Raw genomic sequence first — 115,343 nt, 5'->3', positions numbered from 1 at the left:
TTAAATTTTTTCACGAAGTTATTTTGTATTAAAATAAAAAATCATACTTATTAAAGTTCTAGTATTTAAATGTTTGCATTTTTTTATATAAACATAAATACCTTCAGAGTTTTTATAATACTTCTGAAGGTTTTTAAAATTATTAGAAACCAATTTCTTCAGTTATATATTCTCTTATACCTTCAAAATGATATTCCATATCATCAATTAAAAATGTGTAATTAAAACTATTGTCCAACATTTTAAAAAAGCCATAATGTATATCACTTTTAATATGCTCTAAATCTAAATGTTGTATCCATTACAAGTTGTTATTTTGCATATAGCCAATCATATTCTCCTGACTTAAACTAGGCCCATACATATTTTCTAATTCTTGACCAGACAAGCAAGTCATCATATAATAACCATTCTCATAAATATTTACTATAACTGTTATATTAAAATCATCATTATAACAATAAACTTCAATTTGTTCACTAACAGAAGGTTTATTAATTAGCTGATCTTAAAAAATCAAATATTTTTTTTGATTCATCAGCTGTTAAATTTGCTCTCACTCTCATATGCATTTCAATTGTTGACCAATCCGCATCATTAAAATCTGCTGGAGATGGTGTATTATGGCACCTCATACAAGTTTCACTCCATAATTGAACACCAGATTTACCTTGAACTATGGTAGCTCTTTCAGGCGAGCAAGAGATAGTTGCAAAACTAATAAATCCTATAATCGATACTATTTTAAATGTTTTCATAATTTTCAGTTTTATATTAATTAAATGCCAAATGCCCACTGTATTGTAAATATTTTGTTATCTATTCTTCCACCACCGTGACCACCTGTGCCATCTGTAATTTGATAATTTACTTTTATTGCTGATCTCCAACTCAGCCAATAATTTACACCAAATGCAGTTTGGTTTACATTAGATTCCCATTCTGCACCTTCAGGTGTATTTAATTCAGAATAACGCCCAACTAATTCAATATTTTTTAAGAAATTACTTGCCGACATTGTAGGCTTGAAACTTAATTGAGCATAAAAAGAATCGCTAGAATTTTCAAATGTATACTCTTCTTCATCTCCATCTTCGTGCACCTCAATATAATTAGCATCATCAGTAACAGATGTATTGTATTGTGCTTTAATATCTATAATTCCTCCAAGAGAATTTACTTTTTTTACAAATGAAAAATCATATGCAATTAAATTAGATGAAACATCTTTATAATTAGAGTCTTTATCTCCGACTTTTGCATTTAAAAATGAAAATCCAACTTCTGTTGAAGAGTCAGTGAAAGGTAAAAATCCAATTCTTCCACCGACTGATTTATTTTTATTATTATCTTCATAATTATCAAAATGTAAAATTCCTGCTTCTTCTGGCTCATCATTACCATCATTAAGAGTTGGACCATTGGTTGAATATAATGCATAATTAAATCTGGAACCATTTAATATAAATGCCCCTCTTAATTCCACACCTACTCCTGAAGAAGGCGTTATACCATCGTGACCAAAACCTAAAGGAACAGAAGACAGTTTATTAATCCAAGATGGATGAAGACGTTCCATAAATGTACCATATGGTAATAGAAACTTACCAGCTCTAATAGTTATATATTTATTTACAGTATACATTGCGTTTGCATATTCTAATGCTGTTTCAAGCTCCCCATTTTCATAGGCGAATTCCATTTCAGTTTCAAACATAAATTTGTCTGAAAACTTGAATAAGATAATTGGCGCAAAAGTACCATTGTTGAATGATGATTCTTTTTCTCCCTCATCATTAAGTGCTTGAAATCCAGCACTCCCATAACCTCTTATCATAAATTGAGTTTTACTAGGTTTTGAATCTTGTTGAGCAACTAAATTGCTTACAAAAAACATCGCTATTAATGGTAAAATAATTCTTTTCATATTTTTTATTTTTTAAGTGATTTTAAATAAATTACTAATTGCCAACGTTGAGTTTCCGTTAGGGATTCTTTGTAAGAAGCCATTGGAGGTTTACCTTCCGTAAGTTTCCAAAAAACAGCCCCATCAGTTTGTTTGTGAAATTTATCTATCATAAAATTTGCAGGTTTTGGATTTAAGGATGCACTTGCTACTCCATCTCCTTTACCTTTATCACCATGACATACAGCACACAATTGCATATAAAGTGTTTTTCCTTTTTTAATTGCTGTTTGATCGTTTTTTAAAGGATTTGAAATGTCATCAGCATTTTTTGGTGCTACCCAAGTAGATTGAGCTTTTGCGTTTATAAATCCAATAAACAGAAGCAATGCAACTAATATTTTGCTTTTTGTTTTCATATTTTGATATGGTTATTATTATTGTTAAAGTTATATTTTGCATAGACTAATATTATACCCATTTACCCCCATAAATTGATGTATATAAAAAATACCAAATAACCCCTACTTTTGAATTGACTTCAAAATGAAGTAATAAGTCAATTTTAGAAAGCGATAGAAGTTTGGGTGTAAAAAAGGAAAAGGAGGGTTATGTTAGATTGTTTTGAATCGCATAGTGAACTAAACCAATGGTGCTTTTTGCATGTAATTTTACCATAATGTTTTTTCTATGTGTTTCAACTGTTCTTATACTTATAAAAAGTTTATCTGCTATTTCTTGACTACTGTAATCTTTAACTATAAGCTTTATTATTTCTATCTCTCGATTGGTTAAAGGGGTTTTTTCATTAATTTTTATTTTACCGTAGCCGAATAAAGTTTCGTTTTTAATATCAGTCTTTTTATCAATTCTTTCTGATTGATTATAGGCTAAATATAGAATTCCTGTTTTCTGATTATTAGTATCTAAAATAAATGATTTAGAAAAGGCAACTGGAATGGCTTCATTTGATTTTGAAAAATATGTATTAAAAATATTTTGAACAGCTTCATTTTCTGTTGTTATAGGTTCAATTTTTTTTTCACCTAAAAGAACCTTATTAATTGATTTTCCAATAAGTTCGTTTTCAGCATATTTTAGCAGTTCTAATGTAGATTTATTGACAATGATAATTTTTCCCTCAAGATTAGTAATTATCAATGATTCTTTTATTTTATGAAGAACACTATTCATATAGTCTTTAGAAACTGTATTATCAGATAAAACACTAACCATATTATTAAATAAATTTGAAAAGTTTTCAATTTCATCATTTTTGGTAGGTATTTTTTTTAAATCTGATTTTGAATTTACTGAAGTAACTTTTTGAGCAATTGAAGTTAAATTTTTTATTGGCCTAATAATTTCTTTCACATAATAATAGCCCCCAACTAATAAAAAAATAATTATTATACATAATACACTAATAATTATTCTAGTTGCATTAGTATTTGTAATTTGGTTATTGGATGTGTATGAACTAACTAATGAAGATGATGAGGCTATTAAAACATCAATCTTTTTTTGCGCATCTAAAACAATTCTATCCATAACTTCCATCATAATAGCACCTTCATTGTTACCAATAGGCTCTTCCAATTCAAATATGGAATTACTTAACTTTTCAACCTCAAATAAAATGTCTTCAATTTCTTCTAAAAAATGTTCATTAAAATGATTGTCCTCAAAAGTTATTGATTTTTTAAGTTGAATTTTTACAATATCATCTAGCTTTTTGAAGTTTAAAATTTCAACTTTATTACCGTGAATAAGATAATCATTTGCCGGCATTAAGAGTTCATTAAAATTTAATTTTAAGTTTTGAAGATTGCTATTTTTATTAGATTCTTTTAATAAAATATTAGATGTTTCTTCAAGTTTATTTGCACTTATAATTCCAACATAAGCAACTATAATATTAAGAATAAGTAATGCTATTATTCCAATCAATAATTTTTGGAATATTGTTAAATTAATTTTTAAAGTTTTAAACAACTTTAGCATATTTTATATTTTATATGAATTACCTTTTGTAATTATTATAAGTTTAAATTATTTTTAATGATGATGACCTTGATGCACTATTTGATTTCCAAAAATGACTTTATATTTATTATTATTGTTTTTAAGTTTCAACACTGCTTGTTGAAAATTATTAAGGCTATTGACTCCTAATTTTACCCATAAAAAATCATCTTCAATGTTTAATTTACTAACCTTTTGTGTTCCGTCTTTAAAAATTACAATTATTCTACCCGTTAGCTGAGATAAGTCCAAGGTATTATCAATTAGATTGAATTTGATTTTTTTATTTCTAATTAATTCTTTACCACATACAATACAATTACCATTTTCATATGCTAATTTGTTGGGATGTATATCACAAGAATACGATTCCAGAACCATTGTTATTTTAAAGTCTTTTAAGTCAACAACATTGGTGTTAATTATATTTTGCCCACTACTTTTTATCACCGTAAAAAGTAACAGAAATAAGATTATATTTAATTTATTCATTTTTTGTTTTTTATTAATTTTCTAATAGTTTTAGAAGATGTAAACCATAAAACGAAACCACTTAAAACGGTTAAAAGTCCTAATAAAGAAAACACTCTTAAAACAATGGTATTAAAATTATCTCTTCCTTGATAATCCATAGTATGTGTCATCCACAAAAAATCAAACCATCTCCAATTTCTATGACGAACTGTTTGAAAACTTCCATCACTAATCGAAACATACGCTTTTATGTTTTCTTTGTGGTTGTATGAAATTACATAAGCAGGTAATAGTTTTTCTCTATATTCGTGGTGTTTATCAGTTTGTGTTATTAACTTTATATCTTTAACAATTAGCTTTTTTAACATATGCTTTTTTGCAATGGATAATGCCTCATTCTCAGTAATACCATTTTTAAGATGACCTGTTGTAGCATTATATAAACTATTTTTATTTATCCAATAAAACGGTTGGTTATCAATTTCTTTTAATTCAATTGAATTTACACCTGATACTATATTTAATTTTGAAGGGCTGATTAACTTGTTAAATGACTTTGGTTTGTAGTTAAGATTTCTAAAATTATCGCCGTGTATTTGGTCAATATCGGTCCAACTAAAATACAAACCACTTACTGTCCACATTATAAATTGTAACCCTATAAATATCCCTAAATATCTGTGAATTTTTCTAATCTTTTTTTTTTCATTTATACACTATCTTTTATTTTTGTGAACCATTCAATAACATCCTTTTTTTGTAACTCATTTAATTTAGTATTACGATGTATTAAGGTATAGGATTTTAAAGGCATTTTATCATCTCTAATTTGATTGATTATTGATTTTAATTTACTTTTTTGTTTACGTTTCGAATAGTCACCAAAAGTGCTAAAGTTGAGTTCTTTCTTACCTTCGTTTATGTGTTTTTCTAAAAACCAACTTGCTGGTTGAATTTTATTATACCAAGGATAATTGGTGTTATTGCTATGACAGTCGTAACATGAGTTTTTAAGAATATTTTGAATATTTTTAGGAACAACAATATAATTATTGAATTCTGTTTTTGAAATTACAGAACTTTGATTGTGATTTGTGGGTACCAATTGGATACCCACAAATACAATCAGGAAAAAAAACAACATTTTTTTAAGATGTTTCACTAATTTATTTTCTTTTGAATATTGCCACAAGTTGGCATATTACTACCTAAATATGGATTTTTGATTGTTTCGGTTTCACTTAACCACATTGCTCCTTTATTGTTATTGTACATAGGACAAAAATCTACATATAATGTTTTATCTGTGCCAATTAATTCTATTAGGTCGTTAACATCTTTACTTAATTCTTCAAAATGTTCCCGTTGGTGATCAATTGGACTTTTAATAATATGTTCCGCATGTTCTTTCGAGTTTTCCATAATTTCCATATAGGTCATGTGTTGTTCATCAGACAATTTGGTCATATCAAAATTTGAAAAAGCAGTAAGTATTTTATTTCCTGCTTCAGCAGCTTTGTCTTTGCTATCTTCGGTTAATGCATTTTTTAACTGTAAATACGCATCTATTATTTCAGAACTACTGCTATTTTTTTCGGTTGTACTTTTTAGATCTCCTTGCATTGACGAGTTATCCATTGAACTATGTTCGTCTTGCTGATGCATGTTAGTTTCTTCCATTGAGGCATCATGTGATTCGGTTTGTTTTTTGTCGTTTTTACAAGCACTTAAAAATAATATTGAAAATGCTATTACGTAGATTGTTTTTTTCATTTGTTTTGATTTTAAAATTAGTATTTAAATTATTTTTCTTTTAAATTTCTCTCTCCATATTTATAAAATGGATGGCTTCTTTTATACTAAGTGGTCTTGTTGAATTACCTGTTCTTAAATAAAAAGTAGTATTTGAACCTGTTATAACATAGGCAGGTTCTTTAGTTTTTTCGACATCGACAATACAAATAGAATTTTTTTCAATTTCCTGAAAAAACACAGTTATATAAGCACAGTATTCTTTCCCTATAAATTTTGAAATGATTTGATATATTTTTTGCTCAAAACCATCTATATTTTTTAATTTTAGTGTATTATAATCATTTTCTAAACCTAATACTTGACCTTTGTCATTAATACCAATAATTAATTTACCACCTTTTGCATTCATAAAACCAACAATGGTTTTTGCAATTACCGTTTCAAGATCAACATTCACTTTTTTTAGCTGATAATCAAAACGAATAGATGATTTAAACTCTAGAAATTGGTTTTCTCCTTGATTTATTAAATTAATTAAATCTTTTTTGAGTAGACTTAAATGTTTGTTTAGTTTTTTAGTTTTAATACGATACATTCCAAATACAGCTCCAATAGCACCTCCCATTATTATGAATGCCAGTGACATATTTAACATTTTATATGAAAAAGAGTGGAGTGTTCTATGACTTAAAACTTCAAAAAATGATTTTGTTGTAATAGGTTCCTTGTTAAATTCGTACCAATATAAAACCATAGTTATAGGGTGAAAAATGAAATAAAAAACAACTACACCTAAAATGATATGAATTAGGATGGTTTTGTTTTTAGCTACTTTATTTCTATTTGCACTAACTGCTATCATAACTTATTTCGGTAAACTTAAAATTGTTTAGAGTTTTGCGGTTCTTAACCTTAGTGAATTAACTATTACTGAAACAGAGCTAAAACTCATTGCCAATGCTGCAATAATTGGCGAAAGTAAAATACCAAATACTGGGAATAATAATCCAGCAGCTACAGGTACACCAAGCACATTGTACGCAAAAGAAAAGAACAAGTTTTGTTTAATGTTTTTCATTACTTCTTGACTCAAATTTTTAGCTTTCACAATTCCTTTTAAGTCGCCTTTGATTAAAGTAATTTCAGAACTTTCAATAGCAACATCGGTACCTGTTCCCATAGCAATACCAACATTGGCTTGAGCTAGCGCAGGAGCGTCGTTAATTCCGTCACCTGCCATTGCTACAATTTTTCCTTCTGCTTGTAATTTTTTAATAAACTCTAATTTATCTTCGGGTAAACAGCTTGCTTTGAAATTACTTAGGTGTAATTCATCTGCCACTGCTTTTGCTGTATTTGCATTATCCCCAGTTAGCATAATAACATCAACACCTTTCTTCATTAGTTCATTTACTGCTTCTTTGCTGGTTGTTTTTATAGCATCAGAAATACTTACATAACCCAATGCAATATTATTAACAGCAATGTATGAGACCGTTTTACCTAATTTTTGTTCAACTAATATTTCCTTTTTTAAAGTTGATGGTACTGTTGTATTTAGTTTTATCATTAACTTTTCATTACCTACAGCAACTTTAGCTTTGTTAACAGTACCTGTGATTCCCATCCCTGTTATTGCTTCAAAATTTGAAACTTTTGAAAATTTGAATTCGTTTTGTTTAGCATATTCAACTATAGCCTTTGCTAAAGGATGTTCGCTATATTGATTTAACGAGCCAATTTTACATACTAAATCAGTTGCTTCACCTTCAATAGCAAATACTTTTTCAACTGATGGTTTTCCTTCAGTTAAAGTTCCTGTTTTATCGGTAATTAATACATTTACTTTATTCATTAATTCTAAAGCTTCAGCATTTTTAATTAAAATACCATTTTGAGCACCTTTACCTACTCCGACCATAACAGACATTGGTGTTGCTAAACCCAAGGCACAAGGACACGCAATAATTAACACTGCTACTGCATTTACAAAAGCATAAACCAATGCTGGATCTGGTCCAAAATTAGCCCAAATAATAAAAGTAATTATTGATATAAGGACTACAATAGGTACAAAGTATTTTGAGATGGTGTCGGCTAATTTTTGAATTGGCGCTCTTGATCTACTTGCATCACTTACCATTTGTATTATTTGAGCTAAGAGCGTTTCAGAGCCAACTTTAACAGCTTTCATTACAAATGATTTAGTACCATTAATTGTTCCTGAACTTACGGTATCGCCTTCTTTTTTATCGACTGGGATAGGTTCACCAGTTATCATAGATTCATCTATACTACTATTCCCTTCTGAAATAACACCATCAACGGGTATTTTTTCCCCAGGTTTCACACGTAGTAGATCGTCTTTTTTAATTGCGTTAATCGCAACAACTTTATCTTCACCATCAACAACTAAAGTTGCTTCAGAAGGTGCTAGTTTCAGTAGTTCTTTAATGGCACCACTTGTTTGGCTATGCGCCTTTGCCTCCAACAATTGTCCAAGTAAAACTAAAGCAAGAATAACCGCTGTAGCTTCAAAATACATACTTACATCACCCGATGAGCCTTTAAATTCGTTTGGAAAAACCTCAGGAAATAATAAACCAACTATACTAAACAGAAATGCAGCACCCGTTCCAATACCAACTAAAGTAAACATATTTAAATTCCAAGTGATTATTGATTTCCAGCAACGCACAAAAAACATCCAACAGGTATAAAATACAATAGGGATTGTTAATATAAATTGAACCCAATCCCAGTTATATTGTGATGTAATTTGTAACAATGGATTTTCAGGTAAATGTGCTAACATTGAAATTAAAAGTACTGGAATTGCTAAAAAAGCTGAAATTTTCATCTTTTTAGCTAAGGATCTATACGTTTTTAATTCTTCACTTTCATCCGGTTCCATTGGAACTAAATCCATTCCGCATTTAGGGCAGGAACCTGGTGAATCTTGAATTACTTCAGGGTGCATTGGACAGGTATATTTAGTTGCTTGAATTAATTTAGGTTGCTCAACTAAGTCCATTCCACATTTAGGGCAGCTACCTTGTTTATCATACGTTTTGTTACCTTCACATTGCATTGGACAATAAAAAATTCCATTACCCTCTTTAGGTTGATTGAGATTATTGGGTTTCTGATTTTTCTGAGATGTATTGGTGTCTCCAATATTTGAAATTGTATAGTGTAAACCTGCTTTTAATAATGTTTCTTGTAATTTTTCCAATGAAATATGTGATGTCATTTCAATAGCAACTTCACCTTCTTTTAAATCAGCAGTTACTTTTGTTATTTCCTTTAAATTATTCAAAGCTGTTTCAACATTGATTTTGCAACCACTGCAAGTCATTCCGAAAATATGGTATGTGTGCTTCATTTTTATATAATTTTATAGTAGTAGTTAAAATGTCTTGAGATGAAGAGGTAAAGAATCTATAAAAATTTCTGAACAGAAAAAGGAATACCGCTATGAAACAAATTTTAAAAAGATAAAATAGTATTCCCCTTTCTTTTGTTCAGAACTAAAAAAAAACCAATGAGAGGGTTTAAGATTTTATAAAATCTTTATAGGTTTGTAGAGATTCAAAATAAAGAACGTCGTTATTTCCAGTAGGACTCAAAACAATAAAAGCCATTGCTTTATCAACTTCATTTCCTGTGAAAGGGTCTTTAGCGTAACGAGTTTCTCTCATTGTTTTTAATTTCACTACACATCCTTCGCAACATCCATAATAGGTCTTATTTTCAAATTCAACTGGTATTTGATCTATCCCCATATATTTGTTATTTACATAACATACTTTGTTCGACTCAATTTTAGCAACCTCTGCAGCATTTGAAAGTGTTTCTTCAGAAACCTCAATTTTATTTTCTCCTTTAGTTACTTCCTTTTGTTTTGTTTGATTATTGCAACTACTTACTATAAAACCAATAAGAAATAAACTTATAATTAATATTTTTGTTTTCATAATTTTATGAATTTAAATTGTGCCTGGGCAAGAAAAAGGAATTATATATTAAGAAAAATCAATCAAATAAATCAATATATTTTACACTCCTCTTTCTTAGCGTCAGGACTTTTACTAATGTTTGTGCTCTTTATGGTCTTTTTCTGTTTTCTTCATTTCTGTTTTTTTCTCAATAAGATCCATTTTACATTTAGGACATTTCCCTGGTTTTTCTGAATTTATTTCTGGATGCATCGAACATGTATAAGAAGTTTTCATTTTAGAATGATCCATTTTCATTTCCATTTTTTTAAGTTTCATTCCGCATTTAGGGCAATCACCCGGTTTTTCCATTTTAACATCTGCGTGCATTGGACAGGTATAAACATTTTTCACCATCATTTTAGAATGATCCATTTTAGAATGATCCATTTTAGAATGATCCATTTTAGAATGATCCATTTTAGAATGATCCATTTTAGAATGATCCATTTTCATTTTTGTTGAATCTTTTTTCATTTTAGAATGATCCTTTTGAGCATTCATTGTTGATACTCCAAACAATCCAATTACAAATACCATTATTAAAATTTTTGTTTTCATTATTTTTATTTTTAATTATTTGTTTATTTATATACTATAAAGGTCTATAGATTTCATAATTTAGTTGTGCATAATTATGTTTAAATTGTATCTAATTTCCCTCGAGATCCTATATTTTTATATTGTGTAGGCGTGATTCCTGTAATTTTTTTAAATTGACGAGATAGATGTTGAGGACTGCTATAATTTAATTCATATGAAATTTGACTTATCGTTAGCTCATTGTAAAAAATTAATTCTTTCACTCTTTCTATTTTCTGTTGAATAATGTAGTTTTCAATTGTTCGTTTTTCTAATTCAGAAAATATCCTACTTAACTGACCATATTCTATTTTTAAATTTGAAGATAGGAATGTTGAATAATTTTCATTGAACAATTTGTGCCTTTTGTGAAAGATATTCTCAATAATTAATGTTTTAATTTGATTTACTATTTTTAAATCTGATTCTTCAACTATTTCAAAACCCTCTTTCTCTAAAATTGTCTTAAGCGTTTTTAATTCATTTGTTGAAAGGTTAATTTCGAAATGAATTTTGCCTAATTCAATTAGTTCAAACATTATATTATTTTTAATCAACTCATCTTTAATCACTTTGATACAACGATCGCATACCATATTTTTTACGGTAACTATATTTTTTTGTTCCATTATCATGAGTTTTTTAATTAAACTATTTTAAAACTACCCATCAAATAATTGAAAGGTAGTTTAAAATTCTCGTTATTTGATTGTAGCTTCTGTACTACCACATTTAAGCATTGCTTGTCCAAAATAAGGGTTCTTAATTTCTTCATCCAAGCTTAACCAAAAAGCTCCTTTATCATTATTAGCCATTGGACAAAATTGTTTAAGCACTTTTCTATTTACTCCAAATGTTTCAATTGATTTAATTATATTATTAGATAACGACACAAAATACTCTCTTTGAATTTTAATTTCAGTTGTGTTTGAAATTTTGTTTGAAGAGGATTTAAGTACTTCTAGAATTGGCATCCATACATTATGAGATTTACTATCTTTTAAAAGCTTCATATCCATCTTTTCAAGATTATCAATAAAAGTTATTGCGGAGGTTTGTGTAAGTTTAGTATTATCATTAACCAAAGCATCTTTTATTGCTAAATAACTGGTAAATAAGTTGCTTAATTGATCTTGAAACTTGGAATCAACTTTAATTCGATTAACAACTTCTGTTTCTTCATTTTGGTCATTTCCAGTATCTTGCATTCCTATATGATTTTCGTGACCAGTAACTACTCTTCCTCCTTCTGGACTCATCATACTTTTTTTCCCTTGAAGTTGTGCAGCGGCATCTACAGTAAAAGTTCCGTTGGTAACAATTTCTTCATTTTCAGATAAACCATTTAAAATTTCATAATGTTCACCAATTTCGTTTCCTAAAGTAACTTCTCGTAACTCAAAAATTGGTTCATCACCTTGTTTTTTAACATAAACTACAGAGCGTTTTCCGGTCCATAAAACAGAAGATTTAGGCACAGATATTATAGTTTTTTTATTGCTTTTTACATTACTTGAAGCTAACACCCCTTTGACAAACATTCCAGGTTTTAATTCTCCATTTCGATTATTTAATTCTGCTCTAACCACAACTGTTCTAGTTGAAGTATTTAGAACTGGATCTATAAATGAAATTTTCGCTTTCAGCTCTTTGTTTGGGTTTGTGTTGGTTGTAATTGTAATGTCATCCCCTTTTTTTATGGTTGAAAGTTGCTTTTCATAAGCATCAAAATCTGCCCAAACTGTAGTTAAATTTGAAATCATAAGTAAGCTTTGACCTTCCTTAACATAATTACCTTCTTCAACCATTTTTTTAGTAACTATTCCACTAACATTTGCATACACTGGAAAGTTGGTAATAATTGCTTTAGATTCTTCAATTTTATTAATCTGACTTTCAGAAAGTTTCCATAATTTTAATTTATTTCTAACAGCTTTGTACAGTGTCAAATCCTTTGTTTTTGATTCTATGGCCGTTAGTAATTCTTTTTGTGCTGTAACCAATTCAGGGGAATAAATGAGTGCTAATTGTTGTCCTTGATTCACCTTTTCTCCTGTAGTATTAACAAATAGCTTTTCAATTCTACCACCAAAATGTGCAGTTTGTATAGCATTTGTTTTTTCATTTTCATTAATTTTTCCTGAAAGCGTTAAACTACCTGCTGAATTTGTGGTATTACTAATTATGGTAGTCTCAATATTTGCTAATGCTAATGCATTTTGTGACATTTTAAATTCGTTTGCTTCTAATCCATCAGCTGAAGTTTCAGCAGGAATTAAGTCCATCCCACAAATTGGGCAATCACCTGGTTCTGGCTGCATAATTTGTGGATGCATTGAACATGTCCACATTTGATTTTCAGTTTCTTCTGTTTCGTGATTGTGTGCATCATCTGTGGTTGAAGAACTTCCAAAAAGGAAACTTCCTAATAAGAGCCCAACTGCTAGTATTCCTATGTATATTATATATTTTTTCATTATGTCTTTTTTTAATTATTTGTAGTTAAAAATTCTAATGTTGATTTTTGAATTTCATACTCTTTTTCTGAAATCACTTTTTTTAATTGAAATTTTAATTGTAATTGCTGAATTTCAAGTAATTGTTCAAAATCAATTTTTGAAGTTTCATAAGCAGCTAACAACACTTTTTTTGCACTTTCTGCCTCATTAATATTTTTGATTTGTGTTGCAATTGAAACCTTTGAATTAGAAAGTTTGCTTTTTGCATTTTCAAAAACGGTTTGCAATTGATTGTATGTATTTACTTTAGTTGTTTCAATTGCTTTTTGCTCTAATTGTAATTGCTTTTGTTTAGAACTGTATTTTTTTGAAAACAATGGAAAAGAAACAGTTACCATTGGCATCACAATATCTTTTCCGTTATCAGCAAGGTTTTCAACAGCTCTATTTTCAATAAAACCATAGTCTAAACCAATACCAATGGTTGGTAAGCCTTCTTTTTTAGTTGCCAATTCCGATTTTTCTGAGGCATTTTTCAAATTTTCCAATTGTAACAATTTTGGATTATCTGAAATTTGTTCTTTTTTAAAATCTTCTGAATATATAATATTTACATTTTCAACAACTAAAACAGTACTTTTCTCATCCCTGTTGAGCAATAAATTAAATGCAATATTTTTAGCACTCAAATTTTCTTGAACTGTACTTAATTGATTTAAAAGCTCGTTTTTTTCCATTCTAATCTTAAGAACATCTACCATAGTTGAACGATTGTTTTCCAACTCATTCAATGCCAAACTTTCAAAAGTTTTTAAGATTTCGATATTTTCAACAAGCAATTGCTCTTTTTGGTTGAGTTCAAACAATTCAAAATAGGTAGTTTTCACATCTAAAAACAATTTCCTTTTTGCAAATTCATAATTGTTTAATTGTGCAGCAGCATTAAATTGTGCACTTTCCTGTTTTGCATTTAAAGTTCCAAACCAAGGTAACATTTGACTTGCCGAAATCTTTGCTTTTTGAGCCCCAACTCTTGTTTCTACCTCTTGCGCAAAATAGCCAACTGAAATGGTTGTATTTGGTAGGCTTCCTACTTCAACAACTTTTTCTAAAGCACTTTCGTATTTATACTGAATAGCTTTTAATTCAGGATTATTTTCTGAAGCTATTTGTAAGTAGTCGTTTAACGATTGAGCTTTTACCGTTAGGGTTAGTAGAAACGCAATCATAACTATTAAATTAATTTTCATTTGTTATTTTTTTTAATGAAATTTCTTTTTTAAAACTGAATAATACAGGCACTACAAACAAAGTAATAAGCGCAATTAACATTCCTCCAAAACTTGGAATTGCCATTGGAATCATAATATCTGATCCTCTTCCTGTAGATGTTAATACTGGTAACAATGCAAGCATTGTTGTTGCAGTTGTCATTAAACAAGGGCGAATTCTTTTTTCACCAGCTTCAATTATAGAAGCTCTTATTTCTTGTTTCGTAGTTGGTTCATTTTTTTCAAAAGTTTGAGTTAAATAGGTTGCCATCACCACTCCATCATCGGTTGCAATTCCGAACAAGGCAATAAAACCAACCCAAACAGCTACACTTAAATTAATTGGATGCATTTGAAAAAGTTGACGAAGGTTTACGCCAAAGACATCAAAGTTTAAAAACCAAGCTTCACCGTATAACCAAATCATCATAAAACCACCCGCAAAAGCAACGGCGATTCCTGTAAACACCATTAATGAAGTTGTTACAGAACGAAATTGGAAATACAAGATTAAAAAGATTATTGCCAAGGCTAAAGGAACAACAACCGATAAGGTTTTTTCTGCCCTTAACTGGTTTTCATAAGTTCCTGTAAACTGGTAATTAATCCCTTTTGGAATTACCAATTCTCCTCTGTCTATTTGCCCTTGAATGGCAGCTTGAGCTTTTTCTACTACGGTAACTTCAGCTTCACCATCCATCTTATCAAATAATACATAGCCCACTAAAAAAGTATCTTCACTTTTAATTACTTGTGGACCTTGCTCATATTTAATTGTGACTAATTCTGCTAATGGAATTGGATTTCCACCAGGTGTAGGTACATAAATTTTCTTTAAATCTTCAGGACTAGTACGTTTTTCTCTCGGATAACGCACTCTAACTCCATAACGTTCTCTTCCTTCTACTGTTTGAGTTAATAATTTACCACCAATTGCAACTTCCAAAATACTTTGTACTTTGTTAATAGACAAACCATAACGCGCTAATTTTTCTCGATCAATATCAAATAACAAATACGGTTTTCCTACGATTCTATCAGCAAAAACAGCTTCTTTTTTAACACCTGGAACTTGCTTTAAAACATTTTCCAACTCTAAACCAAAAGCTTCGATTTGTGCTAAATTTTGACCTTTTACTTTAATTCCCATAGGTGCCCGCATTCCAGTTTGAAGCATCACCAAACGAGTTTCTATTGGTTGTAATTTAGGAGCTGAAGTAACACCAGGTAATTTTGTAACCCGAACTATTTCATTCCAGATATCATCAGCAGATTTTATTTGTTTACGCCAGTTTCTATAATATTCACCATCTGAATCTTCAATTAAATTGGTGGTTTCAGTTTTGGTTCCAGAAGGAATGAAGTTTCCTGCTTTAGTTTCAAACAAATCATTTTCATTAACTTTAAACTTAATCCGTTTTCCATCTTCATCTAATTTATATTCTGGCTTATAAATTATTACATTCTCATACATAGATAATGGTGCTGGATCTAAGGCACTTTCTATTCTACCCGATTTACCAACCACTGTTTTAATTTCTGGAATGGTTGCCACAGCCATATCTAATTGTTGCAAAATACGTTTGTTTTCTGCAATTCCTGAATGCGGCATAGAAGTTGGCATTAATAAAAATGAACCTTCATTTAATGCCGGCATAAATTCTTTTCCTGTATTTTTCCATACACTTACACCAAATACAATAATGATGGTTGGAACGCTTAAAAACAAAATTTTGTTATTTAAAGCCCAGTTTAAAATTTTCACATAACTTCTTCTAAACAATGTAAAAACACCAAGCAATCCAAAACAAATTACGCCTACAAAAACTAGATTTGTGAATATAGAATTATCAACTCCTAAAGGTCTCCAATACACACTTAGTAATGCAATAATAGTTATGGCCGATATTGTAATATTTAAGTAGTTTGCTTTTTCTTCGGTAAGAATTTCTTTTATTTTTAAAATACTAGAAACGCCGAAAGCTATTAATAAGAATGCTACATAATAACCTCCAACAACACCAACAATACCGGCTATAATTAATCCGATACTACCAATATATTTTCCTTTTTTCAAAGATGGTTTCCATCCAAACAACCAAGCTGCAAAAGGTGGAATTAAAAATAAAGCTACAATTAAAGCTGAAGTTAACGCCATTGTTTTTGTAAAAGCCAATGGTCGAAATAGTTTACCTTCAGCACCTATCATAGTAAATACTGGAACAAAACTTATAATAGTGGTCATTACTGCAGTAATAATCGCACCTGATACTTCAGCAGTTGCATTATATACAACTTTATTTATAGGTAAATTGTCTTTATCCTCATCCATATGCCTTATAACATTTTCAGATAAGATGACCCCAACATCTACCATTGTCCCAATTGCAATCGCAATACCTGACAGCGCTACAATGTTAGCATCAACATTAAATAATTTCATTGAAATAAAAACCATTAAAACTGCAATGGGCAATAATCCAGAAATTAAAACGGAAGCCCTAAGGTTAAAAACCATTACAATAATTACCAAAATGGTAATTAAAATCTCTAAGGTTAATGCTTCATCTAAAGTGTTTAATGTTTCCTGAATTAGTTCGGTTCTATCGTAAAAAGGAACAATAGTAACTTGTGATGTACGACCATCTTTTAACACTTTTGAAGGTAAACCTGTGCTTATATCAGCTATTTGTTTTTTTACATTGGTAATAACTTCCATTGGATTTGCACCATAACGTGCTACCACAACACCTCCAACAACTTCGGCACCTTCTTTGTCTAAAATTCCTCGTCGTTCTGCTGGTCCCAACGTAACATTCGCTACATCTTTTATTAAAATGGAAGTAAAATCATTGGAGGTTACCACTGCGTTTTCTATATCTTCAACAGTTTTTATATAACCTAAACCACGCACTAAATATTCAGCTTGGTTAATTTCAATAGTTTTCGCTCCAATATCTTTATTAGAATTTCGAGCGGCATTTACCACTTGTTCTAATGAAATATTATATTCCTTTAAAATGTCTGGATCTACATCTATTTGATATTCTTGCACGTAACCACCAATAGAAGCAACTTCAGAAACTCCCGAAGCTGAAGAAAGCGCATATTTCACATAATAATCTTGTATGCTTCGTAATTCGTGTAAATCCCAGCCACCAGTTACATTTCCTTGTTCATCTCTTCCTTCTAAAGTGTACCAGTAAATTTGTCCCAAACCAGTTGCGTCTGGACCTAATGCTGGTTGAACATCATTAGGAAGTAATCCACTTGGAAGAGAGTTTAATTTTTCTAAAATTCGACTACGACTCCAGTAAAATTCTATATCTTCTTCAAAAATGATATATATACTGGAAAAACCAAACATAGAAGAACTTCTAATTGTTTTAACACCTGGAATTCCCAATAAGGAGGTTGTAAGTGGGTAGGTAATTTGATCTTCAATATCTTGTGGAGATCTTCCGCTCCATTTAGTAAAAACTATTTGTTGATTTTCTCCAATATCTGGAATGGCATCAACTGCCACTGGGTTTCTTGGAATACTTCCGGTATTCCAATCAAATGGAGCTGTTGAAACTCCCCATCCAATGAATAGCAACAATAATAATACTGCTACTAATTTATTTTCTATTAAAAATTTAATGCTTTTATTTAACATTTTTATATGTATTGATATGTTTTAAATAACATTTTAGATTTCGTTAAAAAACTAAAACATACGTTAACTTGGTTTAAATCATTTCTGATTTAAACACAACTATGCCTTAACAAATAAAAATTTGCTAAAACTCAATACTATATAATCAAATTAAAAATACTTGGTCAAGAACTTGGATGTCCGTGACAATAAGTGGAGGTGAATAATTTTTAAAAGGAACAACATTTTTGTCTAATCCTTCAAATAAGTTAATATAAGAATAAATAAAAGAAGCAATAAATAATTGTTGCTCAAAGTCTAAATTAACAACTTGAATATTCAACTCATTTTGACCTTCAACAATCTTATTTATATCTTTACAACAATCTTCTTTTTCGAAATTACAATCTTCTGTAGATGATGGCATGTCCATTTCCATATCCATTTCACAAGAATCAGCTTCAAAAAACATAGCTGTATTCACTAAGTCACCACCACAGTAGTGCTCACTTATAGTAAATGACATTGTGGAAAAAAGGACCACGAATGACATTAAAATTGCTAATATTTTGTTGAAAATCTGTTTCATTTCGAGGTACAAATATAGACAAATAATATTGTTTTTTATTAAAAAGTTGTTAAAGTTAGATTACAACCGCTTATTTAAAAAACATACACGTCAGATAATCAAGCGTTTGCGGTAATATTTTCAAGATGTAATTATTCCTCTTTTGAAATAGATTATTAATTTTTTACAAAAACTGCTAGATGATGAAACGGTCAAAACTCATTTGGTAATAATAAAAATGTAAGACCTCTTTACTTGCAAGATGTGTGAACTTTCAAAAGTTTGTGAAAGATAGGTTACAGCTATCATTATTATCCCTAATAACATGTAGAGAGACCCACTGTAAGCACCTTGTTTTATAAAGTAAAATTCAAGTTGCAAATACATTTTATGTTGTTTTAAAATGAGTATAGGAAAAGAGTCTGTCAAACATTCAAATATGAAAACGATTTGATATTCACCAAGGTTAGATGTGCTTAATACTTCATATAAAACTTAGAAAAGAAATGTAAGATATTCAAAAACACTCCTTATCAGATATAATACATGTTGACGAGTTCCCTTTAGGTGAAATTGAAGATGGTAAACAAGTTAGAAATTACGATTCTAAAAAGAAGAAGGCTGCTATCTCTGTAGATTTAAATAAGGAGTATGAAATAAAACGAGCACATGCAAAATCCATCGATGCTTATTAAGCCAAATCATTAACGACCAATACTTTTTTGCAACCACAGTTTCACTTACAAATAGTGTTCCTATTTAGTCTGTAAGCAAAATGCTTGGTCATATATCTTTACGAACTACACAACATTATGCCAAAATTTTAGATAGAAAGGTTAAAGACGATATGAAGGTTTTACGAGATAAACTTAACTTCAATAATAATTTAAATGAAGCTAATGAAATAGTCGGGAATTAATTTTTAGTTTCTAAAACCACACGTCTACTCCCCTTCAGTTCTTGTAATTCAATTTGTAATTTTTCATTATCTCCTAAAACAAATTTTGGTAGAACATAAACAAATTTACGACGCTGTCCTTTGTAAATAATACTTGGCATTTTATGTTTATATATTTCTTTTAGTCGTAAACTTTGATAGGATGCTTTTTTCTTTTTATTACCATTGGTTCTATAAACATTCAAATAGTCAATTTCAAAATCAATCTTAGAATTATTTCTTATTTCAATAACCAAGTAGACTTCAGAAGCGTTGTATGCTATTTTTTGTAACCGTACTTTTACTCCTTTTTTACACTTTGTAGCAATATTTTTTAATGTTGAACTTAATAGATATTCACTAAATTTTAGGTATTGAGATATTTTGACTCCTTGTTTATTAATTATCTGTTTTTGTTTTTTTACTGCTATTTTTATAGGTTTTTCATTACCTACACTTTCTTTTTCTGAAATAAAATAGTTTATTTTTTTTAATTGTTTTTTATATTTTAAAATATAACTATACACCTGTCCATTTTCTGTAATTGTAAGCAAATTACTTTCAGCTCCTGGTGTGGCTTGTAATAATCCAAAATATTGCAGCTTTTCACGATTGTAATTAAATACAAAATGTTCAGCCCCAGTGATTGCTTGTCGAATTGGATTTGGGAAAAACAACGCCACACTTTTCTCTTCATTTGCGAAAATGGTATCTAATTTATATGGTGACTGCTGTTTTAATTGTGCAACTGATGCTAGTGAAAATAACAATAGAAGTGTTGATAGATGTCTTTTCATAAGAATAGGTTTTAGTAAGTTTCTTTTAGTGGCTTTAAGATTAGTTTATAATTATCCGAAATAGTCACTTTTACATTTTTGTTAGTTCGTTGGAATATTTTTTTGACCCCACTTACTTGTGGTACTCCAGCAATATTAATATCATCTACAATATCTCCAACAACTTCCTGCCTCGCTTCAGCTTGAAAACTATTTTCGATATAGATTCCTTCATTTCCATCTTGCAGGTCAAAGGCTTTTAGAAGAATTGGACGGTGGTTAATATTAGTAATGGCTATTATCACTCGATTGGGTTTAAAACTCACAAAACCATAAATGTTTGTATTTTCTGGAATAATCCTACCTCCTATCAAAGCATCATTTAAAAGGCGCATTTTCAAACGGTAATTTTTCTTTACGGTTTGAGCGCCATCGACTGTTACATAAATATTGGAATCAGTTGGTGCAATCATGGGCACTTCTTCTTTTTTTGGAACTGAAGCAAAAAATAATTGATGCTCCAAAGCTAATTGTTTGATATGGATCGTTTTGTTTGTTTTTATAGTTTCAATCGTATCTATTTGAATCTCTTTTATTGGATTGCTGATTTCAGGTTTACGATAACTTCTATCTGAATAACTGATTCTACCCTGGTTGTAAATACTATCTACCAAACGCATCTTTTCTTTGGTTAATAAATCAGAATCAAAAACACCCATAGAATCCAAAAGTCGCTCATCATACATACTTGGTGCATTGATTTGCCTTGTTTCTTTTAAATCATTTAGCGCTTCTAATTTTGAATCATACTCCTTTTGCTCATCTTTTAATGTTGGTATTGGAATTTGATTGTTTTCAATAGTAGGCTCTTCATCTTCTGAAAATTTTATAACGGCATAAGAACCTATAAAAAGTACGACACATAAAATAATCGCTACAAACACAATTTTATTCTTTTCCACTTTCATAGTTTTCTATCTTTTTAAGTTTATTTTCGAAAAAATTGGTAATCAACAATCCGTGAGTGTTGTTTGGAAAATTCCGATCAACCTGAATGATGTTCCCTGTAGTTGTTAATTCATACATGTCAATTATTGATCCTCGATTAATTTCAAATACAGTAGTGGTTTCAAACTGATAGGGTTCTTTTTGTAAGTCAATTTTGGAAGTAATTTCTTTGACTTTCTGTACCAAAGAATATTGAATCAAACGATTGTAAACTCCCTCTGCCTTTTTTTGTTTGTACAAGTTATCGATTGAACTATTCCCAAGCCATAAGGCTTTCTCCAAATGCTTTTCATAATTACTGGCATCAATATGATAGAAATAACGATGAAAAAGTTCTAGATGTGACAAAACTTCAACTTCTAAATTTTCTTTTTGTGAAACCAATTTTATTGGAATTGCACTTCCATCTGTGCCTACTACAAAAGCATTATTAACCGTTTCTTTATACAATTTGATCACTGAGATTACCGATACCATACTTGTAGCGGTTGCTCCAATAATAACAGCCAGTACAATGAATCGATTTAACTTTAGCACTTGGTAGATATTTTTATAGGGTGTTTTCATAATTTCTTTTATTAAATCTGTCTTAAGCAGTAAAGAGTTTAAATGTAAATGTGGTAGCCTTTCGATACAATTTGAATTTCAATAGCACAATAAATCCAATAGAACCCAACTGTAACAAGGGTGCAAACAAATGACTGCCCCAATCTGTTCCAAATAAACTGCTCCAAAAATTGGTGTTGATTTCTGTATAAAGATTATTGACAAAAACATTTACCAGAAAAAATGCTGGTACTAACATATACACTCCTGCATAGAGTTTAAAAAAGTTATAGGCCAGGGTTCGAAACTTTTCAAAGACCGCTAAACTGATTACCAGTGGGAAAAAGGCTTGCATAATTCCTAATAAAAAGAAACGCTCTGCCAAGAATAGTGGATAAATAAACAAATCCAACAACCATAAAAACATAGCAATTATAAAAGATATTATTTTCAGTCCATACAAGGGTGTTACTAGTGCTTCATACAACATTGCCATTGCTTTTTTAGCTGCTTCCAATGCGCCTACCTCCTGCTCTAAATCGATGTCTTGTAATTGTAATGGAAGGAGTGCTGGAGCTGTATCTCTATATTGTGATTCTATAGCCACTAGTATGCTATCGAATACTCCCAATACTTGTGTAGAGAAAATGACCAATATGATCACTGCAAAATTCTTTGCCAGCTCAGAAGGTGTTAAACCCCACGTATAACCTTCATTACTTGCAACTCCTTCATTGTACTTTTTTAAAATATTTATCAGAAAAAATAATATCGCTAATGTTTTCATTCCAGTTATGGTGTACTGTGAGAAATCACTACTTTTAATGGTGGTAAAAATGGTGTCTATATATTCTAATCCTATGCTAAGTATCATTGTTTAATGTATTGTTTTTAATAGGAAGTTTCTCTTTCATTAATTTTGGCTTGTAGTTCTCTAAAAGCAATAATTTCTCGATAGCGTTTGGTTTTGGCCTCAATTTCCGCTACCATTTCTTTGGATTGTAATTCCTTTTCTTTAAGTACTTCAGCGCGCTCTGCATCCGTCATTTTAAGGTTATTACTGGATAATATCTGGTCGATATAATCCAAACCTTCCAAAGAATTTTCTATAATGGCATTAAAGGATTTTGATATGCGATTGACTTCATCTTGTTTTATATAGGGTGAATTTAAAATTTGCCTCAAATCACTTTGTACCACATCAAACAATCGTTGGTTGTTTTTTGCCATTTCTCGCACAGCTTTTAATTGCCGTATCACATTATTTACTTTTTCAATATTCTCTTTTTGCTGTTTTAAAAACTGAACTGTTTTTAATAATTGAGAAGTCTGCTTTGCCGATTCTATCAATGATTTTGCTAGACTGATAAAATTCGTATTATCATAAACAGGCATCCCCTGGCCGGTGCTGGTAGCACTCACAAATATGAGCAGTATTCCGGATAAAAATAGTTTTCTAATTGTGGTTTTCATATACTTAAGTTTTATTGGTTATTAATTTGATAGTTGTTGTTTGACAAATATGTCAAGAGCCTTTTCCATATTGTTTGTCTTTTTATAAATCGACATTATAGCGTCACTTTCTTTACCATCTGTCAGATAAGCTGCATAGACTTCCTTTGGAACTTCTAACCTAAAAATATTGCTTACTTTCCCTATTTTGATAAAGATTTCAGTGTACTTTCTTGCGCCTGTAAAATTATTGCGAATGGATTTTAATTGGTTTAAATCGTGGCTAGACAGGTTAAGCCTGTTTTTTAATTCCTCATAGCCTTTTTCATTTCTAAGACTATACACCACTTGTGTGTTTTCAAGAATACTTGCCGATGTAGCATTGACTGGCAGTTGATTTATTGATTGCAAGATAATTCCAATAGCTCCATTTTGTTTTCGAATGGCTTGGTAATAAAACTCAACACTTTCCAATACATTTTCGAATTTGAGTTGTTTGGCAAACTCATCAAACAGAATGATTCCTTTTTCTGAACGATTACGCCAAATAGTACGTTGAATGGCTGATTTAATCAGCTTCAACATCACCGATAAGATTTCCTTATTGTCTTTTACTTCATCGAGTTCAAATACAATCAATCGCTTATCTTCAATCTTATAGGTTTGATCTTCGCTTGTGTTGAATAAAAAGCTATACAAACCATCCCCAACATATTCTGAAAGAATGTGTAAGAAGTTATAGACACTAAAATAGTTTTCCTGAATATTAAGCTCTTGAATTAAGGTGTCTTTTCTGTCATCTATAAACTGGTACAAACTTGCCAGAGAATGATTATTTCGAATGTATTTATAATAATAAAGAAGTACTTTTTTGATGGCAACTTCTTCTGCTTTGGTTGCTTTTTTTCCAGATGCTAACAATTCCAATATAAAAATAGAAAGATCTTCTAAGCGTTCTGGTGTTAAATCACTTTCTTTAGAAATATAAAATGGATTGATTCCTAAGTTCTTTCCTTGCTCGTACCGGAGTATGATATGATCTTTTGGATAGAGCTTGGCGAACTTCGAATAAGAACCTCCTAAGTCAATAATAACCAGCCGGACGTTTTGTTCAAAATACTGTCTTAAAATATTATTGGCTAAAAATGATTTTCCTTCTCCCGTTGGCGCAAAAATGGCAAAGTTCCGTGCCTTGATTCTTTTCTTTTTTTCATCCCAAACATCCTTCAATACTGGTATGGTATGCTGACGATCATTAAAGATGATTCCCGTGTCATCTGACTGATAATTCGTATTGTTGATGTATAAACAAAGTGCTTGTTTTAAATCAGTTACATACAAATCTTCATTAGAAAAATTTGATGCAAAAGAGCAATAAGAGTTTAAAAAGAAGTTTTTTCGCTCTTCTCCTTTTGGATAATAAGGTACAATGTCTAATTCCTTGAACGCTGCTTTTATCTTAGAAGCAATAACACCTAGCTCTCGGGCTTCCCGAGTCCAGAAGATGATGTTTAGATGTCCTCGAATAATTCTGGAAGCATCGTCTTCATTGATTTTAGCTACAATAGCTTCAATCTTTTTTAATATAACTTTATTCTGAGTTCCAAAATTGGAGCTTTTATTCAAGGCTTCAATTTTCTTTTCCAGTAGCTTTCTCCATTTATGCTTGTCATCTAAATAAATGATTTGATTAACGATATGATTTTCATCTAAACTTAAACCCAAATCATCGATAAATCCTTGATGAAACACAAAATCATCGGAGGTAAATTTATCATTGATTTTGCTGCTTTGAACTACATCTCCAAAACAAAGTTCACTGTTCACTGCCAATACATCAAAATGATTTTCACCAATGGTTATTTCATTTTTATTTAACTCAATATCGGTATCAAAGCCTTCATTAAATCCATTGAAATAGCTTTCGGTTAATGCTAAAATTTCGCTTTCATTTAATGGTGTTAGAGACATCCTTCTAGAATTATTGATATAGGATACAGCATCGGTAATCGAAGTTATAAATTCTTTAATCGTATGATCTAATTGCTGATGAATTCCTTTTTCTACCTTTCTAAATGGATTGGTAAACTTAGACGCATTTAAAGCTTTGTTTTTCGGAAGGATGAAATATAAATAAGAGCAGTGTTTTATATAGTTTCTTCCTTTAAAATAATTGTATGTTGCTTTTTGCAGGAAAGTACTGTCAGGTAATTTATCTGCCTCATAGTGTCCTTTTTGATAAATGTCCTGTTTATGAATAACTGTAGCGGTTGGTAAGGATTTAAAAGCTTGAAACCAACAACCGTGAATATCATCAAAATCCTTTTCTGAAAGAGAATACACTTCAGGCAAAAGACTTTTATAGCATAGCACTACATTCCCATTACTAGCCATTAGCAGGTTTTGATCGACTGATAAAATTGGATGGTATGTAGAAAGATTAATTTTCTTCATAATGTAAGTGGCTTGATTTTTTATTAGTAATGGTCTGTGGAAATACTTTTTGAAAGTGAAGTAACTCTGGATGCTTCGTAATATGTGTTAAGGCAATATATAACCCTGCATTTATGACAAACACAGAAATAATCACTATAAAACTGAATGAAAAGATGATAATGAGCAATGAACAAATAACACAAATTATCATCAGGGCAAACAGCGCTATGGGCAAGCCCATAATCACAGCACTTTTTCTAATATTTTTATAGATTTCGAATTTCTTCATAATTATTAATGTTTAATTGCCTACTATCGCTTATTGACTAGACTACGATACCTATTAAATAAGTGAAGATGCCTACTACTGCTCCAGCAATAAGGACAAATACCAGTACTCTAGTAATCCCCTTTTTTAAATCTGCATTTTCACCAAAGAAATGTCCTGCATTAAACAAGAACCCTATTAAGAAAATGACTCCTAAAATGATGGGAAAAACAGCTCTGATAGTGTCGGAAACATCATTTACGGAATCTTCAATACCTCCAATTTGTGCAAAAAGTGACGTTGAGATAAGAATTAATAGACTGGTTAGATAATGTGATTTTTTCATAATTAAATAGCTTTAAAATTTGTTTGATTTTTATAATTGAAAAATAGTGTATATTGTAATTTAAAATGCTGATAATCAGTAATTTGTTAATAAAATAAATTTTAAATCAAATACTATTTCTTTGATGTGAATTGACATCAAATTGTATGAAAAATAGAAAGTACTATGTTGATAAGTCTAAAATTTTGGAAGTTGATGAAGCTCAAAAACGTCAGTTTTTGGATTTTGATGCTTAAAATGTGTCTCATTTTTGGTCAGAATCATGTAGCTAAAAAAGTTATTGTTATTGATCCTGGACATGGTGGAAAAGATTCAGGTGCAATTGGTATAAATGGAATCCAAGAAAAAGATGTAGTGTTGGATACTGCGTTGGAAATTCTAAGACTAAATAAAACTATTTTTAACAATCAATTGGATATCTATTTAACCAGATACAAAGACACGCTGATTTCACTTTCTGACAGAAGTAGATTAACTAAAGGTATAAAAGCTGATGTGTTTTTGTCCTTGCATTGTAATGCCTCTCGAAATACCTCAAAAGGAATTGAAGTCTATCTGCATAATTCAGACAATCTAAATACTAAACAGTCTATTTCATTTGGATTATCTGTACTAAATGAAAGCACTCGTAAATTAGGTTTTAAAAAACGAGGTGTGAAATTTGCTAATTTTAAAGTACTGCGGGAGGCTTCTGCTTTTTGTCATGCAATTCTTGTTGAAGTGGGGTTTGTTACGAATTCTGATGAAGCAGACTTCTTTTTGAAACCTGAAAATATAAGAGCGATGGCATTGGCTGTTTTAATGGGATTGTATAACTATTTAAATATATAATTATGAAAGATTTTTTTTTGAGATTGTAAAAATATTGAAACAGCTACTACTTCGACTACTGCTTGAATTTAAATCAATGATAAAATAAAAAGATTTAGAATAAAAGCACTATGCAACCGCAATACTGAAGGTCGCAATAAGCTTAAATTATTTTCGATGTCTTTTATTAACCAATTTCTTTCTAATCAATTCAATCCTATTTATTTCTTCAGAGCTAAGGTTTAATGAATTATTTAAAATTTGATGATTGTATTTTAATAAAATTTCTTCAATATCTTGTTTGCTCTTAAAGTCTATTTTATAAGCATTAAAGTTATTATGAGATGACATTGGCATGGGTAAAACTCTAAACTCATTAGGAGTTAATTCTAATACACCACCTCCATAATATCTACCCTCCAATTCTGCAAAAGTTAGCGTTAATGAATTGTAAAATGAGAAAATAAAATCATTTAAATTATAATTATCTTTTATCTCTATCTTATATGCACTATCTGTTACAAAAACATTAGCTTCATTTTTTAATAATTTAGGATATTCGTGAGCTCGTTTAAAGAAAAAAGCTTGAGATTGTTTAGAAATATTAGGAACTTGATACCAGTTATTACGCTGTTTACATTTAAACCTGTTTTGTAGCTTTTCTGCTTCCCCAAAAAGGATATATTCATTAACATTTGAAGGAATATTATCAATATCTAAAACATTAAAATCTAATAAGTAAGACGGTTTGTTATCCTTTATTAATTTTAAATAATCATACTTGCTAAAAGTAACAGAACCATTTACAAAAACACCTTTTTGAACAATTGGTTTTGCGTACTCTTTTAAGTCATATTTGTCTAAAGTTTCTTTATCAACAATAAAAAAATTATTTGCAGCCGTTACAATTCCTGCTTTATTATCCACATAATCAGAAACAAGTCTTAATTCTTTCTTTATATTTTCAAGAAATGAATGTTCTTCTGGGGTTATAAAATGATGTGTCCATTTCTTGTTTGATTCTGACACACTCTTATTACTATATAATCTGAATTTCCTTTTTTGAAGTTCCTCTATAGACTTTATAGTAGTATAAAATGTACCCGGTACTTCATGCTCTTTATATCCTATTAATAATACTGTATTTTGACCCTTACATTCTAAAAACTGAAGTTCATCAAACATAAAAATTTCAATGCGCTTAAAAGAATTTTTAAGTAAATCTCTAATCTCTTCTGTAAACTTTACTTGTAACAATTCTAATGGAAGAACAAAAGCTAAAAGACCATCTTTTTGTAATTTAGAAATACCACTTACTAAGAATGAAGTCCAAATATTATTTATTTTCCTATCTGCAAGGTTTTGCTCTAAATGAATTTCTTTAGCTATTTTTTTTTGCTCAGATGTAAGATAATTACTTTTTACATAAGGTGGATTACCAAGGATAGCCGAAAATTTCTTTTTGCTTAAAAAATGAAAATCAAGATAATCCTTGTTTAAAGCGGTTATTTTTATTGATTTATTATTGTTCTTTTTTACAGCTTTATTTAATTCTGCTTTTTCTCTTTCTACAATAGTCAAACTGATTTTATTAAAATTATCTAATCTTTCAATTTCGTTAATAGCTTGAACAAAATTACCATCACCAACACTCGGTTCAAGCACAGAAATATTAGGCTTATCTATTTGAGATAAACAGTATTCAGCAATAAATTTTGCTAAATTAAGAGGAGTGTAATATGATCCTATACTTTTCTTATTCATTTTCTGATTTCAGCCAATTTATATGGTCGTATTTTATTGCGTTTTTGAATTGTTTTATTTAATGCGATCAAACTTGCTAATGTTTCCTTTAAAATTTCGAAATCTTCTGGATTATTAATTTTTTCCTGAAGCAATTCAATAGATTTAGTTACTTCTTCCTCTCTTTTTTTTAGAAAAGATTCACGTCTTTCATATAATAATTGAGGTCTATTTAAATAGAGCCTTTCAGTCATATACCTAGTACTTGCATATTTCCCATAAACTTTATAATCATCTGATTTTATATCAAATAACTCTGAATAATCATATGTAGAAGGATCTGGATAACAAATAACTTCTAAATCATCTGCATTATTAGGCCAATCATTACTTTTGAATCGGTTACAGATAGGGCAACTATAGAATAAATTACGAATATCATTCTCCAAAGCTTTAAACCTCCTAATTGATTTAGGTTTATAATGCTCTATATGATAATGATCAATCCCTCCAAATTGAGCTTCATTAATAGAACAGTAAATACACTGATAATAACATTCTTCTGCTATTTGTTCTTTCCAATCTGGATATGTTCCTTTATCTGGTTGATTTACTATATCTTTTTTTATTAACTTCCAATTCACTATTCTTTAATTTTATTTTCAATTTTTTTTTGTAAATCTTCTAAAAATTGAATTTTATTTTCATATTCGTCTAGCCAATCTTTCCTTTCTCCTAAACCACTATCAAGTTGAACATTTAATTTAAGCTGTAATGCTTTTAAACGATTTAAGTCATTTTCATCATTTTTTCCTGATGCTACTATTTCTGAAAGTTGTTTTAATTCAGAAAGTTCTTCAATATTTTCATTTAAAAAACTTTGGCTTGCACGAATAAAACGTTTTACATACTTTTCTCCATCCACAATAAATTCTTCTCTCCCAATGATATCTTCAAATTCACTAAATTTCTTCTGTAAATCGTCATCGTTCTTATGTGAAGTAATTACATAGATTGGAATGTCCATAAAATATTTTCTTATTTCTAAAACTAGTTGATTCCCACGATAGCCAACAGGGCCTTTACCTTCTTCTGAGTCGTTATGCATTTGTTCATCAAAAATTAAACAAATTATTTCGTTTTGCTCTATCCACTCTTTATAGAGAGATATTGAATCATCTGCAAAAGGAAATACATCAACAACCTCAATACTTGACTCAAAGTTGTCTAGATGAGACTCTATTAAAGATTTTAATGTTTCTCTTTGAGCCTTGTTATCATCAATAATACCAATTTTACTCATAATTAATTTCTTTGTTTTCTTTCTTTAGGAATCCAAATTTTAAATCTAGCACCTTTTAAATCTGGGTCACGATCAAATGAAATTTTCCCATTAAGATCATTTACTATTGAATTAACTACTGTCAAGCCTAAACCAGTACCAATACTCTTACTACCTTGAGTTGGGTATACTTTTGTTGAAAAGAGTGGTTCAAATACTCGATGTTCGAATTCTTTTGAAATACCTGGGCCAGAATCAGAAACCACTAATGAAAATCCAATAACTGGGAGTTTTTTAGGTTCTATTAGGTCCTCTTCTATTAACCTGATAATTATTTTTCTTTTTCCCGATTTTAAAGTAGCTGCTGTATATGCATTTGTTAAAAGGTTGATTAAAACCGTTTCTACATCCATTTGAAATGTGTATGTATATATGTCGTTTAACTCACCATCATCAATATAAATTGAAGCTGCAATATATGCCGGTTTAAGTTCATTAATAACAGATTTTACAATTTTAGCAACATTTACATTTTTTTTACTTCGCTTTTCTCTTTGAACACGAGTTAGAGCATATGCTCCCCAAGCTGCAACTCTCTTTGAAGATTTTACAGCTTTCTCAATTTCTATCAAGGCGCCATTTATGCTTGGTTCTCTTCTCGATAAAGCAAGTTTTGCAGCCATAACAGAGCCTTTGAGTTGAGTAATTGAACCTTCTGTCTCGTGACCAAAAACTGCCGAAGAAATTCCAATTGTAGCTAAACCACTTAAAGTTCTATTCCAATTAAGAAGTTCAGTTATTGTTTTTTCAACTTTATTAGTTGTACCACTTAATTCATTTACATTTTTTTGGACTCTTTCTTTCAGATGATTCTCAATTTTTGAATTACTTTGAATTTCTAAGTTAATCGTATATAAATCCTTTTCAATACTATTTAAAGCTTTTATAATTCTTTGAGTTGTAGATTCTTTACTTCTAGTTTTTCTTTTTGCTTCATTTATTTTGGGAATTAATCTCGTTCTATATGACTCTAGCATATTTATAGTGCCCATCACCAAACTTTTCAAATCGTAAAAAGCTTCTGATTCTACGAGCCCCTCCCGTGCTGCGCTATCTGATAGTTCAATATTTGAATCTCTGGCAATAAAAACTGCTCCTACTAATTGATTTGGCGTTACACTATAATTAGCTGACCTACTAATACCCGCAGGGTCTTTTGCTTTTCTGTCTGCTAAACCTAACCAATCATAACCAAATTGAGAACTTGGAAAACCATAAGGTTTTACAACAATTCTGTCACGGTAAATTTTGATACCCGCATTATTGTCTAAAAACTCTCTTAACTTAGTTAAATTAAAATCAAAGTCTTTGACAGATGCACTTTCTCTTAAAAAGAAATAGAGCTTAATTGTCATTGAGCCTGACCTTATTTTGTTGTTATTTAATATTGATTTATTAATACCTGTTCTAGCTAATAAATTTGACCATTCTATTTTTTCAATAGTTTCTTTGCTATTGTATTTATCCCAATATGTGTAAATTAATTCTGTCCCTTCACCAGGATAATATGCTTCAATTTTAATTTCTGCGGCATCTAAATAATTGGAGTCTATTTCTTCTGATGGCAAAGGGTAAACATCATTTACTAATGATATTTTGAAATCTTCAACACCCTCATAAGGAGGCGTTAGTGCTGAAAGTTCTTGATGTAAATTCTCTATATTTATTTTTGACCAAGGTTGTCTTTGCCCTGTAATAATAATTTCAGTACCAACTGATGAAGGTTTACCATCCTTTATTGGAAGTTTTATTGATTCAGGTTCAAATATTTCAACACGAATATCAGATAAAGACTTTCCTTCAACATCAAAATCATCCCAATTTAATTTCAGCCCAATAAGCTTATCTTTTTTTGATTTAGTTCTAAGTTCTAGTGTTGAGCCTAATCTGTCTGTTGATATTCGACCAATGCCTTTTTCTCCAGTTTTTCTTCTTCCTAACTCACTTTTTGTTGAAACTCGTTTACCAGAATATCCTATTCTTAACCAGCTATTTTTCAACTCTTCTTCTGTCATACCGAAACCATTATCAGAAACCCTTATAAGATCCTTTGTTTCAGAAAAAATTTCGACATCAACTTTAGTAGCATCAGCATCATAACTATTTTTCACTAACTCTAATAATGCGGTAGAATGATCTTTTATACTATCTCTTCCAAGATGAATTAAAGTTTTAGCATCAATATAGAATCTCTGATTATTTGGGTCTTGTTTTGCCAGTTCCCTAGATAAAAATAAAACATCATCTAAATTAGGAGGGTTGCTTTGAATAGCTAAAAGCAGTTTTTCTTGTATTTCCTTAGTTTTACTCACTATGCGTTAATTAAATTTTTTGGATTTATATCTAAAATACTCGCAATTCTAAAGAGAGTGGGTAAGGATGGCTGCCGATGATTAGTACACCAATTAGAAACTGTAGTTTCACTCATACTCATTTTTTCAGCTAACCACTTATTCGATTTTTGATTTTCAACAAGGACAAGCTTTATACGATTAAATTTATTCAATTTGGACATAATATTCACCTAAAACACAAATATATTTAAGTTTTTGCATATTTTTTAAAAATATTTCAATTATCTGCGTTTATCCAAACATTTTTTATCAAACGCAATCAAATTAAACAACTGTCGCATTCTAGAACGCACTCGATTCCCATAATGCTCTTCTAATTCTTGCGCATTCAAGTTCGTGGTACAATGTGTTTTAAATCTATATTTTAAATACAAATCGTGACGAGAAAGTAACACCTCCCCCATTACATTACAATCTTTTCCAAAAAAACGTCCAATAGGTTCTATTCCTAAATCATCAAAACAGTAAAATCGATTGTCACCATATTGCTCAATTATTTTGTAGCCAATGTGATTAAAAGCAAAAGTAACATTGCGTGTTGGAATCAATTCAAATGATGGATACTGTGGTGTGATATGTCGAATGAGTTTCATTAAGCTTGTTTTTCCGCAACCTACTGGTCCAGATAGTAGAATTCCTTTATTGATATCAATATTTAGCTTCTTGCAATTCTGCCAATCTCGAATTTGATAATTGCAAAGCTTGTACAGGATTTCTCGATCCTCTTTGTGAATTTTAAACTTTTCTCCAAACAACAGCTTTCCTTTAACATCCAAGTAAATTAATATCTTTTCAAAATCGTAATGGATATGATTTCCTTTGAGTTCACCCAATTGATATTGCTCAATTCCTTCGTTGATAATATGTGGTGTTTTTAAATTCATAACGGTTCATTATAATTTTTATCGGTACTTGTCTTTAGGTTGTCCTGATATGGGACAGTTGATTTTTGTTTTTCAGTTGTTTTAGAATTTTTTGAATTTAAATTTTTAAAAAAATTGCGTTTGTTTATGTTTTTATTGTTTTCTATAGTTTGTAAATGTTTGTTTATAGATACCAATGCTTGTCCATTGCTTGTCTCATTTTGAACACAGCTTTGGGCCACTACTTGTCCAGTACTTGTCCCAAAATCGTACATCTTGATACTAGACCCTTTGAACGGATTGTGTGATGGTATGTACAAAATGTATTTCCAATAACTGAGTTCTTTGATACAGCGATGATAGGTAGATTTTGAGCCAATTTTGGAATAAGTCATCACTTCTTCACGATTGATATAAAACTCATCCTTAAAGAAATTTAGATTCCATAGTTGAAACAACGCCACATACAAACTGATATGTGTTGGATTCAATCTGCTATCTTTTGAAAATTGGACAAACACCGCATTGAGATGCTTTATATAATTTATGTGCTCCAAAATAGTTCTAAAATTTGTTATGAATTCTATTATTTTCTAACACTTTTAAAATTTCCTGATAATCGTAATACAACACTCCTCCAATTTTGGTGTAAGGCAATGTTCCATTAATTCTTAGGTTTTGTAAAGTCCCTGGTGAAATTCCAAGTAGTTCTCGTACCTCAGGTGATTTAAGCCATTTTTTTATGGATTGTCCGCTATTTGTTTGTAATAATTGTTTGATATCGTCGAGTAATTCCATTTTGAATTCTCGAAGATCTTCGGTTGTAATGATTGTTGCTGCCATTTGTAAAACATTTTTTAGAACAAAGCCGCCATAATATTATAACTTTTTTAAATAACGACTTTGTATTGATTTGACTTTCGTTCTACAAAGTTGAAGTGTTTTATTAGCATTTCATCAATAGGCACTCCCAAGGTGGGAACTTTTTTTAATTCATTATCAATACATTATTTTGGTTTAATTTATAGTTCTAATTCTGGTGTCAATCTATCAAATAGATATAAGATTTATGAAAGAAGTCTTCATTTTGAATTTCCCAAGTTGGGTTTAACTATGGATTATTATTCATCTAATTCTGCGATGCGTTTTAACAACGATTCTTTCATTTTATCTAAAAACTTTGTATTGTTACATTTACGGGATCGTATTTCAATAAAAGTATGATAATAATTACCTAATTCAATATTAAAAATTTGCTCACATACAGCTGCTAACTCTTTAATATCAGCAGTGCCACTATTAACAACTCCACTAGATTGAAGTGCATAGATAAGCTCTATTAGGTCTGTTTTACTCCCTGTCCAGAATAGTTTTGATTGTTTATACATTGATTTTGATATCACGGTTTCAGTATTATTTTCTAATTTTTCTATTTCCTGCTGAAGATATACAATAAGCATATCATAGGCCATTATAGTTGCAACTGTACTATCTTGACTCGTAGAAAACTGTTCATCTGTAAAAAAATGAAAAGAATCGGGGTGCAATCTTAAATCAGCTTTCCCTCTAACAAAATATTGTTCGTCTAAAAAGGTAGCTCCTCTGCGGTAATATTGGTAAAACTCCAAATTATCATTAAAATATATTTGTAATTTATCAATATGATTATTGAGATAGTTTATTTGAGATTTTGAACGACTTCGAGGTCTCTTACTCTCAATATGAATGAGTTTGACATAGTAAATTAACTTACTAAATACTAGGGGTTTTATGTGCTTGAAAAAATAAATTTCTGCTTGTAAGTTTTTAAACCCCTTATCAATGACCATTTTTTGCAATTTTTTAATGCTGATTTCAGTATAGGTTATTCCTACTTCAGATTTATAGAGGGAATCATTATTTTCCATCTCTAAAACTTCAAGTTTTTTGTCTAAATCGGATATAATACTATTATAAATCATCTAATTGTGCTTGCAAATTTGTTTAAAATTCAAGTTAAAATTGGGCACTAAAAATTATCTGGTAAAGTTAAAATTGGCTAAAAAAAGTCAGTTTAATACATTAATTTTCGTTATTAATGGCATCCATCATTTCCATTGAAAAATTATCTTTTGCTTGAATATAGGCTACTTTTGATTTAATTTTTGCTCCTAACTTCTTCTTTTCAAAGGCTGCTGTCATTCCAAAATTTATGCTTTTAAAATGAAGTTCTCCTGCTCTTTTAATAGTTTGAAATAACAGCTGACGATAAATTTGATACTTTCGTAAATACGTATAATTCATACCTACAAAAGCTGGAGTATATAAATTATTTCCATTTTTATAGCAAAACATAACGCCTACAGGAATACTGTTTTGTGGATTTAACTCCTTTTTAAGAGTTAGTATTATAAATTCCCAATTTGGATGATTTGACATAATTTCAAGCATTTTTTTTGGAAATGAAAACGTATTTAATCCTAGATTGTTCTTTCTTACATTTTCGTATAAATCATATAAATGTGATAGTTCTTGTGAATTCAATTCTGATTTAATTGTTATTTCGAAACAGGATTCAAAGGGTACTATATCTTTTCTAAAATGTCTTCGATTTCTTGAAGATAAAGAAGCTATATATACATCTGTATTATTCCAATTTAAATTTTCAATAGTACAAGATTCTGGCATATTTGCTTTTATAAAACCTTGTTGATGAAATTTTTGATTTAAGTTAGCATCCATTTCAAAATCCCGCAATACTAGCATTGATGGATTTAACTTTAAGTCCAAATCATCTAATTTTTGAAACATCATATTAAAAGCCATCTTAGAATCTGAATGATTCTTATCTAAATAATAATGCTGACCCTCACTAAAAAGAGACCCCATACTAAGAACATAAGATGTAAACAAGTATGGATTTTTTATTCGTTGCTGTTCTAATTTGATGGAAACTGTTTCAGAAGCAAGCATATCTTCTTTCCAGAGATTGAACGTAAAAAAAGTAGCAAGGATTGGCTTATTTTTGGTGTCCCTAATTATAAAATAGTAAAACTTCCAATTGTGTTCTTTCATTATATTATTATTAAAAACACTTTCTAAAAACAACAATCCTTCCCAATCAAATATCCCTTGCTTTCCAAGCATTTCATTCCACTCTACTTTAGCTATATTTTGGATGGTATCTTCCATTTGCAAAGTCAACTTATTTGAAGTTTCATCATCAGCTACCATTGGTGTTGGTATTTTAAATGCACTATACACCCTATGTTTAGTGGTATTGGTGCTATCTAAAGACTTAGGGAAATGATACGACATTGCTGCCACCAAACTTTTAATTTCTTCTTTCTGATTATGCCTTGAAATTGTGATTCGTACTCCGGTATTCTTCACAGGTACTGCTGGAAAAAGTCCTAGATTGACAAAATATCCTTCTTGCATCAACCTATTAACAAAATTATATCCTGTTTTTGGCATTCCTGTTCCAATGTAAAAAACTGGTGAATTGTTTTTATTAACTAGTGGTAAATCAGTTTGACTCAGTAAATGATTAAATAGATCAATACGTTCTTTTAATTCTGATTGGAGTGTATATATTTCAGGAGATAAGTGAATTTTAGCAGAAGCAATAGCTGCACCAACTGAGGCTGGCTCTAATTGTGCTGAGAAAGTTAGAGGTCCTCCAAAGGTTTTAATTTTTTGATACATTTTAGTGTCAGAGCACGCTAAAAAGGCGCCACTTGCACCAAAAGTTTTACTTAGAGTTCCAAAAATTAATATATTTTTTGGAAGTTCGGTTAGTTGACTAAGAACATAACCTGTCCCTTTTTTCCCAATCCAACTCATCCCATGTACATCATCACAATACAAAAATAATTGAGGATATTTATTGCATAATGCTACTAATTCTTTGATGGGTGCATAATCTCCATACATTGAATAAATACCATCACACATATACCATATTCTTTTATGTTTTGGAGACAATGCTTTAATTTTATCTTCCAACATTTGAAGATTATTATGGCGAATCATTTCTATGGGAACACTTCTTGACTTAAGTGTTTTTGCTGCGCTCTGTACACTCCAATGAACTTGATGATCTAAAATAATTGCATCTTGATCATCTACAGCGCTTGGAATAACTCCAAGATGTCCTAACGTACTATTCTTTGTTATAATGATATTATTCCCATACATTTCTTTAACATGTTCCTCTAATGTTTTATATAATGGATGAGAAATATAAGATTTGGACAGCGGAAATTGAGTTCCATATTTTGTAATGGCATTAATTGCAGCCTCTTTTAATCGAATATCTTGTTCTAACCCCAAATATCCTGTTGTTCCAAAATGAAAGAGTTTTTTGTTTTGTATTTGCAAAGTTCTTCCTGAAAATGATTCATCTTCTGCGTACAGGTGTAAAATCCCTGCTTCTTTTGCGTCTGTAAATACTTCGTTTACAGTATCTAAAAAATTATTTGATTTGATTTTTGCCATAGCTTACAATTATTTATTTATAGAATTTTAAATTAAAATCCTTGTTATTTCAGAATTATAGTCCTAAAATTCTATAAAAAAAACAATACGATTGTAACTTTTCCGATAAAAATACTTTTTAGACAACTTAAACTACTGATATGATAAAAAACAAGCTAATTCACTATAAATTATAGCCATAAGAATTAAATAATTTACTAAATAAATAAATTTTATGTTACTTTAGTAAAAAAAATATGAAATGGAACAAGAATTCTTTGAAAATAAATTTGCCAAATTTTGGATAAGTGACCAAATCCTTTTTTTTGAATATAAACAGGGTGTAGTCATTGATTTAGCTGCTGCTCAACGTATAGTTGCTGACCGAATACATTTTCAAAATGAAGTTTCTTACCCTATTTTTTGTGATGTTCGAGGCATTATTCAAATTGATAAAGCTGCTAGAGATTATTTAGCGCAATCTGGCTCCGTCTTAACAAAAGCAGTTAGCTTTCTTGTTCATCAAAAAGTATTAAAAGCAATTGCAACATTCTATGTTACTATTAATAAACCCGCTGTGCCGTCACAATTGTTTAATGACAAGACAGATGCATTAGAATTCCTTTCAAATTATATTTAGTTTTTTTGAATTAAAACATAATCTTCAGTTTAATGGATTCAGATTCAAATAACATTCGTTTTCAAAACATCTATCAAATGTTGATTCAGATGGGTAAAGGTAATTTTACACAACGAGTTGAACGATCAGGTGAAGATGATAATCTTGAAACTTTAATTGTTTTGGTAAACATGTTAGCCGAGGAATTGAATAGTTTAATTTCACATAAAGGATTTGTAAACCCACACCATTCTAGCAAATATCTTGTGCAAACTTCTTTTATTTTGGATTCAAATTTTATTATTAAAAGTTTCAATTCAGATGTATTCAATATTTTAGGATATTCACCAGAGGATTTAATCAATAAACAATTTTCAACAATCCTATCGAAAGAATCTGTTGTAGTATGGAATGGTATTAAAGAGGATTTACAAAAGGATTTGACACATAGATCTGCACAACAACTAACCTATATCACAAAAAATAACTTACAAAGACCTTCATTTTGCAATATCTCTAGGCTTTTTCATAATAATGATATTTTAGTTAGTTCCGTGTCTAATATTATTGAAGATACTGCCTTACCAACCAAATTAATTTCTTCTACCGAAACTATTAAACCCACAGGTCTGTATCGTTTATCGGATGTACAATTGATACAGAAAGTTTATGACTATATATTAAATAATTTGGATAAACCCCTTCCAACCATAAAAGAGCTTTCACGTATTTTTGGTACAAATGAATACAAGCTTAAATTTGGATTTAAGTATTTATTTAAAACGAGTATTTATCGATTTTATAATAACAAAAGACTACAAAGGGCTCATCTTTTAATTCAACAATCAACGATACCACTTAAAGAAATTGCTACTATGTGCGGCTTTTCAACATATCCAAATTTTTCAAAAGCCTTCAAAAAACTCTTTGGCTATTCTCCTAACAATGTTTCGAGAAAATATACTAGTTTGACAAAGTCATCATAAAGGCAATTAGCTTCAATTAAATAATCAATTTTTATAAACTTCTTAAACTAATCCTTTTTCAATAAGCCAACCTACTGATTAGATAATACTTATAAGTTTGTTTTGTTGGAATTTTGTATCAAATTAAAACTGTATAATTTTTTGATATGAAATTTAGCCTAAGAAAAAATATAATTAGTATCATTTGTTACTTGTATGTTTTTATGCTTGTATATGCTGCCACAAGTAAACTTTTAGATTTTGAAAACTTTAAAATTCAGTTAGGACAGTCACCTTTACTTAGTTCATTTGCAGATTGGATTACAATTCTAGTTCCTGTTACTGAATATATTATAGCTTCTTTATTGTTAATTCCAAAATTTCGATTTATTGGTTTGTTTACATCTTATTTATTAATGGTGCTGTTTACAGCTTATATCTATATTATATTAAACTACAGTGCTTTCGTTCCTTGCTCTTGTGGTGGGATACTGGAAAAAATGACTTGGAATCAGCATCTCGTTTTTAATATCATATTTATTTTTTTAGCTGCATTTGCCATCCTACTTACAACCGAACATCCCCTATTATTTAAACGCAAAACTGTCAAATTATGAGCTATAAAGTAAAACTTTTCTTGTTATTAACTTCTGCTTTAATTGGTGTTGGGATCGTCTTTTACCTATTTCACCTGTCCGAAGAAATTACCCATTATCAGAACAAATTTATTCGTAGGTACCCACAACATGTAGCTCAAGAAATTTATCAGGCTGACTTAGTTTATAATTCCTTCTATTTTGCAGGCGTAGCAAATGGAAAGATTTATTTAGGAAATTATACAGCTCCTTTACAAATTTTAGCATTAGATAGTACGCTACAAAAAAGAACTACCCATAAAATAACATTAACAGAAAAAGACCTTCCATTTGCTTCCCCTCAAATAAGAGTTCAAGGAAAACACTTTTTTGTTTTTGAAGGAATCGCTCCCTATGTTTTTAAAGGAAACATAAGGGACTGGAAGGCTTCGTTAAAAATTAATAGTGGCTATTATTTTTCTCAATTAAAACCTATGGATTCTGTTACTATGGCTGTTCGGTATTTAACACCTAAAAGTGGGGAAAGCCTGTTAGGTACGCTTAATCTTTCGGACATCTCAAAAGTAGCTTATGGTGATCATCTTTTACAAAAACAATTTGATGGCATCTTTGATACGGACGGAAGTCTTCATTTTAATAAGGAACTCAATCGCATTGTTTATGTGTACCGTTACCGGAATGAATATATTGTAAGTGATCCATTCCTTCAATTAGCATATAGAGGGAATACCATTGATACGGTAAGCACAGCACAGGTAAATTTGGTCCAAAAGAAAAATAGCACACTTAAAACGTTTGCTGAACCACCGTTGGTCGTGAATAAAACAAGTGCAACCGCTGGGAATTTACTATATATAAATTCTGCATTACCAGGCTTGTATGAAGACGAAAATATATGGAAAATTGCTAGTATTATTGATGTCTATGACCTTACCGATGCCTCCTACCGTTCAAGTTTTCCAGTTTATGATATCAACAATAAAAAAATGAAAAGTATGCTTGTATCAGGACATTTTTTATACGCCTTGATTGGAAATAACATAGTATGCTATGAACTTATAGAGCATTTAAGTCAAAATAAAGCAGCAAGTTCTTACACAAAAACTAATTGAATATATATCGGCCGATATCAGGGGTAAGACTGAAAACCTGTAAAAAAGAGTAAGTCATCATTTTAAATATTTAATATTATGAAAACACAAATTTTAAAAAGAATAATGATGCCATTAGCAGTCATTTTTTTAGGTATTGCAGGTGCTTTTGTTACTATGTCTATGGGTAGTACAGAATCGCTTTCAACAACACAAGGCTATCGATTTGTTTCACAAGCAGATCCTTGTCATGCGGAACAGATGTGTACTCCTGTTGCAACTCCAACTATCTGTACTTCCGGTAGTAGTAGATTGTGGGGGAAAATTAATCCAAGTATCAATGTATGTAATGTACCATTGTACAAAATATATAACTAAAATTGATTCAGGAATTATATTTAAAAACAATGCAGCTCTTCCACAAAAGAGCTGCATTGTTATTTTTTATTGGGGTTCAAACCAGTCTGGTCTTTTTTCCTCTTTTAAATAATATCCAAACCAATCTGAGAGTCGCCCTGTTAAATCAATTTGATTTTCGGGTATTTGAATAGCGTGATCATCTTTAGGATAAATTAACATAATATGTTCTTTTTTTAATCTTCGCAGTGCGATATAAAATTCCATTGATTGATATGGATCCACGGTTGGGTCTTCTTCACCCGTATACGATAACAACGGAGTGGTCACGTTTGAAACTGCGTTCAATGGAGAATTTCTTAGATACCCTTCTTTATTCTCGAACCAGGGTTTCCCCATACGAAACTGTTGATATTCAAATCGCCAAGCATTGGAATTTAATTCACCCTTATTAACCGAAAAATAACAGCTAGTTAAATCAGAAACACCAGCTCCTGCAACTGCAGCAGCAAACATATTGGTTTGTGTTATAATGAAATTTGTTTCATAACCTCCAAAAGAATGCCCTACAATCCCTAATTTATTTTTGTCTATTGGAGCCAACGAAAGGGCTGTTTTTGTTGCAGCTATTACACAATCAACAGCAGAAAAACCAGGATTACCTATTTCATAAACAATATCTGGTAACAATACAAAATAGCCTTGACTTGTAAAAAAAGTTATGTTAAATTCTGCCCCATTTAAAAGACTTGGATTGGTGTACTTATGTAATTTGTGGGTTTGTTTTTCATAAATATCTACAATCATGGGATATTGTTTTTTGGCGTTATAATTAAAAGGATAAAACAGGACCCCTTTTAATTCAGATTCCTTGGATTTTTTATACTTTATCAATCGTGAAAAGCCCCACTTATAATTAAAATGTTGCGGATTACTTTTAAAAACTGTTTTTTGCTGAGCATTTCCTGATTTTACAATTAATTCTGGAGGGTCATTAAAATCTTCTTTTACAAAAGTGAATACATTATTTTTTTTAGCTTTTTTAATTGAACTAAGCAATTTTGATTCAAATACAATTGGGGCTATTTTCCGGTTCTTATTCAACCTAACGTAACCAGATTTACTATTGTCAATCGCTTTAACTTTCAACGTGACACCATTTTCTAAATTGATTATTTGAGGTTTTGAATTTACACTACTTGGATCCCAATATTCTATATTTGCTAGTCTGAAAATTTGTTTACGTTCTCTACCCTGTGTTAATTTTTTACCGCCCCTATTTTTATCCATAGAAAACTCCCAAATATCAAACTGGTCATAGATTAACAAGGATGCATCGTTTTTAGTCCATCCCAAGAGACCATAAGGAGCTGGTTCTTCTGGCTGATCGCTTGAATCATTAAAAAATGAAATCTCTTTGTTTTTGGTTATATTGGTATGTTTTTGGTTGGCTATCGAGTATACCCACCAATTATGTGCTCTAAAATATACAATGTACTTTCCTTGGGGTGAAAAAAATAAATATCCAGAAGAACCATATTGTTTTTTCAAAAACAGGGTTTTCACATTTGTGGCTATGTCTACCAAATAATAATCTTGGTATGGCTCACGATTACTAGACGGTTTATAAACATCTGGGTTATAAACAAGTGCCCATTGCTGATTTCCATTTAATAAGACATTTGGGTGCTCGTTATCTCCAACAGCTCTCAATTTTCCTTTTTCTGGCCACCAAGCTCCAACACGTGGGGTGCGTAGTGTGGTCAAAGATTTGTCATAAATAGTCCTCAACGGATACAATTCTTTATCCTTGGTATTCCAAATCTGCACATTTAAGTTGTTTTTGTCGTTCTTGATTTTAATATCTTTTTTCATTTTAAAAAACACGCATTCTTCGTCATCTGAAATTCCAAGTGATGAAACATAATTAGCAACCAAAACCATTTCTTTAGGCCAAGACTTTCTAGTTTTCGTATTGTATTGAAACAATTGCTTGTTTTTAATCTTGTAGAACAAAATTGTATTTGCTGTAAATGCTTTAGCTGAAACTGAACGCGCTACAAAAACAATTGATGTCCCTTCTCTATGCCAAACTATATTTTCAAATGCATTGTCATTACTACTTGTAACCATGGATTTGATAATTTTTTTTCCAAATTGCAGCAAGCCAACCTTAGATTTATTCGAATTGGAAGTACAAAAAGCGAGTTTATCACTCTTGGGACTCAACGAAAATGAAGTCACATTTACAATAGTATCTAAAATAGCACCCTTCAAATTTTTTATGATAATCTTCGTTTTTTCATCTTGAGAATTACAAAAAAGAAGGATATATTGCCCTTCATTTACAAAAACAAATGATTGAACTTGGTCAACTACTTGTATTTTACCTGTTATTAAATTCTGCAAATGAAATCGATTCTCAGGTAGCAAACACCCAAACCAAGTTTCACCTAAGAACTTTCCTTTGAATCCTTTTGCGAATTCAAAAGTTTTATCGGTTACTGTGTTTTTTACAAAAAGTGTATCCATTATTGATTCATACGAGAGTGAATAACTCACCCATCTCCCCTGTTCAGAAATACTTTCAGTAGTTAAATTACTCCACAGTTTATAGTCGGAAGCTGTCAATTGTTTTGTTTTGTTGACCTGCCCTGATACCGGGCAGGCTAACAAAAACAACATACAATTAATCCAAATAATTTTACAGTTGTTTATTATGAAATTCATTAGTAACCTGGGTTTTGAGGAGTTAAATTTGTATTTAGATTGAGTTCTATTTCTGGTATAGGGAACAATATGTCATTCGTATCCCAACCTGGCTTTACTTCAGACAAAACAGATTGAATACTATCAAATCGCTTCAAGTCAAAAAATCGATGTCCAAACTCCGTAAACAATTCAAATCTTCGCTCCTGTAAAATAGCTGCTAAAAGTTCTGTTTGTGTTTGTGCAGTTGTATTATTTAAGCCTGCTCTATTTCTTATTTGATTTAGTGCTTCTTTAGCATTTGAAAGTTCTCCTAAATGTGCCAATGCTTCTGCCTTTATTAAATATAATTCTCCTAAACGGAATACAATAGAATTCTCAACAGAAGAACCTGTATTAGAATATTTATATTTATATGGATGCATCCAACTCGTTGTGCCATCACTCACTGTTTTTGTCCAATGGATTTTTCTTTGATCACCCGCATTAAATGCTTCTGCAAGATGAGTGCTTAATGCTGACAAAGGGGGTGGACCTACTGTGAAATTAAAAGTTTCACTTTCCAGTGTATTGCCACTGTCAAAAGCTGGACTCAATTGCCAAATTGTAGCTGTACTTTCTTTAAGAAAAACTTTGTCAAGGTCTTGTTCAAAAACGTACATACTTGTTTTATTCAGCACTGTTGTTGCCTCACTGACTGCTTCCTCCCAGTGTCCAGCATATAAATTCACCCTTGCAAGTAATGCATTACAAGCATATTTATTAGGACGCACTCGAATGTAAGAAATATCATTTTCTGGCAAAAGTAGTACAGCTTCCTCTAGTTCAGTTTTGATACTTCCATATATAATATTCAATGGTACTCTTTTGGCTTGTTGGTTTTCAACATAATCAGTAGTGGTGATGTATGGAATAGCTCCAAATATATTGGCTAGATAAAAATGAATTAATGCACGTACAAACAAAGCCTCCCCTTTTAATTGATTACGATCCTCTATTGGTAAATTAATCGAATTTTCCACTCCTTCCAAAACTGCATTGGCAGCATAAATTTGGTTATAACTGCTATTCCATAATTGTCTCACATTGGAGTTTGATGCAATAAGAGCATTGTTATAAAATGCGGTTGTTTCGTTTTGAGCATTTCCATAAAAGTCAAGTTCATCAGTATAATTCCCTAATAAATGTGACAGCCCAGTTGATCCTCCTGTGAGTAATCCTTCATCCCTAATTTTTGAATAAATAGCTGTCATTGCTGCATCAGCGGTTGTTTTTTCCTCAAAAACACCATTCGCTGTTAATTGTGAATTTGGAAGTTCTACTTCCACAAAATCATCACAACTATAGCTTGCTAATACAATAATTAAAAGGCAAATTACTGCAACTATTAACCTCCAACTAATATCTTTTTTACTCAACGTATCTATATTATTGTTATTAATTTTTTTCATTGTTTCTTCTTTTTAAATTAAAAACTAACTTTTACACCCGCTGAAAAAACTCGTAAGGGTGGTAAAAAACCTGCTGACTTAAATTCTGGATCTGCACCCTCATATTTTGTGAAGGTTAGTAGATTTTGGCCTTCTAAAAAAAGTTTACATTGATACTTTTTTAATGGTACATCATAGGTCAACGATATATTTTTTAAGCGTATATATGAAGCATCGCTAATTGCTCCGTCGCTTTCAAAATACTTATAATAAGCAGCTACTGCTTCACTGTTACTTCCATCTGTAAGGATTGGGTATGGAGCAATATCACCTGATTGCTGCCAATGATTTAACACATTGACTGGTTGGTTGGTTTGTGATCCTGGTAACCCAAAATAAGATGCAGCGTTATAATTTATTTGCTTGACAAACTGAAACAAAAAATCTAGTTGCCAGTCTTTGTATTTTAGTTGATTTTGCAACCCACCAAAATATTGAGGATTAAAATCTTTGATGGTTGTTTTATCTTCAATTCCAGTGAGCATTCCATCATCATTCACATCTTTAAAAGTATAGATTCCTGTTTGAGGATCAACACCTGTAAAATGATACACTTTTTGAATGTTCAAGGGCTGTCCAATTACATATTGGTTTGCATAGGTGGAACTTTCTAAGTCTGGATATTCTATCAGTTTATTTCGCGCCCAAGTGGAATTGAAATTACTAATCCAGCTAAATTCATCTTTTTGTATGTTTACTGTTCGAAGGGTAACTTCTATCCCGCTATTTTGAACGGTCGCATCCATATTGGATTGTAAGGAAGTAAATCCTGTAGTTCCTGGTAATGGCATTCCAGACAATTGATTTGAAGATCGATTGTTATACCAAGCTGTAGTTAAAAAAACACGCTCTTTTAAGAATCCTGCTTCCAAAGCAACCTCCATTTTTTTATTGGTCTCCCATCCAAATTCGGGATTGAATAAGCGTGCTGGCTGTAATCCAATAACTCCATTATAATTAATTCCAGTAGAAATATAGTTATCTAAATATTGGTAATCGCCAATTTGATCGCTTCCAGTGATCCCATAACTTGCCCTTAATTTTCCAAAACTTAGAATCTTACTATTTTCTAAAACCTTTTCTTTAGAAAATAACCAAGCCGCACCAACAGCCCAAAAATTAGCAAATTGTTTTCCTGGACCAAATCGACTTGAACCATCTCTTCTACCTGTAAGGTTCACAATATATTTTTCCTGCCAATTGTAATTTAATCGTGTAAAAAAGGCTTGGTATTTATATGCTGATTCCTCGCTTGTCAGTGTGTAAACATTGGAAGCAGATGCAAGATTATAAATTAAACTATTACTTGTAAATCCAAAAGCGTACTGCACCAGCTGATTTCCTTTTTGTGATTGGAACGTACTTCCTAGCAAAGCTGTTAATTTTCCTTTTCCTATTGTTTTATTCCAATTTAATTGAGGTTCTATAATCCATGATTCCCGGGTTGCTTGACTTGCAATAAGGCTTGAAAATTCGGCTCCTAAACCGTAAGCTGGATTGTATTCTGTTGATGGAATGGTCGTTGTTTCATTATTATTAAGCGTTGTATAGCCCGTATTTATTTTTAGCTGCAAATTATCTGTAAACTGATAAGAAAGCACCATATTAGCAATCATATCATTGAGTTTTACTTCATATAAACCTTCAAGATTTCTTAAGGGATTATTAAACGTATTGTTCTCCCAATTCAGCGAACCATCATCATTGTACAATGCAGGAGCGTTTGGCGGAATACTTACCGCTTCCCTCATAAGATCCATTCTTGGTTGGTTATTTTTTTGTGAAGTGTATCCAACTGATACTGTAGAAGTGAATTTTTTATTCTCAGTTGTATGACTTAAATTAAGCAAAACATTTCCTTTTTTATAACCAAAATCTCCCGGATAAACTGTGGTTTGTTTGTTGAAATTTCCACTTAATAAAAATTGTGTTTGAGCTGTTCCTCCAGAAATAGCTGATTGAATATCTGTAATCATAGCTGTACCACCTAGTAATTCCTTTTGCCAATCGGTATATCTCGTTTTATCCCAAGTTCCATTGATATCATAGGCATAATATGGGATATCTGTAATTCCGTCATTTGCATAGGCTTCTTCTCGCATTGCTATATACTCTGGTGTTTTTAATAAGTTCATAAATTGAGTTACTTTTCCAACCCCTTGAGATATACTTGAAGAAAATCGTATTTCACCTTCTTTTCCTTTTTTAGTAGTTATTAATACCACACCATTTGCTCCACGAGAACCGTAAATTGCAGTCGCATCAGCATCTTTCAATACTTCTATACTTTCTATTTGGCTTGGATTAATACTACTAAGTGGTGAAGGTTGTGTTGGCAATACGGGGGAATTAATTCCTGTTCCAATAGGGTCTGAAGCATAAGGAACTCCATCAATAATATACAAAGGTCTGTTTCCATCGAATCTTAAACTATTTTGACCTCGAATTTGAACTTCAAAACCTCCTCCAGGCGTTCCGGTGGTTTGCGTAATATTTACACCTGCCATACGTCCCTGCATCGTTGCTAACATATTGGTAACAGGTTGTTTTTCTATAGCTGTTGCTTTTATTTTCTCAATACTACCAGTACGTTCCTTATCCTTTACCTTATAATACCCAGCATTTAAAGTAACTTCTTCTAGTAAAGTAATAGCATCCATTAGTTGAATGTTAATGGTTAATTGGTTATCAACAAGAACAGTCTTTGATTTATATCCAAGTGCAGAAAACACCAAAATATCACCAGCTAAAGCTGCTATAGTATAGCTACCATCAACATCTGACACGCTCCCTTTATTGGTGTTTTTAATTTGTATGGTAGCACCCGCTACAGGAGTTCCTTTAATATCTGTTATAGTACCACTTATATTGATTTGTTGAATGCTTAGTAACTTAGAGGCATTGTATTCTATACTAAGATTGTTTGCCAATAAATGTGTAACATTAAAGAGAAGCATAAAGTAAAAAGCATAGCACAGAGCGCTCCTTCCTATATTAATAAGAATTTTTTTCATAATTTTGAATTAGGTTAAATAATTAATTGTTTAATCGTAATTAAGCCTCCTAGTGACCCTGCGAAAGTTATTTAGGAGGTGTTTTTTTATTTAATGTTTATTCATTGGCATGTTGGTTTTGTTAGTTTGGCTTTAAATACTGCTTTTAATGATCCTTTTAAACATCCATTTTTTACTAATAGTTTAGTTTTAACACTAACTATTGGACAAAAGGATACCTAAAAGCATCTAAACTTTAGGCTTTTAAAACGTAATTTGTTCGGATACAATTAAAATGAAGATTCGTGTGGTTATGGGATAAAAAATGATTGCGTAATCCGAAAATGTGTGTAACGTCAATCCCATAACAAAGTGCCTAAATTGGGTTCTTTGGTTTTTTTATAAATAGAATGTCAAACACAGAAACCGCTGGTATATGAATATACCTATAGTCTTTTAATTGATTTAATGTACATAGTGTTTGTTGCATGCTAATTAAATGTTAAACCCTGCAATTCAAAAAATAAAAACAATTAAAACGGTGCTAAGAATAAAAGCGGAGAATTTACCAATAATAAAAAATGGCGTAGAACTCAGCTTATTGTATCAGAGGTACTGGTATACCCGTACACGAATAAGTGAGCCCACGCCTAGGTCGTGAGCATCTAAACTTATCATCTCGTGTACTTAAAATTACCAGTTTTCTGATACGAGATTCAAAGCGAATGCTTCAAATATTTTCTATATGAAGAATCGCAAATTTATATAATTAAAACAAATATAATAAAAATATCTATCAAAACACATATATGTGTCCTTTTATTTTTATTTAGTATATCACCTTTATAAAATGGAAACAAAAACTGAAAAAATTCTATTAAGAAGAATAGGTAATAAGTTAAGAGCTCTAAGAAATGAAAATAACCTTTCTCAATTTGATCTTTCTATAGAAGCAGGTATTCCAAAAAATCAAGTTGGTAGAATTGAAAGGGCTGAAATAAATACTACGGTTATTACACTACACAAAATAGCAAAAGTTTTTAAGATAGATATAAAATATTTTTTTGATTAAAATTTAAACTTATCAAGATCAGTATTTTAAAGCTTTCAAAGTTTTAATTATAGACTTGTGAAACGATTTCCATTTTTGTGCGGTCGTGCTATTTTCTCATTTTCTTTTTTCTTTTAGCAATTTTAAGATTGGAGCATTATCTATATTAGATGGAATAATAGGTATGTCATCTGCTGTTATAACAACACTTTCCGGGTCGTGAAGTCCAATTTCCCAAGCATTAATAAATTTTAGTTTAGTTTTAAGTATTCCTAATTCAGGGAATGGTTTTACATTAAAATCTTTATCAACATGTGCAGGAATTAATAAGTATTTATTAAAATATTTATAACCATTACTAAGATTATCTAAATTGTTACTGTTAGTAGGCTCCATTCTATGAAATCGAGATGATAAAGAAACAAAACCTCCATCTTTGATTGGATTTTTTTTAATATTCTTACTTACTAAAACTTTATACCAATATGGTTTGTCTTTTCTAATGCCTTTAATTATTGATATCGATATTGTTTCCTCTTTATCAATTTTCCCGTATTCTTTTATCCAATTTTCAAATACTTTTTTTCCTGCCTCTTCATTTTCAAAAGTTAACATAATACCAAATGGGTTTGGTTGTGGCAATGCCACAAAACCAAAAGCTTTCCACTTAGCTTTGTCCCATAAATAAGTGTCAATTATTGTTTCTGCTCTCATGTTTTTATGAGTTGCAGAATTAAAATCTGGTTTTCCTTTATCTGCTACATCTTTTTCCAAATTAGATATAGATATTTCAATAGGGTTTGAGGTTCTTTTTAAAGGAAAGTTTTTATTATTTTCTTTTATCCAGTTTTTAAGAAAGAATTTTGGGTTTGAAGTTAAGGTATTTGTTAAGAAATTTTTATGTTCAACTATTAGAGTTAACCTTTCGTGAACTTCGTCATTTTTGTATAAATTCTCAAAAAACTCTTTATAATCTTTAAACATGTAATTGCTTCCTATAATTAAAGGTATTAGTTTGTCCATTAATTCAGGAATGTCTTTTGAAGTATACTCATAATTTTGATTAATGAATAAGTCAAATAAATTTTTATTCTCATGTTTTATTTCAAAGAATTCATCTAATTTCTCATATTTAATGTTTAAGGTGATTTTTTCTGATAATGGAAATACATCCTCAAAAGCAGTGGCTAAAAATGATTCCAAATAAGCAAAAATAGTTTCTCCTAAAATTAAAAGTTGTATATCATCTTTTGAATTAATGATAAATTTGATTCCTAGTATTCTAGTGTAGGATGTTATTTCATTTTTATTTAAAAAATTGGTCTCAAAAGCCATTTGTTCTACAGAAGGTTGGTTTGCTAATTTATTATAGAATTCTTTGAAATTTTCTTTTGTATATGAAGGGCTTCTAGACTCATTAATTTCTATTAAATCTTCATGTCCCAATAAATATAAAACTGAATCAGCACTTAGCCAAAGTTCATTTTTAGTTAATATATCTGATAAATCTACTAATTCTTTGAAATTTTTAAAGTCTGTATTTAATAACCTTGTAGAAAGACAACCATCTATAAGGTTTTCAATAGACATTTCTTCATTTTCCAAATTTTTTTCTGATTCGAAATAATATTTTATAACGTTAAATAATTCATACCAAGTTAGTAATATAGGAATACGACCAAGTATAACTTCATTTTTTAAAATTTGTTCAATACTGTTGTACAATCTTCGATTGATTGTACCTGTAGTAAAGAATTCGTTAATATAAAGGTTAATTGCAGAAATTACACAATTATTAGCAGCCCAATGTAAGCCTAAATTCGAATATGCTTCACTTAATAGCATTAAGCAAAAATAAAATTCGTCTTGTGTTTCTTCTTTAGCTAGCTTTCTTACGGCTTTTCCAAAAAAGACTAAACTTTCTTTATTTAAATCGTTCTTTAATTTTGTACTTCCTCTATTTAAATAAATTTTACCTGAAGATAATTCAGAGACTCTAGTTGATTCTAATTCCGCAATGACAAGAATCAAATCATCATAATCTTCATTGTCAGGAAGAATTTTATCATAAACATTAATAAACTCTTTTAATTGCTCAAATGGTATATCTAAATGTTTTTCGCTTAATTCAAAGTATTCTTTAAGTTTTATCAATTCATCGGAAACAGATACTTCATTTTCTATTTTCTGTCTCAATTGGAAGAATGATAAATAAAATTTAGCAAGTAGGGAAGTAGATGGTTTCTCTTTGTTTTTAGAACATTTAGTTATGAATGTTCTAAAATCTTGCTCTTCTTTTTTGATGTCAATTATAAGTACATGCTTTGAATCTTCAAGATGTGACACAGTCTTAAGAATATTTGAAAGATTCAAATAAAATTCTAGATTGTTTAAGTTTGGATGTTTTTGAACTAATTCTTTTACAATTAAGAACTCTTCATAAAAAGATTTATAATCGTCATACCAATTGATTAATGTCCAAGCAAGTTGATAATGTATTCTTATTTTTTGCTGTACACTATTTAGTTTATTGACAAACCTTTTTGCTCTTTCGAATTTTCCTATAACTTCTGTCTTTGGCAATTCTATCATTCTAGATAACATGGCACTTTCTAAACAATCCTCTACTAATTGAAAGTCAACTTCGAAAGTTCTATCTGAGCTATTTATTATTTCTTCAATTTCAGATAGTTTTTCAATTCTTTGCAAGTCATTTGCTCCTATTTTTTTTTCTTCTCGATGTAAAGGTGATAGGTTTAAACTGTCGATTACTTCATTTAAAAGGTGGTTACTATAAACCTTTTCAATTATCCATTCAGCATCAAGAATGATTAGTTCAATTCCGTATTTATCTTTAATCAAGTCTTGAGTTTCTTTTTTATCCTTGCTACGAATTTTTTGATTTGAAAAAAAATATGTTTTTGTGTAACCTCTATTTGTTTCAACAATTTTTTTTACATCAGATTTAACTTTTGGTTTCCAATCTTTTTTAGCACTTATAGCAAATGCCCAATTCTCATTTTCGTTCCACTTATTTTCACTGATAAACCATCTATCAGAAATATAGTTAGAGACTGGATATGTTTCTGAATCTGTTTTTCCATCTCCACCACCTGTTGGTCCAACTTGTGGTATTAAATTAGGTGTGATTAATTTTTCAGCTAATCTTCGACAAAGGTTTTCAAAACTATCATGTTTTTGGTTCGTAGAAATTTGACTTATTTCCAAAGCCAATTGTTCTTTAGTTAATAGAACTTTGGATTCTGTTTTAGAATCTGAAAAAAATTCAGGTCTTATATTTCTATAAAATTGCGAAGGAGTTGGAAATTTTTCTTTTTCGTTCATATTTTTACATGAGTGAGTTGCATGCCGCACAATGAGTTTTCATGAGATTTGTGTGACTAGAACATCGGAAATTTTTCGGTTGTAGCAAATTGTTAGTTGAATGTTTGTCGTTAATACTAGTTCAAATTTAAGCATAAATTTTAGGAGGTGTTAGCTGTAGTTTATACTTTTTTTAATTCCTCAATTGTTGATTCAATTATACTCGGGATTTTCTTATCAATAATTTCTTTGTATTTAACACCTTTTCCATCTGTAACATCTACAGCAACGCAGTTTTCAGGATTTACGAAATATTGACTCGAATAAACTTTTTCTAAATATCTAAAAATCATTTCTGAAAACATTCCTAGTTCGGTTTTTGAATAACCTTTCAATTTAGCTACAAACCAAATTCCACCGATTTCTTTGTCATTAGTTCCTGAATATGAAAATATGAAACGTGGTCTTGATTCAATTGGTAGTCCTTTAATATCAAATATCATATCAAATTTATGCTGTTTAATATAATTCAATTTTGAATTAGGCTTAATTTCCTTTAAATCAAATTCTTTGAAGTTTTCAAGAATATCGATATTGCGTTGAAATTGGTCTTTAACTCTTTTGTCTTTTGCAATGCTTATTTTTCCTTGTAATTTCTCAATTTTTTCATCTAATAATTCCAGATTTTCAGTTTTGAAAGTGTTACTTATAGCACTCAAGCTTGTTATCCAATAATCTCCTCCAGACTCACTTTCAGGATTTTTCTCTTTTTTTAAGTTATTTACAAAAGTGATTCTTGATTTATCACTTTTTCGTTTAAAATCAATTAAATTTTTTACAGTAATCTTTCTCATAGTTTAAGCATTTTTTTACAGCTAGCGGGTTTTTTATATGATTTGTGTGACTGGAACATCTGAAATTTTTCGGTTGTAGCAAATCGTTAATTGTATGTTTGTCGGTTCTTTATTTAGTTTAAATGTAAGCATAAATTATATGAGGAGTTGAAGTACATTATATTTGCTTTTTAACAATCAATCCTAATAAATCGTATAAACCAAACCAATATGTTAGAAAACCAAAAAGTAGACATCAAAATCAAATTAGCTTCATTATGGGCTTCCGCTACTTTCTGCTATTTATATGGTGATTATTTTGAATTATACACGCCAGATAAAGTAAACAGTTTAATTACAGGCGATAATATTATGGATAATCCAACTACATTATTAATAGCATCAATAATTTTGGCGATTCCATCTATCATGATTCCAGTTTCAATATTAGTTAAACCAAAAATAAACCGAATTCTTAATCTTTTATTTGGAACTTCATTTACAATAATGATGATGTTTATAGGAATAAGTTCAACCAACGAATGGTACTTATTCTACGTTTTTTTAGCATTTTTAGAAAGCGTTATTACCGCATTAATTGTTTGGTATGCTTGGAAATGGCCTATAAAGAAAACTATCTAATAATGGAAGTTATATCAAGAAATAAAAAAGCAAGAATTGCAGGAATACTCTATTTGTTACTTATCATTTGTGGGTTTACCTACCTTGTATATGTTCCATCAGAATTAATTGATTTAAAAAATAGCACAAAAACTATAGAAAACATCAAAGATTCTGAACTATTGTTTAGACTTGGAATTGTAACAGCAATTTGCTCGTTTCTGATTTTTATATTTTTACCGTTGGCACTTTATAACCTTCTACAAAATGTAAACAAAGTTTCCGCAAAATTTATGGTGTTATTTGCCTTAATAAGTGTGCCAATTTCTTTTGTTAACATTCTAAATAAATTCTCAGTACTAACTTTAATTAATAAATCAGAATACGCACAAAAACTTGAACAAACAGATTTTCAAACGCAAGTAATACTATATCTTGAAAATTACAATAATGGAGTTCAACTTTCACAAATATTTTGGGGACTTTGGCTTTTACCTTTTGGTTATCTAGTATATAAATCTGGCTTTCTTCCAAAGATTTTAGGCATATTTTTAATGGCAGGTTGCTTTGGTTATTTGATTACATTTTTTGGAGGTTTCTTATATTCAGATTTCAACAAAACAATTATCTCAGACATTGTTGGATTTCCAGCGCCAATTGGGGAAATCGGAATTTGTTTGTGGCTTTTAATAATGGGAACAAATAAACTGGTCTTCAAGAAAAAAATCATTATAAATGAATAACAATCAATTTCAAGAAATAAAACCGAGAAAAGCCAGTTACTAACAAAGAACTGAGTTAAGAATGAATAAAATATTAAGTCTAATATAATTCTTTAAAAGTGAGTCTCTACTTAAGGTTCCCCAAAAATAGCACTTGCCTCTCGATAAATTCTCTGAAAATTCTCATTCAATTCATTTTCACAATAATGCTTGGCTATTATAGGTAATTCCCTCCTTATCTTTTGTAATTTAAATTGAACTTTTCTATCCTTTCCATCTGCAAAAGCAATAAATTCACCTTGTTTTAATCTAAAAAAAATATCTGCTCTCCTTTTTGAGACTTCTTTCTCTCCTTTGGTTACTCTGGTATCAAAATTCAAATTAAATCCTTTGTTAACACTTGTGGTTTTCATTTTTACCAGCTCAAAAAATCGTTCATAATATTTAGCAGTATCTGGATCGTTTACTTTTCCAAAAAATTGATACGACAAATTACTGAGGATTGCCTTGCTCGCCTTCTCTCCATACAACATATCATTCTGCACTTTGTCTTGCATTACATAAATAGTTGTAACATCATAACTTCTCAAGGTTGCTGGGATTCGGTGCATATTTAAAAGTCTGATTGTCGGAGCTTCTTCCATCAATATAAAAGATGCTAATTGATTTCTTTTACTCATTTGTTTGGTTATGGTGTGAATAATTGTTGCTATTATTGGTGCATAAGCCGATTCATATTTCGGATTGTTTACGATGGATACAACGGATGGATTCTCTACATTATTAATATTTAGTGGTACTTCATCTTTTGACAACATCATAAAGTTCTTTTTTGAACTGATCTTTTTTAAAGCATTAGAAAGGGTACTCTTCACTCCTGCTGTTTGCTTAGGGGAATCTATACCATTTATAAAAGAACTTGCCATCGCTTTTGATGTGGTATTTGAACTTAAAAAAGCGACTAAACTTTCTGTATTCAAATATTGAAAAATAGCAATGAGATGTGGTAACGTACAATAATCAGGATAATCAATTTTTAACTTCCATATCAATCCTCCTAACAACCCTTCCACGGCATCATTGAAAAATCGTGTCGTTGCAGAAGGGCTTTCTTTTTGCTCTAACAGGTTTTCTATAAGTACTCTGGAAAGTTCATTTACACTTTCTTCATTAGGAAGATACCTTGGAGCAATAGGATTCACTCTTTTATAAATAGGATCAAAAGAAATAATATGAAAATCAATATTAGATTTTTTAAATAAAGGGTAAGCAATTTCAGTAAGTTCAAAATCTTTATAATCGTGAATAATTCCACAGAAATTATGTTTACTAAAATGTTGTAGAAAGTTATAAATAACGCTTTCTGACTTTCCACTTCCTGCTGCTCCAATAACCGAAACACCTCTTTTAATGTTATCAATACGGAATTTACTCCATTTTAGTTTAAAAGTAACTTGGTATTTTTTCTTGTTAGCTGATTCCTGATTATTAGCAAGTAACATATAAAATAGGGCACTTATAACCACAATTGGAATTATCACATAAAGTATTAAATATGCTAATTGCGTGTTCATTTTACTATCTTTTATTTCTTTACTATTTAAATTCCAATGGAACTTGACTGTATGGCTACCTCCGTGAGTTGTTTTAACTTTTTGAAAGCCTTTAATACCAATTGAACTTGGTTGGTTGGAATACTCGTGACTGGAACACCTGATTTGCTCAATAATTTAAATGCTACTGCTCTTTCATTTGTTGGAAGTTCCAAGAGTGCTGAAAAATAAATTTTTGGATTTTTAATAAATGTTTTTCTTGCATTGTACGTTTCAACATAGTTTCTTTTATATTGAAATGTTGTATCAAAAGTTTGTTCCGCATTTTTAAAAAATGAATCTCTATCAAAACCTCGTTTTACTATTTTTCCGTTGAGTGTTACTTCTGACGCTTTGTATTTACTTCCTGGTGATAAACTGTATGAATTCGTGTTGTCTTTCCTGCTAACTATTATATGAATATGGCTTTGACTCCCCTGTTTTTGCATTCCTTGTACTATGCGTTTTCCATTTTGTTTATGTGGAGCATTTGATTCTAACTTGTTTATCTTATTTTCTAGCAATTGAATATTCCTTGTTTGTTCTCCGCTATTTATTTTTCTGATTTCATTTTTTAGCTTTAATATTTTTGAAGCATACGGTTGATTTTCTAGAACTTGCTTATCTGTACCTTTAAAGGTTCTAGTATGCTCAATTTTTGCAAAGTATTTTATAGCATCAATCGTTATTGGTTTATTATTAATTTCTCTATTGAATGCTTTTACATAATCCTGCATTAAAGCTCTTGTATATTTTTTTAAATCTTCACTATTGTTTTGTAAACGTTTGAGTTCATAACTACTTGGATTCACGGTAATGGAATAAAATTTTGGCTCCACCTTTTTTAGTTTTTTAGTATTGCTATCTATTTCACTGATTACTTGTTGTGGTGCAATTTGATCCTCATATTGATTGAAAAAATGTTCTTGCAATTCTGCTTCCTTTTCGTTGTTTTCCTTTTCAAGATAGTTCACAAAATCAGCTACACTTTGATTAAAAGCGCCTGATAGTTTTTGAGCTGTAATTGTGATGTACATTTTTTTTAATATTTAATTTGAGATCTTCTTTTGATTCTTTTCCAATAAAACTTTCTTTTCTACCTGTAACGACTTGTCATCTGGTGAGGTTTGTTCAAATAATGCTTGTAACATTGCAACGGTAGGTTTGGTCTGATTCTTTTCTATATCCTTTACAATGGCAATCACCCCATTGATTCTTTTTTTTATCAAGTTCTCTAAAGTTTGAATTTGTGGACCTAAAGTCTCATTTGGAGAAACTCCATTATGCTCAAAAAAGTCCAACATCAATAATAATGTCATTGATTGTGATTGGGACATTTTTTTACTAAACCTCCTAAACCTTTTAACAACCGATGTTTTTATTTTTAGCGTCTGAAATTGTTCTTTTTTAAATGATTTATCCATTTTTTAGTAAAATTTTTACCTGTTTTCAAGGGCTTTCATCGTTTTTTAGTAAAAAACATTAATTATTTTATATTTAAAATTCTTATAAATACCTTAAACACCTGTTATTTAGGTGTTTAAAACAATAAGTAAATCGTTAACATCGCGCTAGCGTGTTACCCTCTTGCTTTTCGATTTCGTTCGCCAAAGTGAACAAAATTTTCAAACAACCTGACTAAAAAATCAGTTGCATTTTTTCTTTTTATACCTTCTTTTAAATGTATGATTTTGTGGTTTAAAATTGAAACTGGGATTGCACTCAATTAAAGCTAATTGATCGTATAAAATATGATTTGTTCCGTTGTTGTTAATTCAAACGTCAGATTTTGAAGTAGTCATTATTATTTGTGTAAAAAAAGACTGTCTTTTGGACAGCCTTTAAATAATAGAAGTTAATAATTTTAAAATGTATTCTTAAATGTTAAAAACATATTTATAATTATATAAGTTTCGTAGTGCTTCCTCTTCTAATAGTTGCTCATAATTGGTAACATGTTTTTTAGCATACGCTTTTATACTTTTTCCAAATTTATGTTCAACATCTTTTTTTGAAGTTGCAAGTAATCTTTCCTGTGTTTCCGCATCTAAATTAGCATAGTTTAAATAAATCATAATAGTTGTATATTAAATTAAACCGTTATCTGAAAAACTATAAAACTCGCCATTAGGAATTATAATTAAATGGTCGAGTACTTTCACATCAAACAAAACTGCTGCTTTCTTGATTTTTTGGGTCAATTGCTTGTCTGCCTCACTGGGTTGTAGTTTCCCACTTGGATGGTTATGTGCTAAAATAATTCCTACTGACAAGGATTTTAAAATGACAGCAAAAAGTATTCTAATATCAACTAAGGTTCCAGTAATACCTCCTGTAGATAAATGATAAACTCCTTTGACTTTATTAGAGTTGTTTAGTAGCAATACTTGAAATGCTTCTTGCAATCCAATGGTGCTTTTGTCCCAGTGCTTAAAAAGTATTTTTGCTGCTGTTGAGGAGCTCTTTATCGCTTCCAAGGTTTCGAATTTGGACTTTTCTTTATAACTGATTTTTATTTCATTAACTTTGTCTTTCATTGTTTTACTGTTTTAGGTGAATAATGTTAAAAGAGGGTGCAATTTTTGAAGAGAACACCCTCTTTATTTTATATGCTATTGAGCGTTACCTAGCAATACTATTTCATTTGCTACTACTTCTGTTACATAACGTTTCTCCCCCTCTTTGGTTTCATACGAGCGAGATGTCAATTTACCTTCGATGGCAATCTCTTTGCCTTTGGCAACATACTTCTCAATAATTTCAGCAGTTTTCCCCCAAGCTACAATGGTATGCCAATTGGTGTCTGTTTGTTTTTCTCCGTTTGAGTTTTTGTAATTTTCATTGGTTGCCAATGATAAACGAGCTACTTTCTTACCGCTTTCAAGGTTTGTAATGGTTGGCTCTTGTCCAACGTTTCCGATTAACTGCACTTTGTTTTTTAGTGTACTCATAATAAAAGATTTATATATTAATTAATATACCATCTGAACTTTTCAGACAGTTTGTTTTTGTATTTTTTGAAGTGATTTACTTATTATATCTGGAGCGTTTTCCTTTTTTGTTTTTTTTGGTGCTGCTTCCTTTTTGATGTTTTTGTAAGATTTCATAAGATTTATTTTAGATTTACTTCCCATAGCGCCCTCGCTGTTTCCTTTTTTTGTTGCTGATACATTTTCAATAGTTGGAATTGATAAGGACTTATAAAAAATGAAGCGTAGCGAAATGGTTTATGCAGTCCGTTCAACTTCCAACTGTTGGTATTTTGCTGTCAAAAAAAGGGAGGAACAGTGAGGGAGCGGATGTAGCTCTAAAGATTTTTGTGAAGGACCTTAACATTGGAAGCAGTACCAAATGCATATTGGAACTCCAATTTGGCGGACGCTATACACGATTTTGGCTTGGTAATGAAGTATTCCTTCCCAGCATAGCGGGAAGGATTAACGCAATGGACAGCTAAAATTGGGAATTGTGTCCAAGACCTTTTTTGAGTGCAGCTCTTTTCCCGAAATGTAGCTTTTCGTAGAATGAAGGGGAATGTGCTGAGTGGTTTATGAAAACGGATTGTCCTCTTTATATAGTATTTTACCGTTCCTGAAATTAATTCTAAGGAATATCTTCAATTTTTCATCAATATCTTGGTTTCCACTTCCAATTACATTTTGGTGCAAACAAATCTGGTTTAAAATAAATATCGCTGATTAAGTCTAAAAATTTATTGCTTTTTAAAAGTCCACCACAATGTTCAGGTTCTGTGGCAATAGTGAAACCTTTTAGACGTTTAAAAACCCAACTGATTAAAGGATTGTCTTTATCTAACATTGTCCTTATTTGTTCTTCCTGTAGATAAGTAAATTCAAATGAACCATCACTTAGACCATTTTTTACAGAAAAGAAATCCAAGTCAATATCAAAAAATACAGATGTCTCTGATGAAGCTAATAGGGCGTCTTGTAAAGCTTCATAAGTTTGAAACTTTTTGATAATGTGCTTGTTGCCGTACTTATCCATCAATTCTTCATCTTTCCAAGCGTCAGGAAACGGTGCTTGCCTGCAATGTACATATATATTTCCAATTAAATTAAGATAGGCTGTGCACAAAATATGACCATCATTATTACCTGCAAGTTTTGCCCAAGAAAAAACAGAAACATCAGCATCGCTTGTCAAATCTAGTTCATTAAGCCACTCTTTTTCTAAATCTTCTGGGTAACACAAATCCTGATGCCAATCTAATGAAACCAAACAAGGCGGATTACCACCTTCGTTTTTACGCATCCATTTATTCCAATAGAAAAAAGCGTAACGATGTTCTTGAAACACCGCAAGCTCAATAGCTTCAGATTCATTTATTGGGTGTGATAGTATTTGTCTCAAAGCACCTGGTGGCTCTATGTGATATGGGTTTCTGAATTCAACCATCTTTATCTTAACGCTTCTTCTTTTTTTCATACTTATAATAATTCGACCGCCTTATACCAATAATAAAATATGGACTTATCCGGTTGCCGTTTTAATCTGTTCAAAAATGCCCAATCTTCATTTTCAATTATAAGCTCACTTATATCTTGACCTTTGTAATATTCGATATCAATTGCTTTAGGTTGTAATAGTATAGCGTTTATATAGGCTACTCTGGCCGAAGCTGCCATTGCTTCTTCTATTCTGAAATTTCCTGTCATTAAAAATGCGCTACCAAAACTGCGTATACCTAAATTCAAATCTGTAAATTTCTTTTTTGTTTCGGCTGTTGGATTGCGTTCTCTTTTAGCAATAATGGCACAAGTATTAATAGAATCCCACAACACGTTGGTTTCTGTAAGTTTTCTGTTGCTAAAATCCTTGTCAGAACTTCGATAGGATAATTCTGCTTTCGCGAAAGCTGAAAAACTTTTCTTAACCGTTGCCATATCTGTGATACTTTCAAACAGTTTTCCCAAATCGAATAATTGCTTGCAGATTTCCATTGCAAATAATTGGTCAGCTTTATAGTATGGAATTCCAATGGTTTCTGGCGCAAAAGCAGTTAGTTTATCACCACAAATAGAATTTACAGAAGGTGTTGTAATTGTTGTAACATCTTCATCTACTGAGAGCCACGGTGTATTTATGGAAGTCTCGATAAGTTCTGGATAGTGCGGACTATCAAAGAGAATATCCAATAGTATGGTTCCTGGAACATTTGGGTTATAAACCGAATTGAATTCAAAAGTATAATGTGCCTTTGGAATACCTTCTTTATAACTACGTCGTTCATTCAAGGTGTTCTTACTGAAGTGTGAATTACCTAGGACAGCATCCAAAATTTCTTCTAATTTCTTACGTTCAACACTAGAAATAATATCGATATCTATTGAAAACCGATTTCCTTCTTCAAGTAAAAGCACAAGTGATGTTCCACCTTTGAACACTAAATCAAGTCCAGCAAGTTTTAAATGTTCTAATAATGATAGAGCGTGAACCATTTTTTCAAGAATGGTTACATTAATACCCTTATGTTCCTTTTTTGCACGGAAGCTATCCAGCCATTCCTTTGTAAAGCTTTTGTTATTAACCATACTGAATATCTTCTAAAATATTTGGAATGTGCTTACTTATAAATTGTTTAATTTCCTGTTCTTTTTTACGTCTTTTGGCATAGCTAAAAAGTTTGGTGAAATTGATGCTGTATGTATCAATAATCTTTTCATAGATGTTGACCATTTCTGAGCCTTGATAAAAATGATATAGATCTTCATCTGCAAAGATGTCCGCCATAATCTTTTCAATTGTTGCGATAGGTACAACAGTTTTTTTATTTTTTATTTTTTGAATGGGTGCTCTCGTTACCAATCGTTTTATAACGACTGGAATGGTACTTTCTGAAATGTAGAATTGAATTTCCTTATCATCGGGATTAAAGAAAAAATCCATTTTCATATTGTCATTGAGATAATAATAAAGTGACTCTGCAAATTCTTTTTCTGCCTCTACTATAATCATTTGATTGGACGTCTGGTGCTGAGAAAACTCATTAAGCCATTGGGTTTCCCAAATGGCATATTTTATATCTTCAAAACGCTCATTAGTTTTACTGGCTATTTTGAAAACATTTTCCGATAGAACTGGTTTGTATTTGGGCTTATAAGAAATAACATAAAGTCCACGCCCAATAGTTTTAATAATGTCTTTTTTCTTCAGGTCATAAATTCGCCAACCAAATGTGCTCTCTTTTAGGTTTGGTTCAAAATCCAGATAGAAACCATATAGCTCCTCCCTATTAAAAGAACTGTGGTCTTTGAAAGTCTCTATAAGTTTATTTTCTATAATCTTTGGCATAGTTCAAAATCAAAACTTTACCAAAAATACAAAAAAGTGGCGAATATTTGAAAACAAATTTTTACCACTATACTAATTAAGTGGTAAAAATTGGAAAAATCCAGTTTGAGGTACTGGACAAACCTTTATTAACTTTATGCCATAGCATAGACTTCATCAAACAGCTTTTTATCCAACCGTTCTTGTTGGCCAAAGCTTTTCTTCAAGACGTTATGAAGTACTGAATTGAAGGCATTGTAGCCTAACCATAGATTTGGTTCTTCATTGAGCAACAAGGCTTCGTAGTTCAAAATCTCAATAACCTCCCGAGATTTTTTTGAAGGGTCACTATTCTTATCACTACACTCGTATCTAAACAGTTTGGTTTTGTCAAGAATGGCCTTCACAAATTCTTTTGTATCGATGATTTTAAATTCCTTCATCTTATCGAACTTCTTGGTAATGGTATAGAACTCATTATCCAAAAACTTGTCAAATAAGTTGTTTAACCTTGGCATAATTAGGTGTGTGTTATTCTTACTGTGCTTTATGGAAAACTCGATTTCTGCCTGAGAAACGTGCAAACCGTTAGAACATACTTTTCGGTAAAACCCGAAGTGACCAGAGGTCTTTTCGCTGCCATCATAAGAGTTTTTAAACCGAAGCATCGGCAGTATTAGATCCTCTTTATTTTTTACAGAGAATTGACTCTTATCATCAATAATGAAATCTGTAATGAACGACCTATCATTTTTATTGATAGTACGTTTATGATAGTTCAGTTGTGCATCGGATAGCATTTCTTCAGCTTTCTTGAAGAACAATTGATTCGGAATGTGTCCGTAGCTGTTCGATACTACATTGACAATTTTACCATTGGAAATTATGACGTTTTCAAGTCCACGTCGAGATTCCATCTGTGTAAGGGTTTTTAAGGGTTTCATTTCTGATGGAACAAAGATTTCATCCTGCTGTAAATTTTGTAAATACATAGCTTTTGAATTTAGATTAAACAATATTTGAGCAGTTCCCAAAACGGAAGCTAAAATCTCAACTCAAAAGGAAACGGAATAAATAAGTATAGGAAGAAGCGTGGACTTTATGCCGTAGTCTTTTGATGGGTGTATTTTACGAGTTTAACTTGCGGGTATATTGTATGATAATAAACTTCCCATTCGAAAAAATTAAATTTTCAACTTATCAAAATGTATTATTCGAACTAAAAATTCATAGGGATTACGCACAAATAGATAGAATTAGCATCAAGTTTTAAAGCTAACACGAAAATAGCTAAATTCTGTACCTATTCTGTACCCATAATTAAAAAAGCAGCTATATTTTCATATAACTGCTTGATAATCAAGTAGCGGGGACTGGACTCGAACCAGCGACCTTCGGGTTATGAGCCCGACGAGCTACCTACTGCTCTACCCCGCGATTTGGATGGCAAAGATACACCTTTTTTTAAAAAACAAACAAGTTTTATTAAAATAAAAATATTAAAGATTACCTTTGCAAACTTATATACTGAAAATGAAGCACAAAGCAGGTTATGTAAACATTATTGGAAATCCAAATGTTGGTAAATCAACACTTATGAATGCGTTTGTTGGTGAGCGATTATCAATAATCACATCAAAAGCACAAACTACCAGACATAGAATTTTAGGAATTGTGAATGGAGAGGATTTTCAAATATTATTTTCAGATACTCCTGGAATTATAAAACCAGCTTATGAATTACAAGAATCTATGATGGGTTTTGTAAAATCTGCTTTTGAAGATGCTGATATATTAATTTATATGGTTGAAATTGGAGAAAAAGAATTGAAAGATGAAAAATTCTTTAATAAAATTAAACACTCAAAAATTCCAGTATTACTTTTAATTAATAAAATAGATAAATCTTCTCAAGAAGAAGTTGAAGAAAAATTATTGTATTGGAAAGAAAAAGTACCAAATGCCGAGGTAACTTTAATTTCCGCTTTAGAAAACTTCAATGTACAAGGTGTTTTTAATCGTATTGTTGAGTTATTACCAGAATCTCCACCATTCTATCCTAAAGATCAATTAACCGATAAACCTGAACGATTTTTTATCAATGAAGCTATTCGCGAGAAAATATTGATGCACTATAAAAAAGAAATTCCTTATTCGGTTGAAATAGAAACTGAAGAGTTTTTTGAAAGTGAAAAAATTATTAAAATTCGTTCTGTAATTATGGTAGAGCGTGAAACTCAAAAAGGTATTATTATAGGTCATAAAGGCGCCGCTTTAAAACGTGTTGGTATTGAGGCACGTAAAGATTTAGAGAAGTTTTTTGATAAAAAAATACACTTAGAATTGTATGTAAAAGTGAATAAAAACTGGAGAAGTGACAAACGTCAATTAAGACGTTTTGGTTATAATGACTAGCATTTAATTTACTTTTTATTTAGGGTACGCATCATAAAACTATGTAATTCATCCATTTGTTTATGCCCTCTTTTTTTTCCAATTCTTCCTAAAAAATACATTAAAATCCACAAAATTGGCAACCCAATAACTATTGTTAGTGCAAAGGAATAATCTGTTTTTAAAGACCATTGTACATATGCCATTACCGAAAAACCAATAAAAGCAACCGCCACTGCAAAGTGAAAAAACATAAATAAAGTCCATACTTGTGGTTTCGGACCAAACAATCCTTTAACAATTGTTTTATTTGTCTCTATTTTTTCAATTTCAATATTTAATTGTGGAGACCAAAAGTGATTTTCATCTTTAGGAACATCAATAACTATATGTCCGTCAACAACTTTACTGCAGTATTTACAATTCTCTTCTTTTAAATTTTCTTTAAATTTTGAGATTAAATACTCCTGACTTTCATTAAAATTCAATTTAAATCTGGGCCGTAAATGAATATCACTATTTTTTTGTTCTTCCATAAAGATTAATTCGTTGAGTTTTGAAATATACTAAAATTTACCAAATGTCTAATTTATAAGCAGTAATACATTAAATTCATAAATAAAATTGCTTACTTTTGCAAAAAATTAAAAACATCAAAATGAGTAATATTGTAGCCATTGTAGGAAGACCAAATGTTGGAAAGTCAACCCTGTTCAATCGTTTAGTTCAAAGAAGAGATGCTATTGTAGACTCCGTAAGTGGTGTTACTCGCGATAGACATTACGGAAAAAGTGACTGGAATGGAAAGCAATTTTCTTTAATAGATACCGGTGGTTGGGCTATAGGTTCTGATGATGTTTTTGAAGAAGAAATAAGAAAACAGGTTGAAATAGCAATTGACGAAGCCGATTCTATAATATTTGTTGTTAATGTTGAAGAAGGTATTACACCTATGGATACCGAAGTGGCAAACTTGTTACGTAAAGTTAAAAAACCAATTTTTTTAGCCGTTAATAAAGTTGACAATGCTATGCGAGATGCAGATGCTGTTGAATTTTACAATCTAGGTTTAGGTGAATATTACACTATTTCTTCAATTAACGGAAGTGGTACTGGTGAATTATTAGATGCATTGGCTGAAAAATTAGAAGCTGATATACCTGTAGAAAATGAATTGCCTCGATTTGCTGTTGTTGGTCGCCCTAATGCTGGAAAATCATCTTTTATAAATGCCTTAATTGGAGAAGATAGAAATATTGTAACCGATATTGCTGGTACAACTCGTGATTCTATTGATACTAAATACAATCGTTTTGGATTTGATTTTAATCTGGTTGATACCGCTGGAATTCGAAAAAAATCTAAAGTTAAAGAAGACTTAGAATTTTATACGGTAATGAGAGCTGTTAGAGCCATTGAATATTGTGATGTTGCTATTGTAGTAATTGATGCAACTCGTGGTTTTGAAGGACAAGACGAAAATATATTTTGGTTAGCCGAAAAAAATAAAAAAGGTGTGGTAGTTTTAATTAACAAATGGGATTTAATTGAAAAAGAAACAAATACCATGCGTGATTTTGAAGCTAAAATAAGAAAGGAAATTGCTCCGTTTACAGATGTTCCAATTTTATTTATTAGCGCTTTGACGAAACAACGTATTTTTAAAGCTATTGAAACTGCAGTTGAAGTTTTTGAAAACAGAAAAAAACGAATTCCAACCAGTAAATTAAATGAGGCTATGTTGGATTTTTTCAAAAATAACGAACCACCGGCATATAAAGGGAAATATGTAAAAATTAAGTTTTGTACACAACTTCCTACACCAACTCCTCAATTTGTATTCTTTTGTAATTTACCGCAATATATTAAGGAATCTTACAAACGTTTTACAGAGAACAAATTGCGAGAATTATTCGATTTTACAGGGGTGCCAATTGTAATTTATTTTAGAAAAAAATAAGCTAGACACAATATTAGCTTTGTTATTATAGCAAACTATTTTATGTGTTTAATGTTATAAAGCTGACATTAATTACCCTAATTAAACGTAAATTTGAATCAATTTTAAAAGTGATTTAATTTATATTAATATGGATGATGCGCTACTCTATGGCAGGTTACAATTTGCATTTACTATAACTTACCATTATTTATTTCCACAGCTTACAATGGGCTTGGCTTTAATTATTGTTATTTATAAAGGACTTTATTTAAGGACAAACAAAATTATCTACAACGAATCCGCTAAATTTTGGGCAAAAATATTTGCTATAAATTTTGGAATGGGAGTTGTAACGGGTATCCCAATGGAATTTCAATTTGGAACAAACTGGGCGCAGTTTTCTGAACGAACAGGTAATATAATTGGCCAAACTTTAGCTATGGAAGGAATGTTTTCCTTCTTTTTAGAATCTTCTTTTTTAGGATTGTTTTTATTTGGGGAAAAAATACTTGGGAAAAAACTGCATTTTTTAACCGCTTTTTTAATTTTTATTGGGTCCTGGGCAAGTGGTTATTTAATAATTGCTACACATTCGTGGATGCAAAATCCGGTTGGTCATGAAGTTTTAGCAAATGGAAAATTTGTATTAAATAATTTCTCCGATTTATTTAATAATCCTTGGTTATTGCCTTCTTTTTTTCACAATCAAATGGCTTCCTTAGTCACAACATCTTTTGTAGTTGCCAGTGTTGGAGCATTTTACTTATTAATTAATAAACACAAACAATATGCTCAGTTATTTTTAAAAACCGCTATTATAACTGGTATTATATCAACCATCTCAGTTGCAGTACCAACTGGAGATTTATTAGCCAAACAGGTAGCATTAAACCAACCCGTAACTTTGGCTGCAATGGAAGGCTTATTCAACTCTGAAGAAGGTGCCCCTATAGTTCTAATTGGGCAACCAAATATGAAAGAACAACGATTAGATAATAAAATAGAAGTTCCTAAAGTTCTTAGTTTCTTAACTTATGAACGATGGGATGCCGAAATTAAAGGCTTAAACGATTTTCCTAAAGACACCTGGCCAACAAATATCCCTGGTTTGTATTATTCTTATCATATAATGGTAGGTTTAGGAACCATATTTATAGGAATTATGTTTTTAGGTGTATGGTTTTTATGGAGAAAAAAACTGGAAATTCAGCGTTGGTTTTTATGGTTATTGTTATTTGCAGCCCCGTTTCCATACATTGCAAATACGGCTGGTTGGTATACTTCAGAACTTGGACGACAACCATATTTAGTATATGGATTATTTAAAACAAGTGATGGTATTTCTGAAAGTGTTTCCGCAGGAAATGCCCTTTTTACATTATTAGGCTTTGTTGGTTTGTATTTACTTTTAGGGTTTATAATGCTAATATTGGTTGGTAAAATAATTAATACCGGACCTAAACTAACTTTAAAAAAATAGAATTATGGAATTAGTTTGGTATGTTATTTTAGGTTTTATGCTAGTAATGTATATTATATTGGACGGTTTTGATTTTGGTGCAGGAATTATCCATTTATTTTTTGCAAAAACTCCCGAAGAAAAAAAACAAATAATGCGTGCCATTGGTCCTTTTTGGGATGGTAATGAAGTTTGGTTAATTGCTTTTGGTGGTGTTTTATTTGCAGCATTTCCAACATTATATGCATCGGCGTTTAGTGGTTTTTATTTACCACTAATTATGATACTTTGGTTTTTTATTTTTAGAGCATTAGGTATTGAATTCACACATTTAATAAATCATGAACTGTGGATAAAACCTTGGCAAAAAAGCTTTGGAATTTCAAGTTTATTATTAGCATTATTCTTTGGAGTTGCTTTTGGAAACATTATAAGAGGTGTAAATTTGGGGGGTGTTGAAAATGGCATTGCACAATTTACCAATTCATATGCTTTCTTTACGCCTCTTTGGGATGGAAGTTTTTCTCCATTTGCAGAAAGACCAGGAGTTATTGACTGGTTTACAATTACTATAGGTTTAGTTGCGGTTTTAACCTTAACAATACACGGAGCCTATTGGATTATTTTAAAAACAGAAGGTGAATTTGTAAAAAAATTACAGTCTAAAATTCTACCTCTTTGGATTGTTTTATGTGTTTTTGTTTTAATTTCATTGGTTGCTTTTGTTGCAATGAAATCGTTTAATAAAGAACTCTTTTCACAACATCCATCTATTTATTTATTACCTATTGTTGCATTTTTAAGCTTATTAGGAATGTTAGTCTTTAGAAAAAGCAATAAAAACTGGCTTGGTTTTGCTTCATCATCTTTATTTATTGCAAGTGGTATTGGAAGTGCTGTTGCCAGTTTATTTCCTGTAGTAATACCAAGCACAAATTCTATTGTCGAATCTTTAACTATTTACAACACGGCTTCAGAAACTTATGCATTAGAAGTTGGTATTATTTGGTGGGTAATTGCATTTATTTTAGTGATTATTTATTTCACTTTTGTACATAGAGTTTATAAAGGTAAATTAACCAAAGAACACGATCATCATTAAAACAAGCCATTTGGTGTAATTCCTAACCATTTAAAATAGGTCATAGCCATAATAATAGAAAGTACCCAGGCAATCACTTGCATTGTAAATCCAAATTTAAATCCGTCGGACATACTGTATTGATTTGTAGAATATAAAAGTAACGCAGGCTTACTATTAAAAGGTAACGTATATACATGTTCAATAAGTAAAGCTATAGGAAAAGCCAAACTCATAATTGGGAAATCAAAACGAGTGGCTATTCCTATGGCAATAGGAATAAAAATCATTGCTCGCATAGTTTTTGATTGCATAAACAAGGCACTAAAAACCATCGCAGCTGTAAGTACAACATACAGTATCCAAAAAGGTGTATCAACCCCAAAACCTAATGCATCAAATGAAGCGTTTACTGATATTGACGGAAGATCCGTTACTTTAAATCCAGCTCCTAACGTATAAGCTCCCGCCGAGAATAAAAGTAAATGCCAAGGTATATCCACATCATTCCATTTTACAATACCAATTTTAGGCATTAACGCTACAATTGCTCCAACAAAAGCAACTGCTGTTGGACTAACACCATGCCACCTGTCGGTTACCCATAAAACAAGTATACTAACAAAAATTATTATTGATTTTACCTCATTAAACGTTACTTTTCCTAAGTCCTTCAAATCTTTTTTAAGACTATCCATTCCACCTAAAATAGTCGGTTTACTATCTTCTTTTTTTATTGGGAAAATAATTTTAATACCTATAATCCACCCAATAATCATTAACGCCATGGCTACTGGAAACGAAGCAATCATCCATTCAGAGAAAAAAATATCACTTCCAATTGCTCCTGCTATTAATGATGCCGCTAATAAATTAGCTCCTGAACCTGTTAAAAAAGAACTGGCTCCCATATTATTTTGAAATAAATTTTGAAGCAATATATTACGGCCTACATTGTTTTTTTCACCATTTGAAGCGCCATAAATTGCAGCAACTACCATAAAAACAGGTAACAAAATAGCTGATTTTGCAGTTGTTGCTGAAATAAATAAGGACAATACAACATTAATAACCATAAAGCTTAAAATTACTGAAGAGGCACTTTTACCAAATTTAATGATAAACCAAAGTGCAAATCTTTTAGCTACTCCGGTAGCAACTAACATACTTGCCAAAATAAACGACATAATATTTAACCACATTACTTTATGACCAAGCTGTGCATAAGCAACATCCTCTGGAAGTACTTGCGTTAATACCAATGCAATTATTAATATTAAGGATGTTAAGTAGTTGGGGATTGCTTCTGTAATCCATAAAATTAAAGAGGACGCAAAAATTGCAAGCATAGCTTTGTTTGAAAAAATAAAATTTTGCAATCCAATATTTTCAAAATTACTTTTGGCACTTGCACTTAATGAAGTTGTATCTAAATTATCTAAGAAAGGTATTTTTAAAACAAACAAAATGAGTACAAAAGATAAAAACGCTAACGGCCCTCCAATACGCATTAAAATTCTTTCAAATTTAGATTTCTCACGTTTTGGGAGTTTCTCCATTCGATAGTTTTTCATATCTAATACATCGAATCCGCTTTGTAATAATGCACTCATTTTATTGTTGTTATATAATATTATTCTTACCTGTTGTACCTTTTTATTAAATTTCGTCAATTCGAGTTAATTTTAGCCTTCTTAGGCTTAAAATTAGTATCGAGAATAGAAATTTCATTAAAAAAATTCTCGATACAATTTTTTATCAAAAATCACTCGAACTGACGTTGCACTAAGTTTAAATATCCAAAATACCCAACTATTTATTCTTTTAATTACCTTTAGGTTACTACCAATTTTTATAAGGATTTTTCATTAACATTGAATTGTAATATTTTACTTGACCTGTAACCTCTTCACCTAACCAATTTGGCTTTATAAAATTTTCATTTTCAGAACCTAACTCAACCTCAGCTACAATTAAACCATCGTTTTCACCATAAAATTCATCAACTTCAAAAGTATGCTCACCAGATTTTACATTATTTCTAGTTTTATCTATAACACCAGGTTCACTAATCTTTAATAAATCTGTAGCATCTTCAACTGAAATTTCTCTTTCCCACTCATAACGAGAAGTACCAGATTTATTTCCAATACCTTTAACTGTAATAAACCCTTTATCTCCCTTAATTCTAATTCTTACAGTTCTTTCGGGTACGGTTGATAAAAACCCTTGTACAATTTTAGTTTCTTTAAATGATTCCTTTTTAAAATCATCATTTTTTACCAAAAATTTTCTTTCAATTTCTTGTGCCATTTTATTATTGTTGAATTCTTTATTTGTTGAACTGCTCATTCTTTGAACCTCTGAATCTTTGAACCTTTTAATTAGCCAATGGTTTATTAATCCACCCTATTACTCTTTTTATTACTTGTAAATAATTGATATTTTCATACCCCTCTAACTCACAATCTTCAATTGTTTTTTTTATATCTTCAAGTTCCGTAGATTCAGAATTAATAGTAACTACTTTTGCACCGTTAATTAAAACATTTCCTACTTCGCACAACGTGTTATTTACCATATATCCAAAGCGTTGTTTGTGTACTTTTACACCTTGCAGATCTTTATGAGCATCAACCATATCTAAAAATTCTTCCAACGTATAGGTTTCTCTAGTTAATGCAGGCATTTCAACTTGAAATGCCGGAAAAACATCTTTTTCTAATATTTCTTTTGAAATAGGAAACTCACATTTCATTAATGGATTCCATTGTTCTAAACCATCAACAGTTTGAACGTAGGTTTTTATATCCATTTTTCCATCACGAATTTTAGTGTTGTTAATATCATTCGTTTTTGATAATATATAAATTTCTTCTGATGTTCTTTCCCAGACTTTTTTTGGAATTGGAACTGATAACCGCTCCATTAATTTTGCCGATTTATCGAAGTTTTGGCCGAAAGTTCTAAACTCAAATCGCGGTTTAGAGATTTCTCCTATTTTCATTGCTGGTTTTGCCATTATTATTTCTAGTTATTTCTTAATTTATAATTCAGTTGGTTTTTTAAACTTATAAAGTGTTGAATTTGAACCTTTCACTATATAAATATGGTTGAATGCAACATTTTATAAGTACCAGCTTGTGATAATTCACAAGCTCGTTTTATTAACTTTTATTGAACTGTATAAACATTCCAAAGTGCTGGATCTGCTTTGAAAGCATCTGAATCGTCAGTAGTTCCACCTCCAGGAGTATCATCTAAAGACATTGCTCCTATATTTGAATAATAATATTCTGCTGTATCAGTAGATATTCTAACATAAAATGAAACTTTCGCTCCAGTTTCACTTAATGACAATCCGTCCCCATCAGTAACAACATCTTTCATATTAAGTGTAACTCCTGTTTGTGTAAATGAAGCGTCATCTTCACCTGACACTTTGTTTGCTTTTATATAAACTGGAGAATCTCCAACTGCAAAATAAACTCTAGCTTCTGTAATTTCTTCAGAGCTGGCATATGTTAAAACAAGATTTATATCTGACCCTGGAATAGGGTTTGTTGGAAACATTAGACTTGTCAAAGGTCCTTCCGTTGAAGTAACTGTAGTTTCTACAACCGCATCATAAGTAATAGCTTCAACTGTATAACTTGGCCAAGTTGTACCTAAATCGTGGTCAAAATCTCCTCCATTTTCAATTGGATAATACGTTTTTGTACCGTCTAAATATTCTACTCTAATATAATAACGAACTACCCCTTCAGTATTTAGAGCAGGTATTACTCCTGTAAAAACAGCTCCATCTTGATCTAAAACAACTTTTGTTTTATCATCAAACCCATTGTCTTCATCTTGTTGTTCTCCAGGCAATAAATAATACAATCTAATTTCATCAACCTGATCTACATAATAAGGCGTAATTGTAAAAGTAACATCACCTCTATTACCGTCCATTTCTCCAACTATTTCCAAATCTTTAACACCACCAACTACTATGAATTCGGCAGGTGCATTGTTTCCATCACTTGGGTAATATGTAATTAAACCTGTATTATCTTTAGCAACAACATAATAACGAACCACTTCACCAACATTTGCTTTTGGAACTGATGTTTTGTATTCACCATCCACTAAAGCCATATCAATTGATTGCACACTTTCACCAGCCATAAAAATTAATTTTACGGAAGAAATTCCATCAGCATCTGAAGCAGTAACTCCATAAATATCTATAAATTCTGTTAAAGGTTCAGCAACCAAAATTGGAGCTGTGTTTGCAACAGATCCATTTGAAGAACCGGGAGTTGGAGAACTAACCATCCAATCTCCGTCACCATCAATTTCTCTAGCCCAAGTTAATCCAACATTACTGCTCATATCAGGAGTTGTTGTAAGGTCAATAACAGTTCCATCTGGTTCTGCTAAACTAACATCTTCACCTCCCGAACTAATAGATTCTCCAGATTCGTTCGCATCAACAAGATAAAATCCTCCTGCTGTTATAATTGTTCCATCTGGTATTGAGAAACCACCTGCAGCAACATCTTTATCGTTTAAAATATAACCAGAGATATCCATATCTACAGCCCCACTATTATATACTTCAATCCAATCAGGATTATCATTAACATCTTTCGACATTATTTCGTTCAGTTTTAATACACTGCCTTCAACAATAACTTCTTCACCTACAAACAAAGCATCTTCAACACAACTATAAGTTGCAAAAGCGATTATTATTATTAAATATTTTAAATTTTTCATTTTAATTAAATTTTTAAGTTATTACTAAAAGTCTATTTCAATTCTCATTTGTAATTGACCATAATCATCTCCTGCTTTACCCTTTGCTTCAACTACTTCTCTAGGGTCTTTTGTTAAATCGCCATTAACGTCATGTCCTACATAGAGCTTACCTTTACCATTCGCATATCTATCATGATCTAGGTATGAGTAGTCAAGTACTAATTTAATATTAGAATTAATATGGTAATTAAAACCTAATGTATAACCATTAGCTGAACCTCCATAAACCCCAGCTTTTTCATCATTAAGGTCTATATAATCAAATCTGAATGCAACTTCTAATTCTCCTTTTTCACTTCCTCTAGAGACTTGAGTAAACTCACCTTCATTTTTGTTATAATTATATTTTCCATCTCCTAATAAATAACCAACTTGTGCATAAAATCCATTTAAATTAACATCTGATAAGTCATCCAGTCTTTTGATGTCATTATTTATATATTCTGATTGGAACATCATGTTTTTGTAAGCACCTGCTAACTCCACATTCCATAATGTGTTATTGTCAACATTTGAAATATCATCTGTATCTAAATATTTCTTTCTGTTAACATTTGAAATTGAACGCGTACTAAATCTATAACTGTTAGGCACTTCAAGATGCGTTTTAGGAGTTCTGTATGATGCCGCTGCGCCTATATGAATAACCTTTTCGTTATCAATAATTGGTCTGAAAACAGCTCTACCAGTAAATGAGTAACCTTCATCCGTTCCGTTATCTTTATTTGCATCTTGAGAAAACTCAACTTCTTCGAAGCCTCCCTGTTCATTAAAATGCACGCCTCCAACTAATAAATATTTATCTTTCATATAATTAACTTGTAACCCTAAATGACGTGAAGGAGCAAATTTAGAAATCAATGAGCGCTCTATAAAAGTTACATATCTGGATGTTGTTGTGGTTTCCATAGAAAAACCTTCTCTAAAATGACCAGCTTTAACATTAAAATCTCTTGCATCATTCGTGTATTTAATATATGCATCTTTAATTTCTGTTGCTGATCCAGAAAAATCGAAATCAATTTCACCATACCAATTTTTATGCATAACTACTTTCATAGCTATACGTGCACGCCTAATTGTAGCGCCGTTACCAATAGGGTTGAAAGTAGTATTTTCATCTACTCCTACTACATCATCTTTATCCCAACCGTCAAAGAAAATACCACCATCAAAATAAACTCGGTTATCGAACCAAAATTTGTAATTTTCATTTTCGGATACGAAGGTGAGTATGCTATTTCTAGCTTCTGCATCTAATTGTACAGACTCTACTATTTGTCCGTATTGATTGATACGAACATCTGTTTTTACTTCTTGAGCATTCAATCCTATTCCGAATAGAATTAATGCTACTACTAGTGTACTTAATTTATTTCTCATTATTATACAATTATTATTGTTGTTATTTAAAGTTTCCCAATTAATTCAGTTAAATTTTCTTTTCTTTTTAAATGCATTTTTTTTCGAAGTCTATGCCTATTTACTTCAACACTTTTTGTTGATATATTTAATATTGAAGCTATTTCTTTTGAACTTAAATTAAGCCTGACTAGCGAACATAAACGCTGTTCATTTTCAGTTAATCCGGGGTAACGACTTAACAATCGGAAATAGAAATCTTTGTTTAACTCATTTACATAACTATTAAAGCGCTCTCTATCTTTATCTAAACTTAGATTGTTAAGAATTAAACTTTTTAAGCGTATCAACTCTTCTTTATTTAATTCTGGTTTACTAGTAATTTTATCAATTTTTGTTTTTAGCTTTTCTAAAAAGCTGTTTTTATTAATAATATTTAAGGCAATATCCATTTGCTCTTTACGCTTAAAGCCAATTTCTTTTTCTAATTTAGCATTGTCTTCATTCGCCTTATTTAATTCACTTTTTAATAATTTTTCCTGAGATTCAAATTTTGTGATTAACTCTTTTGATTGATCATTTTTTAATTTTTCTTTATTCTTAGATAATTTAACTGCAAGAAGAATAACCGTTATAATTAATAGAAAAATGATGGTGTATAGTAAGGGTTGAAATAAATTGATATTTTCTTCAGTTCCTGTTTTAACCAGATTAGTGAAGCTTTCAGCAGTATTATTTGTTTTCTCTAACGATTGTTTAACAACTGTTAGCTTAAAAACATTATTCATAAAAAATAATGAAACAAAAGAGACAAGCCCCGCAATAATTGGTGTTGAAATCCACCCAATTGAAATCTTTCCTAATACTTTGTATTCAATTCCTGCGCCTCCCTTTAAAAATCCAATCCCCATAATAGCACCTACAACAGCTTGTGAACTTGAAACCGGTACTAATGGAATAGCTGGTAGGCCAATACTTAGTAAGGCATTAGATAATGATGTTGAAGAAAAAATAAAAAGTACTAATGAATGTGATAATACAATTACCAAAGCCGATTCTGCTGATAAATTCATTAAATCATTTCCAACCGTCATCATTACTTTTTTAGAATAAGTAGCAATTCCAATAGCTATTGAAACTCCACCAGCAAGAAATAATAATTGAATTCCATCTAAAATAAAAAATCCAAAATCTAATTGAATATTAGGTACTGAAGGCATAAATACACCAACAACATTAGCTACGTTGTTTGCTCCCAAACTATAAGCTCCAAAACCTCCAATTATTAATAAGGCATATTTTAAATATGCATCTAGTTTTATTAAATGTATTTTAGTTTTACTTAAAAATGATTTTAAAGCTAAGTAGAGCAGAACAGCGAAAATTCCTCCTAAAATTGGTCCTGCCACCCAGGTACTTAGAATTTTACCTAATACAATCAAATCAGTTGGATTGCCCGAATAAAAGTTCCATCCAATAATAGCACCAATAATTGCTTGAGAAGTAGAAACTGGTAACTTTAACTTAGTCATCCACAGAACCGTAAATCCAGCACATAAAGCTACCGTAAATGCACCTCCTATAGCATTTACTGAACCCAGTTCACCTAATGTTTGCGCTGCTCCTGAACCTTGTAAAACAGAACCTGCAATTACAAATATTGAAGCTATAATAACAGCAGTACTAAACTTAATCATTTTTGAACCAACTGCAGAACCAAATATGTTTGCCGCATCATTAGCTCCTAACGACCAACCTAAAAATAAACCACTTGTTAAAAAAAATAGAAACATTTAGTTATTTTTTTTACATTTTAATTTTTATAACCAATGATGCCAGCATTTTAGCCACAATCTTAGCTTTATCAGAAACCTCTTCAATATGTAGTGTGAAATAACGCAAATGAATTTTTTCACTTAATTTTAAAAAATCCATTTCTTTAAAAAGTTTTCGCTTTATACTTGTTGCAAGCTTATCGGTTTCACGTTCATAAAAAATAACTTTTTGTAATTTGTCTTTTACCAAATCAGGTGAGGTAAAAAAAACTCTAGCAGCTGGAACTACATTTTCAGCTGATTTTACAGAAAGTGAAACCAATTTTGAAAAATCATTTTTTATATCTTCGGGGAAATAAGGTGCTTCTACATCAAACTGACTAACATTATCCTTTACCTTGTCAATAATATCATCTATTCTTTCAAGTAAGTTTAAAATGTCACTCGAATAGTTTGGCATTAAAGAGTGTACATAAAAATCATTCTCTATCTTTCTTATAATAGCATCTGATGTTTCTTCTAACTCAATTATTTTATTTAAATTATTCTCAAACTCTGTTACGTTTCCATCTAAATAGTGATTAACACCTTGCTTAAAATTAAGTATTCCTAATTCAACATTATTAAAATATTCATCGATATTTACAATAACATTTTTTGAAGTTTTAACTATTTTTATCATCTCAAAAAACTTTATACACTAAATTACCTTTGTTATATAAGCTTGAAAATGATATCAATCAGTTTGAGTAGTGAATAGTAATATAATGAGTGTTATAAAATTGATTATTTCACTGATATTAAACAGTTTAATTTTAAAAAGTAAAGTGTATTATAATAAAATGAAAGTACAAAGAGAGTTTTATTAAAGTTTTTTAGAATAAAAAGTTAAAATTAACTACAATTTTATCAAGGGATTTTGGCTTTAATAAATTCCAAAAAACACAATTATTATAAAAAAAGCCATTGCATTTAGAAATGCGGTCTAAAAAAATAAACTTAATTATTTTCAATAATTTCTTCAACTATTTACAACACAACTTCTCAAGTTTATGTGCTAAAGTTTGGCATTATATCGTGGATAATTGCTTTTACCATAGTCTTAGTATGTGCCACTTAAGTTCACAGAGTCTACAAATAGTAAATTAACAGAAAAACACGCTCATCATTAATAAGCTACTTAAACACATAAAAGCCACTCAAATGAGTGGCTTTCTTTTTTAGAGAACACGATATTTCTCTTTTCCATTTTGAGATTTAAACTCCAAATTTAAAGGAACAAATACTGTTCCCTCTAAATCATCTCCGTCAAAAAATTTATAAATCCAGCCTCCTGGCACTCTTAAAATTGAAGTTATTTCATTGAGTTTCAATTCTTCATTTAAACTTAATTTTAACATATTAAAATATTAACAGAATAGTATTAAGTCACCACCCTTATTAATATAACTATAAAGAAGCTAAACTGTTTTAAATCTATAAATTACGTGATTTTTACCAACCGCCACCAGCGCCGCCACCAGAAAATCCTCCACCACCAAAGCCACCACCGAAACCTCCGCCGCCAAATCCACCACTGGATCCGCCGCCAAAACCTCCGCTTCCAAAGCCACCTCTACCAGCACGACTTAAAATAATGGTTTCTAATATATCCGCCGCTGTGGAATCTCTTCTAAAGCGTTTTCCTTTTCCACCTCCACCTCTATTTTTCTTCGAGAAAATAATCATTAAAATAATAAAGATGATTAAAATAATAACAAAGGTTGGAATACCTGAACTTTCTCCTTCGGGTTGTTTATTATTTTTATAAGTACCATTTAAAACTTCAAAAATAGCGTAGGTCCCTTTGTCTAAACCAGCATAAAAATCTCCTTTTTTAAACTCTGGAATAATTACATCTCTTACTATACCACCAGTAGTACCTGCGGTAAGTTTATGCTCGACTCCATAACCTGGGGAAATCCAAATTTTGCGCTCTTTATTAGCTAATAATATAAAAACACCGTTATCTTCTTTGGCTTGACCAATACCCCATTCATGTCCCCATTTTGGCGTTAAAATTCCAATATCCTCACCATTTATAGTTTCGACTGTAGCAACAACAATTTGTGTTGATGTAGAATCTGAATACTTTATTAATTTTTGTTCTAAGGAAGTTTTTTGTGAAGTTGATAATAAATTTGCATAATCATATACACTTGTTTGCAACGTTGGTTTTTTCGGAATTGTAAATTGACCAAATGCAATTTGAACAACCATAATTGCTGCAAATAACAGCATGTATTTTTTATATAAAGTTGTAATTACTTTCATTTATCCTTTTGATATTTCATCAGATAATTCATTGTTTCCACTAGATTTATAAGGGAAAAATTCTTTTAATTTTTCTCCAACCTCAAGTATAGCTAGTTCAATTCCAACTGAAAAATTACCTTTAGTAAAATGGGACAACATTAATTCTTTTTCAGAATTCCAAAAATTTTCTGGAACCAATTTATTTATTCCTTCATCGCCGTATATTGCAAATTTTTTACTTTTTACCGCAATGTAAATTAAAACACCATTTTTTAATTCAGTTGCATCCATTTTTAAAAAATGAAAAACCTCCAAAGCTCTTTCCAATGGAGGTTTATCTGTATTTTCTTCTAAATGAACACGTATTTCTCCTGAAGTGTTTTTTTCAGCAATTTTAATCGCTTTAATAATTACTTGCTCTTGCTCAGCTGTTAAAAATTCTTCAACTTGTGACATTATTCTTTTTTTCCAAAATCAAATTCAACATCTGGAACTTGGTCTGCACCAGCTTCAGCATCAAAATAAGGTTTTCCATCAAAATTAAGGAAGCCTGCTAAAATTGAATTAGGGAATGTTTTTACATGATTGTTAAAAGGCTTAATTGCTTCGTTATAGCGTGTACGCGCAGTTAAAATCTGATTTTCTGTACTTGCTAATTCATCTTGTAATTTTAAAAAGTTTTGATTAGCTTTTAAATCTGGATAACGTTCTACAGTAACCAATAAACTTTTTAATGCACCGCTTAAACCGCCTTGAACTTCATTAAATTTAGCCAATTGTTCTGGAGTAATATTTGAAGGGTCAATATTAACTGAAGTTGCTTTTGCTCTTGCTTCTATTACTGAAGTTAAGGTTTCTTTTTCATAATCTGCAGCACCTTGAACTGTTTTTACTAAGTTCCCAATTAAATCATTTCTTCTTTGGTAAGCCGTTTCTACATTACCCCAACTTTCTGAAACATTCTCATTTAACCTTACTGCAGTATTATTAAAACCTACGACCCATTGATAAAGTCCAAATGCTATTACGCCAATAATTATTAAAGGAATTAACCACTTTTTCATTTTTCTTTGTTTTAATTTGTTATTATTTCTATTTAATCAGTTGCTTAAAACGCAATTATGTTACTAATTTACACAAAAAAAATTAAGAAATTTGACTTTTTATTTTTATTAATTCGGCCTTAATAGCCTCCAAACGCATAATAATATCATGATTTCCTTTCACAGTTTGTGGGTTTTCTTTCATTTTACTTTTTGCACCTTCCAACGTAAAACCTTTTTCTTTAACTAAATGATAAATTAGTTTTAAATTTTTAAGATCTTCTTGCGTAAACAAACGATTGCCTTTATTATTTTTTTTCGGTTTAAGAATGTCGAATTCTTTTTCCCAAAAACGAATATGGGAAGTATTTAAGCCAAAGGCTTTTGCTACTTCGCCAATCTTATAATAGCGTTTTTCAGGTAAGTCTATATACATTAGTCAAGTGATTGCCCCTCTATTTGGGCAGCTTTTTGCATAGCTTCAAATTCTTCTGGAGATAAATTTCCGTAGTAAAAATTAATAGGATTTATTTTTGTACCGTTTTTAGCAATTTCATAATGTAAATGAGGTGCTTGCGATCTACCTGTATTTCCAACAAAACCAATTAAATCTCCTCTTTTTACTTTTTGTCCTTTTCTAACATTGTACTTACTCATATGAGCATACAATGAAACATAACCAAAACCATGGTCAATTCTAATATGTTTACCATAACCTGCAGAACCTTGGTCAGCTCTAATTATAACTCCATCGCCTGTTGCATAAATTGGAGTACCACTCGGAGCTGTAAAATCCATTCCCCAGTGCTTTTTTCTTGCTTTAGTAAACGGATCTGAACGCCACCCGTAACCCGAGGCCATTCTTGTTAAGTCCTTATTTTCAACAGGTTGAATTGCAGGAATTGCAGCCAATAGCTTCTCTTTATCTTCTGCAAGTTTCACGATTTCATCCAATGATTTAGACTGAACATATAGTTGTTTAGATAAAATATCCATATTTTTAGTAACATCGGTTATCATTTCAGAATTATCAAACCCTTCTAATGCTTTATACCTGTTAACACCACCAAAACCAGCTGTTCTTTGTTCTTCTGGTATTGGATTTACTTCAAAATATAATCTATAAATGTTATTATCTCTTTCTTGAATTTCTTTCAAGATTTTATCAAGCTGTGATATTTTTTTACTGTGTAATTCTTCGTTTAATTTTACAAATTCTAATTCACGCTTTAATTCCTTTTCTTTAGGAGACTCAAAAACAGGAGAAAAAACGAAAAAACCTGCTATCATAAAAATGAATCCAGCTACTAATGTCAGCAAAAAACCTTTGATTTTTTGACCTTTTTTAGGCCTTATCTTTTGATAAGAAAGTGTATCTGAATCGTAATAATATTTTACTTTCGCCATTGTATTTAAATTATCTTATTTTTGTGCTATAAAACGCCATTTTATTAGCTAATATTGTGGCACAGATTTAACAAAATTACGAAATGTTTTACAAAATTAGTAAAACACATATTTTTTAGCATATAATTAACATGAAATAGCCTTAAATAAAAAATAAATACAGGAATAAATTTATGTATTGGCTATTCTATTTTACCATTAAAAATAATTAAGAATTACAAATGAAATCACAACAAGTTCGTCAACAATTTTTAGATTTTTTCGCTTCAAAAAAACACACTATAGTTCCTTCTTCCCCAATGGTATTAAAGAACGATCCAACTTTAATGTTTGCCAATGCCGGAATGGTGCCTTTTAAAGAGTATTTTTTAGGTCAAAAAACTGCCACTGATAAACGTGTTGCTGATACTCAAAAATGTTTAAGAGTATCAGGAAAACATAACGATTTAGAAGAAGTTGGAAAAGACACTTATCACCATACAATGTTTGAAATGTTGGGTAACTGGAGTTTTGGAGATTACTTTAAAAAAGAAGCAATTGACTGGGCTTGGGAATTTTTAGTTGATGTATTAAAAATTGATAAAGATTGTTTGTATGTTTCTGTTTTTGAAGGCTCAGATGACGATGGCTTGGCTTACGACCAGGAAGCGTTTGATTTTTGGAAAAAACACATAAGTGAAGACCGAATTATAAACGGAAATAAAAAAGATAACTTTTGGGAAATGGGTGCACAAGGACCTTGCGGACCTTGTTCTGAAATTCATGTAGATATTCGTTCTGCTGAAGAAAAAGTGAAAATTTCTGGGAAAAGTTTGATAAATATGGATCATCCACAAGTTGTGGAAATTTGGAATCTGGTTTTTATGGAATTCAACCGTAAGGCAGATGGATCTTTAGAAAAACTACCTGCAAAACACGTAGATACAGGTATGGGATTTGAGCGTTTATGCATGGTTATGCAAAACGTACAATCGAATTACGATACGGATGTTTTTACACCGCTAATTAGAGAGGTTGAAACCATCACAAATAATGAATACGAAAAAAATGAAGAAGTTGATATTGCAATTCGTGTAATTTCAGACCATGTTCGTGCGGTAGCTTTTGCAATTGCAGATGGACAATTACCGTCTAATACAGGTGCTGGCTATGTAATTAGAAGAATTTTAAGAAGAGCCATTCGTTACGGATTTACTTTTTTAAAAACCAAAGAACCTTTTATTTATAAATTAGTAAATACCTTGAGCAAACAAATGGGCGATTATTTCCCAGAACTAAAAGCTCAAAAACAATTGATTACCAACGTAATAAAAGAAGAAGAAAATTCATTTTTACGCACTTTAGATCAAGGTTTAGTTTTATTAGATGGAATTATTGGAAATACAAAAGGAACTGAAGTTTCGGGTAAAAAAGCATTTGAATTATTTGATACTTATGGTTTTCCTATTGATTTAACTGCTTTAATTCTTTCTGAAAAAGGAATGACTTTAAATGAAAACGATTTTTCAGCTGAATTAGAAAAACAAAAAACACGCTCTAGAGCTGCTGCAGTTGTAGAAACTGACGATTGGGTAATTTTAGAAGAAGATGCTGAAGAAGAATTTATTGGTTATGATACTTTGGAAGCTAAAGTTAAAATTACACGATATAGAAAAGTGTCTTCAAAAAAAGATGGAGATTTATACCAATTAGTTTTTAATATGACTCCTTTTTACCCAGAAGGCGGTGGTCAAGTTGGAGACAAAGGATATATTGAAGTTGATAACGGAAACGTTATTTATATTGTTGATACAAAAAAGGAAAATAATTTAATTATCCATTTTGCAAAAAGCTTACCAAAAGATCCAACACAAAAAATTAAAGTTGTAGTTGATGAAAAGCAACGTTTTAGAACAGCTTGTAATCATTCAGCAACACATTTATTGCACCAAGCACTACGTGAAGTTTTAGGCACTCATGTTGAGCAAAAAGGATCTGCGGTGCATTCTAAAAACTTACGTTTCGATTTTTCCCATTTTGCCAAACTAACTGTTGATGAATTACGAGAAGTTGAAGATTTTGTAAATGCAAGAATTGACAGTAAAATTCCGTTAAAAGAATTTAGAAATATACCAATGGAAACGGCGCTTGAAAAAGGCGCCATGGCATTGTTTGGGGAAAAATATGGAGACACTGTTCGCGCCATTCAATTTGGACAATCCGTTGAACTATGTGGTGGCTGTCATATTCAAAATACAAGTGATATTTGGCATTTTAAAATTACATCAGAAAGTGCAATTGCATCAGGTATAAGACGTATTGAAGCTATTTCTGGTGACGCTACCAAAGATTTCTATTTTGAAAATAATAGGGTCTTTTTTGAAATAAAAGACATTCTAAAAAATCCTAAAAATCCGCAAAAAGCAATTATTGACTTACAAGAAGAAAATTCAACTTTAAAAAAGCAAATTGAAGGTTTATTGAAAGATAAAGCTAAAAATCTAAAAGGTGATTTAATAAACGAAGTTGAAAATATAAATGGCGTTAATTTCTTAGCTAAAAAATTAGATTTAGATCAAAATAGCATTAAAGATTTATGTTTTGAGATTGGAAATGCAGTTGATAATTTATTTTTATTATTTGGAACTGAATCAAACGGTAAAGCCTTTTTAACGTGTTTTATTTCTAAAAATTTAGTTGAAGAAAAGAAATTAAATGCCGGTCAAGTAGTTCGTGAACTTGGAAAATTAATTCAAGGTGGCGGTGGCGGACAACCATTTTTTGCAACTGCTGGAGGTAAAAATCCTGAAGGAATCGAAAAAGCACTAAATGAAGCTAAAAAATATATTTCTTAAACTTGAATTTTAGAACCAACATAACACTCCCAAAAGAACGTAATCAAATTGATTACAACTCTAAACTGATGTTAATTGGTTCTTGCTTTTCAGAAAACATTAGCAATAAATTAAACTATTTTAAATTTAACACAAACAGCAATCCTTTTGGAATTTTATTTAATCCAAAAGCAATCGAGAATCTTATTACCAATGCAATTAATTTAAAAGAGTATTCTGAAAATGATATTTTTAGTCTAAATGAGAGATTTCATTGTTTTGACGCACATTCTGATTTAAGTTCAACTTCAAAAAGTGAATTATTAAACAATTTAAATTCTGAAATTAAAGAAAGCAACAAGAACTTAACCGAAGCTTCTCATATTATAATTACTTTTGGAACTGCTTGGATTTATAGGCTCATTGAAACCGATTCAATTGTTGGAAACTGCCATAAAGTACCTCAAAAAAAGTTTTTAAAAGAATTACTCTCGGTCAAAAAAATAATTGAAAACCTTGAAAATGTAATTGCTTTAATAAAAAGTATCAACTCTAAAGTTAATATCATTTTTACTGTAAGTCCTGTGAGACATTTAAAAGATGGTTTTGTTGAAAATTCACAAAGTAAAGCACATTTATTATCAGCAATTCATCAAATTACAGATGATAGAGAACAATTATACTACTTCCCTTCTTATGAAATTATGATGGATGATTTACGCGATTATCGTTTTTATAATAATGATATGGTACATCCAAATGAAACTGCAATAAATTATATTTGGGAACAATTTCAACAAGTTTGGATAAACGATAATACGCTTTCAATTCAAAAAGAAGTTGATACTATTCAAAAAGGATTGGCTCACAAACCTTTCAATCCAAAATCTGAACAACACTTAAAGTTTACAGAAAAGTTAAAAGAAAAAATAAGAATGTTAGAAAAAACACATCACATTTCTTTTTAAAATTATATCAAAAAAAAGAGAAGCAATTGCTTCTCTTTTTTATATATATTACTTATAATTAGTTCACAAATTTCGCGACATTTTGCCAAGGACCTCCATTAATAACATCAATACCCTGTTGTTGTAAAAAGGACGTTGCTTGTCCGCTTCTTGCTCCACTTCTACAAACAGCAATTATTTTTTTATTCATTGCTTTTATTTTAGCAACATTTCCTGGTATTGTATTCAAAACTATATTTTTTGAACCATTAACATGACCACTTTGAAATTCTTCAACTGTTCTAACATCTATAACAATAGCACCTTCTTTTAAATATTCTTCAATAGGTACTTCACTATTTCCACCACCAAATAAACCGAAAAAACTCATTCTTTTATAATTTTAATTTTGCGCAAATATAAGTGATAAAAAGTGAAATTTGGTAACACTAGTTACTAATTATTACACTAAACAAACTTATTAAATGGATTTTTATGCCTCATTTTAAATCTTTAGGAGTTTGTACAACAATAAAATAACGTTGTATATTTACGACCATACTAAGAATTAAAAAAATGAGAAAAGGAAATTTTAAAATTAAATTAATCATTGGAGCTGGAATCGTTTTGTTTTCACTTTTTAAATATTATTCAAATACTGAAGTAAACGAATTTACTGGTAAAAAACAGCATATTTCAATGACAACGGGTGAAGAAGTGGCAATTGGATTACAAAGTGCACCACAAATGGCACAGCAGCATGGAGGTTTGTATCCCGATCAAAATTATCAAAAATTAGTAGATCAGGTTGGTCAAAAATTGGTAAACAATAGTGTTGCCAGCCAAACAGACTACAGGTACGATTTTCATTTATTAAGAGATCCCGAAACAATTAATGCTTTTGCGCTCCCAGGTGGACAAATTTTTATAACCTATGCATTGTTTGCAAAATTAAAAAATGAAGATCAATTAGCTGGAGTACTAGGTCATGAAATTGCACATGTAGTTGGGCGTCATTCTGCTGAGCGAATGGCCAAACAAGGTTTGACGCAAGGACTTTTAAGTGGTGTTGCAGTTGGATTTGATCCAAGTACAGCACAAGGAGCTGCTGCACTTGCAAATATTATGAATTTAAGTTATGGTAGAGAAGATGAATTGGAAAGCGATGAACTTGGTGTAAAGTTTATGATTGATGCAAATTATAATCCTGTTGAATTAATTGCTGTTATGGAAATTTTAAAGGCCGCAGCTGGTCCAAACAGAAATTCAGAAAGAATGAGTACACATCCTGATCCTGAGAATAGAATTGAAAAAATTAAAGAAGCAATTGAAAAGTATAGAAAATAAAAAAAGGCTGAACTCGAGTTCAGCCTTTTTTATATATTTTAAAATTAAGAAAATCTTCTTTGCTTCTTCTTTGCTTTCTTTTCCATAAGAGCATTTTCAATTACAACATATGCTTCTTTAGCGTTAGATATTTCAGCCCATTTTAAAGCTGTAAATCCTTTTCTATCTGATTTTGTATTTAGTTTTGCACCATTAGCAATTAATAATTTTGCTATTTTCACTTTATTATGTCTTGCAGCAAACATTAATGGAGTTAACCCAGCAGATTTTTCATTTATATCAACACCATCTGCAATCAATGTCTTTACTGTTTCATAATCTCCCATTTGAATGAGTTTACAAAATGAATTAACATTCATTATATAATTTAAAGAATAATTCTCATTTTGTACTCTAAAGTTTTCTGCTGAAGCAAAAGCAACTGTCAATAAGGCAATAGATAAAAATATTTTTTTCATGATAATAAAGGTTTTAAGTTAATAATGTTTTCTATAAAGACTCCTTAAACAACAAATTGTTATATGGGAAATTGATAATTAACAAGTTCTTAACTTCACTTTGATTTAGATAGACCAATTATTGATGTAAATAACATAATCAAATTTCAAAAATTAAAAATTCCGCAATCGTTTTAGTAATTTTAGCACTAATTTAAGAGCTAATTATAAGACTCTTACGGTGAATACTTCGTATATTTGACAATCAAAAATTAAAAAGAATATAGAATGAATAAGAAAGTGATTTTAATGATATTAGATGGTTGGGGAATTACTCAAGACCCTAAAGTTTCTGCAGTTTTTAATGCAAATACATCTTATATTGATAGTTTATATAACAAATATGCAAATGCAAGTTTAAGAACTGATGGGGAACATGTTGGTTTACCTGAAGGTCAGATGGGGAATAGTGAAGTTGGACATATGAATTTAGGTGCTGGTAGAATTGTTTACCAAAACTTAGTTAGAATAAATATGGCTGTAAAAGACAAAACTTTAGGTAAAGAAAAAGTATTGTTAGATGCTCTTTCTTATGCTAAAGAAAACAATAAAAATATTCATTTATTAGGCTTGGTTTCTAATGGTGGAATTCACTCACACATAAATCATTTAAAAGGTTTATTAGATGTTGCAGCAGAAAACGATGCTAAAAACGTGTTTTTACATGCATTTACAGATGGAAGAGATTGTGATCCAAAATCTGGTAAATTCTTTATAAACGACATTCAAGAACATATGGCAAAAACTACTGGTGAATTGGCTACAATTACTGGTCGTTATTTTGCAATGGATCGTGATAAACGTTGGGAACGTGTAAAAATAGCTTATGATGCTTTGGTAAATTCAACTGGTGAGAAATCTACCAACGCCATTGAAAGTATTGAAAAAAGTTATGCAAATGATGTGACTGATGAATTTATAAAACCAGTTATCTTAACAAATGCAGATGGAACTCCTAAAGGAGAAATACAACCCGATGATGTAGTAATTTTCTTTAATTATAGAACTGATAGAGGTCGTGAACTTACTGAAGTTTTAACTCAAAAAAACTACCCTGAGTTTGGAATGAAAACGATGCCTTTGTATTATGTAACCATTACAAATTACAACAAAGCTTTTAAAGGTATAAACGTTATTTACAATACAGATAATTTAGAAGATACTTTAGGTGAAGTATTGGAAAAAGCACATAAAAAACAAATTAGAATTGCCGAAACTGAAAAGTATCCTCACGTAACTTTTTTCTTTTCTGGAGGAAGAGAAAAAGAGTTTGAAGGAGAAAAACGTTTATTATGTCCATCGCCAAAAGTTGCAACATATGATTTAAAACCAGAAATGAGCGCTTTTGAAATTCGTGATGCTATTATTCCTGAATTAAAAAAAGGCGATGTTGATTTTGTTTGTCTGAACTTTGCAAACGGTGATATGGTTGGACATACGGGTGTTATGGAAGCAGCAATTAAAGCGTGTGAAGCTGTTGATGAATGTGTGAAAGATGTGGTGTCAGTAGCAAATGAAAATGACTATACAACTTTAATTATTGCAGATCACGGAAACTGTGAAATTATGATGAACCCTGATGGGTCACCACATACATCACATACAACAAGTCCTGTTCCTTTAATTTTAGTTGACAAAGAATTGAAAAAAATTGATGATGGTGTTTTAGGTGATGTTGCTCCAACAATTCTAAAATTAATGGGAGTTGAACAACCAGCAGCAATGACGCGTCATTCATTAATTTAATTTTGTATTTTTACTTGTAACTCATTATTTATGAAAAAACTATTTTTTTTTCTTGTAGTACTTGCAACTGTTAGTTGTTCAACTTCAAAAAAGATTGTATCAACTCCTGTTAAAGAAGATGTAACTCCCGTAAAAGTTGTAGCAACAGCTGTAAAAGATGCATCTGGAAATTTAATTGGTATTGCAACTAAAGAGAGTTTTCTTCAGGAACCATATAACGAGTGGTTTAATCCAAATTACGAGTATTATTCATTAAATGAAGACGTAATTGATAAATTAAAACCGCTGTTAAAAGAAGTTACTATAAAGGCATTTATGGGAACCTGGTGTGGTGATAGTCAAGAACAAACTCCTGCTTTTTATAAAATACTTGATAATACAGATTTTAATTACAGCAATTTAGAATTAGTTACGGTAGATAGAAGTAAAACAACACCAGACAATTTACAGGAAAGCTTCAATATTATAAGAGTTCCTACTTTTATTTTTTATAAAGAAGGAAAAGAAATTGGAAGGTTTGTAGAATATCCAAGAGAATCTGTAGAGGAAGATATTTTGAAAATAGTAAGTGGCGAACCTTACAAACACTCATACGAAGATTAAGTTATTAAAACTATAATATAAAAAAGAGGTGATTTAAATTACCTCTTTTTTTATTTATTATCCTCTAATTCGTTGAGTTCGCCTAACTGTTTTAAAAGATCAAATGTTTTTTTAGCTTCATCTTCATCTATTGTAGAAATTGCAGCGCCAACGTGCACTAAAACATAATCTCCAATGTTAGCTTCAGGAACTAATGTTAGACTTACCTCTTTTATAATTCCGTCAAAGGATACTTTTCCTACTCTAAAGGTTTCATCTAATTGAGAAGTTATTGCTATTAATTTTCCTGGAATTGATAAACACATAATTGCTTATTGTTAATTTGTTGAACTGTTTAATTGTGTGATTTTTTACCTTTTGAATTTTATATGTGGCTTTAGACTTTTTGCTTTTTGCTTTTTGCTTTTTAACCATTTATACCAAGCTTCCATTCCATCTCCAGTGGTTGCTGAAACTTCAAAAAATTGTAAATTAGGATTTACCTGCAATGCATAATTTTTAAGTTTGTTCACATCAATATTTACGTATGGCAATAAATCTATTTTATTGATAATACAAATATCAGAAGTATGAAACATATCAGGATATTTAATTGGTTTATCTTCACCTTCTGTTGTACTTATTATTACAACACGTTTACTTTCTCCTAAATCAAACATGGAAGGACAAACTAGATTTCCAACATTTTCTATCATTAATATAGAATCGTTTTGCATCTCTAATTTTTTAACTGCATCATAAACCATATCACTTTCTAAATGACACCCTTTTCCTGTATTTATTTGAATTACTGGTATATCGAGCGCATCAATTCTATTGGCATCATTTAATGTTTGCTGATCACCTTCAATTACATAAAAAGGGATTTCATCCTTTAAATCTGCCAACGTACGCTCTAAAAGAGATGTTTTTCCAGATCCGGGAGAACTCACCAAATTTAAAGCAAAAATATTTTTAGCTTCAAAATAACCACGATTTCTTGCTGCCAATACTTGATTGTTCTGCAAAATATCTTGTTCAATTTCTAACACCTTATGCTTGTGTTCATGTGAATGATCATGATGTGAATGTGAATGACCATCATGATGATGATGTTCGTTATGAGAATGCATATGTTTATGTTCTCCAGGTTTTAAAATTATTGGACCGTTTCCATCGGTTCCACATCCGCAAGTTCCACACATATTTTTAAATTTAAATTACTTCTAATGCTTTAACTTTTAATTCTTTTCCTTTTAAAATACCTTTAAAATTACTGTTGCAATTGGGACAACAATCGTAAATATTTTCCATATCAAACTCAGTATCGCAATCTATACATTTCCCGCGTCCTTCAATAATTATAATTTCTTTTTCAGCCTTTTCAAGAACACTATCTTGTACTGCAGATTTCCAAACAAAATTTAGCGAATCTATTTCAATACCTGACAAAACACCTATTTCAAGTTCAATTTTTGTAACCTTCTCAGCATTAACTTTAGCTGTTTCATCTTCAGCAATTTTAACAATGCCTAATGCAATGGATAACTCATGCATACCTTTTAATTTATCTACTTTCAAAGTTACAAAATATCTAAAAAGAATAGGTATGATAAAAATCACTAAATATGGATTGTAACAATTGTTACCATTTAAGATTATAAGGTCTTATTTTAAAACGTTCTAAATTAAGGTGTTATGTTGTATAACTCATTATTTATTGTAAATTAGATTAGTTCTTTTTTTAAAAAAGATAAATGAATCTCTTTTTCACTTAAAACTTAACCTATGTCTATCAATAATGAAAAACGAAATACCTACTATGAAAGTATCATAAAACAAGGTTATAGCCGTAGAGATTTTATGAAATTTTCTACATATATGGCTGCTTTTATGGGCTTAGAATCTACAATGGTTGGACAAATTGCTCAATCTTTAGAAAACACTCCTCGACTACCAGTTATCTGGGAACATTATCAGGAATGCACTTGTTGCAGTGAATCTTTTATTAGATCGAATCACCCAATTGTAGCTGATATTATTTTAGACCGAATATCATTAGATTATTCTTTAACCTTAATGGCTGCATCTGGGCATCAAGCGGAAGCTGCAAAAGCTGAAACCATGAAAAAATATCATGGTGAATACATTCTTTGTGTTGAAGGGTCTATACCTTTAGGCGATGATGGAAATTACTGTTGCATTGCTGGTAAATCAGCAAAAGAGACATTTTTAGAAGCTGCAGAAGGAGCTAAAGCTATAATAGCCTGGGGAAGTTGCGCTTCAAACGGATGTGTACAGGCCGCAAAACCAAACCCTACTGAAGCAACACCAATACATAAATTAGTAAAAAACAAACCAATTATTAGAGTACCTGGTTGTCCTCCAATTGGCGAAGTTATGGCAGGTGTAATCATGCACGTAGTTGCGTTTGGACGCTTACCAAAATTGGATCGTTTAGGAAGACCAAAAGCTTTTTATGGTAAAAGAGTTCATGATACTTGTTACAGACGTCCTTATTATGATGCAGGCTTATTCGCAGAAACTTTTGATGATGAAAATTCAAAAAAAGGATATTGTTTGTATAAACTTGGTTGTAAAGGACCTATGACTTACAACGCTTGCGCAAGTATGAAATGGAATAATGGAGTAAGCTTTCCAATTCAATCAGGCCATGGATGTATTGGTTGTAGTGAAGAAGAGTTCTGGGACAAAGGACCTTTCTATGAAAGAACAACAAGTGTACCTGGTTTTGCAGTAGAAAGCAATGCTGATACTGTTGGTAAAGTTGCTGCAGGAGTATTAGCAGGTGGGTTAGCTGTTCACGCTGTTGCTGCAAATATTTCTAAAAGAACAGAGCTCATGGACAGAATAAAAAGAGGGAAAAAAAATGAAAAAAATATTGATTCTTAAAACGTATAATAATGGCAAATAGAATAGTAGTAGACCCAATTACACGAATTGAGGGTCATTTAAGAATAGAAGCAGAAATTAAAGATGGCATAATTGTAGATGCTTTTAGCTCTAGCACAATGGTTAGAGGTATTGAAAGTATTGTTAAAGGAAGAGACCCAAGAGATGTTTGGGCTTTCGTACAGCGCACTTGCGGTGTTTGCACTACAGTACACGCGCTAACATCGGTTAGAGCTGTTGAAGACGCTTTAGGAATAGCTGTGCCTCCAAATGCTGAAATGGTTCGTAATATTATGGAGGGCGCTTTATATATGCATGACCATGCAGTACATTTTTATCATTTGCATGCATTGGATTGGGTTGATATTGTGAATGCTTTAAAGGCAGATCCAAAAAAAACTTCTGAAATTGCACAAAGCATATCCAGTTGGCCAAAAAGTTCACCAGGTTATTTTTCAGATGTACAAAAAAGAGTGCAAAAATTTGTTGAAAGCGGTCAATTAGGAATTTTTGCAAACGGTTATTGGGGACACTCTCAAATGAAATTACCTGCAGAAGTTAACCTATTAGCTGTGGCTCATTATTTAGAAGCTTTAGAATGGCAAAAAGAAATCGTAAAGGTTCATACCATATTTGGTGGTAAAAATCCACACCCTAACTATTTGGTTGGTGGTATGGCTTGTGCAATAAACTCAGATGGAGCAGGAGGTTTAAATGCAGAACGTTTGATGCATGTTCAAAAATTATTAAAAGAGGGAAAAGAATTTATTGATAAAGTTTATATCCCAGATTTATTAGCTATTGCTTCATTTTATAAAGATTGGGGAGGCATAGGTAAAGGATTTGGAAATTACATGTCTTATGGAGATTTCCCTACAAATGGATATGCCGATTTATCAAGTTTTAAATTTCAACAAGGAGTTATTTTAGATAGGGATTTATCTAAAGTACATGATGTGGATCATAGAAGTACCGATGAAATAGAAGAATTTGTAAATAATTCTTGGTACAACAATTATGCTGAAGGAAAAGACAAAGGAAGACATCCTTGGGATGGAGAAACAAACATTAAATACACAGGTCCTAAACCACCTTACGATCATTTAAATGTTGAGGAAGCATATAGCTTTATAAAAACACCTCGTTGGAAAGGAAAACCTATGGAAGTAGGTCCGCTTGCACGTTTATTGGTTGGTTATGGAAGAGAAAATGAAGAAATTAAAGATGCCGTAAATGGTGCATTGTCTCATCTAAATGTTCCTGTGGATGCATTGTTCTCTACATTAGGTAGAACTGCCGCTCGTGGAATTGAAACACAATTAGTTGCTAATTGGACATTAGAATTCTTCGACACGCTAATGAATAATATTAAAAATGGAGATGAACGCATGGCAAACACAGATAGTTGGGAACCATCATCATGGCCAAAAGAAGCGAAAGGTGTAGGGTTTTGCGAAGCACCAAGAGGGGCATTAGCACATTGGATTAAAATAAAAGATGAGAAAACAGAAAATTATCAACTGGTAGTTCCTTCTACCTGGAATGCTTCACCACGCGATCCTAAGGGACAAAGGTCAGCATATGAAGCAGCACTAATTGGAACACCTGTTGCAGACCCGGAATTACCATTAGAAATTATTAGAACCATACACTCATTCGATCCTTGTCTTGCGTGTGCAGTTCATTTATATGATGAACATGGAAAACATATTTCTCAGGTTCAGAATATTGCTAGTTGTGACAGTTAAAATTTAAATTATGGAAACTAAAAATTTTAAACGAGTGATGGTTTGGGAATTACCAGTTCGGTTTTTTCATTGGGTAAATGTTATTACAATTATTATTCTAGCAGTTACAGGGTTTATAATCGCCAATCCGCCAGCCTTACAGTCAAGCGCCGAAGCAACAAATTTACATTCTTTTGGAATTGTGAGATTTATTCATTTTGGTGCTGCCTATATTTTCTTTTTTAATATGATTTTAAGAATATATTGGTCGTTTGTAGGAAATAAATATGCCAATTGGAGAGCATTTTGGCCTTTCAGTAAAAAAATGTGGAACAATTTTTGGCATGTGATGAAAATTGATGTTATGCTATTAAATGAAGACCATCCAGATGTGAAAAATATAAGTATTGGGCATAATAGTGTTGCTTCATTATCCTATTTAGTACTATTTTTAGTGGCACTCATTCAAGTTTTTACAGGTTTTGCGCTTTATGCTGACACATCAGGTTGGTGGCTTCCAAAACTTTTTAATTGGGTAAGCCCATTATTGGGCAGTGATTTTGTAACAAGAACAATTCATCACATTTCAACTTGGATATTTATCCTATTTAGTTTAGTACATGTTTATTTGGTTTTTTATCATGATTGGTTAGAAGGTCGTGGAGAGGTTTCTTCAATGTTTGGAGGTTATAAATTTGTAAGCGAAACTCGTTTGAAAAAATCATCTAAATTTCATGATAAGAAAATAGAAGAAAAATAATTAGATATGGATTAAAGTAAATTCATTCACCTACTTTTTAGTTGAATAAATTTATTATTAAAACTTTAAAAATGAATATAAAAGAAAGAACACCCGTTGCCATTTGTAGCGATTCATACTTTTTTGAAAAGGACAAATCCAGCAGTATATTAGTTATGGGCGTTGGAAATTATTTGATGGGCGATGAAGGAATTGGTGTTCAGGTTATTCAAGAAATGGCAAAGCATAAATTACCTGAATATGTTGATATTTTAGACGGTGGAACAGGTGGGTTTTTATTATTAAATTGCTTTGAAGCTTATTCAACAGTTATTTTTATAGATGCTACAATGGATGGGAAACCTGCTGGAACAATTTCATTAATTCGTCCAAAATTTGCTTCCGATTTCCCTTCAGCATTGAGTGTGCATGATGTTGGATTAAAAGATATGATTGAAGCAGTTTATTTAATGGAAAAAGTACCAGATATTCACTTATTTACAGTATCTATTGAAGAAATAGCGCCTATGACCCTTGAATTAAACCAAAAAGTAAAGGAGTCCATCCCTAAATTAATTACAAATATTTTAAATCATTCTAAAGAACTTCACCTAAAAAAATCGTAAATTTATAGCGTATTTTAATCCTATAAATTGAATGATAAAATCCTACAAAATTTCCTTTTCTGGTCAAGTTCAGGGTGTAGGATTTCGTCCGTATGTATATAACTTAGCCCTTAAATTTAATTTAAAAGGAACCGTTTCAAACAATGAAGATGGTGTCCTAATTTTTACAAGTGGAAATCCACAAAATATTTCTGCATTTTATAAAAAATTAACCGAGTTTCCACCGCCAATTTCAAAAATAAAAACCAAATCAATAATAGAAACAGAAAATTTAATATTTGAAGATTTTAGAATTATTCCTTCAACAAAAAATGGACAATTAAATTTACCATTAACTCCTGATTTTGCCATTTGTAAAGATTGTAAAAATGATATTGAAAACCCTGAAAACAGACGATATAATTACGCCTTTACAACTTGTGTAAATTGCGGTCCTCGTTGGGCAATTACGCAAACTTTTCCTTTTGAAAGAAGCAACACAAGTATAGATGAATTTCCAATGTGTGCCAAATGCAAAAAAGAATATAATTCACCGATAAATAGACGATTTCATTCCCAAACTAACACATGTTCAACTTGTGGAATTCAACTGAAATTGATTAATAATTTAGGTGAAACTATAAAAATTGAGCAATCTAATTTATTTAAAAAAATAGCTGCATTACTTTCCGAAGGAAATATAATTGGAATTAAAAACACAAGTGGTTATTTACTTTGCTGTAATGCCGAAAACCCAAAAATTGTTCAAAAATTACGGAATAAAAAACATCGACCAAATAAACCTTTTGCTGTGTTATATCCATCATTAAAATTTCTTCAAAAAGAAGTAATTTTAAATGATAAACAACTAAAGTCATTAGCTTCAGCCGAACGACCAATTAATATAGTTTCATTAGAAAACTACAAAGGAAAACTAGCTCTGCAACAAGTTGCACCAAATTTAAATCAACTTGGAATTATGTTGCCTTATACAGGGATATTGCAATTACTGGCTAATGAATTAAATTTTCCTATCGTTGCAACCAGTGGAAATATTCATGGTTCTCCAATTATTAGCACAAATGGAGATGCACTTGAAAAATTGCAACAAGTTGCTGATTATTTTTTACAACATAATTTAAAAATTGAACATCCACAGGATGATTCTGTTGTTAAATTTAGCACTAAATTTCAGCAGAAAGTATTGTTTCGACGCTCACTTGGATATGCTCCAAATTATTTAGAAGCTTCAATAAATTCTGAAGAAAAAATTTTGGCAATGGGTGCACATTTAAAAAGCACCATTGCTTTTTATCCAAACTCCAATTTATATATAAGTCAGTATTTAGGAAACCTCGATAATTTTGATGTTTACAATCGATTTACAGAAACAACAGAAAACTTTATTCAACTTTTTGAACAACAGCCAGAAATTATTTTAGTTGATAAACATCCAATGTATCAAAGCACGCAATTTGGAAAAGAATTAGCAAAAAAAACGAATTCAAAATTACTTGAAATTCAACATCACAAAGCACATTTTACGGCTGTTTTAGGAGAACATAATTTATTTAATGAAAAAGTACTGGGTGTTATTTTTGACGGAACAGGTTTTGGAGATGATGAAAACATTTGGGGAGGAGAGTTTTTTAGTTATCAAAACAATAAAATAGAGCGAATTGGTCAAGTTGAAAACTTTGATTGGTTGTTAGGAGACAAAATGTCTAAAGAACCTCGTTTATCTCTATTATCTTTGGCTTCCGAAGAAATGAAATCAATTTTGGAGCAAAAATTCACCTCAAACGAATTAAAAAATTATGGTTATTTAAAAAGTCAAAATAAATTAAAAACTTCATCTGTAGGTCGATTATTTGATGCAGTTGCTTCCATATTAAATATTACAGACTTTAATACTTATGAAGGCGAAGCTGCAATTTTATTGGAGAACTCAATTTCAAATTACGATTTAAGAACCTGTAAATCTTATAGCCAATTAACTTCATTAGGATTTTCAGCAAAAGAGATTATAAAAAACATCTATAAAGATGTTGAAAATGGCACTTCAAGAGAACAAATTATAACCAACTTTTTATTCTCTTTGGCTACTCATATTTTAAACTTTTCAAAAGTAAAAGGCTTTACTAAAATAGCGCTAAGCGGTGGCGTTTTTCAAAATACAACTTTGGTTGACATGTTATTAGAATTAGCTCCAAAAGAAATAAAATTGTACTTTCATAAAGATTTATCACCTAATGATGAAAACAGTTCCTTCGGACAATTAATGTATTATTTAAACATCAACAAATGAAATATTTAAGTGAGTATAGAAATTTAGAAGAAACTAAAAAGGTCTTGGATGAAATTCACAAAATAACTACTCGTGAATGGAATATTATGGAGATTTGTGGTGGACAAACTCATAGTTTAGTAAAAAACGGAATTTTAGAATTACTCCCTGAAAAAGTTAGAATGATTCACGGCCCTGGTTGTCCGGTTTGTGTTACACCCTTAAATTTAATTGATAAAGCCATTGAATTATTGGAACAAGGTGTTATTGTGTGCTCATTTGGCGATATGATACGTGTTCCAGGAAGTAAAAAAAGTTTATTAGAAACCAAAGCTTTGGGTGGTGATTTACGGATTTTGTATTCACCTATTGAAGCTATTTCAATTGCAAAAAAGAATCCAGACAAAGAAGTCGTGTTTTTTGCGGTGGGATTTGAAACTACAGCTCCAGCAAATGCATTGTCTGTTTTACATGCTGAAAAAGAAGGGATTACTAACTATTCCATTTTAGCTTCTCATGTACTGGTTCCACCAGCAATGGAAGCCATTTTAGATGACAAATTCTGCACTATAAATGCTTTTTTAGGTGCCGGTCATGTATGTGCAATTATGGGAACAAAAGAATATTATCCACTGGTTTCAAAATATAAAATTCCAATAGTTGTTACCGGTTTTGAACCTTTAGATTTGGTGCAGGGGATTTATATTGCAGTAAAACAATTAGAGGAAGGAAAGTATGAATTAGCCAATCAATATTCACGTATTGTAAAAGAAGAAGGCAATATAGCTGCCATTGATGTTATTAATAAAATCTTTGAAATTGGAAATAGAGAATGGCGTGGAATTGGCGAAATTCCAAATAGTGGATATGTTATAAAAGAAGCTTATAGAAAATACGATGCTGAAGAAAAGTTTAATATCAGTACAATAAAAGTACCTGAAAATCCAAACTGTATTGCAGGTGAAATTCTAAGAGGAATTAAAAAACCAAATCAATGTGATCAATTTGGAAAAACATGTAAACCATCAAATCCGTTAGGAGCCCCAATGGTTTCTTCGGAAGGTGCTTGTGCTGCATATTATCATTTTTCAACTAATTTAATCGACTAAAATGGACATAGAAAATATAGGTTTTGAAACCATCAATTTAGGACACGGAAGCGGCGGAGAGCTAACTAGAAATTTGTTAGATAAAATAATTTTTAAAACGTTTAGCAATCCGTATTTAGATCAAAAACACGACGGTTCTATTGTGAAAATTGAAGGTGAAGTTGCCATTTCAACTGATAGTTTTGTAATTACTCCAATTTTTTTTAAAGGTGGAAATATTGGTGAGTTGGCAGTTCATGGAACAGTAAATGATGTTGCAATGTGTGGCGCAATTCCAAAATATTTATCCTTGGCTTTTATTATTGAAGAAGGATTGAAAGTTTCAGAATTTATAGAAATTGTACAATCTATAAAAAAGGCTGCAGATGAAAGTGGCGTTTTAATTATTACGGGAGATACCAAAGTTGTTGAGCGCGGAAAAGGTGATAAAATATTTATTAATACTACTGGTTTTGGCCAAGTGCATCCGAAGGCAAATATATCAGTTCACAATATAAAAGAAGGTGATAAAATAATTGTAAACGGATTTATTGCACAACACGGAATGGCAATAATGAGCGAACGTGAAGGGTTGGAATTTGAATCTACTATAGAAAGTGATTCAACCAATTTAAACTTTTTAGTAAATGATTTATTAGATGTATTTGGCGATAAAATTAAATTATTTAGAGACCCAACACGTGGCGGTATAGGAACTGTTTTACATGAAATTGCTAATGATATAAACAAAGGAGTATTTTTAAAAGAAGCAATTATTCCTTTAGAAAAACAGGTTGCTGCAGCTTGTGAAATGTTAGGTTTAGATCCTATGTATGTTGCTAATGAAGGTGTGTTTCTAGTAGTTGTAGATCCAAGTGTAGAAAATGAAGTTTTAAATGTAATGAGAAATCATAAGAAAGGAAAAAATGCAGCAATTATAGGTGAAATTACAAATGAGCATCCCAATAAAGTAGTTATGGAAAGTTTGATTGGTGGTAAACGAATTGTAAGCCCTTTGGTTGGAGAACAATTACCTAGAATTTGTTAAAATTATAAAATACTTGTTTTTCCTACGAAGGCAGGAATCTCATTATTTATTTCTATTAGAGATACTTCGTTATCACTCAGTATGACAAAATAAGTGTCATTCTGAATGAAGTGAAACGGAATGAAGAATCTGCATTATTAAATGTTAGATTCCTGTCTTTGCAGGAATGACATATTCCACTTCGTCATGCTGAACTTGTTTCAGCATCTCATCCTAATGAATTACAACGTCCGCTTCATCTCAGTTCACATCTTCAAATTCTTACATCCACCGGAATAAAAGTTTAACTAATTAGCCAAAGTCCAATAAATACCAATAATTAAAGCAAATAAACCACTTGCTAAACATATTCCTTTAAAAAAGTTTGATTGTGTCCTTTTTTTGAATAATCAGAAACATGTCCAATCACCATTGCAAAAGATACAATAGCGATCAATGTTCCTATTGCAAATCCAACAATATATTTTGAAGAATCTAACTTTGTTACAAAACCAATAACAGGTAAAAACAATAAAAAATGAGCGACACCTGCCAATCCGTGTATAAATCCAACCGAGGTTGAGGCTATAATTCCTTGTTTTAAATTTGGATGTTTATGTGGGTGATTCTTTGCTAAATCATGAACGTGTTTATGCTAGTGTATCATTGGATTTCCATTGCTGTGCACATGAAAAAAATCTTAAAAAAGATCCAACAACCTAAAACTATTAAAACAACCCCAACAAATTGTTCACTATGTTCAGATATTTTTTCAATAGGAATTAACTCTTTAAACCCCAAAAATAATATGCCAATAAATAGCATTCCTAATAAATGACCAACCCCCCAAAACAAACCAACTTTCCAAGCTTTCTTTTTACTCTCAATGGCAAATGAAGTAACTGCTGCTAAATGATCCGGACCAGAAATCACATGTAACATTGCGCCAATAATACCTGCAAATAAAGGAAACGTTAACTCCATAAACTTTATAATTGGTACTCAAAGATACTTTAATTCTTAATTTATTCCAGAGAATCTTTAAGGAAACTTAGATCCAAATGAGTGGTATTTTTTCCTTTTTTTATAGCAATATAACTATGTACATTTCCAATTTCGGAAATAAGAGATAATTTGGTTTGTACAAACGTTTCATAAGCATCAATATCAGCTATTACTATTTTCACTAAAAAGTCGAAATTACCTGAAACTTGGTAGCATTCAGTAACTTCTTCAAAACTGTTTACTTGCTTTAGAAAATTCTGTAAATAACTTCGGGTATGCCCTTTTAGTTTTACACCAATAAAAATAGTTTGTTTCAATCCTATTTTTCGTTCGTTCAATATTGCTACATATTTATCAATAAAACCTTCTTTTTCTAATTTTTTAATTCTTTCAAATACTGGAGTAGATGAAAGATTTAGTCTTTCCGCTAATTTTTTTGTGGTAATTCTGCAGTCGTTCTGAAGGATTTCTAGAATTTTAAAATCTATTTTATCTAATTTGGATTTCATTTTAGAAGAATATTCTTTTTAGTTACTATGATAATTATCATTTAAAGAATAAAGATACATAAAAAATGACTTTTCTAGTTAAAAACACCAAATTAACTAACTCAAATAGTTAAAAAAAACATCTACTCTTGTTATTGTATAAATTTGTTAAAGGTGTAAATAGTATTTATACCTAAAAATTATAACATATGAATACTAAAACTAAATCTATAAAATCTCTTTTTAAACCTTATTTAACAGTTAAAAACGCTTACAAAGGCGGAAAAAGTGTTTTGCCAAAAAATAAAGACCAAAAAGTATTTAAGCTTTCTTCCAATGAAAACCCAATAGGATCTTCACCTTTAGCTATAGAAGCTATTAAAAATTCTATTGAAAATTTACATTTATATCCTGATGCAACAGATATTAGACTGCGGGAAGCTTTAGAAATTTATTATAATTATCAATTAACAAAGGACCAATTTATTTGCGCGGCGAGTGGTTCTGAAATAATTGATTTAGTTATTCGAGCTTTTGTTAAAGAAGGAGACGAGGTGATTGTTTCAACACCTTGTTTTGTGCCTTACAAAATGTTTTCTCGTTGGTCTGGCGCAACGGTTGTTGATATCCCTTTATTTGAAGATAATTACGGTTTAAATATGGAAGGAATACTTAATGCTATTACTAAAAAAACAAGAATCATTTTTTTAACAAGTCCAAACAATCCAACAGGATCTTATATTTCAAAAGTAGAGTTAGAATTTTTATTGAATAAACTACCTCAAGATATTGTTGTGGTATTTGACGAAGTTTATTGGCACTTTGCAAATGCACAAGATTATACAACGGCGTTACCCTACATTTCTAAATATCCTAATTTAATTGCTATTAATAGTTTTTCAAAAACCTATGGATTGGCATCTCTAAGAGTTGGCTATTCTTATATGAATGAAGAAGTTGCAGCTTATTTACGCCAAATTTGTAAGCCCTTTTTAATTACTAAATTATCTTTGGAAGGCTCGATAGCTTCTTTAAAAGATACTGATTTTATTGAAAAAACCATTGATACAATTCGGTCAGAGAAAATCTATTTGCAAGAACAGTTTAACAAACTTGAAATTCGGTTTTATCCAACTCAAGCTAATTTTTATTTAATAAACCCACCTATTCCATCCAGTGAGTTTGTGCAATTTTTAGCTGAAGAAGGAATTGCCGTTAGACCTGTTGATAATTTTGGAGCTACTGGAAAAGTAAGAATCTCAATAGGAACACGAGAGGCTAATGAAGCTTTAATAAAATCAATTAGAAAACTGAAAGTAATTTCACTTAACTAATTGTTGGAGTATAAAACTAAAAAAATCATATTTATGGCACGTTATCACACTTTAGGAACCATTCCTAGTAAAAGACATACTGTATTTAGTAATCCCAAAGGCGGTTTGTATCAAGAAGAACTTTTTGGAACAGCTGGTTTTTCTGGGATTTCATCACTTTTGTATCACGTGAATCCTCCAACAGTTGTAAACGAAATTACAAATTTAGGTTCGGTTTCTCCAAGAATAGGAGTTGAAAAAAACATGAAAGCTTTGAGTTTTAAAGGGTTTTCATTAAAGCCAGAAAAAGACTATTTAGAAAGTAGAAAAACGTTGTTTGTAAATAACGATTTACACATTGGTTTAGCCGCTCCAAAACAATTTTCAAAAGATTATTTCTATAAAAATGCTGATGCCGATGAAATGCTGTTCATTCATAAAGGTTCAGGAAAATTAAAAACTTGTTACGGATCAATTTCATTTGAATATGGAGATTATGTTATTATTCCAAAAGGCGTAGTTTATCAAATTGAATTTGATAATGAAGATAACCGAATTTTATATGTAGAATCTTTTGAACCCATTTTCACACCAAAAAGATACCGCAATAATTTTGGTCAATTATTAGAACATTCACCCTTTTGCGAACGTGATTTTAAATTACCAATAAATCTTGAAACTATAGATGAAAAAGGAGATTTTAAAGTAAAAGTGAAAAAGCATGGAAATATGTGGGAATATAGTTATGGAAACCACCCTTTTGATGTTGTTGGATGGGATGGATTTCATTATCCTTTTGCATTTTCAATTCACAATTTTGAACCTATAACTGGAAGAATTCACATGCCACCTCCTATTCATCAAACTTGGGAGTCGGCAGGATTTGTCGTGTGCAGTTTTGTGCCTAGAATGTATGATTATCATCCAAAATCCGTTCCAGCTCCATACCATCATTCAAACATAGATTCTGATGAACTATTATATTATGTTGATGGAGATTTTATGAGTAGAAATAACATTGAAAAAGGTCAGATTACTCTGCATCCAGGCGGAATTCCTCACGGTCCTCATCCAGGAGCAATTGAACGAAGTATTGGTAAAAAAGAAACTGAAGAACTAGCTGTAATGATTGATCCTTTTAGGCCATTATCTATTACTGAAGAAGCATTAAAATTACAGGTTGAAGATTACTATAAATCTTGGAAAACACACTAAAAATATTAAAAAATGTCAGCAGAAATAAAAAATTTAAAAGACTTACAAAACACCGAATATTCCTTAAAGAAATTATTTAATGATGCCGAAGATTTTCTGCCTTTATTAGGGACAGATTATGTTGAATTGTATGTTGGAAATGCAAAGCAATCGGCCCATTATTATAAAACTGCGTTTGGCTTTCAATCTGAAGCTTATGCAGGTTTAGAAACAGGAATGAAAGATCGGGTTTCATATGTTTTGAAACAGGACAAAATCAGATTAGTTTTAACAACTTCATTAAAAGAAGGAGGAGAAATTAATGAGCATATTAATAAACACGGAGATGGTGTAAAAGTTATGGCACTTTGGGTGGAAGACGCAACAAAAGCTTGGGAAGAAACTACAAAAAGAGGTGCCAAATCTTATATGAAACCAACAAGAGAAGATGATGGTGAAAACGGATATGTAGTTCGATCTGGAATTCATACGTATGGAGATACGGTTCATGTTTTTGTTGAAAGAAAAAACTATTCAGGAATATTTTTACCAAATTTTAAAAAATGGGAAACACACTATAATCCTAGTCCGGTTGGATTAAAATTTGTTGACCATATGGTTGGAAATGTTGGCTGGAACGAAATGAATAAATGGTGCGAATTTTATGCGAAAGTGATGGGGTTTGCTCAAATAATTTCGTTTGATGATAATGATATTTCGACTGATTTTACTGCTTTAATGAGTAAAGTAATGTCCAATGGAAATGGAAGAATTAAATTTCCAATAAATGAACCAGCTGAAGGAAAAAAGAAATCGCAAATTGAAGAATATATTGATTTTTATAATGGCCCAGGAGTTCAGCATATTGCAGTAGCAACAAATAATATTGTAGCTACAGTTTCAAAAATGAGAGATAGAGGTGTTGAGTTTTTATATGTTCCTGAAAATTATTATGATGATTTGTTAGAGCGTGTTGGAGAAATTGATGAAGATATTGAGGTTTTAAAAAAACATGGTATTTTAATTGACCGAGATGATGAAGGATATTTATTGCAATTATTTACAAAACCAGTGGTAGACAGACCAACAATGTTTTTTGAAGTTATTCAAAGAAAAGGAGCACAATCATTTGGAAAAGGTAACTTTAAAGCATTGTTTGAAGCAATTGAAAGAGAACAAGAAAATAGAGGAACCCTTTAATTTATAGGTATCGAATTTGAAAACTAATTATCAAATATTATTAAATAGTGTGACTAAAAAGTTGCCAAAACATTTACTTAAATTTATTGTAAAACAACCTTATGAAGCATATACAGCTCAAAATCAAGCTGTATGGAGGTATGTAATGCGATTAAATATTGATTATTTAAAAAATACTGCTCATAGTTACTATTTAGAAGGATTAGAAAAAACTGGAATTTCAATAGATAACATTCCTAAAATGGAAGGAATGAATCGAATTTTAAAAGAAATTGGATGGGCTGCTGTTGCTGTTGATGGATTTATTCCTCCAAACGCGTTTATGGAATTTCAGGCGTATAATGTTTTGGTAATTGCATCGGATATTAGAACACTTGAACATATTGAATATACGCCCGCTCCAGACATCATTCACGAAGCTGCTGGTCACGCTCCTATTATTGCAAATCCCGAATATGCTGAATATTTAAGACGTTTTGGCGAAATTGGAAGTAAGGCAATTTCTTCTGATAAAGATTATGAAATGTATGAGGCCGTTAGGCATTTATCTATTGTAAAAGAAGATCCGAACACTTCAAAAGACGAAATTGAAAAAGCAATGGAAGCTGTCAATAAACTCCAAAATAATTTGGGCGATTTGTCTGAAATGGCTCAAATAAGAAACCTGCATTGGTGGACTGTTGAATATGGTTTAATTGGTGAGTTAGAAAATCCTAAAATTTATGGAGCTGGATTATTATCTTCAATTGGCGAAAGCAAATCTTGTTTAAAAAATGAGGTTATAAAAATAGCGTATTCAATAGAAGCAGCAAAAATGAATTTTGATATTACAAAACCACAACCACAATTATTTGTAACTCCTAATTTTGCCCATTTAAGCTATGTTTTAGAAAAATTTGCAAATACGATGGCGCTGCGAAAAGGTGGTTTGTCTGGTATTGAAAAATTGATAGCTTCAACTAATATTGGAACTATTGAATTAAGTACGGGCTTACAAATTTCAGGAGTTTTTACAAATGTTATTAGCAATGAAAACAAACCGATTTATATTCAAACAACTGGTGAAACTGCTTTGGCTTCAAGAGATAAAGAATTGATTGGCCACGGCGTAAACTATCATAAAGAGGGATTTGGAAGCCCAATTGGAAAACTTGAAGGAATTAATTTGGCTATTGAAAATATGTCTCCCAAAGATTTGGAAGTATATGGTATTTATGAAGGATTAAAAACAGAATTACTTTTTGAAGGTGGCATAAAAGTTAGCGGACAAATTATTACCGGAAAAAGAGATTTACAAGGAAAAATTTTATTGATTTCATTTAAAAATTGTACCGTTACTTATAAGAACGAAGTTTTATTTAAACAAGAGTGGGGAATTTATGATATGGCTGTTGGAAAAGAAATAGTTTCAGCGTTTTCTGGTCCTGCATCTTGCGAATCTTTTAATGATATTTATAAAGTTCCTAAAGAGAAAACCCACAAAATATCCTATTTTGAAAAAGAATTAAAACTTCACTCTTATTATAAAAGCATTAGAACAATAAGAGAATCAAAAGAAATAGCGTTAGAAAAAATTGAAATTATTTTTAATGATGTTTTAGAAAATTATTCTGAAGAATGGTTGTTATTTTTGGAAATTTATGAATTAGTTAATACTATTAATAATAGTTTTTCAAAAAAAGTTTTAACTAAATTGGTTGAACTTAAACAAAACAAAAAACACAAAAAATTAATTGAAGATGGTTTGAATTTACTGTCTTAATAATATTAAATAAAAATACAATGAACACGTGGTTTAAAATTTCTGAAAATTCAGATTTTACGATATATAATATTCCGTTTGGAATTTTTTCAACTCCAACTTTAGAAAAAAGAGTTGGTATTGCAATTGGAGAATCTGTTTTGGACTTGACAATTGCTTTTGAATTAGGATTATTTAGAAGCTTAAATATTTCAAAAACAGTTTTTGAATCCAACTTTTTAAACGATTTTATTTCATTGGGTAAATCAGTTACAAATAAAGTTAGAACAATTATTCAAGAAGAATTATGTACTAATAATTCTGTATTAAAAACTTCAAAAGAAGCATTTATTCATCAAAATGAGGTAGAAATGCATTTACCCGTAAAAATTGGAGATTATACCGATTTTTATTCAAGTATTGAGCACGCTACAAATGTTGGAATGATGTTTAGAGATCCTGAAAATGCTTTATTACCAAATTGGAAACACATTCCAGTTGGTTATCACGGCAGAGCTTCTTCAATAATGGTAAGCGGGAAAAATATTTACAGACCAAAAGGTCAAGTTTTAAAACCAAATGAAACTTCTCCAGTTTTTCAACCTTCAGCAAGAGTTGATTTTGAATTAGAAATGGGGTTTATAATTGGCAAGCAAACCGAAGTTGGAGATTCAGTTTCAATAGAAAAAGCAGAAGAGTATATTTTTGGAAAAGTGCTTTTTAATGATTGGTCGGCAAGAGATATTCAAAAATGGGAATATGTTCCTTTAGGACCTTTTTTAGCAAAAAACTTTGCTTCATCAATGTCTCCTTGGGTAGTAACAATGGAAGCTTTGGAACCTTTTAGAGTTTCTGGTCCAGTACAAAATCCAAAAGTATTAACGCATTTAGAATATTCAGGATTGAAAAATTTCGATATTAATTTAGAAGTTTTAATTGCGCCAAATGAAAAAGATGAAACAGTTGTAAGTAAGTCAAATTTCAAATATATGTATTGGAATATGTCGCAACAATTGGCGCATCACACAAGTAATGGGTGTAACTTAAATGTTGGAGATTTAATGGCTTCAGGAACTATAAGTGGCAAAAATAAAGACTCATATGGTTCGATGTTAGAATTATCTTGGGGAGGAAAAAATACGGTTAAACTTAATAATGGAGAAAATCGTAAATTTATTGAAGATTATGACACGGTTATTATGAGAGGTTATTGTGAAAAAGACGAAATAAGAGTTGGTTTTGGTGAAGTTAGAGCTCAAATTTTACCTTCAAAATAAATAAGTATGAAACATACAACTTCCATAGATCCAAATTCAATTTCAACTAAAGATTTGCATAGTATTTTACTAACGGCGATTGCGCCAAGACCCATTGCGTTTGCAAGTACCATAAATTTAAAAGGAGAAGTAAATTTAAGTCCGTTTAGTTTTTTTAATGTGTTTAGTTCAAATCCGCCTATTTTGATTTTTTCACCTTCCAGAAGAGTAAGGGATAACACTACAAAACATACGTTGCAAAATGTTGAAGAGGTAAAAGAAGTTGTAATTAACATTGTTAATTTTCCTATTGTAGAACAAATGTCTTTATCAAGTACCGAATATGAAGAAGGAGTAAATGAATTTAAAAAATCTGGACTTACTGAAGTTTCTTCAGTAAAAGTAAAACCACCTCGAGTTTTAGAATCTCCGGTTTCTTTTGAATGTAAAGTTGAAAATATAATTCATTTAGGAAATGAAGGAGGAGCGGGAAATTTGGTGATTTGTAAAGTGGTTTATATTCATATAAAAAATGAATTTTTGGATAAAAATAACAATTTAGACACTAAAAAATTAGATCTAGTTGCTCGTTTAGGTGGAAGTTGGTACGCAAGAGTTACAGAAGATTCTTTATTTGAAATTCCAAAACCAGTTGTAGCTAAAGGAATTGGTGTAGATAATTTACCTAAACATATTTTTAAAACGAACATTCTTACAGGAAATAATATTGGAAGATTAGGGAATTATGAAAATATTCCAACAAAAAAAGAAATAGAAAAAATGCCTGAAATTTTGGAAGTTTTAAACATTGAAAATGAACAGTTAAAAATTGAAGCTCTTCATCAATTGGTGAAATTAGAACTAGAAAATAATAATTTAGAAAGAGCAATAAGTATTTTATTTTGTCTTTAGAGATTTCTTTTAAAACATTATAAAATAAAGCAATTTAATGATTCAAGTATTAATCATGAAGTACTGGAATGAAAAATCATAAAAAAGGTAAAAACACAGCAATTATAGGTGAAATTACTAACGAACATCCAAACAAAGTTGTAATGGAAAGTTTAATTGGTGGTAAACGAATTGTAAGCCCTTTGGTTGGGGAACAATTACCTAGAATTTGTTAAAATTATAAAATAGTTGTCATTTCTACGAATGCAGAAATCTCATTATTTATTTCTATTAGAGATACTTCGTTATCACTCAGTATGACAAAATAAGTGTCATTCTGAATGAAGTGAAACGGGATGAAGAATCTGCATTATTAAATGTTAGATTCCTGTCTTCGCAGGAATGACATATTCCACTTCGTCATGTGAACTTGTTTCAGCATCTCATCCTAATGAATTTCAACGTCCGCTTCATCTCAGTTCACATCTTTAAATTCTTACATCCACGGGAATAAAAGTTTAACTAATTAGCCAAAGTCCAATAAATACCAATAATTAAAGCAAATAAACCACTTGCCAAACGAATTCCTTTAAAAAAGGTTTGATTGTGTCCTTTTTTTGAATAATCAGAAGCATGTCCAATAACCATTGCAAAAGATACCATAGCGATCAATGTTCCTATTGCAAATCCAACAATATATTTTGAAGAATCTAGCTTTGTTGCAAAACCAATAACCGGTAAAAACAATAAAAAATGAGCGACACCTGCCAATCCGTGTATAAATCCAACCGAGGTTGAGGCTATAATTCCTTGTTTTAAATTTGGATGTTTGTGCGTGTGATTTTTTTCTAAATCATGAACGTGTTTGTGCTCGTGTATCATTGGATTCCCATTGCTATGCACATGAACATGCTTATGTTTTTTTTCTTCTTTAAAAATCTTAAAAAAAATCCAGCAACCTAAAACAATTAAAACAACCCCGACAAATTGCTCACTATGTTCAGATATTTTTTCAATAGGAATTAATTCTTTAAAAAATAAAAATAAAACACCGATAAATAACATTCCCAATAAATGCCCAATTCCCCAAAACAAGCCAACTTTCCATGCTTTCTTTTTACTCTCAATAGCAAATGGAGTAACTGCAGCTAAATGATCTGGACCAGCAATAACATGCAACATTGCAGCAATAATACCAGCAAACAAAGGAAACGTTAACTCCATAACACACAAGGATAATAAAATATAAATTTACAATTTATTATCTAAATTTTATAAATTTTCAATTTCAAATAATATAAAAACCTTTGCTTGGGCAAAAACAAAAATTAAAGGAAATAAAATTATAATTTGGAATAAAAATTTAAAAAAAACTAATTCTTATAAAATTTGAAGGGCTGACAAACCTTCAAAAGCTAATTAATTTAAAATAGATGGATTGCCTGCAAGCCTATTTGAGGTTACAAAGTAGTAACATTATTAAATAAAAATAAATTTAGTAATCAAATAACTAAAGAATGTGTTATTTTTCATTTTAACCACAACAGATGAATACTTGTTTAATTAAAATGTTGGTACAACTTAAAATACACCTTTTAAAGTTACATCTGTAAAAATAAAAAACTCTTGAAAATCAAAAGATTAACAAGAGTTTTTGTACTCGAGATGGGACTTGAACCCATACGGGCCTTACAGCCCACTGGATTTTAAGTCCAGCGTGTCTACCAATTCCACCACTCGAGCATTGGTATTTTATATATTGTAGAGCGAAAGACGGGATTTGAACCCGCGACCTCCACCTTGGCAAGGTGATGCTCTACCCCTGAGCTACTTTCGCAGTCATATTTTTAAGAACGTTACATTTAAATTTTACCTCAAATGCGAGTGCAAATTTAAAACAATTCTTAAAACAACAAAGCCTTTTTCAAAAATTATTCAAATTATTTTTTAATCTCCTTATTTTAAGGTTGTAATTCTCTAATAATAAAATATCTTTGCAGTGATTTTAATTAAATTAAATGAATCAAATTTCAAATTCTATTACTAAAAAAGTGAATTTCTCTGCAATTTTTAGCGATTTTAAGCAATTAACAAAAGTTGGTTTATCCCTAAGTGTTGTTTTTTCATCATTAGCCGGGTATTTATTAGCTGTTGAAGAAATACAATTTACCACGCTAATTTTGTTGGCAGTTGGAGGTTATTTAATGGTAGGCGCGTCAAATGCTTTTAATCAAATTATTGAAAAAGATACGGATGCTTTAATGAAACGCACTATGAACAGACCTCTGCCAACTGGTAGAATGCATGTTTCCATGGCATTAGTTATCGCAATTTCATTTACTATTGTTGGTTTGGCCATATTATATAGCATTAATCCTAAAAGTGCCTTATTTGGTGCCATTTCCATTTTTTTATATACCAGTATTTACACGCCTTTAAAAGCGGTAACACCATTATCTGTTTTTGTAGGAGCGATTCCTGGAGCAATTCCTTTTATGCTTGGTTGGGTAGCTGCAACAAATACTTTTTCTATTGAACCTGGAATGCTGTTTTTAATTCAGTTCTTTTGGCAATTCCCTCATTTTTGGGCAATAGCTTGGTTGCAATATGATGAATATAAAAAAGCAGGTTTTAATCTAATGCCAATGGGTCAAAAAAATAAAAAAGCAGTTATTCAAATAATAATTTACACTATTTGTTTAATAATTGTTTCTATTATTCCAGTATTAAAAATGACAGGAAGTTTTTATATTTATCCTGTAACTGCTGTTATTTTAGTAGCATTGGGAAGTACAATGTTATATTATGCTATAAAATTATATAAACATCAATCAAATAAGGAGGCAAGACAACTTATGCTATCTAGTGTCTTATACATAACTTTGATTCAAGTAATATATGTAGTTGATAAATTTTTACATTAAAAAAGAATTAACAGAATGAAAAAATCTTTAGAACAAGAATATAAACAAGCTCAAAGAAAGTCAGCCAAACCAATGTTATGGGTTTCAATGATAAGTATGACCATGATGTTTGCAGGTTTAACAAGTGCATATGTAGTTAGCCGTAAACGAAGCGATTGGGTTTCGTTTGATTTACCTCAAGCATTTTATATAAGTACACTTTTAATAATTATAAGTAGCATTACTTTTATACTTGCAAAATACTTCATTAAAAAAGACAATCGCCCGTTAACCAGTGTTTTATTATTAATTACACTGCTTTTAGGAATTGGATTTATATATTTTCAATTTGAAGGATTTAATGAATTGTTTAATGCAGGATTGGTTTTTGCAGGCGAACATAGCACCGTTAAATCTTCATTTATTTATGGAATTACGCTAGCTCATTTAGCACATATTGCTGCAGGTATTATTGTACTTTTAGTAGTGTTATTTAATCATTTCAATAAAAAATATTCTTCCAAAGATTCTCTTGGATTAGAACTTGGTGCTATTTTCTGGCATTTTGTTGATATCTTGTGGATTTACTTGTTTTTATTTTTCTATTTTATTAGATAAAAAAAATAATGTATTTTTGGCGGAACTAAAACTAAAAAATCAAAACAAATCTTATATGGAAGCAACTGTTGCTACTGAAACTAATGGAAAAACTTGGAGTGGTGGAAATAATAAGCCGCTAGGTGCAAGTTATGGTAAAATGATGATGTGGTTCTTCATTTTATCTGATGCGTTAACATTCTCAGGGTTTTTAGCCGCATATGGTTTAATGCGTTTTAAATTTATAGAATCTTGGCCAATTGCAGATGAAGTCTTTACCCACTTCCCATTTTTACATGGTGTTCATGCGCCAATGTATTATGTAGCATTAATGACCTTTATTTTAATATTTTCATCGGTTACAATGGTGCTAGCCGTTGATGCTGGACATCAAATGAAAAAAGGAAAAGTAACTTTTTATATGTTACTTACTATTATTGGAGGTTTAATATTTTTGGGTTCTCAAGCTTGGGAATGGAAAAATTTTATTGGAGGATCTTATGGTGCGGTACAATTAAATGATGGGAAAATTGTTCAATTTGTAGATGCATCTGGTCATCAGGTAACATTAGAAAGTTTTGTAACATCTGAACATTCTGAAAGAGTACAAAACACAAGAGATAAAGGATTATGGTTTGTTGAAGAAGCTGCTTTACCTCCTTTTTCAGTAAAAGAAGTAATTGATGGGTTTAACGCACATCCAGAATTAACAATAAGAACAGAACTTATTAATCCTGAAACAAAAACAAAAACAATTATCCCTCGTGAAAATGCCATGTCGTATTTAAACGAAACCAATATTGTTGTAAAAGGTGCAAATTTAAAAGTTAACGAATATGGTAATACATTATTTGCTGATTTCTTTTTCTTTATAACTGGGTTTCACGGTTTCCACGTTTTATCTGGAGTTATTATTAATATCATTATCTTTTTTAATGTCATTTTAGGCACTTATGAAAAAAGAAAGAGTTATGAAATGGTTGAGAAAGTAGGATTGTATTGGCACTTTGTAGATTTAGTTTGGGTATTTGTATTCACATTCTTCTACTTAGTATAATTTTTTAAAAGACAGCAAAATGGCACACGCACAAGAACATAAATCTCATACAGGATTAATTTGGAAAGTATTCATCATTCTTTCTGTTATTACAATAGTTGAAGTTATTTTAGGAATTATAAAACCTGAAGTATTACACTTAACAAAAGTATTAGGAACAAGCCCTTTAAATATTATTTTCCTTGTTTTAACACTTGTAAAAGCATATTATATTACTTGGTTTTTCATGCATATGGCAGACGAAACTAAAAGTTTAAGAAGAGCTGTTGTTTGGACAGCAATATTTCTAATAATTTATTTGGCTACTTTATTACTAATTGAAGGAAGTTATATAAACGATGTATTAGCCCCACTGGTTAAGTGGAATTACTAGTACAATAAAATATTTAATTGATAAAGGTGGTTTTTTTAACCACCTTTTTTTATTTTTGCAAAAAACATAATGAAAAAATTCTGGGTTCTATTTAGCTTATTTATTTTGCCATTGGTATTTTATATTTTTCTTTCAAAAGGAATTTACAAATATTCTAACCTGCCAATAT

110 protein-coding genes and 3 tRNA genes (1 of these 113 cut by a window edge) are annotated in these 115,343 nt (G+C 30.7%); 37 read left to right on the top strand and 76 right to left on the bottom strand.

Annotated features, from left to right (window positions below; all coding sequences use genetic code 11):
• Positions 1-494: 494 nt before the first annotated feature.
• From CHB63_RS12290 to CHB63_RS12165, 25 genes are all read right to left on the bottom strand, one after another.
• Positions 495-758, bottom strand: a complete 264-nt coding sequence (locus CHB63_RS12290; protein ID WP_089378774.1) for a cytochrome c — start codon at positions 756-758, stop codon at positions 495-497.
• A 20-nt stretch (positions 759-778) separates the two neighbouring features.
• Positions 779-1,927: a hypothetical protein gene (locus tag CHB63_RS12285; protein ID WP_089378773.1), complete on the bottom strand. Its 1,149-nt coding sequence runs from the start codon at positions 1,925-1,927 to the stop codon at positions 779-781.
• Between the two features lie 5 nt (positions 1,928-1,932).
• Positions 1,933-2,325 (bottom strand): c-type cytochrome, encoded by a 393-nt coding sequence (locus CHB63_RS12280; RefSeq protein WP_089378772.1) that lies wholly within the window; start codon positions 2,323-2,325, stop codon positions 1,933-1,935.
• Positions 2,326-2,515: 190 nt separating this feature from the next.
• The gene (locus CHB63_RS17340) at positions 2,516-3,856 is read right to left on the bottom strand and encodes a LuxR C-terminal-related transcriptional regulator (RefSeq protein ID WP_245856949.1); all 1,341 of its coding nucleotides are present in this window, start codon (positions 3,854-3,856) and stop codon (positions 2,516-2,518) included.
• Positions 3,857-3,964: 108 nt separating this feature from the next.
• Positions 3,965-4,423, bottom strand: a complete 459-nt coding sequence (locus CHB63_RS12270) for a hypothetical protein (RefSeq protein ID WP_089378770.1) — start codon at positions 4,421-4,423, stop codon at positions 3,965-3,967.
• Positions 4,420-5,118: a PepSY domain-containing protein gene (locus CHB63_RS12265; RefSeq protein ID WP_089378769.1), complete on the bottom strand. Its 699-nt coding sequence runs from the start codon at positions 5,116-5,118 to the stop codon at positions 4,420-4,422. The genes CHB63_RS12270 and CHB63_RS12265 overlap by 4 nt, the downstream gene beginning before the upstream one ends.
• On the bottom strand, positions 5,115-5,549 hold the full coding sequence (locus tag CHB63_RS12260) for a heme-binding domain-containing protein (protein ID WP_089378946.1): 435 nt from the start codon (positions 5,547-5,549) through the stop codon (positions 5,115-5,117). The genes CHB63_RS12265 and CHB63_RS12260 overlap by 4 nt, the downstream gene beginning before the upstream one ends.
• Positions 5,550-5,566: 17 nt before the next feature.
• Positions 5,567-6,178, bottom strand: a complete 612-nt coding sequence (locus CHB63_RS12255) for a DUF3347 domain-containing protein (RefSeq protein ID WP_089378768.1) — start codon at positions 6,176-6,178, stop codon at positions 5,567-5,569.
• 40 nt (positions 6,179-6,218) lie between these two features.
• On the bottom strand, positions 6,219-7,022 hold the full coding sequence (locus tag CHB63_RS12250) for an AlbA family DNA-binding domain-containing protein (protein WP_089378767.1): 804 nt from the start codon (positions 7,020-7,022) through the stop codon (positions 6,219-6,221).
• Between the two features lie 27 nt (positions 7,023-7,049).
• On the bottom strand, positions 7,050-9,545 hold the full coding sequence (locus CHB63_RS12245; RefSeq protein ID WP_089378766.1) for a heavy metal translocating P-type ATPase: 2,496 nt from the start codon (positions 9,543-9,545) through the stop codon (positions 7,050-7,052).
• A 169-nt stretch (positions 9,546-9,714) separates the two neighbouring features.
• Positions 9,715-10,137 (bottom strand): hypothetical protein, encoded by a 423-nt coding sequence (locus CHB63_RS12240; protein ID WP_089378765.1) that lies wholly within the window; start codon positions 10,135-10,137, stop codon positions 9,715-9,717.
• Between the two features lie 114 nt (positions 10,138-10,251).
• The gene (locus CHB63_RS17425; protein ID WP_089378764.1) at positions 10,252-10,719 is read right to left on the bottom strand and encodes a heavy metal-binding domain-containing protein; all 468 of its coding nucleotides are present in this window, start codon (positions 10,717-10,719) and stop codon (positions 10,252-10,254) included.
• A gap of 80 nt (positions 10,720-10,799) precedes the next feature.
• Positions 10,800-11,369 (bottom strand): helix-turn-helix domain-containing protein, encoded by a 570-nt coding sequence (locus tag CHB63_RS12230; RefSeq protein ID WP_162880010.1) that lies wholly within the window; start codon positions 11,367-11,369, stop codon positions 10,800-10,802.
• Positions 11,370-11,441: 72 nt separating this feature from the next.
• Complete coding sequence (locus tag CHB63_RS12225) at positions 11,442-13,217, bottom strand: efflux RND transporter periplasmic adaptor subunit (protein WP_089378762.1); 1,776 nt, start codon at positions 13,215-13,217, stop codon at positions 11,442-11,444.
• An 11-nt stretch (positions 13,218-13,228) separates the two neighbouring features.
• Positions 13,229-14,449, bottom strand: a complete 1,221-nt coding sequence (locus CHB63_RS12220) for a TolC family protein (protein ID WP_089378761.1) — start codon at positions 14,447-14,449, stop codon at positions 13,229-13,231.
• Entirely contained in the window at positions 14,439-18,128 is a 3,690-nt protein-coding gene (locus CHB63_RS12215) for an efflux RND transporter permease subunit (RefSeq protein ID WP_089378760.1), read from the bottom strand. Before CHB63_RS12215 ends, CHB63_RS12220 begins: the two co-directional genes overlap by 11 nt.
• Before the next feature lie 145 nt (positions 18,129-18,273).
• On the bottom strand, positions 18,274-18,696 hold the full coding sequence (locus CHB63_RS12210) for an HYC_CC_PP family protein (protein ID WP_089378759.1): 423 nt from the start codon (positions 18,694-18,696) through the stop codon (positions 18,274-18,276).
• 894 nt (positions 18,697-19,590) lie between these two features.
• Positions 19,591-20,409, bottom strand: a complete 819-nt coding sequence (locus CHB63_RS12200) for a DUF4138 domain-containing protein (protein ID WP_089378758.1) — start codon at positions 20,407-20,409, stop codon at positions 19,591-19,593.
• Between the two features lie 11 nt (positions 20,410-20,420).
• A complete protein-coding gene (traM, locus tag CHB63_RS12195; protein ID WP_089378757.1) occupies positions 20,421-21,356 on the bottom strand; it encodes a conjugative transposon protein TraM in 936 nt (311 codons plus the stop codon).
• Entirely contained in the window at positions 21,337-21,963 is a 627-nt protein-coding gene (locus CHB63_RS12190) for a conjugal transfer protein TraK (RefSeq protein WP_089378756.1), read from the bottom strand. Before CHB63_RS12190 ends, traM begins: the two co-directional genes overlap by 20 nt.
• A 22-nt stretch (positions 21,964-21,985) precedes the next feature.
• Positions 21,986-22,816 carry a hypothetical protein gene (locus CHB63_RS12185; RefSeq protein ID WP_089378755.1) on the bottom strand — a complete coding sequence of 277 codons (831 nt, stop codon included), beginning with the start codon at positions 22,814-22,816 and terminating at the stop codon, positions 21,986-21,988.
• A 17-nt stretch (positions 22,817-22,833) separates the two neighbouring features.
• Positions 22,834-23,415: a conjugal transfer protein gene (locus tag CHB63_RS12180; protein WP_089378754.1), complete on the bottom strand. Its 582-nt coding sequence runs from the start codon at positions 23,413-23,415 to the stop codon at positions 22,834-22,836.
• A 21-nt stretch (positions 23,416-23,436) separates the two neighbouring features.
• Positions 23,437-25,848: a TraG family conjugative transposon ATPase gene (locus CHB63_RS12175; protein WP_089378753.1), complete on the bottom strand. Its 2,412-nt coding sequence runs from the start codon at positions 25,846-25,848 to the stop codon at positions 23,437-23,439.
• The gene (locus tag CHB63_RS12170; RefSeq protein ID WP_089378752.1) at positions 25,835-26,119 is read right to left on the bottom strand and encodes a hypothetical protein; all 285 of its coding nucleotides are present in this window, start codon (positions 26,117-26,119) and stop codon (positions 25,835-25,837) included. The genes CHB63_RS12175 and CHB63_RS12170 overlap by 14 nt, the downstream gene beginning before the upstream one ends.
• A gap of 37 nt (positions 26,120-26,156) precedes the next feature.
• Positions 26,157-26,444 (bottom strand): hypothetical protein, encoded by a 288-nt coding sequence (locus tag CHB63_RS12165; protein ID WP_089378751.1) that lies wholly within the window; start codon positions 26,442-26,444, stop codon positions 26,157-26,159.
• Between the two features lie 237 nt (positions 26,445-26,681).
• On the opposite strand from CHB63_RS12165, the gene CHB63_RS12160 reads away from it, so the two are divergent.
• Complete coding sequence (locus CHB63_RS12160; RefSeq protein WP_245856945.1) at positions 26,682-27,275, top strand: N-acetylmuramoyl-L-alanine amidase family protein; 594 nt, start codon at positions 26,682-26,684, stop codon at positions 27,273-27,275.
• Between the two features lie 147 nt (positions 27,276-27,422).
• Here CHB63_RS12160 and CHB63_RS12155 read toward each other — a convergent pair whose 3' ends face one another.
• The 10 genes from CHB63_RS12155 to CHB63_RS12110 all read right to left on the bottom strand — a co-directional run bounded on the left by CHB63_RS12155 (position 27,423) and on the right by CHB63_RS12110 (position 38,035).
• Positions 27,423-29,018 carry an Eco57I restriction-modification methylase domain-containing protein gene (locus tag CHB63_RS12155; RefSeq protein ID WP_089378750.1) on the bottom strand — a complete coding sequence of 532 codons (1,596 nt, stop codon included), beginning with the start codon at positions 29,016-29,018 and terminating at the stop codon, positions 27,423-27,425.
• Positions 29,015-29,641, bottom strand: coding sequence for an HNH endonuclease (locus CHB63_RS12150; protein ID WP_089378749.1), 627 nt, complete (start codon positions 29,639-29,641; stop codon positions 29,015-29,017). The genes CHB63_RS12155 and CHB63_RS12150 overlap by 4 nt, the downstream gene beginning before the upstream one ends.
• Entirely contained in the window at positions 29,641-30,300 is a 660-nt protein-coding gene (locus tag CHB63_RS12145) for a response regulator (RefSeq protein ID WP_089378748.1), read from the bottom strand. Before CHB63_RS12145 ends, CHB63_RS12150 begins: the two co-directional genes overlap by 1 nt.
• Positions 30,301-30,302: 2 nt before the next feature.
• Positions 30,303-32,651, bottom strand: a complete 2,349-nt coding sequence (locus CHB63_RS12140) for a sensor histidine kinase (RefSeq protein WP_089378747.1) — start codon at positions 32,649-32,651, stop codon at positions 30,303-30,305.
• Positions 32,651-32,854 carry a helix-turn-helix transcriptional regulator gene (locus CHB63_RS17420; RefSeq protein ID WP_089378746.1) on the bottom strand — a complete coding sequence of 68 codons (204 nt, stop codon included), beginning with the start codon at positions 32,852-32,854 and terminating at the stop codon, positions 32,651-32,653. Before CHB63_RS17420 ends, CHB63_RS12140 begins: the two co-directional genes overlap by 1 nt.
• A 60-nt stretch (positions 32,855-32,914) precedes the next feature.
• A complete protein-coding gene (locus tag CHB63_RS12130) occupies positions 32,915-33,577 on the bottom strand; it encodes a P-loop NTPase family protein (RefSeq protein WP_089378745.1) in 663 nt (220 codons plus the stop codon).
• Positions 33,574-34,047 (bottom strand): hypothetical protein, encoded by a 474-nt coding sequence (locus tag CHB63_RS12125; protein WP_317043605.1) that lies wholly within the window; start codon positions 34,045-34,047, stop codon positions 33,574-33,576. Before CHB63_RS12125 ends, CHB63_RS12130 begins: the two co-directional genes overlap by 4 nt.
• 73 nt (positions 34,048-34,120) lie before the next feature.
• Positions 34,121-34,399, bottom strand: coding sequence for a helix-turn-helix domain-containing protein (locus CHB63_RS12120; RefSeq protein WP_089378743.1), 279 nt, complete (start codon positions 34,397-34,399; stop codon positions 34,121-34,123).
• 278 nt (positions 34,400-34,677) lie between these two features.
• Complete coding sequence (locus tag CHB63_RS12115; protein ID WP_089378742.1) at positions 34,678-35,517, bottom strand: RteC domain-containing protein; 840 nt, start codon at positions 35,515-35,517, stop codon at positions 34,678-34,680.
• Positions 35,518-35,617: 100 nt separating this feature from the next.
• The gene (locus tag CHB63_RS12110; protein ID WP_089378741.1) at positions 35,618-38,035 is read right to left on the bottom strand and encodes an aminotransferase class I/II-fold pyridoxal phosphate-dependent enzyme; all 2,418 of its coding nucleotides are present in this window, start codon (positions 38,033-38,035) and stop codon (positions 35,618-35,620) included.
• Between the two features lie 241 nt (positions 38,036-38,276).
• Between CHB63_RS12110 and CHB63_RS12105 the strand changes: the two genes are divergently transcribed.
• The 5 genes from CHB63_RS12105 (at position 38,277) to CHB63_RS12085 (ending at position 41,663) form a co-directional block, all read left to right on the top strand.
• The gene (locus CHB63_RS12105) at positions 38,277-38,654 is read left to right on the top strand and encodes a DUF7793 family protein (RefSeq protein ID WP_089378740.1); all 378 of its coding nucleotides are present in this window, start codon (positions 38,277-38,279) and stop codon (positions 38,652-38,654) included.
• Between the two features lie 32 nt (positions 38,655-38,686).
• A complete protein-coding gene (locus CHB63_RS12100; RefSeq protein ID WP_089378739.1) occupies positions 38,687-39,619 on the top strand; it encodes a helix-turn-helix domain-containing protein in 933 nt (310 codons plus the stop codon).
• Positions 39,620-39,765: 146 nt separating this feature from the next.
• Entirely contained in the window at positions 39,766-40,215 is a 450-nt protein-coding gene (locus tag CHB63_RS12095) for a MauE/DoxX family redox-associated membrane protein (RefSeq protein WP_141107308.1), read from the top strand.
• A complete protein-coding gene (locus CHB63_RS12090) occupies positions 40,212-41,306 on the top strand; it encodes a hypothetical protein (RefSeq protein ID WP_089378737.1) in 1,095 nt (364 codons plus the stop codon). The genes CHB63_RS12095 and CHB63_RS12090 overlap by 4 nt, the downstream gene beginning before the upstream one ends.
• A gap of 105 nt (positions 41,307-41,411) precedes the next feature.
• Positions 41,412-41,663 (top strand): hypothetical protein, encoded by a 252-nt coding sequence (locus CHB63_RS12085; RefSeq protein WP_217898412.1) that lies wholly within the window; start codon positions 41,412-41,414, stop codon positions 41,661-41,663.
• A gap of 66 nt (positions 41,664-41,729) precedes the next feature.
• Here the strand turns inward: CHB63_RS12085 and CHB63_RS12080 are convergent, their stop codons facing one another.
• The 3 genes from CHB63_RS12080 to CHB63_RS12070 are packed head-to-tail and all read right to left on the bottom strand — an operon-like array spanning position 41,730 to position 48,855.
• The gene (locus CHB63_RS12080; RefSeq protein WP_089378735.1) at positions 41,730-44,372 is read right to left on the bottom strand and encodes an alpha/beta hydrolase family protein; all 2,643 of its coding nucleotides are present in this window, start codon (positions 44,370-44,372) and stop codon (positions 41,730-41,732) included.
• Positions 44,372-45,802 (bottom strand): RagB/SusD family nutrient uptake outer membrane protein, encoded by a 1,431-nt coding sequence (locus tag CHB63_RS12075; RefSeq protein WP_089378734.1) that lies wholly within the window; start codon positions 45,800-45,802, stop codon positions 44,372-44,374. Before CHB63_RS12075 ends, CHB63_RS12080 begins: the two co-directional genes overlap by 1 nt.
• A 17-nt stretch (positions 45,803-45,819) precedes the next feature.
• Complete coding sequence (locus CHB63_RS12070) at positions 45,820-48,855, bottom strand: SusC/RagA family TonB-linked outer membrane protein (RefSeq protein ID WP_089378733.1); 3,036 nt, start codon at positions 48,853-48,855, stop codon at positions 45,820-45,822.
• Between the two features lie 829 nt (positions 48,856-49,684).
• On the opposite strand from CHB63_RS12070, the gene CHB63_RS12065 reads away from it, so the two are divergent.
• The gene (locus CHB63_RS12065; protein ID WP_089378732.1) at positions 49,685-49,906 is read left to right on the top strand and encodes a helix-turn-helix domain-containing protein; all 222 of its coding nucleotides are present in this window, start codon (positions 49,685-49,687) and stop codon (positions 49,904-49,906) included.
• A gap of 96 nt (positions 49,907-50,002) precedes the next feature.
• Here the strand turns inward: CHB63_RS12065 and CHB63_RS12060 are convergent, their stop codons facing one another.
• Together CHB63_RS12060 and CHB63_RS12055 are read right to left on the bottom strand one after the other, a co-directional pair.
• Positions 50,003-53,230 carry a hypothetical protein gene (locus tag CHB63_RS12060; protein WP_089378731.1) on the bottom strand — a complete coding sequence of 1,076 codons (3,228 nt, stop codon included), beginning with the start codon at positions 53,228-53,230 and terminating at the stop codon, positions 50,003-50,005.
• Positions 53,231-53,391: 161 nt separating this feature from the next.
• Complete coding sequence (locus tag CHB63_RS12055; RefSeq protein ID WP_089378730.1) at positions 53,392-54,063, bottom strand: hypothetical protein; 672 nt, start codon at positions 54,061-54,063, stop codon at positions 53,392-53,394.
• A gap of 210 nt (positions 54,064-54,273) precedes the next feature.
• On the opposite strand from CHB63_RS12055, the gene CHB63_RS12050 reads away from it, so the two are divergent.
• Positions 54,274-54,684: a DUF6326 family protein gene (locus CHB63_RS12050; protein WP_089378729.1), complete on the top strand. Its 411-nt coding sequence runs from the start codon at positions 54,274-54,276 to the stop codon at positions 54,682-54,684.
• A gap of 2 nt (positions 54,685-54,686) precedes the next feature.
• Positions 54,687-55,406 (top strand): DUF4386 domain-containing protein, encoded by a 720-nt coding sequence (locus tag CHB63_RS12045; RefSeq protein WP_089378944.1) that lies wholly within the window; start codon positions 54,687-54,689, stop codon positions 55,404-55,406.
• A 110-nt stretch (positions 55,407-55,516) separates the two neighbouring features.
• Here the strand turns inward: CHB63_RS12045 and CHB63_RS12040 are convergent, their stop codons facing one another.
• The 11 genes from CHB63_RS12040 to CHB63_RS11985 form a co-directional block, all read right to left on the bottom strand.
• Complete coding sequence (locus CHB63_RS12040) at positions 55,517-56,959, bottom strand: type IV secretory system conjugative DNA transfer family protein (RefSeq protein WP_089378728.1); 1,443 nt, start codon at positions 56,957-56,959, stop codon at positions 55,517-55,519.
• 26 nt (positions 56,960-56,985) lie between these two features.
• Positions 56,986-58,014, bottom strand: a complete 1,029-nt coding sequence (mobB, locus tag CHB63_RS12035; protein ID WP_089378727.1) for a MobB family relaxase — start codon at positions 58,012-58,014, stop codon at positions 56,986-56,988.
• A gap of 12 nt (positions 58,015-58,026) precedes the next feature.
• A complete protein-coding gene (locus CHB63_RS12030; protein WP_089378726.1) occupies positions 58,027-58,401 on the bottom strand; it encodes a BfmA/BtgA family mobilization protein in 375 nt (124 codons plus the stop codon).
• 453 nt (positions 58,402-58,854) lie between these two features.
• Positions 58,855-59,052, bottom strand: a complete 198-nt coding sequence (locus CHB63_RS12025) for a hypothetical protein (RefSeq protein ID WP_089378725.1) — start codon at positions 59,050-59,052, stop codon at positions 58,855-58,857.
• 12 nt (positions 59,053-59,064) lie between these two features.
• Positions 59,065-59,514, bottom strand: coding sequence for a JAB domain-containing protein (locus CHB63_RS12020; RefSeq protein WP_089378724.1), 450 nt, complete (start codon positions 59,512-59,514; stop codon positions 59,065-59,067).
• Positions 59,515-59,589: 75 nt separating this feature from the next.
• Complete coding sequence (locus CHB63_RS12015; RefSeq protein WP_089378723.1) at positions 59,590-59,928, bottom strand: single-stranded DNA-binding protein; 339 nt, start codon at positions 59,926-59,928, stop codon at positions 59,590-59,592.
• 676 nt (positions 59,929-60,604) lie between these two features.
• Positions 60,605-61,396, bottom strand: coding sequence for a hypothetical protein (locus tag CHB63_RS12005; RefSeq protein WP_141107306.1), 792 nt, complete (start codon positions 61,394-61,396; stop codon positions 60,605-60,607).
• A gap of 32 nt (positions 61,397-61,428) precedes the next feature.
• Positions 61,429-62,439 carry a nucleotidyl transferase AbiEii/AbiGii toxin family protein gene (locus tag CHB63_RS12000; protein ID WP_245856942.1) on the bottom strand — a complete coding sequence of 337 codons (1,011 nt, stop codon included), beginning with the start codon at positions 62,437-62,439 and terminating at the stop codon, positions 61,429-61,431.
• Positions 62,440-62,524: 85 nt separating this feature from the next.
• Positions 62,525-63,292: a DUF6577 family protein gene (locus CHB63_RS11995; protein WP_089378719.1), complete on the bottom strand. Its 768-nt coding sequence runs from the start codon at positions 63,290-63,292 to the stop codon at positions 62,525-62,527.
• A gap of 134 nt (positions 63,293-63,426) precedes the next feature.
• Positions 63,427-64,263 (bottom strand): DUF932 domain-containing protein, encoded by an 837-nt coding sequence (locus CHB63_RS11990; protein WP_089378943.1) that lies wholly within the window; start codon positions 64,261-64,263, stop codon positions 63,427-63,429.
• 372 nt (positions 64,264-64,635) lie between these two features.
• Positions 64,636-64,708 (bottom strand) — tRNA-Met (locus CHB63_RS11985).
• Positions 64,709-64,804: 96 nt separating this feature from the next.
• On the opposite strand from CHB63_RS11985, the gene era reads away from it, so the two are divergent.
• The gene (gene era, locus CHB63_RS11980) at positions 64,805-65,686 is read left to right on the top strand and encodes a GTPase Era (protein ID WP_089378718.1); all 882 of its coding nucleotides are present in this window, start codon (positions 64,805-64,807) and stop codon (positions 65,684-65,686) included.
• Between the two features lie 8 nt (positions 65,687-65,694).
• On the opposite strand, the gene CHB63_RS11975 is transcribed toward era, so the two are convergent.
• Positions 65,695-66,201: an ABC transporter permease gene (locus CHB63_RS11975; RefSeq protein ID WP_089378717.1), complete on the bottom strand. Its 507-nt coding sequence runs from the start codon at positions 66,199-66,201 to the stop codon at positions 65,695-65,697.
• 122 nt (positions 66,202-66,323) lie between these two features.
• Here CHB63_RS11975 and der point away from each other — a divergent pair, with 122 nt between their 5' ends.
• From der to cydB, 3 genes are all read left to right on the top strand, one after another.
• Entirely contained in the window at positions 66,324-67,625 is a 1,302-nt protein-coding gene (gene der / locus CHB63_RS11970) for a ribosome biogenesis GTPase Der (protein ID WP_089378716.1), read from the top strand.
• 130 nt (positions 67,626-67,755) lie between these two features.
• Entirely contained in the window at positions 67,756-69,087 is a 1,332-nt protein-coding gene (locus tag CHB63_RS11965) for a cytochrome ubiquinol oxidase subunit I (RefSeq protein ID WP_089378715.1), read from the top strand.
• Positions 69,088-69,091: 4 nt separating this feature from the next.
• The gene (gene cydB, locus CHB63_RS11960) at positions 69,092-70,168 is read left to right on the top strand and encodes a cytochrome d ubiquinol oxidase subunit II (RefSeq protein ID WP_089378714.1); all 1,077 of its coding nucleotides are present in this window, start codon (positions 69,092-69,094) and stop codon (positions 70,166-70,168) included.
• Here cydB and CHB63_RS11955 read toward each other — a convergent pair.
• The 13 genes from CHB63_RS11955 to CHB63_RS11895 form a co-directional block, all read right to left on the bottom strand.
• Complete coding sequence (locus CHB63_RS11955; RefSeq protein WP_089378713.1) at positions 70,165-71,760, bottom strand: SLC13 family permease; 1,596 nt, start codon at positions 71,758-71,760, stop codon at positions 70,165-70,167. The genes cydB and CHB63_RS11955 overlap by 4 nt on opposite strands.
• 229 nt (positions 71,761-71,989) lie before the next feature.
• Positions 71,990-72,460: a CYTH domain-containing protein gene (locus CHB63_RS11950; RefSeq protein ID WP_089378942.1), complete on the bottom strand. Its 471-nt coding sequence runs from the start codon at positions 72,458-72,460 to the stop codon at positions 71,990-71,992.
• Between the two features lie 67 nt (positions 72,461-72,527).
• Entirely contained in the window at positions 72,528-73,169 is a 642-nt protein-coding gene (locus CHB63_RS11945) for a hypothetical protein (protein WP_089378712.1), read from the bottom strand.
• Positions 73,170-73,321: 152 nt separating this feature from the next.
• Positions 73,322-74,914 (bottom strand): lamin tail domain-containing protein, encoded by a 1,593-nt coding sequence (locus CHB63_RS11940; RefSeq protein ID WP_089378711.1) that lies wholly within the window; start codon positions 74,912-74,914, stop codon positions 73,322-73,324.
• Between the two features lie 24 nt (positions 74,915-74,938).
• A complete protein-coding gene (locus CHB63_RS11935) occupies positions 74,939-76,339 on the bottom strand; it encodes an OprO/OprP family phosphate-selective porin (protein WP_089378710.1) in 1,401 nt (466 codons plus the stop codon).
• A gap of 26 nt (positions 76,340-76,365) precedes the next feature.
• A complete protein-coding gene (locus tag CHB63_RS11930) occupies positions 76,366-78,111 on the bottom strand; it encodes an inorganic phosphate transporter (RefSeq protein WP_089378709.1) in 1,746 nt (581 codons plus the stop codon).
• Between the two features lie 13 nt (positions 78,112-78,124).
• Positions 78,125-78,775 (bottom strand): DUF47 domain-containing protein, encoded by a 651-nt coding sequence (locus CHB63_RS11925; RefSeq protein ID WP_089378708.1) that lies wholly within the window; start codon positions 78,773-78,775, stop codon positions 78,125-78,127.
• A 538-nt stretch (positions 78,776-79,313) separates the two neighbouring features.
• A complete protein-coding gene (locus CHB63_RS11920; RefSeq protein ID WP_089378707.1) occupies positions 79,314-79,493 on the bottom strand; it encodes a hypothetical protein in 180 nt (59 codons plus the stop codon).
• 94 nt (positions 79,494-79,587) lie between these two features.
• Positions 79,588-80,406: a TPM domain-containing protein gene (locus CHB63_RS11915; protein ID WP_089378706.1), complete on the bottom strand. Its 819-nt coding sequence runs from the start codon at positions 80,404-80,406 to the stop codon at positions 79,588-79,590.
• Positions 80,407-80,844, bottom strand: coding sequence for a TPM domain-containing protein (locus CHB63_RS11910; protein WP_089378705.1), 438 nt, complete (start codon positions 80,842-80,844; stop codon positions 80,407-80,409).
• A complete protein-coding gene (locus tag CHB63_RS11905; RefSeq protein ID WP_089378704.1) occupies positions 80,844-81,452 on the bottom strand; it encodes a LemA family protein in 609 nt (202 codons plus the stop codon). Before CHB63_RS11905 ends, CHB63_RS11910 begins: the two co-directional genes overlap by 1 nt.
• An 82-nt stretch (positions 81,453-81,534) precedes the next feature.
• The gene (locus tag CHB63_RS11900) at positions 81,535-81,867 is read right to left on the bottom strand and encodes a MerR family transcriptional regulator (RefSeq protein ID WP_089378703.1); all 333 of its coding nucleotides are present in this window, start codon (positions 81,865-81,867) and stop codon (positions 81,535-81,537) included.
• Positions 81,867-82,838 carry a M23 family metallopeptidase gene (locus CHB63_RS11895; protein ID WP_089378702.1) on the bottom strand — a complete coding sequence of 324 codons (972 nt, stop codon included), beginning with the start codon at positions 82,836-82,838 and terminating at the stop codon, positions 81,867-81,869. The genes CHB63_RS11900 and CHB63_RS11895 overlap by 1 nt, the downstream gene beginning before the upstream one ends.
• 221 nt (positions 82,839-83,059) lie before the next feature.
• Here CHB63_RS11895 and alaS point away from each other — a divergent pair, with 221 nt between their 5' ends.
• Both alaS and CHB63_RS11885 read left to right on the top strand, forming a co-directional pair.
• Positions 83,060-85,672, top strand: coding sequence for an alanine--tRNA ligase (alaS, locus tag CHB63_RS11890; protein WP_089378701.1), 2,613 nt, complete (start codon positions 83,060-83,062; stop codon positions 85,670-85,672).
• Between the two features lie 2 nt (positions 85,673-85,674).
• Positions 85,675-86,619, top strand: coding sequence for a GSCFA domain-containing protein (locus tag CHB63_RS11885; protein WP_089378700.1), 945 nt, complete (start codon positions 85,675-85,677; stop codon positions 86,617-86,619).
• A gap of 58 nt (positions 86,620-86,677) precedes the next feature.
• Here the strand turns inward: CHB63_RS11885 and CHB63_RS11880 are convergent, their stop codons facing one another.
• Positions 86,678-86,989: a rhodanese-like domain-containing protein gene (locus tag CHB63_RS11880; RefSeq protein WP_089378699.1), complete on the bottom strand. Its 312-nt coding sequence runs from the start codon at positions 86,987-86,989 to the stop codon at positions 86,678-86,680.
• A gap of 185 nt (positions 86,990-87,174) precedes the next feature.
• Here CHB63_RS11880 and CHB63_RS11875 point away from each other — a divergent pair, with 185 nt between their 5' ends.
• On the top strand, positions 87,175-87,945 hold the full coding sequence (locus CHB63_RS11875) for a M48 family metalloprotease (RefSeq protein WP_089378698.1): 771 nt from the start codon (positions 87,175-87,177) through the stop codon (positions 87,943-87,945).
• A 44-nt stretch (positions 87,946-87,989) separates the two neighbouring features.
• Here the strand turns inward: CHB63_RS11875 and CHB63_RS11870 are convergent, their stop codons facing one another.
• Positions 87,990-88,403 carry an ankyrin repeat domain-containing protein gene (locus CHB63_RS11870; protein ID WP_089378697.1) on the bottom strand — a complete coding sequence of 138 codons (414 nt, stop codon included), beginning with the start codon at positions 88,401-88,403 and terminating at the stop codon, positions 87,990-87,992.
• Positions 88,404-88,670: 267 nt separating this feature from the next.
• Between CHB63_RS11870 and gpmI the strand changes: the two genes are divergently transcribed.
• Both gpmI and CHB63_RS11860 read left to right on the top strand, forming a co-directional pair.
• On the top strand, positions 88,671-90,188 hold the full coding sequence (gpmI, locus tag CHB63_RS11865) for a 2,3-bisphosphoglycerate-independent phosphoglycerate mutase (RefSeq protein ID WP_089378696.1): 1,518 nt from the start codon (positions 88,671-88,673) through the stop codon (positions 90,186-90,188).
• Positions 90,189-90,218: 30 nt separating this feature from the next.
• Positions 90,219-90,791, top strand: coding sequence for a thioredoxin family protein (locus CHB63_RS11860; RefSeq protein ID WP_089378695.1), 573 nt, complete (start codon positions 90,219-90,221; stop codon positions 90,789-90,791).
• Between the two features lie 50 nt (positions 90,792-90,841).
• Here the strand turns inward: CHB63_RS11860 and CHB63_RS11855 are convergent, their stop codons facing one another.
• The 3 genes from CHB63_RS11855 to CHB63_RS11845 are packed head-to-tail and all read right to left on the bottom strand — an operon-like array spanning position 90,842 to position 92,351.
• The gene (locus CHB63_RS11855) at positions 90,842-91,096 is read right to left on the bottom strand and encodes a HypC/HybG/HupF family hydrogenase formation chaperone (protein WP_089378694.1); all 255 of its coding nucleotides are present in this window, start codon (positions 91,094-91,096) and stop codon (positions 90,842-90,844) included.
• A 45-nt stretch (positions 91,097-91,141) separates the two neighbouring features.
• Positions 91,142-91,975, bottom strand: coding sequence for a hydrogenase nickel incorporation protein HypB (hypB, locus tag CHB63_RS11850; RefSeq protein ID WP_089378693.1), 834 nt, complete (start codon positions 91,973-91,975; stop codon positions 91,142-91,144).
• Between the two features lie 10 nt (positions 91,976-91,985).
• A complete protein-coding gene (locus CHB63_RS11845; protein WP_089378692.1) occupies positions 91,986-92,351 on the bottom strand; it encodes a hydrogenase maturation nickel metallochaperone HypA/HybF in 366 nt (121 codons plus the stop codon).
• A 207-nt stretch (positions 92,352-92,558) separates the two neighbouring features.
• Here CHB63_RS11845 and CHB63_RS11840 point away from each other — a divergent pair, with 207 nt between their 5' ends.
• The 7 genes from CHB63_RS11840 (at position 92,559) to hypE (ending at position 101,177) form a co-directional block, all read left to right on the top strand.
• On the top strand, positions 92,559-93,683 hold the full coding sequence (locus tag CHB63_RS11840; protein ID WP_089378691.1) for a hydrogenase small subunit: 1,125 nt from the start codon (positions 92,559-92,561) through the stop codon (positions 93,681-93,683).
• 11 nt (positions 93,684-93,694) lie between these two features.
• Positions 93,695-95,431 (top strand): nickel-dependent hydrogenase large subunit, encoded by a 1,737-nt coding sequence (locus CHB63_RS11835; protein ID WP_089378690.1) that lies wholly within the window; start codon positions 93,695-93,697, stop codon positions 95,429-95,431.
• Between the two features lie 10 nt (positions 95,432-95,441).
• Entirely contained in the window at positions 95,442-96,170 is a 729-nt protein-coding gene (cybH, locus tag CHB63_RS11830; protein WP_089378689.1) for a Ni/Fe-hydrogenase, b-type cytochrome subunit, read from the top strand.
• 71 nt (positions 96,171-96,241) lie between these two features.
• Positions 96,242-96,775 (top strand): hydrogenase maturation protease, encoded by a 534-nt coding sequence (locus tag CHB63_RS11825; RefSeq protein WP_089378688.1) that lies wholly within the window; start codon positions 96,242-96,244, stop codon positions 96,773-96,775.
• Between the two features lie 31 nt (positions 96,776-96,806).
• Positions 96,807-99,062 carry a carbamoyltransferase HypF gene (gene hypF / locus CHB63_RS11820; protein WP_089378687.1) on the top strand — a complete coding sequence of 752 codons (2,256 nt, stop codon included), beginning with the start codon at positions 96,807-96,809 and terminating at the stop codon, positions 99,060-99,062.
• Positions 99,059-100,150 carry a hydrogenase formation protein HypD gene (hypD, locus tag CHB63_RS11815; RefSeq protein ID WP_089378686.1) on the top strand — a complete coding sequence of 364 codons (1,092 nt, stop codon included), beginning with the start codon at positions 99,059-99,061 and terminating at the stop codon, positions 100,148-100,150. The genes hypF and hypD overlap by 4 nt, the downstream gene beginning before the upstream one ends.
• A gap of 1 nt (position 100,151) precedes the next feature.
• Complete coding sequence (gene hypE / locus CHB63_RS11810) at positions 100,152-101,177, top strand: hydrogenase expression/formation protein HypE (RefSeq protein ID WP_089378685.1); 1,026 nt, start codon at positions 100,152-100,154, stop codon at positions 101,175-101,177.
• A gap of 340 nt (positions 101,178-101,517) precedes the next feature.
• Here hypE and CHB63_RS17055 read toward each other — a convergent pair whose 3' ends face one another.
• The 3 genes from CHB63_RS17055 to CHB63_RS11800 all read right to left on the bottom strand — a co-directional run bounded on the left by CHB63_RS17055 (position 101,518) and on the right by CHB63_RS11800 (position 102,670).
• Complete coding sequence (locus CHB63_RS17055) at positions 101,518-101,712, bottom strand: hypothetical protein (protein ID WP_141107305.1); 195 nt, start codon at positions 101,710-101,712, stop codon at positions 101,518-101,520.
• Positions 101,713-101,819: 107 nt separating this feature from the next.
• A complete protein-coding gene (locus tag CHB63_RS11805) occupies positions 101,820-102,140 on the bottom strand; it encodes a hypothetical protein (RefSeq protein ID WP_089378684.1) in 321 nt (106 codons plus the stop codon).
• Positions 102,141-102,181: 41 nt separating this feature from the next.
• Positions 102,182-102,670 carry an Lrp/AsnC family transcriptional regulator gene (locus CHB63_RS11800; protein WP_089378683.1) on the bottom strand — a complete coding sequence of 163 codons (489 nt, stop codon included), beginning with the start codon at positions 102,668-102,670 and terminating at the stop codon, positions 102,182-102,184.
• Positions 102,671-102,858: 188 nt separating this feature from the next.
• Between CHB63_RS11800 and hisC the strand changes: the two genes are divergently transcribed.
• The 7 genes from hisC (at position 102,859) to CHB63_RS17175 (ending at position 110,480) form a co-directional block, all read left to right on the top strand.
• Positions 102,859-103,983 (top strand): histidinol-phosphate transaminase, encoded by a 1,125-nt coding sequence (gene hisC, locus CHB63_RS11795; protein ID WP_089378682.1) that lies wholly within the window; start codon positions 102,859-102,861, stop codon positions 103,981-103,983.
• 33 nt (positions 103,984-104,016) lie between these two features.
• The gene (locus tag CHB63_RS11790; RefSeq protein ID WP_089378681.1) at positions 104,017-105,177 is read left to right on the top strand and encodes a homogentisate 1,2-dioxygenase; all 1,161 of its coding nucleotides are present in this window, start codon (positions 104,017-104,019) and stop codon (positions 105,175-105,177) included.
• 12 nt (positions 105,178-105,189) lie between these two features.
• Positions 105,190-106,356, top strand: coding sequence for a 4-hydroxyphenylpyruvate dioxygenase (gene hppD, locus CHB63_RS11785; RefSeq protein WP_089378680.1), 1,167 nt, complete (start codon positions 105,190-105,192; stop codon positions 106,354-106,356).
• Positions 106,357-106,372: 16 nt separating this feature from the next.
• Positions 106,373-108,118, top strand: a complete 1,746-nt coding sequence (locus CHB63_RS11780; protein WP_089378679.1) for an aromatic amino acid hydroxylase — start codon at positions 106,373-106,375, stop codon at positions 108,116-108,118.
• A gap of 20 nt (positions 108,119-108,138) precedes the next feature.
• Positions 108,139-109,374: a fumarylacetoacetase gene (gene fahA, locus CHB63_RS11775; protein ID WP_089378678.1), complete on the top strand. Its 1,236-nt coding sequence runs from the start codon at positions 108,139-108,141 to the stop codon at positions 109,372-109,374.
• A gap of 6 nt (positions 109,375-109,380) precedes the next feature.
• Positions 109,381-110,265 carry a flavin reductase family protein gene (locus tag CHB63_RS11770; RefSeq protein WP_089378677.1) on the top strand — a complete coding sequence of 295 codons (885 nt, stop codon included), beginning with the start codon at positions 109,381-109,383 and terminating at the stop codon, positions 110,263-110,265.
• A gap of 68 nt (positions 110,266-110,333) precedes the next feature.
• Positions 110,334-110,480 carry a hypothetical protein gene (locus CHB63_RS17175; RefSeq protein WP_176420359.1) on the top strand — a complete coding sequence of 49 codons (147 nt, stop codon included), beginning with the start codon at positions 110,334-110,336 and terminating at the stop codon, positions 110,478-110,480.
• A 286-nt stretch (positions 110,481-110,766) separates the two neighbouring features.
• Here the strand turns inward: CHB63_RS17175 and CHB63_RS11765 are convergent, their stop codons facing one another.
• The 3 genes from CHB63_RS11765 to CHB63_RS11755 all read right to left on the bottom strand — a co-directional run bounded on the left by CHB63_RS11765 (position 110,767) and on the right by CHB63_RS11755 (position 112,081).
• Positions 110,767-111,468: an urease accessory protein UreH domain-containing protein gene (locus CHB63_RS11765; protein ID WP_089378676.1), complete on the bottom strand. Its 702-nt coding sequence runs from the start codon at positions 111,466-111,468 to the stop codon at positions 110,767-110,769.
• Between the two features lie 433 nt (positions 111,469-111,901).
• Positions 111,902-111,987, bottom strand: a tRNA-Leu gene (locus CHB63_RS11760).
• Positions 111,988-112,009: 22 nt separating this feature from the next.
• Positions 112,010-112,081, bottom strand: a tRNA-Gly gene (locus CHB63_RS11755).
• A gap of 181 nt (positions 112,082-112,262) precedes the next feature.
• Here CHB63_RS11755 and cyoE point away from each other — a divergent pair.
• The 5 genes from cyoE to CHB63_RS11730 all read left to right on the top strand — a co-directional run.
• Positions 112,263-113,168 (top strand): heme o synthase, encoded by a 906-nt coding sequence (gene cyoE, locus CHB63_RS11750; protein WP_089378675.1) that lies wholly within the window; start codon positions 112,263-112,265, stop codon positions 113,166-113,168.
• 15 nt (positions 113,169-113,183) lie between these two features.
• Complete coding sequence (locus CHB63_RS11745; protein ID WP_089378674.1) at positions 113,184-113,765, top strand: cytochrome c oxidase subunit 3; 582 nt, start codon at positions 113,184-113,186, stop codon at positions 113,763-113,765.
• A gap of 55 nt (positions 113,766-113,820) precedes the next feature.
• The gene (locus tag CHB63_RS11740; RefSeq protein WP_089378941.1) at positions 113,821-114,801 is read left to right on the top strand and encodes a cytochrome c oxidase subunit 3; all 981 of its coding nucleotides are present in this window, start codon (positions 113,821-113,823) and stop codon (positions 114,799-114,801) included.
• Positions 114,802-114,820: 19 nt separating this feature from the next.
• Positions 114,821-115,174, top strand: coding sequence for a cytochrome C oxidase subunit IV family protein (locus CHB63_RS11735; RefSeq protein WP_089378673.1), 354 nt, complete (start codon positions 114,821-114,823; stop codon positions 115,172-115,174).
• Positions 115,175-115,243: 69 nt separating this feature from the next.
• Positions 115,244-115,343 carry the 5' end (the start) of a hypothetical protein gene (locus tag CHB63_RS11730; protein ID WP_089378672.1) on the top strand. Its footprint extends 548 nt past the window's final position, so the window shows 100 of its 648 coding nt (coding positions 1-100); its start codon is at positions 115,244-115,246; its stop codon lies beyond the right edge, outside the window.

The organism is Lutibacter flavus, from assembly GCF_900188355.1.
GTDB classification, from domain to species: domain Bacteria; phylum Bacteroidota; class Bacteroidia; order Flavobacteriales; family Flavobacteriaceae; genus Lutibacter; species Lutibacter flavus.
Note: the sequence above shows the minus strand (reverse complement) of the source record. Positions and strands in the feature narration are given on the sequence as shown.

Excerpts from the sequence above, each read along its gene's own strand:
- CHB63_RS12050 (WP_089378729.1), top strand. The coding sequence starts at position 54,274 with ATGTTAGAAAACCAAAAAGTAGACATCAAAATCAAATTAGCTTCATTA.
- era (WP_089378718.1), top strand. The coding sequence starts at position 64,805 with ATGAAGCACAAAGCAGGTTATGTAAACATTATTGGAAATCCAAATGTT.
- CHB63_RS12065 (WP_089378732.1), top strand. The coding sequence starts at position 49,685 with ATGGAAACAAAAACTGAAAAAATTCTATTAAGAAGAATAGGTAATAAG.
- CHB63_RS12165 (WP_089378751.1), bottom strand. The coding sequence starts at position 26,444 with ATGAAAAAATCACATTATCTAACCAGTCTATTAATTCTTATCTCAACG.
- CHB63_RS11930 (WP_089378709.1), bottom strand. The coding sequence starts at position 78,111 with ATGTTTCTATTTTTTTTAACAAGTGGTTTATTTTTAGGTTGGTCGTTA.
- hisC (WP_089378682.1), top strand. The coding sequence starts at position 102,859 with ATGAATACTAAAACTAAATCTATAAAATCTCTTTTTAAACCTTATTTA.
- CHB63_RS11770 (WP_089378677.1), top strand. The coding sequence starts at position 109,381 with ATGAAACATACAACTTCCATAGATCCAAATTCAATTTCAACTAAAGAT.
- CHB63_RS17425 (WP_089378764.1), bottom strand. The coding sequence starts at position 10,719 with ATGAAAACAAAAATTTTAATAATGGTATTTGTAATTGGATTGTTTGGA.
- CHB63_RS11915 (WP_089378706.1), bottom strand. The coding sequence starts at position 80,406 with ATGAAAGTAATTACAACTTTATATAAAAAATACATGCTGTTATTTGCA.
- CHB63_RS12110 (WP_089378741.1), bottom strand. The coding sequence starts at position 38,035 with ATGGCAAAAATCAAATCAAATAATTTTTTAGATACTGTAAACGAAGTA.
- CHB63_RS17175 (WP_176420359.1), top strand. The coding sequence starts at position 110,334 with ATGAAAAATCATAAAAAAGGTAAAAACACAGCAATTATAGGTGAAATT.
- CHB63_RS11965 (WP_089378715.1), top strand. The coding sequence starts at position 67,756 with ATGGATGATGCGCTACTCTATGGCAGGTTACAATTTGCATTTACTATA.
- CHB63_RS11955 (WP_089378713.1), bottom strand. The coding sequence starts at position 71,760 with ATGAGTGCATTATTACAAAGCGGATTCGATGTATTAGATATGAAAAAC.
- CHB63_RS11910 (WP_089378705.1), bottom strand. The coding sequence starts at position 80,844 with ATGTCACAAGTTGAAGAATTTTTAACAGCTGAGCAAGAGCAAGTAATT.
- CHB63_RS12155 (WP_089378750.1), bottom strand. The coding sequence starts at position 29,018 with ATGAATAAGAAAAGTATAGGATCATATTACACTCCTCTTAATTTAGCA.
- CHB63_RS12040 (WP_089378728.1), bottom strand. The coding sequence starts at position 56,959 with ATGAACACGCAATTAGCATATTTAATACTTTATGTGATAATTCCAATT.
- CHB63_RS12055 (WP_089378730.1), bottom strand. The coding sequence starts at position 54,063 with ATGAGAAAGATTACTGTAAAAAATTTAATTGATTTTAAACGAAAAAGT.
- CHB63_RS11920 (WP_089378707.1), bottom strand. The coding sequence starts at position 79,493 with ATGTTAAAATTAAGTTTAAATGAAGAATTGAAACTCAATGAAATAACT.
- CHB63_RS12180 (WP_089378754.1), bottom strand. The coding sequence starts at position 23,415 with ATGAAAACCACAATTAGAAAACTATTTTTATCCGGAATACTGCTCATA.
- fahA (WP_089378678.1), top strand. The coding sequence starts at position 108,139 with ATGAACACGTGGTTTAAAATTTCTGAAAATTCAGATTTTACGATATAT.
- CHB63_RS11900 (WP_089378703.1), bottom strand. The coding sequence starts at position 81,867 with ATGTATATAGACTTACCTGAAAAACGCTATTATAAGATTGGCGAAGTA.
- CHB63_RS12290 (WP_089378774.1), bottom strand. The coding sequence starts at position 758 with ATGAAAACATTTAAAATAGTATCGATTATAGGATTTATTAGTTTTGCA.
- CHB63_RS11870 (WP_089378697.1), bottom strand. The coding sequence starts at position 88,403 with ATGAAAAAAATATTTTTATCTATTGCCTTATTGACAGTTGCTTTTGCT.
- cydB (WP_089378714.1), top strand. The coding sequence starts at position 69,092 with ATGGAATTAGTTTGGTATGTTATTTTAGGTTTTATGCTAGTAATGTAT.
- CHB63_RS11805 (WP_089378684.1), bottom strand. The coding sequence starts at position 102,140 with ATGGAGTTAACGTTTCCTTTATTTGCAGGTATTATTGGCGCAATGTTA.
- CHB63_RS11940 (WP_089378711.1), bottom strand. The coding sequence starts at position 74,914 with ATGAAAAATTTAAAATATTTAATAATAATAATCGCTTTTGCAACTTAT.
- CHB63_RS11825 (WP_089378688.1), top strand. The coding sequence starts at position 96,242 with ATGAATATAAAAGAAAGAACACCCGTTGCCATTTGTAGCGATTCATAC.
- CHB63_RS11860 (WP_089378695.1), top strand. The coding sequence starts at position 90,219 with ATGAAAAAACTATTTTTTTTTCTTGTAGTACTTGCAACTGTTAGTTGT.
- CHB63_RS12080 (WP_089378735.1), bottom strand. The coding sequence starts at position 44,372 with ATGAATTTCATAATAAACAACTGTAAAATTATTTGGATTAATTGTATG.
- CHB63_RS12185 (WP_089378755.1), bottom strand. The coding sequence starts at position 22,816 with ATGATACTTAGCATAGGATTAGAATATATAGACACCATTTTTACCACC.
- CHB63_RS11790 (WP_089378681.1), top strand. The coding sequence starts at position 104,017 with ATGGCACGTTATCACACTTTAGGAACCATTCCTAGTAAAAGACATACT.
- CHB63_RS12020 (WP_089378724.1), bottom strand. The coding sequence starts at position 59,514 with ATGAAAGACAAAGTTAATGAAATAAAAATCAGTTATAAAGAAAAGTCC.
- CHB63_RS11905 (WP_089378704.1), bottom strand. The coding sequence starts at position 81,452 with ATGAAAAAGTGGTTAATTCCTTTAATAATTATTGGCGTAATAGCATTT.
- hypD (WP_089378686.1), top strand. The coding sequence starts at position 99,059 with ATGAAATATTTAAGTGAGTATAGAAATTTAGAAGAAACTAAAAAGGTC.
- CHB63_RS12260 (WP_089378946.1), bottom strand. The coding sequence starts at position 5,549 with ATGTTGTTTTTTTTCCTGATTGTATTTGTGGGTATCCAATTGGTACCC.
- CHB63_RS12105 (WP_089378740.1), top strand. The coding sequence starts at position 38,277 with ATGGAACAAGAATTCTTTGAAAATAAATTTGCCAAATTTTGGATAAGT.
- traM (WP_089378757.1), bottom strand. The coding sequence starts at position 21,356 with ATGAAAGTGGAAAAGAATAAAATTGTGTTTGTAGCGATTATTTTATGT.
- hypE (WP_089378685.1), top strand. The coding sequence starts at position 100,152 with ATGGACATAGAAAATATAGGTTTTGAAACCATCAATTTAGGACACGGA.
- cybH (WP_089378689.1), top strand. The coding sequence starts at position 95,442 with ATGGAAACTAAAAATTTTAAACGAGTGATGGTTTGGGAATTACCAGTT.
- CHB63_RS11895 (WP_089378702.1), bottom strand. The coding sequence starts at position 82,838 with ATGGCGAAAGTAAAATATTATTACGATTCAGATACACTTTCTTATCAA.
- CHB63_RS11950 (WP_089378942.1), bottom strand. The coding sequence starts at position 72,460 with ATGGCACAAGAAATTGAAAGAAAATTTTTGGTAAAAAATGATGATTTT.
- mobB (WP_089378727.1), bottom strand. The coding sequence starts at position 58,014 with ATGTACATCACAATTACAGCTCAAAAACTATCAGGCGCTTTTAATCAA.
- CHB63_RS12270 (WP_089378770.1), bottom strand. The coding sequence starts at position 4,423 with ATGAATAAATTAAATATAATCTTATTTCTGTTACTTTTTACGGTGATA.
- CHB63_RS12215 (WP_089378760.1), bottom strand. The coding sequence starts at position 18,128 with ATGTTAAATAAAAGCATTAAATTTTTAATAGAAAATAAATTAGTAGCA.
- CHB63_RS11840 (WP_089378691.1), top strand. The coding sequence starts at position 92,559 with ATGTCTATCAATAATGAAAAACGAAATACCTACTATGAAAGTATCATA.
- CHB63_RS17420 (WP_089378746.1), bottom strand. The coding sequence starts at position 32,854 with ATGTCCAAATTGAATAAATTTAATCGTATAAAGCTTGTCCTTGTTGAA.
- CHB63_RS12070 (WP_089378733.1), bottom strand. The coding sequence starts at position 48,855 with ATGAAAAAAATTCTTATTAATATAGGAAGGAGCGCTCTGTGCTATGCT.
- CHB63_RS12025 (WP_089378725.1), bottom strand. The coding sequence starts at position 59,052 with ATGATTTATTTAAACTATGCTAATTTAGATGCGGAAACACAGGAAAGA.
- CHB63_RS12240 (WP_089378765.1), bottom strand. The coding sequence starts at position 10,137 with ATGAAAACAAAAATATTAATTATAAGTTTATTTCTTATTGGTTTTATA.
- CHB63_RS12045 (WP_089378944.1), top strand. The coding sequence starts at position 54,687 with ATGGAAGTTATATCAAGAAATAAAAAAGCAAGAATTGCAGGAATACTC.
- alaS (WP_089378701.1), top strand. The coding sequence starts at position 83,060 with ATGAAATCACAACAAGTTCGTCAACAATTTTTAGATTTTTTCGCTTCA.
- CHB63_RS11835 (WP_089378690.1), top strand. The coding sequence starts at position 93,695 with ATGGCAAATAGAATAGTAGTAGACCCAATTACACGAATTGAGGGTCAT.
- CHB63_RS11855 (WP_089378694.1), bottom strand. The coding sequence starts at position 91,096 with ATGTGTTTATCAATTCCAGGAAAATTAATAGCAATAACTTCTCAATTA.
- CHB63_RS12250 (WP_089378767.1), bottom strand. The coding sequence starts at position 7,022 with ATGATAGCAGTTAGTGCAAATAGAAATAAAGTAGCTAAAAACAAAACC.
- CHB63_RS12095 (WP_141107308.1), top strand. The coding sequence starts at position 39,766 with ATGAAATTTAGCCTAAGAAAAAATATAATTAGTATCATTTGTTACTTG.
- cyoE (WP_089378675.1), top strand. The coding sequence starts at position 112,263 with ATGAATCAAATTTCAAATTCTATTACTAAAAAAGTGAATTTCTCTGCA.
- hypF (WP_089378687.1), top strand. The coding sequence starts at position 96,807 with ATGATAAAATCCTACAAAATTTCCTTTTCTGGTCAAGTTCAGGGTGTA.
- CHB63_RS11735 (WP_089378673.1), top strand. The coding sequence starts at position 114,821 with ATGGCACACGCACAAGAACATAAATCTCATACAGGATTAATTTGGAAA.
- CHB63_RS12075 (WP_089378734.1), bottom strand. The coding sequence starts at position 45,802 with ATGAAAAAAATTAATAACAATAATATAGATACGTTGAGTAAAAAAGAT.
- hypB (WP_089378693.1), bottom strand. The coding sequence starts at position 91,975 with ATGTGTGGAACTTGCGGATGTGGAACCGATGGAAACGGTCCAATAATT.
- CHB63_RS12015 (WP_089378723.1), bottom strand. The coding sequence starts at position 59,928 with ATGAGTACACTAAAAAACAAAGTGCAGTTAATCGGAAACGTTGGACAA.
- der (WP_089378716.1), top strand. The coding sequence starts at position 66,324 with ATGAGTAATATTGTAGCCATTGTAGGAAGACCAAATGTTGGAAAGTCA.
- CHB63_RS12220 (WP_089378761.1), bottom strand. The coding sequence starts at position 14,449 with ATGAAAATTAATTTAATAGTTATGATTGCGTTTCTACTAACCCTAACG.
- CHB63_RS12210 (WP_089378759.1), bottom strand. The coding sequence starts at position 18,696 with ATGAAACAGATTTTCAACAAAATATTAGCAATTTTAATGTCATTCGTG.
- CHB63_RS12280 (WP_089378772.1), bottom strand. The coding sequence starts at position 2,325 with ATGAAAACAAAAAGCAAAATATTAGTTGCATTGCTTCTGTTTATTGGA.
- CHB63_RS11925 (WP_089378708.1), bottom strand. The coding sequence starts at position 78,775 with ATGATAAAAATAGTTAAAACTTCAAAAAATGTTATTGTAAATATCGAT.
- CHB63_RS12175 (WP_089378753.1), bottom strand. The coding sequence starts at position 25,848 with ATGAAGAAAATTAATCTTTCTACATACCATCCAATTTTATCAGTCGAT.
- CHB63_RS12160 (WP_245856945.1), top strand. The coding sequence starts at position 26,682 with ATGTGTCTCATTTTTGGTCAGAATCATGTAGCTAAAAAAGTTATTGTT.
- CHB63_RS12200 (WP_089378758.1), bottom strand. The coding sequence starts at position 20,409 with ATGAAAAGACATCTATCAACACTTCTATTGTTATTTTCACTAGCATCA.
- CHB63_RS12170 (WP_089378752.1), bottom strand. The coding sequence starts at position 26,119 with ATGAAGAAATTCGAAATCTATAAAAATATTAGAAAAAGTGCTGTGATT.
- CHB63_RS12060 (WP_089378731.1), bottom strand. The coding sequence starts at position 53,230 with ATGAACGAAAAAGAAAAATTTCCAACTCCTTCGCAATTTTATAGAAAT.
- CHB63_RS12230 (WP_162880010.1), bottom strand. The coding sequence starts at position 11,369 with ATGGAACAAAAAAATATAGTTACCGTAAAAAATATGGTATGCGATCGT.
- CHB63_RS12000 (WP_245856942.1), bottom strand. The coding sequence starts at position 62,439 with ATGGTTCACGCTCTATCATTATTAGAACATTTAAAACTTGCTGGACTT.
- CHB63_RS12190 (WP_089378756.1), bottom strand. The coding sequence starts at position 21,963 with ATGAAAACACCCTATAAAAATATCTACCAAGTGCTAAAGTTAAATCGA.
- CHB63_RS11880 (WP_089378699.1), bottom strand. The coding sequence starts at position 86,989 with ATGAGTTTTTTCGGTTTATTTGGTGGTGGAAATAGTGAAGTACCTATT.
- CHB63_RS12120 (WP_089378743.1), bottom strand. The coding sequence starts at position 34,399 with ATGGCAGCAACAATCATTACAACCGAAGATCTTCGAGAATTCAAAATG.
- CHB63_RS12005 (WP_141107306.1), bottom strand. The coding sequence starts at position 61,396 with ATGGTTGAATTCAGAAACCCATATCACATAGAGCCACCAGGTGCTTTG.
- CHB63_RS12100 (WP_089378739.1), top strand. The coding sequence starts at position 38,687 with ATGGATTCAGATTCAAATAACATTCGTTTTCAAAACATCTATCAAATG.
- CHB63_RS12130 (WP_089378745.1), bottom strand. The coding sequence starts at position 33,577 with ATGAATTTAAAAACACCACATATTATCAACGAAGGAATTGAGCAATAT.
- CHB63_RS12145 (WP_089378748.1), bottom strand. The coding sequence starts at position 30,300 with ATGAGTAAAATTGGTATTATTGATGATAACAAGGCTCAAAGAGAAACA.
- CHB63_RS12085 (WP_217898412.1), top strand. The coding sequence starts at position 41,412 with ATGATGCCATTAGCAGTCATTTTTTTAGGTATTGCAGGTGCTTTTGTT.
- CHB63_RS11995 (WP_089378719.1), bottom strand. The coding sequence starts at position 63,292 with ATGCCAAAGATTATAGAAAATAAACTTATAGAGACTTTCAAAGACCAC.
- gpmI (WP_089378696.1), top strand. The coding sequence starts at position 88,671 with ATGAATAAGAAAGTGATTTTAATGATATTAGATGGTTGGGGAATTACT.
- hppD (WP_089378680.1), top strand. The coding sequence starts at position 105,190 with ATGTCAGCAGAAATAAAAAATTTAAAAGACTTACAAAACACCGAATAT.
- CHB63_RS12115 (WP_089378742.1), bottom strand. The coding sequence starts at position 35,517 with ATGATTTATAATAGTATTATATCCGATTTAGACAAAAAACTTGAAGTT.
- CHB63_RS12030 (WP_089378726.1), bottom strand. The coding sequence starts at position 58,401 with ATGGATAAATCATTTAAAAAAGAACAATTTCAGACGCTAAAAATAAAA.
- CHB63_RS11945 (WP_089378712.1), bottom strand. The coding sequence starts at position 73,169 with ATGGCAAAACCAGCAATGAAAATAGGAGAAATCTCTAAACCGCGATTT.
- CHB63_RS11800 (WP_089378683.1), bottom strand. The coding sequence starts at position 102,670 with ATGAAATCCAAATTAGATAAAATAGATTTTAAAATTCTAGAAATCCTT.
- CHB63_RS11740 (WP_089378941.1), top strand. The coding sequence starts at position 113,821 with ATGGAAGCAACTGTTGCTACTGAAACTAATGGAAAAACTTGGAGTGGT.
- CHB63_RS12225 (WP_089378762.1), bottom strand. The coding sequence starts at position 13,217 with ATGAAAAAATATATAATATACATAGGAATACTAGCAGTTGGGCTCTTA.
- CHB63_RS11745 (WP_089378674.1), top strand. The coding sequence starts at position 113,184 with ATGAAAAAATCTTTAGAACAAGAATATAAACAAGCTCAAAGAAAGTCA.
- CHB63_RS11875 (WP_089378698.1), top strand. The coding sequence starts at position 87,175 with ATGAGAAAAGGAAATTTTAAAATTAAATTAATCATTGGAGCTGGAATC.
- CHB63_RS12245 (WP_089378766.1), bottom strand. The coding sequence starts at position 9,545 with ATGAAGCACACATACCATATTTTCGGAATGACTTGCAGTGGTTGCAAA.
- CHB63_RS11935 (WP_089378710.1), bottom strand. The coding sequence starts at position 76,339 with ATGAGAAATAAATTAAGTACACTAGTAGTAGCATTAATTCTATTCGGA.
- CHB63_RS11765 (WP_089378676.1), bottom strand. The coding sequence starts at position 111,468 with ATGGAGTTAACGTTTCCTTTGTTTGCTGGTATTATTGCTGCAATGTTG.
- CHB63_RS12285 (WP_089378773.1), bottom strand. The coding sequence starts at position 1,927 with ATGAAAAGAATTATTTTACCATTAATAGCGATGTTTTTTGTAAGCAAT.
- CHB63_RS12090 (WP_089378737.1), top strand. The coding sequence starts at position 40,212 with ATGAGCTATAAAGTAAAACTTTTCTTGTTATTAACTTCTGCTTTAATT.
- CHB63_RS11975 (WP_089378717.1), bottom strand. The coding sequence starts at position 66,201 with ATGGAAGAACAAAAAAATAGTGATATTCATTTACGGCCCAGATTTAAA.
- CHB63_RS11990 (WP_089378943.1), bottom strand. The coding sequence starts at position 64,263 with ATGTATTTACAAAATTTACAGCAGGATGAAATCTTTGTTCCATCAGAA.
- CHB63_RS12255 (WP_089378768.1), bottom strand. The coding sequence starts at position 6,178 with ATGAAAAAAACAATCTACGTAATAGCATTTTCAATATTATTTTTAAGT.